Source organism: Allobosea sp. Tri-44 (assembly GCF_004123845.1).
Classification (GTDB): Bacteria; Pseudomonadota; Alphaproteobacteria; order Rhizobiales; family Beijerinckiaceae; genus Allobosea.
Genome location: NZ_NBDP01000019.1, coordinates 396,171 through 507,697, shown reverse-complemented (window position 1 = coordinate 507,697; position 111,527 = coordinate 396,171). Strand labels below are relative to the sequence as shown.

Annotated in this window: 107 protein-coding genes, 1 tRNA gene and 2 pseudogenes (2 of these 110 cut by a window edge); 52 read left to right on the top strand and 58 right to left on the bottom strand. The window is 66.2% G+C overall.

What is annotated here, in order from left to right; genetic code table 11:
- The 3 genes in view from B6S44_RS14670 to B6S44_RS14660 are tightly spaced (at most 18 nt apart) and all read left to right on the top strand, a layout consistent with a single transcriptional unit that may run on beyond the window.
- Positions 1–161, top strand: the 3' portion of a protein-coding gene (locus B6S44_RS14670; RefSeq protein WP_129157610.1) for a carbohydrate ABC transporter permease. The gene continues 667 nt to the left of window position 1, outside the view; only the last 161 of its 828 coding nucleotides appear in the window; its start codon lies off the left edge, out of view; the stop codon is at positions 159–161.
- 2 nt (positions 162–163) lie between these two features.
- On the top strand, positions 164–1,255 hold the full coding sequence (locus tag B6S44_RS14665; RefSeq protein WP_129157609.1) for a Gfo/Idh/MocA family protein: 1,092 nt from the start codon (positions 164–166) through the stop codon (positions 1,253–1,255).
- A gap of 18 nt (positions 1,256–1,273) precedes the next feature.
- Complete coding sequence (locus tag B6S44_RS14660) at positions 1,274–1,654, top strand: cupin domain-containing protein (RefSeq protein ID WP_129157608.1); 381 nt, start codon at positions 1,274–1,276, stop codon at positions 1,652–1,654.
- Between the two features lie 119 nt (positions 1,655–1,773).
- Here the strand turns inward: B6S44_RS14660 and B6S44_RS14655 are convergent, their stop codons facing one another.
- Positions 1,774–2,055, bottom strand: a complete 282-nt coding sequence (locus tag B6S44_RS14655) for a hypothetical protein (protein WP_206735167.1) — start codon at positions 2,053–2,055, stop codon at positions 1,774–1,776.
- Between the two features lie 184 nt (positions 2,056–2,239).
- A pseudogene (locus B6S44_RS30200) lies at positions 2,240–2,566 on the bottom strand (terminase small subunit); the annotation flags it as partial.
- Positions 2,567–2,595: 29 nt separating this feature from the next.
- Here B6S44_RS30200 and B6S44_RS14645 point away from each other — a divergent pair.
- Positions 2,596–3,564, top strand: a complete 969-nt coding sequence (locus B6S44_RS14645) for a glycosyltransferase family 2 protein (protein WP_349236372.1) — start codon at positions 2,596–2,598, stop codon at positions 3,562–3,564.
- 257 nt (positions 3,565–3,821) lie between these two features.
- On the opposite strand, the gene B6S44_RS14640 is transcribed toward B6S44_RS14645, so the two are convergent.
- On the bottom strand, positions 3,822–4,862 hold the full coding sequence (locus B6S44_RS14640; RefSeq protein WP_129157606.1) for a class I SAM-dependent methyltransferase: 1,041 nt from the start codon (positions 4,860–4,862) through the stop codon (positions 3,822–3,824).
- Positions 4,863–5,124: 262 nt separating this feature from the next.
- On the opposite strand from B6S44_RS14640, the gene rffA reads away from it, so the two are divergent.
- The 6 genes from rffA to B6S44_RS14615 all read left to right on the top strand — a co-directional run bounded on the left by rffA (position 5,125) and on the right by B6S44_RS14615 (position 10,658).
- A complete protein-coding gene (gene rffA, locus B6S44_RS14635) occupies positions 5,125–6,279 on the top strand; it encodes a dTDP-4-amino-4,6-dideoxygalactose transaminase (RefSeq protein ID WP_129157605.1) in 1,155 nt (384 codons plus the stop codon).
- Positions 6,280–6,990 (top strand): WbqC family protein, encoded by a 711-nt coding sequence (locus tag B6S44_RS14630; protein ID WP_129157604.1) that lies wholly within the window; start codon positions 6,280–6,282, stop codon positions 6,988–6,990. It begins immediately after the preceding gene.
- A 255-nt stretch (positions 6,991–7,245) separates the two neighbouring features.
- Positions 7,246–8,163 (top strand): class I SAM-dependent methyltransferase, encoded by a 918-nt coding sequence (locus tag B6S44_RS14625; protein ID WP_164985826.1) that lies wholly within the window; start codon positions 7,246–7,248, stop codon positions 8,161–8,163.
- 22 nt (positions 8,164–8,185) lie between these two features.
- Entirely contained in the window at positions 8,186–8,557 is a 372-nt protein-coding gene (locus B6S44_RS14620) for a hypothetical protein (protein ID WP_129157602.1), read from the top strand.
- 40 nt (positions 8,558–8,597) lie between these two features.
- Positions 8,598–8,747 carry a hypothetical protein gene (locus B6S44_RS29365; RefSeq protein ID WP_164985825.1) on the top strand — a complete coding sequence of 50 codons (150 nt, stop codon included), beginning with the start codon at positions 8,598–8,600 and terminating at the stop codon, positions 8,745–8,747.
- Between the two features lie 39 nt (positions 8,748–8,786).
- A complete protein-coding gene (locus B6S44_RS14615; RefSeq protein ID WP_129157601.1) occupies positions 8,787–10,658 on the top strand; it encodes a hypothetical protein in 1,872 nt (623 codons plus the stop codon).
- Positions 10,659–10,800: 142 nt separating this feature from the next.
- Here the strand turns inward: B6S44_RS14615 and B6S44_RS14610 are convergent, their stop codons facing one another.
- From B6S44_RS14610 to B6S44_RS14565, 10 genes are all read right to left on the bottom strand, one after another.
- Positions 10,801–11,610: an aspartate dehydrogenase gene (locus B6S44_RS14610; protein WP_129157600.1), complete on the bottom strand. Its 810-nt coding sequence runs from the start codon at positions 11,608–11,610 to the stop codon at positions 10,801–10,803.
- Positions 11,611–11,621: 11 nt separating this feature from the next.
- Entirely contained in the window at positions 11,622–12,746 is a 1,125-nt protein-coding gene (locus tag B6S44_RS14605; protein WP_129157599.1) for an alpha/beta hydrolase, read from the bottom strand.
- The gene (locus B6S44_RS14600) at positions 12,733–13,434 is read right to left on the bottom strand and encodes an ABC transporter ATP-binding protein (protein ID WP_129157598.1); all 702 of its coding nucleotides are present in this window, start codon (positions 13,432–13,434) and stop codon (positions 12,733–12,735) included. Before B6S44_RS14600 ends, B6S44_RS14605 begins: the two co-directional genes overlap by 14 nt.
- Positions 13,434–14,186 (bottom strand): ABC transporter ATP-binding protein, encoded by a 753-nt coding sequence (locus tag B6S44_RS14595; protein ID WP_129157597.1) that lies wholly within the window; start codon positions 14,184–14,186, stop codon positions 13,434–13,436. The genes B6S44_RS14600 and B6S44_RS14595 overlap by 1 nt, the downstream gene beginning before the upstream one ends.
- A complete protein-coding gene (locus B6S44_RS14590; protein WP_129157596.1) occupies positions 14,183–15,205 on the bottom strand; it encodes a branched-chain amino acid ABC transporter permease in 1,023 nt (340 codons plus the stop codon). The genes B6S44_RS14595 and B6S44_RS14590 overlap by 4 nt, the downstream gene beginning before the upstream one ends.
- Positions 15,198–16,112: a branched-chain amino acid ABC transporter permease gene (locus tag B6S44_RS14585; protein WP_129157595.1), complete on the bottom strand. Its 915-nt coding sequence runs from the start codon at positions 16,110–16,112 to the stop codon at positions 15,198–15,200. The genes B6S44_RS14590 and B6S44_RS14585 overlap by 8 nt, the downstream gene beginning before the upstream one ends.
- 219 nt (positions 16,113–16,331) lie before the next feature.
- Entirely contained in the window at positions 16,332–17,471 is a 1,140-nt protein-coding gene (locus B6S44_RS14580) for an ABC transporter substrate-binding protein (RefSeq protein ID WP_248309594.1), read from the bottom strand.
- 152 nt (positions 17,472–17,623) lie between these two features.
- Positions 17,624–18,175, bottom strand: a complete 552-nt coding sequence (locus B6S44_RS14575; RefSeq protein ID WP_066471523.1) for a 3-hydroxyanthranilate 3,4-dioxygenase — start codon at positions 18,173–18,175, stop codon at positions 17,624–17,626.
- Between the two features lie 32 nt (positions 18,176–18,207).
- Complete coding sequence (locus B6S44_RS14570) at positions 18,208–19,188, bottom strand: dihydrodipicolinate synthase family protein (protein ID WP_129157593.1); 981 nt, start codon at positions 19,186–19,188, stop codon at positions 18,208–18,210.
- 26 nt (positions 19,189–19,214) lie between these two features.
- On the bottom strand, positions 19,215–20,648 hold the full coding sequence (locus B6S44_RS14565) for an NAD-dependent succinate-semialdehyde dehydrogenase (RefSeq protein ID WP_129157592.1): 1,434 nt from the start codon (positions 20,646–20,648) through the stop codon (positions 19,215–19,217).
- Between the two features lie 117 nt (positions 20,649–20,765).
- On the opposite strand from B6S44_RS14565, the gene B6S44_RS14560 reads away from it, so the two are divergent.
- Positions 20,766–21,674 carry a LysR family transcriptional regulator gene (locus B6S44_RS14560; protein ID WP_129157591.1) on the top strand — a complete coding sequence of 303 codons (909 nt, stop codon included), beginning with the start codon at positions 20,766–20,768 and terminating at the stop codon, positions 21,672–21,674.
- A 33-nt stretch (positions 21,675–21,707) separates the two neighbouring features.
- Here the strand turns inward: B6S44_RS14560 and B6S44_RS14555 are convergent, their stop codons facing one another.
- The 10 genes from B6S44_RS14555 to B6S44_RS14510 form a co-directional block, all read right to left on the bottom strand.
- The gene (locus B6S44_RS14555) at positions 21,708–23,372 is read right to left on the bottom strand and encodes a GMC family oxidoreductase (RefSeq protein ID WP_129157590.1); all 1,665 of its coding nucleotides are present in this window, start codon (positions 23,370–23,372) and stop codon (positions 21,708–21,710) included.
- Positions 23,369–24,868: an FGGY-family carbohydrate kinase gene (locus B6S44_RS14550; protein WP_129157589.1), complete on the bottom strand. Its 1,500-nt coding sequence runs from the start codon at positions 24,866–24,868 to the stop codon at positions 23,369–23,371. Before B6S44_RS14550 ends, B6S44_RS14555 begins: the two co-directional genes overlap by 4 nt.
- Positions 24,865–25,710, bottom strand: coding sequence for a class I fructose-bisphosphate aldolase (locus B6S44_RS14545; RefSeq protein ID WP_129157588.1), 846 nt, complete (start codon positions 25,708–25,710; stop codon positions 24,865–24,867). The genes B6S44_RS14550 and B6S44_RS14545 overlap by 4 nt, the downstream gene beginning before the upstream one ends.
- On the bottom strand, positions 25,652–27,442 hold the full coding sequence (locus B6S44_RS14540; protein ID WP_129157587.1) for a glycerol-3-phosphate dehydrogenase/oxidase: 1,791 nt from the start codon (positions 27,440–27,442) through the stop codon (positions 25,652–25,654). The genes B6S44_RS14545 and B6S44_RS14540 overlap by 59 nt, the downstream gene beginning before the upstream one ends.
- Positions 27,443–27,461: 19 nt before the next feature.
- Entirely contained in the window at positions 27,462–28,457 is a 996-nt protein-coding gene (locus tag B6S44_RS14535; RefSeq protein ID WP_129157586.1) for an aldo/keto reductase, read from the bottom strand.
- The gene (locus tag B6S44_RS14530; RefSeq protein WP_129157585.1) at positions 28,447–29,430 is read right to left on the bottom strand and encodes a sugar-binding transcriptional regulator; all 984 of its coding nucleotides are present in this window, start codon (positions 29,428–29,430) and stop codon (positions 28,447–28,449) included. The genes B6S44_RS14535 and B6S44_RS14530 overlap by 11 nt, the downstream gene beginning before the upstream one ends.
- An 11-nt stretch (positions 29,431–29,441) precedes the next feature.
- The gene (locus B6S44_RS14525) at positions 29,442–30,512 is read right to left on the bottom strand and encodes an ABC transporter permease (RefSeq protein ID WP_129157584.1); all 1,071 of its coding nucleotides are present in this window, start codon (positions 30,510–30,512) and stop codon (positions 29,442–29,444) included.
- Complete coding sequence (locus B6S44_RS14520) at positions 30,509–32,023, bottom strand: sugar ABC transporter ATP-binding protein (protein ID WP_248309593.1); 1,515 nt, start codon at positions 32,021–32,023, stop codon at positions 30,509–30,511. Before B6S44_RS14520 ends, B6S44_RS14525 begins: the two co-directional genes overlap by 4 nt.
- A 68-nt stretch (positions 32,024–32,091) precedes the next feature.
- Positions 32,092–33,003: a substrate-binding domain-containing protein gene (locus B6S44_RS14515; RefSeq protein WP_465246115.1), complete on the bottom strand. Its 912-nt coding sequence runs from the start codon at positions 33,001–33,003 to the stop codon at positions 32,092–32,094.
- Between the two features lie 396 nt (positions 33,004–33,399).
- The gene (locus B6S44_RS14510) at positions 33,400–34,401 is read right to left on the bottom strand and encodes a 4-hydroxyproline epimerase (protein ID WP_129157581.1); all 1,002 of its coding nucleotides are present in this window, start codon (positions 34,399–34,401) and stop codon (positions 33,400–33,402) included.
- A gap of 97 nt (positions 34,402–34,498) precedes the next feature.
- Between B6S44_RS14510 and B6S44_RS14505 the strand changes: the two genes are divergently transcribed.
- On the top strand, positions 34,499–35,533 hold the full coding sequence (locus B6S44_RS14505) for an Ldh family oxidoreductase (protein ID WP_129157580.1): 1,035 nt from the start codon (positions 34,499–34,501) through the stop codon (positions 35,531–35,533).
- Between the two features lie 49 nt (positions 35,534–35,582).
- Here B6S44_RS14505 and B6S44_RS14500 read toward each other — a convergent pair whose 3' ends face one another.
- The 7 genes from B6S44_RS14500 to B6S44_RS14470 all read right to left on the bottom strand — a co-directional run bounded on the left by B6S44_RS14500 (position 35,583) and on the right by B6S44_RS14470 (position 44,345).
- Positions 35,583–36,542 (bottom strand): dihydrodipicolinate synthase family protein, encoded by a 960-nt coding sequence (locus tag B6S44_RS14500; RefSeq protein WP_129157579.1) that lies wholly within the window; start codon positions 36,540–36,542, stop codon positions 35,583–35,585.
- A 287-nt stretch (positions 36,543–36,829) separates the two neighbouring features.
- Complete coding sequence (locus B6S44_RS14495; RefSeq protein WP_129157578.1) at positions 36,830–37,534, bottom strand: GntR family transcriptional regulator; 705 nt, start codon at positions 37,532–37,534, stop codon at positions 36,830–36,832.
- 90 nt (positions 37,535–37,624) lie between these two features.
- Positions 37,625–39,901 carry a TIM-barrel domain-containing protein gene (locus B6S44_RS14490; RefSeq protein ID WP_129157577.1) on the bottom strand — a complete coding sequence of 759 codons (2,277 nt, stop codon included), beginning with the start codon at positions 39,899–39,901 and terminating at the stop codon, positions 37,625–37,627.
- A 16-nt stretch (positions 39,902–39,917) separates the two neighbouring features.
- Positions 39,918–40,988: an ABC transporter ATP-binding protein gene (locus tag B6S44_RS14485; protein WP_465246114.1), complete on the bottom strand. Its 1,071-nt coding sequence runs from the start codon at positions 40,986–40,988 to the stop codon at positions 39,918–39,920.
- Complete coding sequence (locus tag B6S44_RS14480) at positions 40,985–42,037, bottom strand: carbohydrate ABC transporter permease (protein ID WP_129157575.1); 1,053 nt, start codon at positions 42,035–42,037, stop codon at positions 40,985–40,987. Before B6S44_RS14480 ends, B6S44_RS14485 begins: the two co-directional genes overlap by 4 nt.
- Entirely contained in the window at positions 42,034–43,062 is a 1,029-nt protein-coding gene (locus B6S44_RS14475) for a carbohydrate ABC transporter permease (RefSeq protein WP_129157574.1), read from the bottom strand. The genes B6S44_RS14480 and B6S44_RS14475 overlap by 4 nt, the downstream gene beginning before the upstream one ends.
- A 5-nt stretch (positions 43,063–43,067) precedes the next feature.
- Positions 43,068–44,345, bottom strand: a complete 1,278-nt coding sequence (locus tag B6S44_RS14470; RefSeq protein ID WP_129157573.1) for an ABC transporter substrate-binding protein — start codon at positions 44,343–44,345, stop codon at positions 43,068–43,070.
- Positions 44,346–44,604: 259 nt separating this feature from the next.
- Here B6S44_RS14470 and B6S44_RS14465 point away from each other — a divergent pair, with 259 nt between their 5' ends.
- The 4 genes and pseudogenes from B6S44_RS14465 to B6S44_RS14450 all read left to right on the top strand — a co-directional run bounded on the left by B6S44_RS14465 (position 44,605) and on the right by B6S44_RS14450 (position 48,315).
- Entirely contained in the window at positions 44,605–45,642 is a 1,038-nt protein-coding gene (locus B6S44_RS14465; RefSeq protein ID WP_129157572.1) for a LacI family DNA-binding transcriptional regulator, read from the top strand.
- Entirely contained in the window at positions 45,639–46,019 is a 381-nt protein-coding gene (locus B6S44_RS14460; RefSeq protein ID WP_129157571.1) for a cupin domain-containing protein, read from the top strand. Before B6S44_RS14465 ends, B6S44_RS14460 begins: the two co-directional genes overlap by 4 nt.
- Positions 46,020–46,107: 88 nt before the next feature.
- Positions 46,108–47,424, top strand: a complete 1,317-nt coding sequence (locus B6S44_RS14455) for an NAD(P)/FAD-dependent oxidoreductase (RefSeq protein ID WP_129157570.1) — start codon at positions 46,108–46,110, stop codon at positions 47,422–47,424.
- 10 nt (positions 47,425–47,434) lie between these two features.
- Positions 47,435–48,315, top strand: a pseudogene (locus tag B6S44_RS14450) (alpha/beta fold hydrolase).
- Here the strand turns inward: B6S44_RS14450 and pgi are convergent.
- The 4 genes from pgi to B6S44_RS14430 form a co-directional block, all read right to left on the bottom strand.
- Positions 48,294–49,925: a glucose-6-phosphate isomerase gene (pgi, locus tag B6S44_RS14445; RefSeq protein WP_129157569.1), complete on the bottom strand. Its 1,632-nt coding sequence runs from the start codon at positions 49,923–49,925 to the stop codon at positions 48,294–48,296. The pseudogene B6S44_RS14450 and the gene pgi overlap by 22 nt on opposite strands.
- A gap of 175 nt (positions 49,926–50,100) precedes the next feature.
- Entirely contained in the window at positions 50,101–51,363 is a 1,263-nt protein-coding gene (locus B6S44_RS14440) for a Vps62-related protein (protein ID WP_164985824.1), read from the bottom strand.
- 93 nt (positions 51,364–51,456) lie between these two features.
- Positions 51,457–52,416 (bottom strand): carbohydrate kinase family protein, encoded by a 960-nt coding sequence (locus B6S44_RS14435; RefSeq protein WP_129157567.1) that lies wholly within the window; start codon positions 52,414–52,416, stop codon positions 51,457–51,459.
- The gene (locus B6S44_RS14430; protein ID WP_129157566.1) at positions 52,413–53,222 is read right to left on the bottom strand and encodes an IclR family transcriptional regulator; all 810 of its coding nucleotides are present in this window, start codon (positions 53,220–53,222) and stop codon (positions 52,413–52,415) included. Before B6S44_RS14430 ends, B6S44_RS14435 begins: the two co-directional genes overlap by 4 nt.
- A gap of 178 nt (positions 53,223–53,400) precedes the next feature.
- Here B6S44_RS14430 and B6S44_RS14425 point away from each other — a divergent pair, with 178 nt between their 5' ends.
- The 10 genes from B6S44_RS14425 to B6S44_RS14380 all read left to right on the top strand — a co-directional run bounded on the left by B6S44_RS14425 (position 53,401) and on the right by B6S44_RS14380 (position 63,433).
- Entirely contained in the window at positions 53,401–54,456 is a 1,056-nt protein-coding gene (locus B6S44_RS14425; protein WP_129157565.1) for an ABC transporter ATP-binding protein, read from the top strand.
- A complete protein-coding gene (locus B6S44_RS14420) occupies positions 54,453–55,310 on the top strand; it encodes an ABC transporter permease (protein WP_129157564.1) in 858 nt (285 codons plus the stop codon). The genes B6S44_RS14425 and B6S44_RS14420 overlap by 4 nt, the downstream gene beginning before the upstream one ends.
- A 5-nt stretch (positions 55,311–55,315) precedes the next feature.
- On the top strand, positions 55,316–56,110 hold the full coding sequence (locus B6S44_RS14415) for an ABC transporter permease (protein WP_129157563.1): 795 nt from the start codon (positions 55,316–55,318) through the stop codon (positions 56,108–56,110).
- Position 56,111: 1 nt separating this feature from the next.
- Complete coding sequence (locus tag B6S44_RS14410; protein WP_129157562.1) at positions 56,112–56,402, top strand: (2Fe-2S)-binding protein; 291 nt, start codon at positions 56,112–56,114, stop codon at positions 56,400–56,402.
- The gene (locus tag B6S44_RS14405; RefSeq protein ID WP_129157561.1) at positions 56,399–57,802 is read left to right on the top strand and encodes an NAD(P)/FAD-dependent oxidoreductase; all 1,404 of its coding nucleotides are present in this window, start codon (positions 56,399–56,401) and stop codon (positions 57,800–57,802) included. The genes B6S44_RS14410 and B6S44_RS14405 overlap by 4 nt, the downstream gene beginning before the upstream one ends.
- Positions 57,799–58,971: an NAD(P)/FAD-dependent oxidoreductase gene (locus B6S44_RS14400; RefSeq protein WP_129157560.1), complete on the top strand. Its 1,173-nt coding sequence runs from the start codon at positions 57,799–57,801 to the stop codon at positions 58,969–58,971. Before B6S44_RS14405 ends, B6S44_RS14400 begins: the two co-directional genes overlap by 4 nt.
- Positions 58,972–58,986: 15 nt before the next feature.
- Positions 58,987–60,039: a polyamine ABC transporter substrate-binding protein gene (locus B6S44_RS14395; RefSeq protein WP_129157559.1), complete on the top strand. Its 1,053-nt coding sequence runs from the start codon at positions 58,987–58,989 to the stop codon at positions 60,037–60,039.
- 328 nt (positions 60,040–60,367) lie between these two features.
- A complete protein-coding gene (locus tag B6S44_RS14390) occupies positions 60,368–61,426 on the top strand; it encodes a sugar phosphate isomerase/epimerase family protein (RefSeq protein ID WP_129157558.1) in 1,059 nt (352 codons plus the stop codon).
- Positions 61,427–61,436: 10 nt separating this feature from the next.
- Positions 61,437–62,612: a Gfo/Idh/MocA family protein gene (locus B6S44_RS14385; protein WP_129157557.1), complete on the top strand. Its 1,176-nt coding sequence runs from the start codon at positions 61,437–61,439 to the stop codon at positions 62,610–62,612.
- 74 nt (positions 62,613–62,686) lie between these two features.
- The gene (locus B6S44_RS14380) at positions 62,687–63,433 is read left to right on the top strand and encodes a transporter substrate-binding domain-containing protein (protein WP_129157556.1); all 747 of its coding nucleotides are present in this window, start codon (positions 62,687–62,689) and stop codon (positions 63,431–63,433) included.
- A 3-nt stretch (positions 63,434–63,436) separates the two neighbouring features.
- Here B6S44_RS14380 and B6S44_RS14375 read toward each other — a convergent pair whose 3' ends face one another.
- The 6 genes from B6S44_RS14375 to B6S44_RS14350 form a co-directional block, all read right to left on the bottom strand.
- Positions 63,437–64,381 (bottom strand): threonine ammonia-lyase, encoded by a 945-nt coding sequence (locus tag B6S44_RS14375; protein WP_129157555.1) that lies wholly within the window; start codon positions 64,379–64,381, stop codon positions 63,437–63,439.
- A complete protein-coding gene (locus B6S44_RS14370; protein ID WP_129157554.1) occupies positions 64,378–65,418 on the bottom strand; it encodes a succinylglutamate desuccinylase/aspartoacylase family protein in 1,041 nt (346 codons plus the stop codon). The genes B6S44_RS14375 and B6S44_RS14370 overlap by 4 nt, the downstream gene beginning before the upstream one ends.
- 228 nt (positions 65,419–65,646) lie before the next feature.
- Positions 65,647–66,399 carry a transporter substrate-binding domain-containing protein gene (locus B6S44_RS14365; RefSeq protein WP_164985823.1) on the bottom strand — a complete coding sequence of 251 codons (753 nt, stop codon included), beginning with the start codon at positions 66,397–66,399 and terminating at the stop codon, positions 65,647–65,649.
- 94 nt (positions 66,400–66,493) lie between these two features.
- Positions 66,494–67,225 (bottom strand): amino acid ABC transporter ATP-binding protein, encoded by a 732-nt coding sequence (locus B6S44_RS14360; protein ID WP_129157552.1) that lies wholly within the window; start codon positions 67,223–67,225, stop codon positions 66,494–66,496.
- Positions 67,212–67,862, bottom strand: a complete 651-nt coding sequence (locus B6S44_RS14355; protein WP_129157551.1) for an amino acid ABC transporter permease — start codon at positions 67,860–67,862, stop codon at positions 67,212–67,214. Before B6S44_RS14355 ends, B6S44_RS14360 begins: the two co-directional genes overlap by 14 nt.
- Positions 67,859–68,518, bottom strand: coding sequence for an amino acid ABC transporter permease (locus B6S44_RS14350; RefSeq protein ID WP_129157550.1), 660 nt, complete (start codon positions 68,516–68,518; stop codon positions 67,859–67,861). Before B6S44_RS14350 ends, B6S44_RS14355 begins: the two co-directional genes overlap by 4 nt.
- A gap of 155 nt (positions 68,519–68,673) precedes the next feature.
- On the opposite strand from B6S44_RS14350, the gene B6S44_RS14345 reads away from it, so the two are divergent.
- From B6S44_RS14345 to B6S44_RS14330, 4 genes are all read left to right on the top strand, one after another.
- Positions 68,674–69,459: an IclR family transcriptional regulator gene (locus B6S44_RS14345; protein ID WP_129157549.1), complete on the top strand. Its 786-nt coding sequence runs from the start codon at positions 68,674–68,676 to the stop codon at positions 69,457–69,459.
- Between the two features lie 138 nt (positions 69,460–69,597).
- Positions 69,598–69,807, top strand: coding sequence for a hypothetical protein (locus tag B6S44_RS14340; protein ID WP_129157548.1), 210 nt, complete (start codon positions 69,598–69,600; stop codon positions 69,805–69,807).
- Between the two features lie 160 nt (positions 69,808–69,967).
- Entirely contained in the window at positions 69,968–70,294 is a 327-nt protein-coding gene (locus B6S44_RS14335; protein ID WP_129157547.1) for a polyhydroxyalkanoic acid system family protein, read from the top strand.
- Positions 70,295–70,417: 123 nt separating this feature from the next.
- A complete protein-coding gene (locus B6S44_RS14330) occupies positions 70,418–72,184 on the top strand; it encodes a cation:proton antiporter domain-containing protein (protein WP_129157546.1) in 1,767 nt (588 codons plus the stop codon).
- A gap of 7 nt (positions 72,185–72,191) precedes the next feature.
- Here the strand turns inward: B6S44_RS14330 and B6S44_RS14325 are convergent, their stop codons facing one another.
- From B6S44_RS14325 to B6S44_RS14315, 3 genes are read right to left on the bottom strand one after another with little or no spacing between them, the layout of a single operon-like run.
- The gene (locus B6S44_RS14325) at positions 72,192–73,127 is read right to left on the bottom strand and encodes a site-specific tyrosine recombinase XerD (RefSeq protein WP_129157545.1); all 936 of its coding nucleotides are present in this window, start codon (positions 73,125–73,127) and stop codon (positions 72,192–72,194) included.
- A complete protein-coding gene (locus tag B6S44_RS14320) occupies positions 73,124–73,267 on the bottom strand; it encodes a histidine kinase (protein ID WP_129157544.1) in 144 nt (47 codons plus the stop codon). The genes B6S44_RS14325 and B6S44_RS14320 overlap by 4 nt, the downstream gene beginning before the upstream one ends.
- Before the next feature lie 30 nt (positions 73,268–73,297).
- A complete protein-coding gene (locus tag B6S44_RS14315) occupies positions 73,298–75,133 on the bottom strand; it encodes an aminodeoxychorismate synthase component I (RefSeq protein ID WP_206735157.1) in 1,836 nt (611 codons plus the stop codon).
- 121 nt (positions 75,134–75,254) lie between these two features.
- Here B6S44_RS14315 and B6S44_RS14310 point away from each other — a divergent pair, with 121 nt between their 5' ends.
- From B6S44_RS14310 to B6S44_RS14300, 3 genes are read left to right on the top strand one after another with little or no spacing between them, the layout of a single operon-like run.
- Positions 75,255–75,845, top strand: coding sequence for a shikimate kinase (locus B6S44_RS14310; protein ID WP_129157543.1), 591 nt, complete (start codon positions 75,255–75,257; stop codon positions 75,843–75,845).
- Positions 75,842–76,990, top strand: coding sequence for a 3-dehydroquinate synthase (gene aroB / locus B6S44_RS14305; protein ID WP_129157542.1), 1,149 nt, complete (start codon positions 75,842–75,844; stop codon positions 76,988–76,990). Before B6S44_RS14310 ends, aroB begins: the two co-directional genes overlap by 4 nt.
- A 12-nt stretch (positions 76,991–77,002) precedes the next feature.
- Positions 77,003–78,331 (top strand): HlyC/CorC family transporter, encoded by a 1,329-nt coding sequence (locus tag B6S44_RS14300; RefSeq protein ID WP_129157541.1) that lies wholly within the window; start codon positions 77,003–77,005, stop codon positions 78,329–78,331.
- On the opposite strand, the gene B6S44_RS14295 is transcribed toward B6S44_RS14300, so the two are convergent.
- From B6S44_RS14295 to B6S44_RS14285, 3 genes are all read right to left on the bottom strand, one after another.
- Positions 78,321–79,493, bottom strand: a complete 1,173-nt coding sequence (locus tag B6S44_RS14295) for a calcium:cation antiporter (protein ID WP_129157540.1) — start codon at positions 79,491–79,493, stop codon at positions 78,321–78,323. The two genes, B6S44_RS14300 and B6S44_RS14295, sit on opposite strands and share 11 nt — an antisense overlap.
- Positions 79,494–79,630: 137 nt before the next feature.
- Positions 79,631–79,960: a DUF1330 domain-containing protein gene (locus tag B6S44_RS14290; protein WP_129157539.1), complete on the bottom strand. Its 330-nt coding sequence runs from the start codon at positions 79,958–79,960 to the stop codon at positions 79,631–79,633.
- Positions 79,961–80,062: 102 nt separating this feature from the next.
- Positions 80,063–81,874 (bottom strand): glucan ABC transporter ATP-binding protein/ permease, encoded by a 1,812-nt coding sequence (locus tag B6S44_RS14285; protein ID WP_129157538.1) that lies wholly within the window; start codon positions 81,872–81,874, stop codon positions 80,063–80,065.
- Positions 81,875–82,016: 142 nt separating this feature from the next.
- Between B6S44_RS14285 and B6S44_RS14280 the strand changes: the two genes are divergently transcribed.
- From B6S44_RS14280 to B6S44_RS14270, 3 genes are read left to right on the top strand one after another with little or no spacing between them, the layout of a single operon-like run.
- Positions 82,017–82,787, top strand: a complete 771-nt coding sequence (locus tag B6S44_RS14280; protein ID WP_129157537.1) for a motility protein A — start codon at positions 82,017–82,019, stop codon at positions 82,785–82,787.
- A 13-nt stretch (positions 82,788–82,800) separates the two neighbouring features.
- Positions 82,801–83,625: an OmpA/MotB family protein gene (locus B6S44_RS14275; protein ID WP_129157536.1), complete on the top strand. Its 825-nt coding sequence runs from the start codon at positions 82,801–82,803 to the stop codon at positions 83,623–83,625.
- 8 nt (positions 83,626–83,633) lie between these two features.
- Positions 83,634–84,386, top strand: a complete 753-nt coding sequence (locus B6S44_RS14270; protein WP_129157535.1) for a M15 family metallopeptidase — start codon at positions 83,634–83,636, stop codon at positions 84,384–84,386.
- A 19-nt stretch (positions 84,387–84,405) separates the two neighbouring features.
- Here the strand turns inward: B6S44_RS14270 and B6S44_RS14265 are convergent, their stop codons facing one another.
- Positions 84,406–84,888: a CAP domain-containing protein gene (locus B6S44_RS14265; protein ID WP_129157534.1), complete on the bottom strand. Its 483-nt coding sequence runs from the start codon at positions 84,886–84,888 to the stop codon at positions 84,406–84,408.
- Between the two features lie 52 nt (positions 84,889–84,940).
- Complete coding sequence (locus B6S44_RS14260; RefSeq protein ID WP_164985822.1) at positions 84,941–87,532, bottom strand: DUF3772 domain-containing protein; 2,592 nt, start codon at positions 87,530–87,532, stop codon at positions 84,941–84,943.
- 443 nt (positions 87,533–87,975) lie between these two features.
- On the opposite strand from B6S44_RS14260, the gene B6S44_RS14255 reads away from it, so the two are divergent.
- The 7 genes from B6S44_RS14255 (at position 87,976) to B6S44_RS14225 (ending at position 93,697) form a co-directional block, all read left to right on the top strand.
- Positions 87,976–88,443, top strand: a complete 468-nt coding sequence (locus B6S44_RS14255; RefSeq protein ID WP_126115131.1) for a (2Fe-2S)-binding protein — start codon at positions 87,976–87,978, stop codon at positions 88,441–88,443.
- 78 nt (positions 88,444–88,521) lie between these two features.
- Entirely contained in the window at positions 88,522–90,711 is a 2,190-nt protein-coding gene (locus tag B6S44_RS14250; protein WP_129157532.1) for a xanthine dehydrogenase family protein molybdopterin-binding subunit, read from the top strand.
- Positions 90,708–91,154 (top strand): sulfur oxidation c-type cytochrome SoxX, encoded by a 447-nt coding sequence (gene soxX, locus B6S44_RS14245; RefSeq protein ID WP_248309591.1) that lies wholly within the window; start codon positions 90,708–90,710, stop codon positions 91,152–91,154. The genes B6S44_RS14250 and soxX overlap by 4 nt, the downstream gene beginning before the upstream one ends.
- Entirely contained in the window at positions 91,117–91,611 is a 495-nt protein-coding gene (locus tag B6S44_RS14240; protein WP_129157531.1) for a thiosulfate oxidation carrier protein SoxY, read from the top strand. The genes soxX and B6S44_RS14240 overlap by 38 nt, the downstream gene beginning before the upstream one ends.
- A 3-nt stretch (positions 91,612–91,614) precedes the next feature.
- A complete protein-coding gene (soxZ, locus tag B6S44_RS14235; RefSeq protein ID WP_129157530.1) occupies positions 91,615–91,941 on the top strand; it encodes a thiosulfate oxidation carrier complex protein SoxZ in 327 nt (108 codons plus the stop codon).
- Positions 91,938–92,699: a sulfur oxidation c-type cytochrome SoxA gene (soxA, locus tag B6S44_RS14230; RefSeq protein ID WP_129157529.1), complete on the top strand. Its 762-nt coding sequence runs from the start codon at positions 91,938–91,940 to the stop codon at positions 92,697–92,699. The genes soxZ and soxA overlap by 4 nt, the downstream gene beginning before the upstream one ends.
- A gap of 62 nt (positions 92,700–92,761) precedes the next feature.
- A complete protein-coding gene (locus B6S44_RS14225) occupies positions 92,762–93,697 on the top strand; it encodes an alpha/beta hydrolase (RefSeq protein WP_129157528.1) in 936 nt (311 codons plus the stop codon).
- Positions 93,698–93,805: 108 nt separating this feature from the next.
- Here B6S44_RS14225 and B6S44_RS14220 read toward each other — a convergent pair whose 3' ends face one another.
- Positions 93,806–94,918, bottom strand: a complete 1,113-nt coding sequence (locus B6S44_RS14220) for an ROK family protein (RefSeq protein WP_129157527.1) — start codon at positions 94,916–94,918, stop codon at positions 93,806–93,808.
- Positions 94,919–95,099: 181 nt separating this feature from the next.
- On the opposite strand from B6S44_RS14220, the gene B6S44_RS14215 reads away from it, so the two are divergent.
- Genes B6S44_RS14215 through B6S44_RS14205 form a run of 3 tightly spaced genes read left to right on the top strand, consistent with a single transcriptional unit; the run spans position 95,100 to position 97,584 of the window.
- Positions 95,100–95,579, top strand: a complete 480-nt coding sequence (locus B6S44_RS14215; protein ID WP_129157526.1) for a DUF2938 domain-containing protein — start codon at positions 95,100–95,102, stop codon at positions 95,577–95,579.
- A 39-nt stretch (positions 95,580–95,618) separates the two neighbouring features.
- Positions 95,619–96,854: a metal-dependent hydrolase family protein gene (locus B6S44_RS14210; protein ID WP_129157525.1), complete on the top strand. Its 1,236-nt coding sequence runs from the start codon at positions 95,619–95,621 to the stop codon at positions 96,852–96,854.
- 7 nt (positions 96,855–96,861) lie between these two features.
- On the top strand, positions 96,862–97,584 hold the full coding sequence (locus tag B6S44_RS14205; protein WP_129157524.1) for a spermidine synthase: 723 nt from the start codon (positions 96,862–96,864) through the stop codon (positions 97,582–97,584).
- On the opposite strand, the gene B6S44_RS14200 is transcribed toward B6S44_RS14205, so the two are convergent.
- Positions 97,581–98,324, bottom strand: a complete 744-nt coding sequence (locus B6S44_RS14200; RefSeq protein WP_129157523.1) for an aspartate/glutamate racemase family protein — start codon at positions 98,322–98,324, stop codon at positions 97,581–97,583. The genes B6S44_RS14205 and B6S44_RS14200 overlap by 4 nt on opposite strands.
- A gap of 230 nt (positions 98,325–98,554) precedes the next feature.
- On the opposite strand from B6S44_RS14200, the gene B6S44_RS14195 reads away from it, so the two are divergent.
- Positions 98,555–98,743, top strand: coding sequence for a DUF3008 family protein (locus tag B6S44_RS14195; protein WP_129157522.1), 189 nt, complete (start codon positions 98,555–98,557; stop codon positions 98,741–98,743).
- A 19-nt stretch (positions 98,744–98,762) separates the two neighbouring features.
- Here the strand turns inward: B6S44_RS14195 and B6S44_RS14190 are convergent, their stop codons facing one another.
- On the bottom strand, positions 98,763–99,281 hold the full coding sequence (locus B6S44_RS14190; RefSeq protein WP_129157521.1) for a GNAT family N-acetyltransferase: 519 nt from the start codon (positions 99,279–99,281) through the stop codon (positions 98,763–98,765).
- Positions 99,282–99,363: 82 nt separating this feature from the next.
- Positions 99,364–99,440, bottom strand: a tRNA-Arg gene (locus B6S44_RS14185).
- Between the two features lie 28 nt (positions 99,441–99,468).
- On the opposite strand from B6S44_RS14185, the gene B6S44_RS14180 reads away from it, so the two are divergent.
- The 3 genes from B6S44_RS14180 to B6S44_RS14170 all read left to right on the top strand — a co-directional run bounded on the left by B6S44_RS14180 (position 99,469) and on the right by B6S44_RS14170 (position 102,720).
- Positions 99,469–100,299: a hypothetical protein gene (locus tag B6S44_RS14180; RefSeq protein WP_129157520.1), complete on the top strand. Its 831-nt coding sequence runs from the start codon at positions 99,469–99,471 to the stop codon at positions 100,297–100,299.
- A 6-nt stretch (positions 100,300–100,305) separates the two neighbouring features.
- A complete protein-coding gene (locus tag B6S44_RS14175) occupies positions 100,306–101,781 on the top strand; it encodes a M48 family metalloprotease (RefSeq protein ID WP_129157519.1) in 1,476 nt (491 codons plus the stop codon).
- A gap of 69 nt (positions 101,782–101,850) precedes the next feature.
- Positions 101,851–102,720 (top strand): dienelactone hydrolase family protein, encoded by an 870-nt coding sequence (locus B6S44_RS14170; protein WP_129157518.1) that lies wholly within the window; start codon positions 101,851–101,853, stop codon positions 102,718–102,720.
- Positions 102,721–102,783: 63 nt separating this feature from the next.
- Here B6S44_RS14170 and B6S44_RS14165 read toward each other — a convergent pair whose 3' ends face one another.
- From B6S44_RS14165 to B6S44_RS14145, 5 genes are all read right to left on the bottom strand, one after another.
- A complete protein-coding gene (locus tag B6S44_RS14165) occupies positions 102,784–103,380 on the bottom strand; it encodes a CarD family transcriptional regulator (RefSeq protein WP_129157517.1) in 597 nt (198 codons plus the stop codon).
- A 393-nt stretch (positions 103,381–103,773) separates the two neighbouring features.
- Positions 103,774–104,109, bottom strand: coding sequence for a ferredoxin FdxA (gene fdxA, locus B6S44_RS14160; protein WP_126115113.1), 336 nt, complete (start codon positions 104,107–104,109; stop codon positions 103,774–103,776).
- Between the two features lie 159 nt (positions 104,110–104,268).
- Positions 104,269–104,625 carry an RNA-binding S4 domain-containing protein gene (locus tag B6S44_RS14155; RefSeq protein ID WP_349236371.1) on the bottom strand — a complete coding sequence of 119 codons (357 nt, stop codon included), beginning with the start codon at positions 104,623–104,625 and terminating at the stop codon, positions 104,269–104,271.
- Complete coding sequence (locus B6S44_RS14150; protein ID WP_129157695.1) at positions 104,606–107,941, bottom strand: helicase-related protein; 3,336 nt, start codon at positions 107,939–107,941, stop codon at positions 104,606–104,608. The genes B6S44_RS14155 and B6S44_RS14150 overlap by 20 nt, the downstream gene beginning before the upstream one ends.
- A 308-nt stretch (positions 107,942–108,249) precedes the next feature.
- The gene (locus tag B6S44_RS14145) at positions 108,250–109,140 is read right to left on the bottom strand and encodes an alpha/beta fold hydrolase (protein WP_129157515.1); all 891 of its coding nucleotides are present in this window, start codon (positions 109,138–109,140) and stop codon (positions 108,250–108,252) included.
- 190 nt (positions 109,141–109,330) lie between these two features.
- Between B6S44_RS14145 and B6S44_RS14140 the strand changes: the two genes are divergently transcribed.
- Positions 109,331–110,524, top strand: coding sequence for a hypothetical protein (locus tag B6S44_RS14140; RefSeq protein WP_129157514.1), 1,194 nt, complete (start codon positions 109,331–109,333; stop codon positions 110,522–110,524).
- A complete protein-coding gene (locus B6S44_RS14135; protein ID WP_129157513.1) occupies positions 110,521–111,219 on the top strand; it encodes a hypothetical protein in 699 nt (232 codons plus the stop codon). The genes B6S44_RS14140 and B6S44_RS14135 overlap by 4 nt, the downstream gene beginning before the upstream one ends.
- On the opposite strand, the gene B6S44_RS14130 is transcribed toward B6S44_RS14135, so the two are convergent.
- Positions 111,176–111,527: the 3' portion of a DUF3108 domain-containing protein gene (locus B6S44_RS14130; RefSeq protein WP_129157512.1), read on the bottom strand. Its footprint extends 479 nt past the window's final position; the window shows 352 of its 831 coding nt (coding positions 480–831); its start codon lies beyond the right edge, outside the window — the gene reads right to left on this strand; it ends in the stop codon at positions 111,176–111,178. The genes B6S44_RS14135 and B6S44_RS14130 overlap by 44 nt on opposite strands.

The following is a 111,527-nucleotide window of genomic DNA, read 5'->3' as shown; positions in this document are numbered from 1 at the left end:
CCTTGCCGCTCGGGCTCGTGCGTTTCGCCGGAACCTATGCCTCCGAATACCGGTTGGTCTTCTCCGGCACCGTCATTTCCTGCCTGCCGATCATCCTCCTCTACATCCTGACCCAGCGGCGCTTCACCGAAGGGCTGACCCAGGGCGCAATCAAGGGCTGAGCATGCCGCATCACGTCCAGCGGGAGATCCGCTATAATTTCGAGTTCGAGCGCCGGATCAGAGCCTGCTTCATCGGCGCCGGCGGCCATGCTTATCGCAATGTCTATCCGGCGCTGCGCTACGCTCCGGTCGAGCTCCTCGGCATCTGCGATCTCGACCTCGGCCGGGCGAGCCAGTTCGCCAGGCTCTTCGGGGCGGAGCGCGCCTATTGCGATCACCGCGAGATGCTCGCGCGGGAGAAGCCCGAGCTCGTCTTCCTCGTCACCGCCTATCATCCCGACGGGCGCGTGCAGGCGACCGAGCTCGCGCTCGAGGCGCTCGCGGCCGGCGCCCATGTCTGGATGGAGAAGCCGACGGCGGCGAGCCTCGCCGAGATCGAGCAACTGCAGGCCGCCAGCGCGGCGGTCGGCAAGATGGTGATGACCGGGCTGAAGAAGACTTTCTTCCCGACGATCGAGAAGCTGAAGGACCTGATCGACGCGCCCGGCTTCGGGCGGCTGACCTCGATCAATCTGCGCTATCCGCAGAGCCTGCCGCCGCCGGAGGAGCGCGGCGACCTGGTCAGGATGCAGAGCTTCCTCGACCACATCTACCATCCGGGGGCGATCCTCAATTTCCTCGGCGGGCCGATCGAGCGGGCGAGCTATGAATGGGAAGCGGCGACGGGAGCGACCGTCACCAATCTGCGCTTCCGCTCCGGGGCGATCGGCACGCTGCACCTGGCGGCCGGCCAGTCGGGCGGCAGCCCCTTCGAGCGCGTCGAGATCATCGGCGAGGGCGCCAACGCCATCGTCGAGAACGGCACCAGGCTGACCGTCTACCGCAAGGCCGGGCTGCCGAGCTACGGCCGGGCGGCGAGTTTCATCCAGCCAGACGAGGATGCGGCGCTGTCCTACGAGCCGGAGCACTCGCTCGGCCAGCTCTACAACAACAACCTGTTCTACCTCGGCTACGTCCCCGAGATCCTCCACCTGACCGACGCCATCCTTGGGGAAGGCGCGATCAGCAAGGGGACGCTCTCGATCGCGCACGAGATCATGAAGCTGTTCGAATTCTACCGGCGCAGCGACGCCGGCGTCACCACCAACCTCTGAAAGCCGAAGGCAGGCGACATGACCGTAACCAATCCCGTCTCGAAACGCCTGGAAGGCGAGATCATGCCGACCTCCTGGGGTGAACTCAACTGGAAGATCAGCGACGAGGCCGTGCCCGGCGCCGAGATGACGTTCGGCACCTGCCGGATCAATCCGGGCGAGCGCAACGGCCTGCACTCGCATCCCGATTGCGAGGAGATCCTCTACGTCGTCTCCGGCGCCTGCGAGCACAAGCTCGGCGATGCTCTCCATCAGTTGGGTCCTGGTGACGCCATCCGCATTCCGCGCAATGTGAGGCACTGGGCTCGCAGCCTCGGGCCGGAGCCGCTCTTCGCGTTGATCGTCTTCTCCTCGGGTAAGCGCACGGCCGTTAGCCATGAGGATGAAGCCGTGGGCTGAGCCGCGCCTCGGTGCGTGTCGCCGAGAGTGGCAGGTCAGCAACGCGCCTGACGTCCGCTTCCGGTCAGCGGCCCAATGGCCCGAGTTGGCGCTGGGTTGACGGAGGCCGTACCGCCATCTCAGCGCTTTTGCGATCGCTCAACGTAGCGCGCTTCATTGGCCTCAATGCTGAGCGGATCTTTGCCTCGCTGCGCGAGCCATGAATAGAATGGCGGCACGCGGTCGGCGATCGACTCGACATGATATCGATCAGGCAAGAACCATCGGTATGCGAACGCCTTAGCCAGCGCGGCGCCGAGTTCTTCGGCGTTGGTCGCTGATCGCGGGAACGGGTGCGGCGAGGGGCAGAGCGGCGGTGTGCACAGGGCGCGGCAGGCAAGGCGGCCGACGCGCTCGTTCACCCTGGGCTACGATGACGCGTCGATGATGGCAGGAGCCGCAGCACGCGCCCGCAGAGCGCGATTGAGCCTTTCGGCCAGCCCATCCGCACGGCCACGGCCATTGCTGTTGAAAGGCATTCACGCGGACGTGCTTGCCGATAAACTCCAAGTGACGAACGCGGTTATCGAGCCTGATCTTTTTGACCCTGCCGATTTCAATGCGACCTTGGCCTCGCCCCTCATACAGAGTCTCAACCTCAACACCTTGGACAAGGCCGCGTCGCCAGATCGCAGGCCAGTCCGCAATCGGCCGGAGATCGCCCTCGTCGTCATAGAGGTCCGCCAGATCGGCCTCGGCCTCTTCAACAAGGCGACGCAAGACCCAATCGGCATCAACGCCGAGGGGCAACGTCAAATGGTCTCGGCGACGAGCTGACCGAACCGGGTCACCAGTTTCGATGGACACCGTATCGGACTCCCTCAAAATCAGAGGCGCTTGGAGAGTTGACAGCACCACGACCGACAATGTCATGACGGGTGCGCATCGTGCGAGCCACTCAGATGATTTCGGTTGATATGGACAGGCCCCGGATAAAGCTCTCGATCGTTTCCACTCTCTATCGGTCGGCGGATACAATTGAGCCATTCTATGAACGCTGCATGGCCGCTGCTGCCGGTCTCTGTCAGGACATTGAACTGGTGTTGGTCAATGACGGCTCGCCCGATGACAGTCTGGCTCGCGCGCTCGACCTGAAGGACAGGGATTCCCGCGTCATCGTGGTCGATCTGTCTCGCAATTTTGGTCATCACAAGGCGATGATGACCGGGCTGACGATCGCGTCGGGCGACTACGTCTTCTTGATCGACAGTGACTTGGAGGAGGAGCCCGAACTCCTGACCAGCTTTTGGAACCGCTTCCATATAGGCGACTGCGACGTCGTTTATGGCGTCCAGGAGGCTCGCCGTGGCGGTTGGTTCGAGCGGGTGACAGGAAACACGTTCTTCTGGCTCGTTGACAAGCTGAGCGACCAGAAGCTGCCGCGTAACCTCGTCACCGCACGCCTGATGACGCGCCAATATGTGCGCGAGCTGATCCGCCATCGTGACCGCGAATTCTTCATCGCACATCTTTGGTTGTTGACGGGCTTTCGTCAGGAGCCGCTCACAGTTTCAAAGCTGACTTTGTCGCCGACGTCCTATTCGGTAGCGAAGCGAGTCGAGATGCTGGTGAAGTACGTTACGACCACCTCGACCAAACTCCTCTACATGATCCTTTATCTTGGATTGGGGACGGCTGTTTTATCTGGCGCGGCTGTCCTTTACATTGTCGCGCGCTATCTTTGGACGGGCGTAGCGGCTGACGGCTGGGCGTCCTTGATCGTCGCGATCTGCTTCTTCGGCGGATTGACGACCCTTATCCTCGGAATTCTTGGAATCTATATCGCGAATATATTTTCGGAGACCAAGCGCCGTCCCTATGCGGTCGTGCGCCGAATTCACCGCGGCCCGGCCACCAAGTCGCACGGCTGAACCACTGCGAAAGGCGGGCTACGCCAGGGCGAGCGAACCCGCCCTCGTAGCTGCGAGAGCGCGGTCCGGCCGTTAGCGGCGGCGGGAGGCGAAATGCTCATTCAAGGACCGCGGCATCTTGACTCCGTAGCCAGTAGCTGGCGCACGTCCTGATCTTCTGTGAAGGATTGGCCGAGAAGGGCCGGCAGGACGATCGTCGCGCCGTCTCGAATGTGAAATCATCGACGCAGAACAGTGCGTTGATGGCCATGGCGCTCCTAGAACTGAATGGTATCCGGCATGACAACGGGCTCGCCGCCGTCTCGCCGTATCCGCTCGGCGATGACTGCCTTTACCAGCGGGTTGACCGCCACGATCGTGCGGTAACCGTGGGCATGATCCTCCGCGACATAGCGCTCGACCCGACCAAGATCCCAGGCATCAACTGGATCGTCGACGACAAGCCGCTCGGCGCGGGCCCAGGTACGCGGAGCATAGGCTCGGATGACCGCGGCCATTTGCCCTGCACCAAAGATCTGAACACGGCCACCGAGGACGTCGAGTCGATCACACCAAAGGTCATCGAGCTCTCGCCAGGCGGCCAGGTATCGGGCTGCATCGTCGGGGTTCGCCACCGCCACCGGCTCCCGAGCGCCGTCCCCTTTCTCCATCACGAAGACCTGGAAACAGGTGAGGTCCTTGTCGAGGGCAAGCGTCTTTGCGACCCGGAGCCCTGCTGCAGCCGCGAATGCATGAAACGCAGCACGCGATAACGTCCACAGGTGATCGAAGAACAGCAGTTCGCAATTCGCGGGGTTCGCGACTGGGCAGATTACAACCGCCTTGCCGTCAGGGCGAAGGCGCGCGGCAATCGCCGTCAGAAAGCCGGCGGGATCGGGCGTATGTTCGATCGTATTGATCGACACCACCGCATCGAAATCGCACCAAGCCGGCCCCGTTTGATCCTCGAGCAGCCCTCTCGCCAGCGTGACCTTGCCAACGGCTCCCAAGAACTCGCCCGGGAGGGCCGGATCGACACCCCGGATCTCGTGAGCCGGCAACATGCCGGCCAGGAAACGGGCAGTCGCACCAGAGCCACAGCCGATTTCGAGCAGGCGGCCGAGATCGGGCATTCCGGCGAGGGCGCCGGCCACCACGCGCGCGTAAGCCTCACCACGGGCATCGTCGGCAAGGCTCGACTGGCCGGGCAAGGCGTAGTTCTCATCGTATATCGCCGCCACTTCGGCAGATGCGAGCGGTACGCGATGACGAATGAGCCCACAAGCCGGGCACCCCACCTTGTCCAATCTGCGCGGCATGATGCGACCATCGCTCAGGACGGATCTGTCGCCTGACGGGCTCGGAAGAGCGACGAAGTCTTGGCTGCCGCAGGCTGGGCAATCATCCCTGCGGTGGCAATCGATTTGGTCGGCCAAAACAGCGTCCTGAGAACAGCGGGAGAAGCCCCGTGATGCAAGTAGACATAGCCAGCACGGGCTGCCAAAACAACCCGCGAGCCTAGGCTCGCAGGCCCATCTGGGGGCTGGGGAGCCGGCTTCCGCGCACTCTGAAAGCGAAACTGTGAACAACCTTCGAAGCGAGAAGATACCCTTCGGTCGGCCTGCAATCGTCGGGAAAGAACTCGAGTATATCGCTCAGGCTATCCAGAACGGCACCATCGCTGGCGGAGGGCCGTTCATGCGGCGCTGCGAGACGTGGCTGGAGCAGGCGCTGTCAGCCCGCCGCGTGCTGATGACCCACTCCTGCACCGCGGCACTCGAGATGGCCGCGATGTTGTCCGAGGTCGGGCCGGGGGACGAGGTGATCATGCCGTCGTTCACCTTCTCCGCCACGGCGACGGCCTTTGTTCTGCGCGGCGCCACCGTCGTTTTCGTCGATATCGAGCAGGACACCCTCAATATCGATCCGGCTCGCATCGAACCGGCCATCACCGAGCGGACCAAGGTTGTCGTCCCAGTTCACTACGCGGGCCTCGCCTGCGATATGGACGCAATCATGGCCATCGCCCGCCGACACGATCTGCTGGTGGTGGAAGATGCAGCGCAAGCCCATCTCTCGACGTTCAAAGGCAAGCCTCTCGGAACGATCGGCGACCTCGGTTGCCTGTCCTTCCATGAGACCAAGAATGTCATCTCAGGAGAGGGTGGCGCCCTCATTCTCAACAATGAGCGCCTGCTCGACCGCGCCGAGGTCATTCGCGAAAAAGGCACGGACCGTAGCCGCTTCTTCCGCGGCCAGGTCGACAAATACACCTGGCAGGATATCGGCTCGTCCTATTGCCCGGGCGAGATCGTCAGCGCCTTTCTCATGGCTCAACTCGAACAGGCCGACATCATCTGCGCGCGCCGGCGAGCCATCTATGACCTCTACCGCGAACGCCTGGCGCCTCTGGCGGAGGACGGTACCGTGACGCTGCCCAGCGCTACGGGAACCGATGTCAACGGCCATATCTTTTGGCTCCTGCTCGAGTCGGAAGCCGTACGGGCCGATCTGATCCGGCATCTGCAGGCGCGCGACATCAACGCCGTTTTTCACTACGTGCCGCTCCATTCGGCTCCGGCCGGCCGCAAGTACGGACGTGTGTCGGGAGATCTGGCCGTCACCGACCGGGTCAGCAACCGGCTTTTACGTTTGCCGCTCTACTATACCCTCGACGACAGCGAGGTGGACAGGGTGGTGCGAGCCATCTTTGACTATTTCGGACGCCCCCTCTGAATGAAGCGCGTCGCAATCATTCAATCGGGCTATATACCGTGGCGAGGTTTCTTCGCCGCCATCGCCCTTTGTGAAACGTTCGTGTTCTTCGACAGCGTCCAGTTCACCCGGCGCGACTGGCGCACGCGCAATGCCATCAAGACGCCTCAGGGCATTCACTGGCTGTCCGTGCCCGTTCAGCAGAAAGGCAACTTCCAAGCGCCGATCGACAGCATCCGCATTGCCGATCCAGGCTGGTGGCAGTCTCATCTGAAGAGCATCGAGCTGTCTTACCGCCGCGCGGCCCATTTCCAGGATGCATTTCCGGTTGTCCGGGGCCTGTTCGAGTCAGTCGCGGATTTGCCGACGCTGTCGCAAGTCAACCAAGGCATGATCACGGCCCTGTGCAGAGCGCTGCAGATCGAGACGCGCTTCCTCCGCGACGTCGATCTGCTGCCCCGGGAAGCCATGGCGGCAATGCAGCCAACAGAGCGATTGGTGAAACTTTCGGCCGCCGTAGGTGCCCAGATCTACCTGTCCGGTCCCTCGGCCAAGAGTTATCTGGACGAACAAGAGTTCAAAGCGCTCGGCATGCAGGTAGAGTGGCTGGACTATGGCCGGTTCGGGGAGCCATATCCGCAAGTCTGGGGCGATTTTGTCCCGGGCGTTTCAATTGTCGACACGCTTCTAAACCTCGGCCTCGATCAGACCCGCGCTATCGTCTCGGCCTAAACCGGGGAGTTGCGGCATGGGTGGTGAATAGCCGTCCCTCTCCCATCTTGCGGGTGGCATAGAGCTCACTTGCGCGCAGCGCGCGGGTTGGTGCATTAGCAACCGCGTCGGCGATTGGGCGCCGCGATGGAAACGCCGGAACAATGTGCAGACGGGAGACCATGGACGCAACGGGAGAGTTCGACTCTGTCGGTAGGCATGTTGCGCGCTGTGGCCTGGCCGGGCACCCGTCGGTATTGGCGCGAATCTCTCTTGATGCCCGACGTTTCGCCAGTGGCTGCTGAGTTCAAGACTTTCTCGGAGGCCGTACTCGCCACTCCGGACATCGCAGCCGTGGCGCAGCGTTGCGGCCTCGGCCCGGAAGAAGCGACCCAATTGCTCGCGACCTATGCCAACGAGGCCGGCGTCGGGCTCGAACTCGTCGTCCCGTTGCTGCGCCCCGGTATGCGTGTCCTCGAGGTTGGTTGTGGAATCGGGCTTCTCGCCAGTTTTCTGCGCCAATCCGGCGTGGACATCACAGGCCTCGAACCCGGAGCCTCGGGCTTTGGCTTCATGCCCGAAATCGGCGCGGCGATCCTGCGCCGCCTGCCCGACACCTATCGCGCAGAATGGCTAGGTATTGGCGCAGAACAGCTCGACCCCGCCAGACACGGGCAATTCGACCTGATCTACTCGACGAACGTACTTGAACATATTCCCGACCTCGCAGGCGCCTTCCGCGGCATGGCCAGTGTCCTGGCACCTGGAGGAACTATGGTTCACCTGTGCCCCAACTACGCGGTGCCGTACGAGCCGCATTTCGGCATTCCATTGGTTCCCTTCCTTCCACGAGCCACGGCCTATCTCTATCGGGAGACCGTAAAGAAGCTGCCAGGGATCTGGGAAGAACTGAACTTCATCACGGCATCCCGGGTCAAACGTCTCGCCCGCACCAACCGGCTGTCGATCTCCTTCGATCGCGGTGTCCTTGCAGCAGCAATGCGCCGCTTTGATCAGGATCCCCTGTTCAGGGAGCGGCAAGGCGGGTTGGCCGGCAAGGTGCAGTCGACGGCAAGGGCGCTCGGCCTTCTTGGGTTGCTCGAGAAACTGCCGGCGGGGCTCGCCTCGCCAATGATCATGCGCTTGCAGCACGATTCAAAAATTGCGGAGCCCAAAGCCGCAAGATCTTCTTAAAGGAGGCAGATGAGTGCCCCAGTTGACAGCTCTGCTTCTTTTCGCCGTCAGCCTGATCTCGGTCGCAGGCTCGCAGCTCTTGTTCAAGACGCGTATGATGCAGATCGGCGAAGTCTCCGGATCGGGAAGCCCAATACTCACCGGGCTCTCCCGACTCCTTGTCGACCCGCTCTTCTGGGTGGCCGGGCTGATGGTCGCTGTCGGTGCCGCATGTTGGTACTCGGCCATGATCAAACTGCCGCTCAGCTTTATGCTGCCCATAGCGAGCTTGATTGCGCCCATGACCGCAATAGGAGCGTATTTTTGGCTTGGCGAAAGCCTTCCGCCTGAAAAGCTGGCGGCGATCGCCTGGATCGCAATCGGGGCTGTATGGCTGGGTTATCTGAGTTCCTGACCTTGCCAGCCAACAAGCGGCTGCTCAGCCGATGGAGCCCATGATGGTTCAGACGACGTCCGGCTTCTATCAGTTGACGCAGATTCCTGCGATCTACGCCGCCCTTCAGCGGATGCTCAGCGGCGAACGGGCGAGGCAGGAGCGCGTTATGACCCATATCCGCCCGGCGCACGGTGAAAATTCACGGTGATTGTCGCTTAATACGGCAGTTCCTGATCGGATCGCATGGATGAACAATATTTCTTTGAAGCGCTTCGCCTTGAGCCGAATTACGCTAGTTGCCTCAGCTGTTTGTTCGATAGCAATACTGGGAGCGACTCTGCTCAATGCTGCCAAAGGCATAGATTTAATTGATGAGGGGTATTATCTAGCAACTATCGCAGAACCACTTAAGTACAAAAACAACCTTTCGCAATTCGGACTTGTTTACTACATATTATATGAAATCTCGGGGCATAGTATTTCGACGCTGAGGCAATTGAATATATTAATTACATTCGCCTTAGCATCGACTCTCGCATGGCTCGCATTAGCCGCCCCCCTGCAAAGCCAGGCGAGGGAGCGGCTGCCGCGCCTGATCGTTGCCGCGGCGCTGGGCACGACATCTCTCGCCATACTCCGCCTGTGGCTGCCAACGCCCAGCTATAATTGGCTTGCTCTTCAAGCCTTGATGGTGACGGCCATTGGACTGCTGATATCGCAAAGAACGTTTGGCCGCACCAGCGCGGTCGGCTGGACGTTGATTGCGTTTGGAGGCTGGCTGGCATTCATGGCAAAGCCAACAACGGCTGCAATCGCGGGATTGCTCTCGCTTGTGTATCTTGTTGTAACCAGGAAATTAAGCGTTGGGCTTGTCGCCGTGGTGGCCCTGCTCTTTTGCAGCCTCCTTGTGACAGCCGCTCTGCTACTCGACGGTTCCCTGTTCGGCTTTGTAGAAAGGTTTTCGGTCGGGCTTGAAAAGGCTGGCGCTTATGGAATGGGCCATACGCTCTCAGCTATAGTCAGAATAGATCCACTACCTTTCAATTGGGAAGCTCTCCGGGCGCTCACCTTCGGCTGCTTGGCGCTGATCATCTCAGCATCCCTGGTCAGTTCAGGAAACGGGGCGCTTCGAGCAATTTCATATGCCAGCAGTATCATATGCGCCGTCCTCGCAATGTCGCTTGTTTTTGGACTATTGGGCGGCCCATACGATTATGGCCTATGGCAGCAATTATTCCTGGCTTCAATTGGCCTCTCGGCGGGATTGTTCGCTTTAGTTTATAATAGATTCGACCGATCTAACCCAAAAATTGAAGGCAAGATCGCAAAAGCACTCCTTATTGGGTCATTGCCGTTTGCATTTATATTTGGATCAGCAAATAATTATTGGTTTATGGCCGGTCTTTCGGGATTTTTTTGGGTACTATCCGGAGTTACCTTTATTCGAGTAGGCCCTGCCCCGGCAAACGCAATGGCCTTGTTGCTACCTTTTGCGTTTGGCGCCCAGTTCATCACCGCAGGCCAGATCCTATTCGGCGTCGAGAAGCCGTATTATCAGCCCGGTCCCTTGCGCAAAGCGGACTATCTCGTCGATCTCGGGGATCGCGGCGGCGCGCTGCGGGTCGCCCCGAGCACGGGGGTATTCATCGAGGCTGTAAGAAAAACAGTGGATCAAGCTGGTTTTCAGGCGGGCACGCCAGTGATTGACCTGACCGGGCGTTCGCCCGGAACGCTGCATGTCATGGGCGCGAGTTCGACCGGGCAGCCGTGGTTGATCGGGAACTTCCCCGGGATGCCTGGCAGCAATCGCGTGGCGACCCAGGTGTTGAGAGGGGTCGCCTGCCCGGAGCTCGCGCGTGCCTGGCTCCTGATCGAGCCCGAAGGTCCCTTCCGTTTTCCTGCAACGATCACGTCCGTTTTCGGGGCGGATCAATCTCGGGATTTCTCCATTGCCGGCTCGTTCTCCAGCCCTGATCCGCTCAGCAACTTTACCGAAGCACGGACTCAATATCTGATGCGTCCGACTCGCTCGGTTGAAGAGGCCTCGCAGGCGTGCACCGAGGCGAAGGCCGCCTTGGCCCAACCAGGCAGCAGCAACAAATCAGAAGCGCGCGAATAAGCTCTGTTACGTCCCACTTCAAAATTGGCCGAAAGACGCGTTGGACTCTCCCGAGGCCCGCGAGCGCTGAGCCGAGACAATCGACGCGTCAACGAATGGCTCTTCAGGCTCGGCTAAGATGCGCCGGGAGCCCTAGGGTGATCTATCGAGAAAGCAAGGCGACCTTGTTTCTGATCATCCTGACGAGACTGAGCGCCGCCATCTCCGAGGATTTCGGGTTGCCGGCCAGCGGCCTGTTCTCGATCGTCACATCGAGACGACCGAAGGCGCCGGAGACGCTCAGGCGATGGCAGTTCGCGGCGATGCCGGGATCGGCGACGAGCTCGATTCGGGTTCTGTCGAGGCCGATGCCGGCAAGCGCCGAGATCACCGCGACATTGGCATTCTGAGGAAAGCGGATGGCCGCCTCGCGCGCCGAGCCGGTGAAGAAGGTGACGGGCGCGGTCAACGCGTCGAGCGCGAGCATCTCCTCCGCCGGCGTGCCACGCCAGGCCGCGGGCGGCTTGACGATGCTGTGGACGACCTCGTCGAGCGGCAGTGCCGATGCGGCCGCGATGGCGTCGACCCCGGCGAGCGCGCCGGGAGGGAGAATGAGCTGGCTGCCGTTGGCCTCGGCCGTCGCCAGGAGGCGCTCGAGCAGTGCGGCATCGGTCAGCGCGCTGGCCGATGCGATCGCGAAAGCCGGCGCTGAACGCAGGGCAACTTCGCCCCAGGCTGAGACCGCGTCCCGACCGGCTGCCTCCACCACGAGATCGAGGTCGAGCCCGGCGAGCTGTGCCGGATCGGTGATAAGGACCGCGCCAACAGGGATATCCTGGGCGCGCGTACCAGAGCGGGCGCCGACAGCAACGATGGCGACGTGCCGAGCGTCCTGCGCGCTCGACAGTAGTTCCGCGACACGCCTGCTGATCGCCCCCCAGCCTATGAGCGCGATCCGGAGTGGCTTGCGCATGCGGTTCGTCATCAGCTCCCCGCCGTCGCCAGCGCCAGATCGAGCAGTGCGCTGCCATTCAACCCGTCGAGCATGCTGAAATGGTGCCCCGGGCAGATCAGTGGCTCTGGCGCCCGCCAAGCCGCGGCCTGCATTGTCGATTGCCGCTTGAACGCCTCGCTCTCGCCCTCGCCGACGGCGAAGGCGAGGCGCGTATTGCTCGGGCGTGGCCGCCCGAGCGGGCTGAGGCGCGCGGCGCGCTCGACATCGTCGAGGCCGAGCAACCGCCCGATCGGCAGATGCCCCAGCGGTTTTAGATCATAGAGGCCGGAGAGCAGCAGCGCCGACGCCACGGGCGGAGCCGCCGGATCGCACAGCGCCATCGCCGCCAAATGGCCGCCGGCAGAATGGCCGCTGACGTGCAACTGCACCGGATCGAGGTCGAGCGCATCGGCTTCGCGAACGAGGAAGTTCAGCGCCGCGACGGTCTGGGTGATGCTCGCTTCGAGAGGAGTATCCGGCGCCAGCCCGTAATTCGGCTGGGCCACCGCAAAACCGGCCTCGAGCAGCCCCTGCGAGAACTGCGCGTGCTGGACTTTGTCGGAGGCCTGCCAGTAGCCGCCATGGATGAAGACGAAGATCGGAGCGCGCTTCACACCGGCCGGGCGATAGAGATCGAGCGTCTCGAAGCGGCCCGGGCCATAGGCCAGGTCGAGCCCGGCATGGCCGGTGCGAAAAGCCGCGCCGTCGCGGCTCCATTGCCGGAACAACGCCGGCATATCGGCCTGAAGGCGCGGGCTGTACTGGCGGGCGAGTTCGCGCAGCGTGTAGCCCTCGATCATGATGTCCGGCAGCGGCTGCGGCGGACCGAAACGGGCGCGGATCGTCAGGCCGGGGCCTACTCCGGGGCGCAGCCGGATCAGCGGACGGAAGCCTGCGAAGACCTCGCGATAGGCCAGCTCGACCGCATGACGCGAGAAGTGGAAATCGGCAGGATCGGAGGCCTCCCAGTCCATGCCGGTGAGATGATGTGGGCCGCAACCGGCCGCGATCAGGCCGGCGAGGATCTCGCTCAATGTGTCGCGCAAGGCCTCGATGGGATCGCTCGCGACGCTATGCGCGACGACCTCCCCGATCCCGTTCTCAGACGCCGACATAGCGATGCACCATCTCCGCCTGGGCTGCGAGCTCGGCGCTGGAGCCGGACCAGACCGTGCGCCCCTTCTCGATGATGTAATGGCGGTCGGCGAGGCGCTTGAGCACCGCGATGTTCTTGTCGATCAGCAGGATCGACTGTCCCTGCGCCTTGAGCGCTTCAAGGCAGCGCCAGATCTCGGCGCGGATCACCGGCGCCAGCCCTTCCGTCGCCTCGTCGAGGATGAGGAGCTTGGGATTGGTCATCAACGCCCGGCCAACCGCCAGCATCTGCTGCTCGCCGCCCGAGAGCGTGCGAGCGGACTGGCCGGCGCGTTCCTGAAGGCGCGGAAAGAGAGCGTAAACCCGTTCCAGCGTCCAGGGCGAAGCGCGCCCGAGCCGGTTGGCGGCGGTGGCGACGAGGTTCTCGCGCACGCTGAGCGTCGGAAAGACCTGCCGGCCTTCCGGCACCAGGCCGATACCGCAGCGGGCGATTGCCTCCGGCGTATTGCCCTGGAGCGGGCGGCCGTCGAAGCTGATCTCGCCGCCCTTGGGCGCCAGCAGCCCCATGATCGAGCGCACCGTCGTGGTCTTGCCCATGCCGTTGCGGCCGAGCAGGGTCACGACCTCGCCCTCGGCGATGTCGAGGCCGACATCGAACAGGACCTGACTGGCGCCATAGGCCGATTGCAGATTGCGCACGCTCAGCATCAGGCGTCTCCCTCGCCGAGATAGGCGATGCGAACGTCCTGGTTGTCGCGGATCTCCTCCGCCGTCCCGGTCGCTATGATGCGGCCATAAACCAGCACCGAGATCCGGTCGGCGAGTGCGAAGACCGCATCCATGTCGTGCTCGACCAGCAGCATGGTGACGCGGCCCTTCAACCCCAGAAGCATCGTGACCATCTGCTCGCTCTCGGCGTGGCCGAGACCCGCCATCGGCTCGTCGAGCAGCAGCAGGCGCGGCTCGCAGGCGAGCGCGATGGCGAATTCGAGCTGCTTCTGCTCGCCATGGGAGAGATCGGCGACCTTGACCTCGGCCCGGTGAGCGAGGCCGGCGGCGGTGAGATGCTCGCGGGCGCGCTGGCGCAGGCTCTTGTCGCGGCGGGCATCGGCGAAGAAGCGGAAGCTGTGCCCCTGCCGCGCCTGCACCGCAAGCGCGACATTGTCGAGCATGGTGAAGTCGGGCAGGAGCTGGTTGATCTGGAAGGTGCGGGCGAGGCCACGGCGGACGCGCTGCGGCGTCGCCAGCGTATCGATCGGCTCACCCTCCAGCCTGATCTCGCCGGCGTCGTGAGAGAGTTCGCCGAAGAGCTGGGTCAGCAGCGTGGTCTTGCCGGCGCCGTTGGGGCCGATCAGCGCGTGGATCTCGCCTTCGACCACGTCGAGATCGACGCTGTCGGTGGCGATGAGGCCACCGAAGCGCTTGCGCAGGCCGCGGACGCAGAGGAGCGGCTGGCTCATCGCTCGCTCCTCCCAATGCCGAGCCGGTTGAACAGCCCGTTGAGCCCACCCTGCGTGAACAGGACCACCAGCAGCAGGATCGGGCCGAGGATGAGCTGCCAATGCTCGGTCCAGGAGGTCAGCACCGTCTCGAGGATGACGAGGGCGGCAGCGCCGAAGAGCGGGCCGAGCAAGGTGCCGACGCCGCCGAGGATGACCATGATCATCAGTTCGCCCGACTTGGTCCAATGCAGCATGTCCGGGCTGACGAAGCGCAGATAATTCGCCATCAGCGCGCCGGCGAGGCCGGTGCCCATGCCGGAGATGACGAAGGCGGCGAGCTTGTAGCGATAGGGCGCGATGCCGATCGCCGCCATGCGCCGCTCGTTCTGGCGGATGCCGGCCAGCACCATGCCGAAACGCGAGCCGATGATGCGCCAGAGCGCCAGGAAGACCAGCGCCGCGACGGCTAGGCAGATGAAGTAGAAGGTGATGTCGTCGCGGGTGTTGAGGCCGAAGAGCTCGTTGCGGCGGCGGATCGTCATGCCGTCATCGCCGCCATAGGCTTTCAGCGAGACGAACAGGAAGAACAGCATCTGCGCGAAGGCGAGCGTGATCATGATGAACTGCACGCCGCTGGTGCGCAGGCACAGCGCGCCGATCAGCAAGGCGAGCAGCCCGCCGACCAGGATCGCCGCGGGCAGCGTGACGAGGAGTTGGCTTGTGCCCGGGATCAGGCCGAGGAAGAGGCTATCGTCGACGTAATTGCGATAGAGGATGCCGACGACATAGCCGCCGACGCCGAAGAAGGCAGCGTGTCCGAACGAGACCATGCCGCCGAAGCCGAGCGCCAGATTCAAGCTGGCAGCGGCGATCGCATAGATCAGCACGCGCGTCGCCAGTGGCACCAGCGCGGGCTGGCCGAGCGCCTGGACGAGGAAGGGCAAGGCGACGAGGGCGAGGGCCAGTGCGAGCAGCGCCAAGGCGCGGCTGGTGCTTGGGCCGGCAGGGGCCGTGTTGATGATGGCGTCCTCAGACATTAGCGGGGAAAAGTCCCTTGGGCCGCACCAGCAGCACCACGGCCATCAGCATGTAGATCCCCATCGAGGCGAGGCCGGCGCCGAGCGCATCGGCCTCCGAGCCGGCCATGACCTGGCGCAATAGGCCGGGCAGGAAGGCACGTAAGGACGTATCGACGAGGCCGACGAGCAGCGCGCCGAAGAAGGCGCCGCGGATCGAGCCGACGCCGCCGATCACTACCACGACGAAGGTCATGATCAGGATCTGTTCGCCCATGCCGACCTGCACGGCCAGAATCGGCCCGGCCATCAGCCCAGCGAGGCCCGCTAGCAGAGCGCCGAGCCCGAAGACGGCGGTGTAGAGCAGGCGGATATCGACGCCGAGCGCCCGGACCATCTCGCGATGCGTCGCGCCGGCCCTGACCAGCATACCGATGCGGGTGCGGTTGATCAGCAAGTAGAGCCCTAGCGCGACCGCGAGGCCCACAGTGATGATGATCAGCCGGTAGACCGGATAGATCAGCCCGGGCAGCAGTTCGACCGAGCCATTGAGCGCCGGCGGCACCGAGACGAAGAGCGGCTGGCGTCCGAACAGGATCGTCACGCTCTGGTTGAAGATCAGGATGAGCGCGAAGGTTGCCAGCACCTGGTCGAGATGGTCACGGGCATAAAGCCGGCGCAGCACGAAGAGCTCCATCGCCATGCCGACCACGGCGGCGGCCGCAAGGCCGGCCAGGATGGCGATGATGACCGAGCCGGTCTGCGCCGCGGCGAAGGCGGCGGCATAGGCGCCGACCATGTAGAGCGAGCCATGGGCGAGGTTGATCACGCCCATGATGCCGAAGATCAGCGTCAGCCCGGCCGCGAGCAGGAACAGCATCACGCCGAACTGCAGGCCGTTGAGCAATTGTTCGAGAATGAGCGTCATGGTTGCGGGAACCGGACCGCCCCGACAAGGGCGCGGGGAACCCTCTCCTGTAAGGAGAGGGCAGGGTGAGGTGTAGGCCGTCGCACCAGTGACGCGAGGGGGGTGGCTGGGTTCAGGCTCATGATGTCTCTCCCGAACACCTCACCCCTGCCCCTCTCCTTACAGGAGAGGGGTTCCCCGCGCCCTATTTGTCGTGGTCAGTACGCAAGACGCGCCGGCTCAGAGCTTGCAATCCTTGGCGTAGGCATCGCCGTGATTGCTCAGCACCTTGCCTGATGTCTTCAGCACCGGCGTCCCGTCGGCGCCCTTCTCGACCTTGAGCGCGTACCAGTCCTGGATCGGGTGCTGGTTGGTGCCGAACTTGAAGGCGCCGCGCACCGACTGGAAATCGGCCTTGGCCAGCGCCTTGCGCAGCGCCGGCACATCGGCCTTGCCGCCGGTCGCCTTCAGCGCCGAGGCGATGGCGAGCGCGGTGTCGTAGCCCTGGCTGGCGTAATAGGTCGGCACGCGGTTGTAGGCCTTGGTGAAGGCTTCGACGAAGGCCTTGTTCGAGGCGTTGTCGAAGTCGGTGTTCCAGTGCGCGGTGACACTGAGGCCGAGCGCGGCCTCGCCGACGGCCTTGAGCGTGGTCGCATCGAGCGAAGGCTCGGCCAGCACCATCGGGATTTTGCCGAGCAGGCCGGCCTGCTGGTACTGACGCAGGAAGGCGATGCCGAGCCCGCCGGGATGGAACTGGAAGACCACGTCCGGATTGGCCGAGCGGATCTGCGCCATTTCCGGCGCAAAATCGGTCTGGTCGAGCCTGGTATAGACCTCGCCGGCGATCTCACCCTTGAACAGGCGCTTGAAGCCGGAGAGCGCGTCCTTGCCGGCCTGGTAGTTCGGGGCGAGGATGAAGGCCTTCTTATAGCCGAGATTGGTGGCGTGCTGGCCGGCGCTCTCGTGCAGGCTGTCATTCTGCCAGGAGACGACGAAGTAGTTCTCGTTGCACTCCTTGCCGGCAAAGTTCGACGGCGCCGCGTTCGGACTGATATAGAGCGCACCGGCGTCGACGATATCGGGCACGGTCGCGCCGGCGACGTTCGAGAAGACGATTCCAGTCATGATCTTGATGCCGTCGGTCTTCAGCATCTTCTCGGCGATCTGCTTGCCCTGGCCGGGCTTCAACGCATCGTCCTCGACCACGAGCTCGACCGGCGCGCCGCCGAGCTTGCCACCATTCATGTCGATGGCCAGCTTGAACGCGTCGCGAATGTCCTGGCCGAGATAGCCGCCCGGTCCCGACAGCGTCGTGACCATGCCGATCTTGACCGGCGCTTGCTGAGCGAGCGCCGGCAAGGCGACGGCAGCGGCCAGCATCACTCCCAAGCATACTGATTTACGGTGCTGCATGGTTCCCCTCCTCCGATCATTTGCGTCGGATTGTCAGAAATTATTTTAAGCTTAAAGCAATTTTGGATCTCTGCGCAAGCGCGTCAAGGCGCCGGACGAGCCGGCGCCTCCGCCGTCGCTCAGAGCGCAACCCAACCCGCCGGCGGCTTCCTGCCGGGATGGAGGGCGCCACACTGCTTGCAGGTGCGCGCCTTCTCGTCGGCGAAGAAGGCTTCGTAGAGCGGCGGCAGATCCTTCACGAGATCCCCAACCTTGAGCTCGATGCGATGCACCAGGCCGTTGCACTCGAAGCAATACCATTCGAAGCCATCGACCTGGTCGGCATGGCGCGCCGGCTCGACCACGAGCCCGATCGAGCCCTCCTGCGGGCGCTGCGGCGAGTGGCGCACATGCGGCGGCAGCAGGAAGACGTCGCCCTCGCGGATCGTCACGTCGTAATGCTTCCCGTTGTCGACCAGCTTGAGCATCATGTCGCCCTTGAGCTGGTAGAAGAACTCCTCCACCGGGTCGTCATGGTAGTCGGCACGCTGGTTCGGACCGCCGACCACCATCACGGTCATCTGGCCGTCGTCGAACACCTTCTTGTTGCCGACCGGCGGCTTCAGCAGGTGCTCGTTCTCCTCGATCCACTTCTTGAAGTTGAAGGCCTTTAGCCGTCCTTCGGTCGCCATGTCCGTCTCTCCCGTCGTTCAACGCCCGCGTCTCAACCAGCCTTGGCCAGAGGTGCTCCGGCAAGCTTCAAGCCACAGCTCTCGAAGGCGGCACGTGTCGCCGCCTTCTCGGTTTCCATCAGCTCGAGCAGGGGCGCCCGCACGCGCCCGCCGACCTGGCCAAGCAGTTCCTGCCAGTATTTCTGATGCGCATGCGGCTTCTCGGCCGGCCGCGTCGTGCGCAGCGCCTCGCGCACCGGGTTCAGGCTATCGCGCACCGCATGGGCCTTCGCGATCTCGCCGGCAAAGGCGAGATCGGTGTACTCGCGCATGCGCCGATCGTTCGCCGTTTGGATCAGATAGGGAGGCGAGGAGCAGAGATAGACCTGCCAGCCGAGCTCGACGATGTTGTCGAGCCATTCCTCCTCCGAGGCGGTGCTGACCAAGATGCGGTCGCCAGCGAGTCGGGTCAGCTCGGCATACATGGCGCGCGGCACGCTGTACTTGATCGCGACGACGTTCTCGATGTCGGCGAGGCGATTGCAGAGCTGCGGGCTCATCAGATAGCCGGAGTCCGGATGGCTCCAGAGCGCGATGCCGATATCGACCTTTTCGGCGATCGTCCGATAGTACTCGTAGAGCGTCTCGTCCTGCGCCTTGAAGAAATGCAGCAGCGGCGCGTGCACGACGATGTAATCGGCGCCGACCTTCTGCGCGTGCCTGGCGAGATCGATGACGACATCCATGTTCTGGTCGGAGCAGGACATGATCGTCTGGCCTCTGCCTGCCGAGGCCTCGACAGCGATCTCGAAGCTGCGCTTGCGCTCCTCGACCGACATCGCGAAGAACTCGCCCTGCTTGCCGGCGATGAACAGGCCGTCGATCTTCAGGTCCTCGGTCCAGTGCCTGATGTTCTCGCGGAAGCCATCCTCGTCGATGGCGAGCGACCGGGTGAAGGGCGTCAGCGCCGCAGCCCAGATGCCCTTCATGTTGGCGCGGGCGTAAGCCTTGGCGTCTTTCCTGGCGTAGTTCATGCGACTGGCTCCTCCTCGTTCGCCGGCTAGATCGCCATGCGGTGCGAGACGTTCTTGATGACCGTGTAATGCGCCAGCCCCTCGGCGCCGCCCTCGCGGCCATAGCCGCTATCCTTGACACCGCCGAAGGGCGTCTCGGCGACCGAGGCCTCGAGCGTGTTGATCGAGACATTGCCGGCCTCGATCCCGTCCGCGATGCGGTCGGCATTGCCTGCCGAATGGGTGAAGGCATAGGCGGCGAGGCCGAAGGGCAGTGAATTCGCCTTCTCGATCGCCTCGTCGAGCGAGGAGACCGGGCTGATCAAAGCGAGCGGCCCGAACGGCTCCTCGCGCATGGCACGGGCCTCGTCCGGCACATCGGCCAGCACAGTGACCGGGAAGAAATAGCCACGATTGCCGATGCGCTCGCCTCCGGCCAGCACCCGCGCGCCCTTGGTTTTGGCGTCGGCGACCAGCGTCTCCATCGCCTCGATGCGGCGATGATTGGCGAGCGGGCCCATCTGCGTTGCGCTGTCGAGACCGTTGCCGACCACCACGGAGCGCGCCTTCTCGGCGAAGGTCCTGGCGAAGGCCTCGTAGATCGGCTTCTGCACGAAGAAGCGTGTCGGCGAGGTGCAGACCTGGCCGGTATTGCGCGACTTGCGGATCGCCGAGGCCGTGGCCGCCGCCACCGGGTCGACATCGTCGCAGACGATCACCGGGGCATGGCCGCCGAGCTCCATCAGCACCGGTTTCATATGGTCGGCGGCGATCCGGGTCAGGTGCTTGCCGACCGCCGTCGAGCCGGTGAAGGCGATCAGCCGGGTCTGCTCCTGCGGGATCAGGTATGAGGAGATGTCGGCCGGAATGCCGAAGACCAGGTTGAAGACGCCAGGCGGCAGGCCGGCATCATGCAAGGCGCGGGCGATGTGCATCGCGCCCGCCGGAGTCTCTTCGGCGGCCTTGAGGATGATCGAGCAACCCGCGGCGAGCGCACCGGCGATCTTGCGCGCCGGCTGGCTCATCGGGAAATTCCAGGGCGAGAACGCCGCGACCATGCCGATCGGCTGGTGCATCACGACATATTTGATACCGGGCTCGCTCGGGATGACCCGGCCATAGGTGCGCTGGCCCTCAGCCGCGTCCCATTCGAAGAACTCACAGCCGCGGATCACCTCGAGCTGCGCCTGGGCGAAGGGCTTGCCGTGCTCGAGCGTGATCGCATGGGCAATCTCGTCGATGCGGGCGCGCATCAGCGCCGCCGCCTTGAGCATGATCTCGCCACGGGCGCGCGGCGAGGTCCGGCTCCAGACCCTGAAGCCGTCCCTGGCTGCCGCCAGCGCATCGTCGAGATCGGCGCGGCTCGCGACGGGGACGGCCCCGATCACATTCTCATCGGCCGGGTTGAGCACCGGTAGGCTATCGGAGGTCTTGCGCCAGGCTCCGCCGATATAGAGCTTGAGGTCTGGGTAGGCGGTCATGAAAAGCCTCGATCGGAGCGGCGCTCGGCGCGATGTCGAGGCATGATCGCTCCGGCCACAGCCATATGGAATTCAGCTTATTTGTCTTAATTCAGATAATCTGATTATAAATCGCTCATGGCGGTCACGCTGCGACAGATCCAGGCCTTCCTCGCCGTTGCCGAGCTGGGCACCTTCACCAAGGCGGCGGAGCGGCTGCACATGGCGCAGCCGGCGCTGTCGCAATTGGTGCGCGAGCTGGAGCACGCACTCGGGGTCCGTCTCTTCGATCGCACGACGCGCCGGGTCGAGCTGACGGAGGGCGGGCGGGAGTTCCAGGGCGCATCGGCCAAGATCGTCCACGATCTCGACCTCGCCATCCAGAACGCCAACGACCTCGCCGAACGCAGGCGCGGCCGGATCACCGTGGCCGCCCCGCCGCTTCTCGCCGCTGCGATCCTGCCCGAGGCGATCGCGGAGATGCGCGAGCGCTATCCCGGCATCCAGATCGCCCTGATCGACGCACGCACGGACACGATCGTCGAGGCCGTCCGGATCGGCCGGGCCGATTGCGGTCTGGGAACCTTCGCAGCCGTGGAGGACGGCATCGAGCGCATCCCGATGGCGCGCGACAGCCTGATGCTGTTCTGCAGCCCCAGCAGCCGCTTCGCCACGGCGACGGTCGACTGGCGCGAGCTGCAAGGCGAGCCGCTGATCACGCTGACGCGCGACAGCGGCATCCGCCTCCTGGTCGAGGTCGCCTTTGAGACGGTCGGAATGCCGCTGACGCCGGCCTATGAGGTCTCGCAGATCACGACGGCGCTCGCGCTGGTCGAGGCCCGCCTCGGCGTCGCCGTCCTGCCGACCTATGCGCGTGCGGCAGCGCCGCATCGCAGGGTCATCGCCCGGCCACTGTCCAATCCGACGATCGCGCGCGACATCGTCATGATCCGGCCCAGCGGCCGCTCGGTAACGCCCGCGCTCGCGACGTTCGAAACGCTGCTGCGGCGCTACGTCCAGCGCCTCACGCCAGCTGATGTCGATTGAGCCGGGTCGGCGACACCCCCGACCCTAGCGAAGCTAAGCGCCCGCCAGCGAAAGGCCGGCACCCGACGAGCGCCCGGCTGGAATAGCCGCGGCCGCGGCTACAATAAGCTGCGCCGCCTTCTCGGCGATCATCACCGCAGGCGCATGGGTGTTGCCGGAAACGATCGTCGGCATGATCGAGCAGTCGACGACACGCAGGCCCTCGAGGCCGTGCACGCGCAACTCCGGATCGACCACCGCCATCGCGTCGGTGCCCATCTTGGCGGTCCCGACCGGGTGGAAGATCGTCGTCGCGATGTCGCCCGCCGCTTGCGCCAACGCCGCAGGATCCTGGATGCCGGCGCCGGGCTTGAGCTCCTCCGGCTGGAACGCGCGCATCCGCTGCGTCTGCATCAGCCGGCGTGCGGCCGTGATCGAGGCGGCTGCGACCTCGCGATCGCTCTCGGCCGAGAGATAATTCGGCGCGATGCTCGGATGCGCCAGCGGATCCTTCGAGGCGATCCGGACATGGCCGCGCGAATCCGGCCGGAGATTGCAGACCGAGACTGTGATCGCCGGAAAGGCGTCGAGCGGCTGGCCGAACCGCTCCAGCGAGAGCGGCTGGACGTGGAACTCGATGTTCGGCGTGGCGAAGCGTTCATCCGAGCGCATGAAGATGCCGAGCTGGCTCGGCGCCATCGCCATCGGCCCGGAACGGCGCAGCGCATATTCGAGCGCAATGCCCATCTTGCCGAAGAGGCTCGCCTGCCGCTCGTTCAAGGTCCTCGCGCCCGTGATCTTGAAGACGGTACGGATCTGGAGATGGTCCTGCAGGTTCTCGCCGACCCCTGCCAGCTCGTGCCGGACGGTGATGCCATGCTGCGACAGGAGCAAGCCAGGACCGACACCCGACAGCTGGAGCAATTGCGGCGTGCCGATAGCCCCCGCCGACAGGATCAGCTCGCCGGCCGCATCGACCTGGACGGGTTCGCCATTGAGGCGCAGTTCGAGCCCGGTCGCGCGCTTGCCGGTGAAAAGGATGCGCTCGGCTTGTGCCTTGGTCAGCACGGTCAGGTTGCTGCGGCCACGCACCGGGCTGAGGAAGGCGCGCACTGCATTGAAGCGGAAGCCGGCCTTCTGATTGACCTCGAAATAGGACGAGCCGAAATTGTCGCCGGCATTGAAATCGTCGGTCTTCGGCACGCCGATCTCCTCGGCCGCCTCGCGCACAGCGTCGAGGATCGGCCAGGACAGCCGCTGGCGCTCGACATGCAGCTCGCCATCCCGGCCATGGAACGGCTCGCCCAGGCCGTGGTGCCGCTCAGACTTGCGGAACAGCGGCAGCACCTCGTCCCAGCCCCAGCCGGGGTTGCCGAGCTGGCGCCAGCCATCATAGTCGGCGGCCTGGCCGCGCATGTAGATCATGCCGTTGATCGAGGAGCAGCCGCCGAGCACCTTGCCGCGCGGATAGGCCAGTGAGCGGCCGTTGAGGCCATTCTCCTCTGCTGTCTTGTAGCCCCAGTCGGTCCGGGGATTGCCCATGCAATAGAGATAGCCGACCGGGATGTGGATCCAGTGATAGTTGTCGGAACCGCCGGCTTCGAGCAGCAGCACGCGCTTGGTCGGATCGGCGCTGAGGCGATTGGCGAGCACGCAGCCCGCCGACCCGGCGCCGACGATGACATAGTCCCAGGATCCGAGATGGCGACGGGCGCTCACGCGACCTCCGATCGATAACGCTGCCACTGTGCTGCCAGAGTCGTAGCAAGATCGGCGTAGAGCCGGTAGCGCGCATCGCTCAAGGTCCGGTCTTGGCAGATCGGCACGAAGCTTCGCTTGCTGCGAACCATCTGCGCGACGCCGGCCTCGATATCCCGGAACAGGCCGGCTGCCACGCCGGCGGCGATGGCGGCGCCAAGCGCGCCTGTCTCCTCGCATTCGGCGACTGTGATGGGCACGCCGATGCCGTCGGCGAACATCTGGCACCAGGCCGTGCTGCGCGAGCCACCACCGGAGAGGACCGCCCGGTCGAAGCTGACCCCGTTGGCGCGCAAACGATCGATATGACGGCGGTGCTCGAAGACGACGCCCTCATAGAGCGCATGCAGCATCTCGGCCCGGCCATGCCAGCCGGCAAGGCCGAGGAAGGCGGCACGAGCCATGGGCTCAGGCCCGGAGCCGTAGAGGAAGGGGTGGAACAGCGGGCTGTCGGCGCCTGCTGTCACCGAGGCGACGAGCTCGTTGCAGCGTGCGAAGGCTTCAGGCCCGTGGTCGCCGAGGATCTCGTGCACGAACCATTCGAGATTGACCGCCGAGGTCGCGCTCGACTCGACTGCGACATAACGGTCCGGTCGCCAGGTGCAGGCATGGAAGATGCGCTCGTCGACCAGCGGCTTGTCGAGGATGATCTGGTTGATGCCCCAGGTCCCGACGACGATGGCGGCCTGTCCCGGCTCGGCCGTCCCGGCGCCGATAGCGCTGGCGATGATGTCGAAGAAGCCGGCCGCGACCGGCGTGCCGATAGCGAGGCCGGTGCGCCGTGCCGCCGCCTCCGTCACAGTCCCGGCGACCGCGTCGGATTGCACCAGCGGCGGCAGCAGCTCTTTCGCGTCGGCAAGCCCATAGCGCTCAAGCAGCTCAGCGTCGTAGTCGCGCTGAGGCAGGCGCATCAGCCCGCAGCCGCTCATGTCGGAATAGTCGCTTACACGCTCGCCGGTGAGCATGAAGGTCAGCGCATCCTTGCACAGGAAGGCGGTGCCAGCCCGCTCATAGATGTCCGGCCGATTGCGCTTGACCCAGACGAGCAGCGTCGCCGTCTGCGAGGGCCAGGGCTTTTGCAGGCAGAGCGGATAGAGCGCGGCAGCGGTACCATCGGCCCGCCACTCCTCTGCGAGCCCGGCAGCGCGCGTGTCGAGCGACTGGATGCCGAGCAGCGGCCCGCCTTGCTTGTCGAGCAGATAGAGCCCGTTGCCATGACCGGCAGTGCCGACGGCCGCGACATCATTGCCGTTGGCCCCGGCATCGCGCAGGCAGGCGGCGATCACCGCGCCGGCATTGTCCCAGAGCTCGCCGATCTCGCGCTCGACATGGCCCGGCTCCGGCTTGCTCGAGCGGCCATCGCGCGCCGCCTTGCCGACCACCTTGCCGCTTCGATCGAACAGCACCGCCTTGACGACGGTGTTGCCGGCATCGAGGCCGAGAAGCAGCTCGCTCATCCGCGCTCCTCATAGATCCGCCAGGCGGCCTCGTCGTCGGCCCCGTCATGGATCATCGCCATCAGCGCCCTGACCACCCGGCTCGGCGAGGCATGCTGATAGATGTTGCGGCCATAGACCATACCATGCGCGCCCTGCCGCATCAGCGCATGGGAATTGGCGAAGACCTGGCGGAGATCGGCCTTGCCGCCGCCTCGAACCAGGACCGGGCAGCGCGCCGCCTCGACGACGCGGCCGAAATCGGCCGGATCGGTGGTCGGATCGGCCTTGATGATGTCGGCGCCCATCTCGCGGGCGAGGCGCACTAGCGTGACGATCTTCTCGGCATCGCCATCGACGAGATAGCCGCCGCGGGCGCTGTTCGGCTGCATCACCAGGGGCTCGATCATCAGCGGCATGCCGTAGCGCTCGCAATCCTGTCGGACGCGGGCGATGTTCTCAACGCATTGCCGGAACAGCGCCGGCTCGTCCGGCAGCATGAACAGGTTGACCACGACGCAGGCGGCGTCGAGCTTCAAGGCCGGCACCACCGGGTCATGCGCGTTCTGCAGCACCGCCCACATCTCGCGATGGCGCAGTGCATTATAGGGATTGCCCATGTCGATGCGCATCACCAGCGCCGGCTTGTCCTTGCCGGGCCGTCCCTGCAGCAGGTCGGCCTGGCCGTAATTCATCTGGATCGCGTCCGGCCCGGCCTGCGCCAGCACATCGACGATCCCGCCGATATCCTCGAGCCCGCCGAGAAAGGACGGCTCGTTGCAGACGCCGTGGTCGATCGCGACGTCAAGACACCTGCCGTTGTGGAACAGCCGGTTCATTCGGACCTTTTTCGAATCGTACATCGCTGTTCCCTTGATCGGCATCGCGCCGGCGAAGCATCGCTTCGCTGACGCCGTGATTGGTGTTGAGTTCGGAGAAGAGGGCAGCGCATTCGACCAGCCGCCAGCGCTCATCCCAGCCACGAGCAGCTGCCATGATCCCAGACAGTTCGATCACGGCGGCATGCGAGAGCTCGCCGGTGAAGGCGATGGTCAGGCGGCGCAGGACGAGGTCGGCCAGCGTCTCAGGCCATTCATTGTCGATGATCCAGGCGATCTCGCCACGGCCATGGGCCGGCAGCGAGATCAGGGCTTCGTCACCGCGTGCGGCCAGCCTGTAGCCGAGTTCATCGATCCGGGTGCCATAGCGCACCAGCAGCCGCTCGGCCGCCTCGCGAGCCAATCCCGCCGCGCCCGCGACGCGCTCCACCCAGGCCTGACGCCGTTCGATCGCGGGGTAGCCGCGGCCGCCGCCGATTGCACTGTGTTCGGTCGCCACCTGGCGCGGACGCCTCAGCCTAGCGAGGACCATGTCCGCGGCTGCGGCGCCGAAGGCGCGAAAGGTCGTCCATTTGCCACCGACCAGGTTGAGCACTGGCCGGGCCGCACCGGCGCCCGGATCGAGCCATTCGCAGCTATGGTCGCGCGAGATGCTGGAATTGAGGCTGCGATCACTGCGCGGCAATGGTCGCACGCCGGAGAAGCGGTAAATCAGCTCGTCCGGTGCGATCGGGATGTCCGGGAAGACCTCGGCGATCGAGGCCAGGATATAGGCGGCTTCGTCAGGCTCGCAGCGCACCCCGTCCGGCGTCTCGACGCTGATATCGGTCGAGCCCGCCAGCACCTGGCCGAGATGGCGGAACAGGATGCAGACCCGGCCTTCGCGATTGGCGAAATAGATCATGGTCTCGCCGATCGCATCGAAGAGCTGGCGGTTGGCGATGACGAGATGCGAGCCCTTGGTACCGCCGATCAGGCGTGGCGCCTGCCCGGCCAGCCCGGCATTGGTCAGGTCGATCCAGGCACCGGTTGCGTTGACGATGATCTCGGCGTCGAGCGTGAAGCGCTCGCCGGTCAGGCTGTCTTCGAGCACGGCGCCACCCGACTCCAGCCCGACGAAGCCGAGATGGTTGAGCGCCAGCGCCTCGGGGGCGGCCTGCTCGCTGTCGAGGATGAGCTCGATGCCGAGCCGCTCGGGATGGCTGATCCTTGCGTCGTAATAGAGCGCGCTGCCAACGATGTCGGAGCGCAGTGCCGGCCAGCGTCGCCGCGTCTCGCGGCCGCCGAAGAATGTGTGACGCGGCATGCCGCTGTCGCGGCCGGCATAGAGATCATAGAGGCAGAGCCCGAGCTTGATGATCAGGGCTCCCCGCGCCCCGGCTCCGGCCTCCCCGCCGAGGAAGCGGCGGGCCGCGGCAACCACGCCGGAAAGGCGGTCCATGACCGGGATCAGCGTCGGCAGCGGGCTGACGAGATGCGGCGCATTGGCCAGGAGCAGGTTGCGCTCGCGCAGCGATTCCCTGACCAGCGCGAACTCGCCGTTCTCCATATAGCGCAGGCCGCCATGGATCATCCGCGAGGGCGCGGAGCTCGCACCGCTCATGAAGTCGCCGCGCTCGACCAGCACGACATCGACGCCGTTCAGCGCAAGCTCGCGGAAGGTGCTGATGCCGTTGATGCCGCCGCCGATGACAAGCACCTGCGCGCGCCCCTTGCGACGCAAGGCGCTGATACGCTCTGCACGATCCTGGGCCATGATGGTCTCTGGCGCTCGCTCAGCCCGCAGCCTTGCCAAGATGCCGCGCGATCGCCTCGCCGATGCGGCGCAGTTCTTCGCTCGCGAGCGCGATCCTGCCGGCGCCGGCGTTCTCGGCGGCTTGCGTCCGGTCGCGGGCTCCACAGAGCGCATAGGTGATGCCCGGCTGCGCAATGGTCCAGGCGATCACCAGTTGCGCGAGCGTGGCGTCATTGGCCTCGGCGATCGGACGGATTTCGGCGAGGAAGGCCGCGATTCGCTTCAGGCTCTCCGGTGAAAAGCGCGGATCGTCCTTGCGCAAATCGTCGCCGGAGAAGACCCGGTCCGGCCCGATCTTGCCGGAGAGCAGGCCGAGCGCCAGCGAGGAATAGCTCAGCGTCGCGGCGTTGTGCGTCTGGCAGATCGGCAGCAGCGTCGTCTCGATCTCGCGATCGAGCATGTTGTAGCGCTCCTGGACGGCATCGACCGGGCCGATGGCGAGATAGGCCTTCAGCTCGTCAGGGCTGACATTGCTCACCCCGATCGCCCGGATCGTGCCCTGCTGCTTCAGCTCCAGCAGCGTGCGCATGGTCTCGGCCACAGGCGTCGTCGGGTCCTGCCAATGGGTGATGTAGAGGTCGATATAGTCGGTGCGCAGACGGCGCAGGCTCTGCTCGACTTCATGCAGGATCGAGTCGCGCCCGAGATGGCGATGGACGCGCTTACCGTGCTCGTCGAAGAAATGGTTGCCCTTGTCGGTGTGCCAGACGAGACCGCATTTCGTCGCAAGAACCACCTCGGAACGGCGGCCGGCAATGGCCTCACCGACGATCTCCTCGGATTTGCCGAGGCCGTAGGCCGGCGCGGTGTCGATCAGGCTGACGCCGGCATCAAGCGAGGCGCGGATCGCCTCGACCGCCTTGGCCTCGTCGGTGCCGCCCCACATCCAGCCGCCCATGGCCCAGGTGCCGAGGCCGACCGTGCTCGCGCTCACCGTGCTTGTGCCCATCGGGCGCAGTTGCTGGCTAATTCCCATGGGATTCATCCTTCAGCACATCGAGGATTTCGTTGCCGGTGGCCTCGTCGGTCGCCAGCACGTCAAGGAAGCCGCCGCGCAGGGCACTGGCCGTTGGCACCGCCTTGCGGGCGCCGGCGCAGACGCCGATCGCCAGCGGGATCGCCTTGAGTTCGTCCAGCGTCAGGCCGATCACGCGCTCATTGAGCGGGTAGTCGCAGAGCCGGCCGCGGCGATCGAGCAGATGCGCGACGAGCTCGCCGGCTGCGCCCAGCCGCGACAATTCGCTCTCGGTGCCGGGGTTCGCCGCGCGCAGGCTGAGATAGGTCGAGCGATCGGCCAGCACCGAGCCGATGCCGGTCACCGCGATCGCCGCATCACGGGCCCGGGCCAGCACCTCGCGCACCGACTGCAATGAGAGCAATACGCCGCGCTCCTCGCGCGAGGCGGCAAAGACCGGGGCATGAATCTGGAAAGCCTTGCCCTGGAGCTTGTGGGCGAGCTGCGCCGCCAGATGGTTCACATCGGTGAAATATTCGCCCTGGATGCCGCCGGTCGCCGGGACGACGGTGACGTCATAGGCCCGGTTCGGAGCCAGCGCCTGGATCATCGCATCGACGCCGCGCCCGCCGGAAACGCAGATCGTATCGCCATCCCTGAGGTTCGACAGGAGGTAGTCGGCCGCCGCCCGGCCCACCGTGGTCAGGTTGACCTCTTCCTGATCGGAGACCGTGGGCGTGACGATCGCCTCCTTCAGTGCGCCGGCCGCCGCGAGCGCCTCCTCGAGCGAGAACAGCGATTGCAGGGGCGAGCGCACGGAGATCTGCACATAGCCGCGCTCGTGCCCCTCTTTGACCAGCCGGTTGACGGTCGGGTGCGAGAGGCCGGTGCGCTTGGCAATCTCGGCCTGGCTCAGGCCCTCGACATAATGCATCACCAGCACGCGGTGGATTTTCCGCAGCCGCTCGAAATCGTCGTTGGAATGGGAGGCCATGACGAACTCGTTCAGCCGGCACGGACGGCGCCGAGGGCGCGCTTGCGAGTGTGGAGGAGGTGATCGATCGTGACGGCGGCGAGCAGGATCATCCCGCGGATCACGTCCTGCCAGACCGGCGGGACATCGAGCAGGGTCAGCGAGCTCGAGACCACCGAGAGCAGGGCGATGCCGAGGATCGCGCCGAGGATCGTGCCGGAGCCGCCCTTGAGGCTGGCGCCGCCGATCACCGCCGCGGCGATGATGTTGAGCTCCATGCCGACGCCGAAGGTCGGCGGCGCGGCGCCGAAGCGCGCCATGTAGAGCACGCCGGCGACGCCGGAGAGGCCCGAGCACAGCACGATGCAGAAGAACTTCACCCGGTTGGTGCGGATGCCGGAATACTGCGCCGCCTTCTCGTTGCTGCCGGTGTAGAACACCTTCCGGAACACGGTCGCCTTGCGCAGCAGCAGGTCGAAGACGACGACCACCGCCAGGAAGATCAGGATGACGACCGGTACGTCATAGACCTGGGCAAAGCCGAGGAAGCGCAGGTCGAGCGGCACCGTGCCCTGGCCGATGAATTTGAAACTCGCCGGCAACGAGAACAGTGACAGAGGCCTGCCGTCGGTGATCGCGAGGCAGAGGCCACGCACGATCACCATGAAGGCGAGCGAGACGATGAAGGAGTGCAGGCCGATCAACGTGACGAAGGAGGCCATCGCCACGCCGACCAGGGCACTGGCGGCAATGCCGGCGAGGCTCGCCGTCCAGGGATCGATGCCGGCGAGGAAGGCGGTGCCGGCGACCACCATGGCGAAGCAGACGACCGAGCCGACCGAGAGATCGATCGCGCCGACGATCAGCAGGACCGTCATGCCGACCACGACGATGCCCTCGATCGAGAAGGACATCAGCATGGCGCGGAAGTTGCCCCAGCTCAGGAAGTAGGGCGAGGCGAAGCTCATCGCGACGCAGAGCGCCAGGATGATCAGCACCAGGCCGAATTCGCGCATGCTGGTGATGTTGCGCCAGCCTCCGCTGGTCGTTTCCCGCGCCGCGGCCGGGCGCAGCTCTTCGTCCAATCCGCTGGCCACGCTCATCTCGCTTCCTGCCCTTCGATCGTAAGCCCGGAGGCGAGCCGCATGATCGTCTCTTCGTTGAGACCGTCGCCGGAGACCTCGCCGGCGATCCTGCCTTCGTGCACGACAAGCACACGATCGCAGAGGCCGATCAGCTCCGGCAGCTCTGACGAGATCGCGATGATGCCGGTGCCGTCGCTGGCGAGTTCGCGCAGGATGCGGTGGATCTCGGCCTTGGCGCCGATATCGACCCCTCGCGTTGGCTCGTCGAGGATGATCGCCTTGGGGCAGACCGAAAGGAGCTTGGCGAGCGCGACCTTCTGCTGGTTGCCGCCCGACAGGGTCGATGCGGTATCGTCGAGCGAGCCGCGCTTCAGGCGCAGTTGGTCGGCGAGGCCTTTGGCTTGCGCCTGCTCCTTGCTGCGGCTGACGAAGCCGGCGGTCGCGACGCGGTCGATGTCCAGCGCCGAGACATTCATCGCGATCGGCAGGTCGACGAAGACGCCGGCGCCCTTGCGATCCTCGGAGAGGTAGACGATGCCGTTACTGATGCTCTGCGCATAGCTGCGCGGCGTGACATCGCTACCTTCGAACTCGATCTTGCCGGAGGTCAGCCGGCTGAGGCCGCAAATGCCGAGTGCGATCTCGGTACGCCCGGCGCCGATCAGGCCGGCGATGCCCAAGACCTCGCCGCGGCGCAGTTCAAAGGAGACGTCGCGGACGCGGCGGCCGTCACCGAGATCGTTGACAGACATCAGCACCGGCGCCGCGGCGCTACCCGGGTTCTTCGGCGGGAAGATGTCGCCGAGATGCCGGCCGACCATGCGCCGAACGATCTCCTCCTGCGTCGTCGCTGCGACCTCTTCGGTGCAGATATAGCGCCCGTCGCGCAGCACGCTGATCCGGTCGCAATGCGCGAAGACCTCGGCCATGCGGTGGCTGATATAGATGATGCTGATGCCGCGCGCCTTGAGCTGCGCGATGATCCCGAACAATTTGCCGGCTTCGCGCTCGGTCAATGCCGCGGTCGGCTCGTCGAGGATCAGGATCGAGCAGTCGAGCGCCAGCGCCTTGGCGATCTCGACGATCTGCTGCTCCGAGATCGAGAGCTCACCGACCAGGGCCTGCGGATCGATCTCCGCCAGCGAGGCGAGGATCTGCCCGGCGCGATCACGCAGCTGGCGATAATCCATCAGCCAAGCGCGCCGGCTATTGGTCGCCGCCATCGAGATGTTCTCGGCGACCGTGATGTCAGGGCAGAGCGCGATCTCCTGATGCACCAGCCCGATGCCGAGTTCATGCGCCTTCTGCGGCGAGGCGATCTCGACAGGGCGGCCATCGACCAGGATTTCGCCGCCATCGGGTCTCAGGATACCGTCGATGATGTTCATCAGCGTCGACTTGCCGGCGCCGTTCTCGCCCATCAGCGCGTGCATCTCGCCCTTGCGCAGGCTGAAGCTGACGCCGTCGAGCGCGCGCACCGGGCCGAAACTCTTGCTGACATTGCGGACTTCGAGGGCGAGGGGCGGCATGGCACGGCTCATCGCGAGAGAAGAGATCGGCGGAGCGTAGCGGCGCTCCGCCGGGAGAGGGCTCGAGTTTATTCCTTGATGCCCTTGGTGCCACGACGCTTCAGATAGGCGTCCCAGTAGAAATCGTCGGCATTGTCCTTGGTGACCACCGCAAAGCCGTTGTCGACGACGGGCACGCCCATTGGGTTGAAGCCCGAGCGCTTGTAGTCGTTCATCGGGTCAATCAGCTCGGGATGGGCCGCCATGAACAGCAGCATGAAGCCCATATAGCCCTGCATGCCCTGGTTCGGGTTGATCGCACCGAAGACCTGGCCGCTCTTGATCATATCGAGGATCTTGCCGTTCACGTCGGCGTTCATGACCTTGATCTTGCCGCCGAGCTCCTGCGCCGCCTGCGCCGCGCCAAGCGCGGAATTGGCCTCCGGCATGAACAGCGCACCGAGATTGGGATTGGCCTGCGCCATGCTCAGCGCGGCACTATAGGCCTTGGTCGGGTCCTGGTTGGACGGTGCGCGGGCGACCAGCTTGATCCCCGGATGCTTCTCGCCCATCCGCTTGACAAAGGCCGTGACGCGGCGGTCGTGATTGTCCTGGCCGGGGTTCTCGAGGATGCCGTACTCGCCCTTGCCGCCCATCGCCTTGGCGATCACGTCGGCGGCATAGGAGCCCTCGCGATCATTGTCGGAGGTGACGTAGGAAACACGCTTGCTGTTCGGCGAGTCGGCCGCGAAGGTCACGACAGGCACGCCCGAGGCGACCGCGCGGTTGATCGGCTCGATGAACGGATCCGAATTCATCGGATGGACCAGGATGCCGGCCGGCTTCTTGGCCAGGATCTGGTCGAAGCTCGCGATCTGCTTGGTGACGTCGTATTCCGGCGTGCCGGTATAGGCGGTCTTGCAGCCGAGCGACTGCGCCGCCTGCTTGAACATCTCGTAGACGGGGAACCAGTATTCCACGCCCGAGACCATCACGTTCATGTAGTAGGTTTCGCCGTCCTTGCAGCGGAATTGCGCCGGGGTCTGCGCTACCGCGCCATGCCCCAGAGCGAGCGACAGGCCGAGGCCCGCAGCGACCGTCAACGTCAGATTACGAGCCAGTTCCTTGATGCGCATGTTTCCCCTCCAGGGCTCGACACCGGACCGATCTCCGGTGTCCTTGTGACCAGCTTGAAATTTATTTCATATACTGGTATCTATTTCCGATAGGGATATGATGACGCTTGCGACGTGTCAAGCGACACGCGCCATGGCGCGGAGCCAGCCGAAAGCCGAGCAGCAGTGCTGGCCGCGACGAGCGTCCTGATTGGTCAGCTGGAACGATGTGACTGGCTGATCGGCCGGCGCTCGCGGTGGCAGCCCCGCGGACTGCGCGGCCTACTTCACCACGAAGCCGTGCGCGAACGGGTCACGGTCGTCGATGAAGATGGTGTTGTAGCCGGTCATCCGGGCCCAGCCGGCGATCGAGGGGATGATCGCCGGATGGTTCGCCACCGTCGTCGCCGCTTCGACTCGCCCCTTGAACAGCGAGCCGATGATCGATTCATGGACGAACTCGTCGCCGACGCCGAGCTTACCCTTGGCAGCGAGCTGCGCCATCCGCGCCGAGGTGCCGGTGCCGCAGGGCGAGCGGTCGATCGCCTTCTCGCCATAGAACACGGCATTGCGGGCATGGGCACCGTCCTGCGTCGCCTTGCCGGTCCACTGGATGTGCGAGAGGCCCTGGATCTCCGGATGTTCCGGATGGACGAACTCGTATTTCGCGTTCAGCGCCGCCCGCAGCTTCGGCGACCAGCCGACCAGCTCGCCAGCGGTATGGTCGGCCATATCGCGGAAGTTCTTCTGCGGTTCGACGATCGCATAGAAATTGCCGCCATAGGCGACATCGACCACGATCTCGCCGAGCCCCTCGACCTCGGCGGTCAGCCCTTCCGCATAGAGGAAGCCCGGCACATTGGTCAGGCGGACCTCCTCGACGAAGCGGCCCTCCTGCCGATAGCTGATGTCGACCTTGCCGGCCGGCGCATCGATCGAGAGCCTGCCCGGCTCGCGCGGCGTGATCAGCCCGTTCTCGATGCCCATGGTGATGGTGCCGATCGTGCCATGGCCGCACATCGGCAGGCAGCCCGAGGTCTCGATGAACAGCACGCCGACGTCGCAGTCGGGCCGTGTCGGCGGATAGAGGATCGAGCCCGACATCATGTCGTGCCCGCGCGGCTCGAACATCAGGCCGGTACGGATCCAGTCGAACTCGCGCAGGAAATGGGCGCGCTTCTCCAGCATGGTCGCGCCTTCGAGGCGCGGGCCGCCACCCGAGACCAGGCGGACCGGGTTGCCGCAGGTGTGGCCGTCGATACAGGAGAAGGTATGGCTGCCCATCGATCAGAACCTTCCTGAGGCACTACGCCCGCTTGAAGTCATGTCGGCTTTTTGAATACAGCAAGTATGCAGATTTGCAACGAGCGGGAAGCACGCCATGAGCGACATGACGATCCTCAGCATGGAGGCGCTGACGCGCCGGATCGAGGCCGTCTTCCGCAAGGGCGGATTGTCGCCACTTCATGCCGCAGCGCTGGCCCGCGTGATCGCTGCCGGCGAGCGCGACGGCTGCAAGTCGCACGGCGTCTATCGCGTCGAAGGCTGCCTGCGCACCCTCAAGGCGGGCAAGGTCTCGCCGGATGCCGAGCCGGTGCTGCACGATGATGGCTCGGCGGTGCTGCGTGTGGCGGCAGGCGGCGCCTTCTCCTGCGCCGGCTTCGAGCTCGGCGCCCCAGCGCTGGCGGAGCGGGCGAAGCAGCTCGGCCTCGCCGCTCTGGTGATCAACGACTGCACGCATTTCTCGGCGCTCTGGCCGGAGGTCGAGGCGCTCGCCGAGATGGGCGTCGCCGCGCTGGCGATGTGCCCGAGCTATGCCACCGTCGCTCCCGCGGGCGGGATTAGCGCCCTGCTCGGCACCAACCCGCTCGCCTTCGGTTGGCCGCGCAAGGACAGCCACCCTTATGTCTTCGATTTCGCCACCAGCGTCGCGGCGCGCGGCGAGATCGAGCTGCATCGCCGCGCCGGCAAACCGCTGCCCGAGGGCTGGGCGCTGGATTCGCAGGGCGAGCCGACCACCGATCCGACCGCCGCACTCGCCGGGGCGATGCTGCCCTTCGGCGGCCACAAGGGCTCGGCGATCTCGACCATGATCGAACTGCTGGCCGGCGTGATGATCGGCGACCTGACCAGCCAGGGCGCGCTCGACTTCCTCGGCACCACGACGCTGGCACCGCAGCATGGCGAACTGATCCTCGCGTTCTCGCCCGAGCGCTTCGCCGCCGGCCGCCCCGGCGATCCCTTCGCCCGCGCCGAGACGCTGTTCGAGGCGATCGCCGGGCAGGGCGCGCGCCTGCCCTCGCAGCGCCGCTTCAAGGCTCGCGAGCACTCGCTGGCGAAGGGGATCGCCCTGACTGCCGTCGAGATCGAGCAGCTAAACCGGCTGGAGGCGCTCGGACTCAACGCGCTCGCCTGACAACAAGAAAGCCCTCCCGTCCCTGGGAGGGCCTGTTCCTGAGCAATCCTCAGGCGACGTGCTTCAGTGCGCCGGCCTGCTTCGACCACTGCGCATACCAGGCGTCGAACAGCTTGAGCTGCGCTTCGACATAGCCGCGCTGGCTCTCGCCGAGCGCGTCGGTCGGGTTGAAGTGCAGCCGATACTCGGCATCCCCCTTCAGCACCATCATGTGCTTGAAATAGAGGACGAGGTCCGGCCCCTCGTCGAAGGAGGACAGCACGGCGAGCGCCGCCTCGAGCTCGAGCGCCAGCCGGCGCGCCTCGACATCGCCCTTCGCCGCCGCCTGGCTCAGGCTGACGAGGTGCAGCACCTCCTTGGGCAGCACGCAGCCGATGCCGGTGATCGCGCCGGTCGCGCCGCCATTGACGAAGCCGTGGAAGACGCAGGTGTCGACGCCGATCATCAGCGAGACGTCATCGTCACGGCTGGTGATCGTCTCGGCCGCATAGCGCATGTCGGCTGCGCCGCCGAATTCCTTGAAACCGACCAGGTTCGGATGCTCGGCCCGCAGCGCGAAGAACAGGTCGGCGCGGGTGGCGAAGCCATAATAAGGGCTGTTGTAGATCACCGCCGGCAGGTCCGGCGCGGCGGCGAGGATCGCTTTGAAATGATGGCGCTGCGCCTCGACCACCGAACCGCGCGAGAGCACGCGCGGGATCACCATCAATCCCTTGGCACCGACCTTCTGGGCATGGGCGGCATGGGCGACGGCGGAGGCGGTGTTGACCGCGCCAGTGCCAACGATCACCGGTACGCCAGCCTTCACCAGGGCCTCGACGCCCTGCATGCGCTGCGCATCGGTGAGCAGCGGCCAGTCGCCCATCGAGCCGCAATAGACCACCGCCGACATGCCGGCGGCGATCAATTCCCGGCCCTTGCGCACCAGCGCCTCGAAATCGGGGCTGCGGTCGTCCTTGCAGGGGGTCATCAGCGCCGGCATGCAGCCGGAAAAGATCTGGGCCTTCATCATGCGCTCCTCGGGCTGGCGTTTCCGCGGGCGGCGTGACTTGCCGCCTTGATCGACGATGATAATACTCTTTGTATTTTATTTGTCGACAAGAAAATTCAGCAGCCGAAACTCCCGGCAAGACCGGGCTGTCGACCCGGCTTTCTCCCGGCACCGTCATTCCGGCCGAAGCGAAGCGGAGCGCCGGAATCCATCGTAGAGCCCCGGTGCCACACGATGGATTCCGGAGCTGCGCGGCTACGCCGCTTGTCCGGAATGACGGGTGATCTGGAAGAGGAGCGCTGGCCCTACAGCGCCAGCGTCTGGCGCCGGTCGCGCGCGATCAAATGCTGGATCTGCTGGACGATCTGGTCGGCATGGGCCTTGGCCAATCTGTCGGCGCCTTCGACGTCGCGGGCCGCAATGGCGGCGACCATCTCCTCATGCTCGGCGACATAGCGCTGCGGCAGGCGATCCTCGAAGGAGGAGTAATAGAGCCGCAGGATGCGCCGGCCCTCGTCGAGCAGGCGGCAGAACAGCCCGGTATAGTAGGGGTTGCGGCCCGCCTCCGCGATCGCGGCGTGGAAATCGCGGTTGGTGGCGATCATGGCGAGCGCATCCTGCGCCTCCACCGCACCGGCGAAGGCGGCTTGCCGCGCGCGGATGATGTCGAGATCACCAGGCACATGGAACTGCGCCGCCAGCCGCGTGGTGACGCGATACATCAGCGTGATCGCATCGAAAAAGGTGTGCAGGTTGAGGAAGTCGATGTTCGACACCACCGTCGAGCGGTTGGGCAGCGTCGTCACCAGCCCCTCGCTCGCCAGCCGCACCAACGCCTCGCGGATAGGAGTGCGCGACATCGAGAGGCGCTGCGCCAGCTGGATCTCGTCGATCGGGCTGCCCGGCGGCAGCACGAGGTCGATGATGTCGTCGCGCAGGATGTCGTAGACGAGCTTGACGCCCTCGCCCCGCTTGCGTTCGGCCGGAGCTGCCGTGGTCCTGTCGGTCATGTCGCCATCCATTGTCGACATGACAAATACAGATTGGACGTACCTGCATCAACAGCGCCGGCCGACATGGTCGGCGCTGTCGAACCCGGCTCAGCCGCCGATCTGCCGGATCGCGATCTTGTTGAACGCCGGTTTGCCTTCGCCCTGCTGCTCGATCGCGACCTCGCCATTGCGGACCTGGAAGCGGATCAGCGCCGCGCCAGCGCCGCGCCAATCGGCTGTTTCGCCGTCGTCCTCGTAAAGCTCGCCGGAAGCGCCCTCGACCACGCCGCAGACCAGGACCTCGCGCTCGCCATCGATCCCTGCCGGGTTGCCGAGCGGAATCAGCGCGCCGGCCCGCACGAACAGCGGCAACCGGCCGAGCGGAGCCGGGATCGTCACGATGACGCCGCCGGGGTAGTGCTTGCCGTCATGCCAGTCGTACCAGCCGCCCTCATGCTGGGGCAGGTAGACGGCGCGCTCGCGCGCGCCCTCCTCCAGCACCGGCGCCACCAGCACGTCCGGACCGAGCATGAAGACATCGTCGACCGCGACGGCCGCCGCGTCCTGCGGGAAGTCGTAGAGCAGCGGGCGCACGGCCGGGACGCCGTCGCGGCTCGCCCGCCACATCTGCGTGTAGAGATAGGGCATCAGCCGGTAGCGCAGCTGGATCGCCTCGCGCACCTGTGGGATCACCTCCGGATACATCCAGGGCAGGTTGACGACGCCGTCATCGTTCCAGGAGTTCATCACCATGCGCGGCCAGAGCGCGCAGAACTCGTTGAAGCGGACGAAGAGCTCGGGACCCGGCGTCGGGCCATGGAACCCGCCGACATCGTGGCCGATCGAGAACATGCCCGACAGGCTCATATTGAGCCCCTGGGTCAGGTTGTAGCGCAGCGTCTTCCAGGCGGTCTCGTTGTCGCCCGACCAAGTCTGGGCATAGCGCGAGATGCCGGCACAGCCACCGCGCGTGATCGCATACTGTCTCTTCCCCGGCTCGCGCGCGCCTTGAGCCTCATAGGAGAGCTTGGTCATCAGCAGCGGTTGCGCCGGGCGTGCCAGCGCCTGCCGGAACGGGCGGCCGTCGCCGTCACAGACCGCGTCCTCGTCCCAGATCTCGTATTCGTTGTTGTCGTTCCAGACCGTGGTGAAGCCGTGGTCGAGCAAAGCCGTCTCGATGCCGGCCCGCCACCAGGCCCGCCCCTTCGGGTTGGTGAAGTCGATATGGAAGCCGAGCCCGTCCCAGAACTGCGCCACGGCCGGCTCGCCCGTCTTGGAATCCTTGACCAGGAAGCCCTGGTCCAGCGCTTCCTTGAGGCGCGGATGGTCGTCGAGCAGGCAGGGCTTCAGGTTCGCGACGGTATGCATGCCGGCCTTGTTCAGCCGCTTCATCGTCGCCAGCGGCTCCGGGAACTTGTCGCGGTTCCAGTTGAAGGCATAGCGGCGCTGGCCGATCTGGGTGTAACCCGAGCCGAAATGGAAGCTGTCGCAGGGGATGGCGTGCTTGCGGCACTTGGCGATGAAGTCGCTGATCCGGGCATCGGCGTCGGGCGCATCGGCGATCGCCATCGAGGTCACGCCGAAGCCGAACGACCAGCGCGGCGCGAAAGCCTGCCCGCCGGTCAGCCAGGAGAAGCGGCGGATCACGTCGGGCACGGTCGGGCCGGCCATCACGTAATAGTCGAGATCGCCATCGTCGCCTTTCCAAGAGCGGAACAGGCCGTGATAGTTGTCGAGCGTGCAGCCGAGATCGACGCTGCCGGTCGAGAGGTTGTCGTAGAAAACGCCATGGGCGCCCGCCTTCCCGTCGACGATGAAGAAGGGCAGCATCTTGTAGAGTGGGTCGGACAATTCGGCGTCGAAGCCGCAGGGGTCGACCGCGTCGATGGCAAAGCGCCGCCCGGTCCGGTCGAGCGGACCGGCCTTGTCGCCGAGCCCGTAATGCCGCTCGGCATAGTCGCGGGCCATGAAGTGCGCCAGCGCGCCGGTGCGCGGCGAGATCAGATAGGCCTGCGTCGTGCGATCCTGCAGGAAAGGCTCGGCCTCGCCCTCGCGCCGCCAGGCGATGCCGAAGGGCGAGAGCGTGACCTCGGCGGTGAGGCCGCCAGCCGACAGCGTGACCTTGCCCTCGCCTTCGCTGACGCTCGCCTGCGGGCAGGCGAAGCCGGAAAGATCGTCGCGCGGACGCCCCTCATAGGGCGGCTCGAGCCCGCCGGGCGCGATCGACCAGCCGCGGTCGAGCCGGTAGCCGTCCTGCGGCTTCAGTGTCACCCGGCCGATATCGCCTTCGAGGATGCGAACGGTGATCGTCGCGCCGAGGCCGACATCGAACAAGGCGGCTTCGCCGTCGCGGCCGAGGTAACGGCCTTGCGTCAGGGCTTTCATGGGATCTCTCTAGTCGTCAGGACCGGATGGCCCGGCCGTTCTCGTCGAACAGGTGCAGGTGCTGCTGCGGGAAGGCGAGCGCGACGCTACCGCCGCGCTGGTGCTCGCTCTGGCCGTCGAGCCGGAGCGTGATCTGCGGCAAACCTGGCGAGGCGCCGTAGAGATAACTCTCGCCGCCGAGGCGCTCGACCAGCTCGATAGCGAGCGGCACGCCGCCACCCGGCGCAGCCAGCGAGAGGTGCTCGGGCCGGATGCCGAGCGTGACCGATGCGTCCGTCGCAAGGCCGCCGGTCTGGCAGGCGACCTCGTGACCGGCCTCGCCGATCGCGACCGCGCCCGGTCGCACCACCTTGCCCGACAGCAGATTCATGCGCGGCGAGCCGATGAAGCCGGCAACGAAGAGGTTATCGGGCCGGTTGTAGAGATCGAGCGGCGTGCCGACCTGCTCGATCCGCCCGCCATGGAGCACGACGATGCGGTGCGCCAGCGTCATCGCCTCGACCTGGTCGTGGGTGACGTAGATCATCGTGCCGCCGATCTCAGCATGCAGCGCGGCGAGCTCCTTGCGGGTCGCGACGCGCAGTTCGGCGTCGAGGTTCGAAAGCGGCTCGTCGAACAGGAAGATCTTGGGGTCGCGCACGATGGCGCGGCCGATAGCGACGCGCTGGCGCTGCCCCCCGGAGAGCGCCTTGGGCTTGCGTTCGAGATAATCGGTCAGCCGCAGCGTGCTGGCCGCGCGCTTGACCCGGCGATCGATCTCGTCGCGCTTGAAGCCCATATTCTCCAGCGCGAAGGCCATGTTCGCGTAGACGCTCATATGCGGGTAGAGCGCATAGGACTGGAACACCATGGCGAGCCCGCGCTCGGAGGCGGGCAGGCCGGTGACATCGGCGCCGTCGATCGCGATCGTGCCGCCGGTGATGTTCTCCAGTCCGGCGATCGAGCGCAGCAGCGTCGATTTCCCGCAACCCGAGGGGCCGACGAAGACGACGAACTCGCCGTCGGCGACGTCAAGGTCGATGCCGTGAAGCACCGTGGTCGCGCCATAGCTCTTGCGGACGCCCGATAGGCTCAGTCCCGCCATTATTTCATTCCCGTATTGGCGATGCCGGTGGTGATGAAGCGCTGCAGGAAGACGAAGACCAGCGCGACCGGAAGCAGCGTCACCACCGTCATGGCGAGCAGATAGTGCCACTGCGTCTGGAGCTCGCCCTGGAAGGCGTTGAGGCCGATCTGCAGCGTGTAGGCCTCGGTCTTGGTCAGCACCGCGAGCGGCCAGAGGAACTCGTTCCAGCGCCACATGATCGAGAAGATCGCGAGCACGGCGAGCGCCGGCATGGCGAGCGGCATGACGATGCGCCAGTAGATCTGCCACTCCGAGGCCTTGTCCATGCGCGCCGCCTCGATCAGGTCGCGCGGCAGGGTCAGCATGTACTGGCGCAGCAGGAAGACGCCAGTCGGCGTCGCCGCGCCGGGCAGGATCACCGCCCAGAGCGAGTTGACCAAACCGAGCTCGGTGATCACGAGGTAGACCGGCACGAGGATGATGGTGATCGGGATCATCAGCGTGCCGATCACCATCAGCATCACCGCCGTCTTGCCACGGAACTCGTAGATCGAGAGCGCATAGGCGGCCATCGAGTTGATCACCAGCGTGATCAGCGTCGCCACCACGGTGACGAAGACCGAGTTCCAGAGGAAGCGCATGAAGGCGAAGCGCTCCAGCGGCTCGGTGTAGTTCTCGGTCGCGAGCTTGAACTCACGCACGGGAGTGCGCTTGTCGATCGGCACGCGGATGCTCTGGCCGGGATTGGCCGGGTCGACCATCTGCGCCTGGATTCCGATGCGACGAACCTGCGCCAGCACCCGCTTCGAGCCGTCCTCCATCGTCACTTCGAAGAGCGGCAGCGGCTGGGCATGGCCCTCGACCCGGAGCTCCTTCTGCGACATCGGCAGCAGCGAGGGCGGGAATTCGAGCAGGCCGGCCTGCGTCTTGAAGGAGGAGATGCCGAGCCAGAGCACCGGGCCGAACATCAGGACGACGCCGAGCGCGAGATAGGCGTAGGCCGCGATATCGGTCCAATGCCAGCGGCCGGGATTGCGGCGGGCCACCGCCATGCGGGCGAGCCTGTTCATGCCGCCCCCTTGCGGCGGCTCGCCGCGAGCTGGGCCAGCGTCAGCGCAAACAGCACGACGCCGAGCACGACGGAGGCGGCTGCCGCCAGGCCGAAATTCTGGACCTGGTTGGCGAAGGCGGTCTCATAGATGTAGTGCACCACCATCAGCGTCGCGGTGCCCGGGCCACCGCCGGTCAGCACGAAGACCTCGTCGAAGGTCTGCACGCCGCGGATCAGCGCCAGCACGATCACCACGATCATGTTCGGCCAGAGCAGCGGCAGGGTGATGCGCCAGAACACGCGCCAGCGCGGCGTCGCATCCATCTCGGCGGCTTCATAGAGATCGGCCGGGATCGCCTGCAGGCCGGCGAGCAGGATCAGCGTGTAGAAGCCCATATGGGCCCAGATCGAGACGAAGACGATCCAGAACATCGCCCAGCTCGGATCGACCAGGAACAGGATGCGCTCGCCGCCGAGCGAGGTGATCGCAGCGTTGAGCAGGCCATCGCGCTGCAGGATCCATTTCCAGGTCAGCGCCACAACCACCGGCGAAAGCAGCACCGGGAAGAAATAGACGGCGCGGAAGAAGCCGCGCGCCTTGATCTTCATGTTCAGCACCACCGCCGTCAGCAGCGAGAACAGCACCATCGCCGTGACCTGGAAGACGGTGAAGCGCGCGGTGTTGGAAACGCCGCGCCAGAAATGGTCCTCGCGGCAGGAGGACGGATCGAGGAACGAGCCGCAATCGAAGAGATAGGCGTATTGCTGCGCCCCGACATAAGGCCGCTCGGAGGGGAAGAGGCCTGCCCCGCCCGTCACCGAGAAGATGAAGTTGATGATGAGCGGCAGGAAGACGAAGAGCGAGAAGAAAACGAGATTGGGCAGCAGGAAGACATAGGCCATCCGCCGCTCGCCGATCAGCCGCTGCAGAACCCGCATCGGCCAGTCGATCAGCCGCATCAGGACCGCGAGCGGCGCGGCGAAGAGGCTCGCTGCGCCGACGCGTTCCGATGGCGCCGCCGGGATGGGAGCGTCGGAGGCCATTCGTCTTACTTCTTGCGCTCGGCGATCTGCTGGGCGATGTCGGATTCCATCCGCTTATAGGCCTCGTCGAGGCTGCCCTCGCCCGAGATCGCCTGACCGAGCCGGCTGATCACCGCGTTGAAGATGACGCGGTTGCTCGTATAGCCCTGCAGTTGATAGGCGACCGGCGAGAGCTGCGCGACCTGGTCGGAGAAGACCTTGAGCGCGGCCTTGGCCGGCGCGCTCGCGCCCTGATAGTCGAGGCCCTTGGCGGCGATGCCGAGATGGCCGGGCACGAACAGCGAGCGGGCGTAGAACTCACTCAGCACCGGCTCGCTGGCGAGGTAGTCCATCACCTTGGCGACGGCTTCCGGGCTCTTGGTCGTCTTGATCGCGACGAGACCGGCCCCGCCCGGCATGCCCGAGCAATTGCCGGCGCCACAGGGCGAGGGAACCGCGATCCAGTCGAAGGCGTCGCCGACGGTCTTGTCGAACTGGGCGATCTGCCAGGAGCCCGACTGGTACATCACGACCTGGGCGTTCTTGAACTCGTCATTGGCACCGCGATAGGCCGTGCCGGAGACCGAGCCCCAGAGCTCCTTCTTCATCACGCCGCTCTGGTGCCAGTCATAGACCAGCTTGGCGCCGCGCTTGAAACCGTCGTCGATGACAGCCGGCTCGCCCTTGGCGTCGAAGACCTTGGCGCCTTCAGAAACGGCGACCGAGAAGAAGCGATGGCCCGAGCGGTCCATCGCCAGCGGGAACGGTGCCTGGACCTTGGCCGCAACGTCCTTGACCGCCTTGCCCCAGTCCTCCCAGGTCGCCTTGGCGCCCGGCATCGCGATACCAGCCTGCTCGAACAGCGTCTTGTTGACGAAGGGGCCGGTGACGGTGAGCTGCGTCATGAAGCCGGTGATGGCCTTGGTATCGCCTTCCGGGCGCATCCAGGGCAGGAACGGGCCGAAATTCTTCTCCCAATAGGCCGCGTCCTTGAGATGCGGCCGCAGGTCGAGCGCATAGCGGGCGATGCCGCCGAGATCGACGACGCGGGCGATGTCCGGACCCTGACCGGAGGCGAGCTGGACGGGCAGGTTCTCGGTGATGGCCTTGTAGGGCACCTGGTCGAGCACGACCTTGATGTCCTTGTTCTGGGCCTCGAAGCGCTTGAGCAGGTCGGTGATGACCTCGCCCTCATTGCCGTCGGAATACCAGGCGATGCGGACCGTGGTCTGGGCCTGCGCGATGCCGCCCATGACGAGGCCGGCCGTCAAGGCGAGAGCCGAAATCCAATGCTTGCTGTGCATGAGCGTTCCATCCCCGCTTGAAACGACGCCTCGATGAGCGTCTTGACAATCATTAAGGCAAACGATTGCCTAGCTTGTCAATCCCGAAGTGAGCCGGCATCTCTTGGGGGCCGGTTCGCCGGAGCCGGATCCGATCAGGTTGTCCCAACCTGATCGGTGAATCCGTCTCCCACTTTGGATGGAGAACGCGTAATCCATTCAGATCGCTGGGCGATCTGAATGGCGCGTACTCCGTGCGCAGAATCGGGGATGGAGCGCGATGAAGACCAGGGCCGCAAGGGCACATCACGGTTCGGTATCGCTCACCACGGTCGCAGAGGATACCGGCGTCTCGATCTCGACCGTCTCGCGCATCGTCAACGGCGCGAGCGGGCGGGCCTCGCCCGAGACGGTGGCGCGCGTCGAGGCGGCGATCGCGCGATTGGGCTACCGGCCGAACCCGGTCGGCCGGGCATTGCGCCAGCGCGCCAGCCGCGTTGTCGCGATGCTCTCGCCCAATCTCGACAACCCCGCCATGGCGGCGATCGCGGTCTCGACCGAGGCGGCGCTGCGCGCCGCCGGCTATGTCATGATCCTCTGCGACACGCATGACCGCGCCGAACTGCAGGACGATTATCTCCAGGCGATGCGCGAGCAATTCGTAGCCGGCTATGTCATGGTCAGCGCCGTGCGCAGCCGCGGGCTCGAGGAGACGCTGCAACGCGGCGACCCGATGGTCTTCGTCGCGCGCCACAACCCGCTCGGCGGCGGCGCCTATGTCGGCATCGACAACCGCGCCGCCGGGGCCGACGCCGCCGATTTCATGCTGGCGCGCGGAATCGAACGCCCGGCCGTACTGATGGCGGCACAGAATGTTTCGAGCACGCAGGAGCGCGCATCGGGCTTCATCGACCGCCTTGTCGCATGCGGCGTGCCGGAAGATACGATCCGCCGCGCCAGCGGGCCGGGGCTGTCGCATATCGAGATCGGCTATGCCGCCGCTCGCGCGCTGGTGCAGCAAGGTGGCTGGCCCGAAGGCGCCCTCTGCGTCAGCGACCTGATCGCCTATGGCGCCTATCGGCTCGCGGTCGAGAACAATGTGCCGATCCCGCAGCGCTGCACGCTGGTCGGCGTCGACGGCAATGCCCTCAACCACTGGATCGCGCCCTGGCTGACCTCGATCCGCATTCCCTATGAAAGCTTTGGCGGGCATGTCGTCAGCCAGCTGCAGTCGCTCTGGAGCGGTGAACCGACGTCAGAGGTCCGCATCCCGCATGAGCCGCCGATGGTCGGCCTCGCACAGAAGGCGACGGCATGACCCTGCTCGATCACGAGACCCAGCCGCTTGAGCAATGGCGCGAAGGCGTGATGACGCTGATGCGGGTCTCCGCGCTCGTAAAGTCGGCTCAGCTCTGCATCTTCGAGCAGTTCTGCGACCCGGGCCTCGGCGCCCCCATTCACCTTCACGCCGTTGAAGAGGTGTTGGAGGTCATTGAGGGCGAGGCGGAGATCACCTTGCGCGGCGAAACCAGCGTCCTGCGCGCCAACCAGTCTGTGCTGATCCCAGCCGGCGCGAAGCATAGCTTCAAAAACATCGGGACCGGTGTCCTCAAGGTCCGTGCCACGCTCGCCGCACCGATCTTCGAGGCGAGCTATGAGGATCGCACCGAGCAGTCGCGGCGCTGGATTCCCTGAGGCGAGCAGGTGCTGACGGGCCAGCTACAGCCCCTGCCCTGCAGTCATGCTACACAGGCTCTCGTTCTACCAAGACGAGGGATTGTCGATGAGCGAGCCGCATCATGTCGTCGTGATTGGTGGCGGTTTCGCCGGGCTCGAGACCGTGCACCGCCTGGCAGGCGCGGATGTGCGGATCACCATCGTCGACCGCCGCAACCACCATCTCTTCCAGCCTTTGCTCTACCAGGTCGCCACCGCCTCGCTCGCGACCTCCGAGATCGCCTGGCCGATCCGGCATCTGTTCCGGCGCCGCAGCGATGTCACCACGCTGCTGGCCGAGATGATCGGCATCGACACCACCTTGCGTGAGGTCGCGCTCTCGACCGGCGAGACGCTGCGTTACGACACACTCGTCGTCGCCACCGGCGCGACCCATGCCTATTTCGGCCATGACGACTGGGAGCCCTATGCGCCGGGCCTGAAGACCCTCGAAGACGCGACCACGGTCCGCCGCCGTATCCTGCTCGCCTTTGAACAGGCCGAAGCGGAAACCGACGCCGCGCGCCGCGCCGCGCTCCTGACCTTCGTCGTCATCGGCGCCGGACCGACCGGTGTCGAGCTCGCCGGTACGATCGCCGAGCTCGCGCGCGCCACCCTGCCCGAGGATTTCCGGCGGATCGATACGCGCGCGACCCGGGTCGTCTTGGTCGAGGCCGGTCCGCGGATCCTGCCTGGCTTCGCCGAGGATCTGTCACGCTACGCCCATGAGGCGCTGCAGCGCATCGGTGTCGAGGTCCGCACCGGCGCGCCCGTCACCGCCTGCACCAGCGCGGGCGTCTCCATCGGCCCGGAAGAGCTGCCGGCCGCGACGGTGATCTGGGCCGCCGGCGTGCGTGCCTCGCCGGCGGGCAGCTGGCTCGATGCGCCGGTCGACCGCGCCGGCCGCGTCCAGGTCGAAGCCGACCTCACCGTGCCGGGCCGGCCGAACGTCTTCGCGATCGGCGACACCGCGAGCGTGATGGACCAGGACGGCAAGCCAGTGCCCGGCATCGCGCCGGCCGCCAAGCAGCAGGGCCGCCATGTCGCGGCGACGATCAAGCGCCGGCTCGCCGGAGACAAGGCGCCCCGCCCCTTCGCCTACAGCCATGCCGGCAGCCTCGCCACCATCGGCAAGCGCGCCGCGATCATCGATTTCGGCCGGGTCAAGCTGAAGGGCTGGCTGGCGTGGTGGCTCTGGGGCCTGGCCCACATCTACTTCCTGATCGGCGTGCGCAACCGCGTGACCGTTGCCCTGAGCTGGCTCTGGATCCATGCCAGGGACCAGCGCAGCGCGCGATTGATCACCCAGCGCGATCTGAGGCAGCCGGATCTGAAAAATGCCGACCAGGGCGAACCAGCTCGTCCCGCTTCGGCGCCGCCCTGAGCCTTGCGACATGTTCGACGAATTCATCCTCGACTATGCCGAAACGAGCGGAGCCCAGCTCCGCTTCAGGAACGGGGGCAGCGGGCCGCCTCTGCTGCTACTTCATGGCCATCCACGCACGCACACGACCTGGCACCGCGTCGCGCCGCTGCTGGCGCGCTCGTATACCGTGATCTGCCCCGATCTGCGTGGCTTTGGCCTCTCCAGCAAGCCGGCAGATTCACCCGATCATGCCGGCTCATCGAAGCGCGCAAAGGCGCGTGACTGCGTCGAGCTGATGCTCTCGCTCGGCTTCCCGCGTTTTGCCGTCGCCGGCCATGATCGCGGCTCCTACACGGCCTTCCGAGCGGCGATGGACCATCCCGATGCGATCGCCGCGCTCGCGGTGCTCGACGGCGTGCCTATCCTCGAAGCGCTGGAACACTGTCGCGAGAGCTTCGCCCGCAAATGGTGGCACTGGTTCTTCTTCGCTCAACCGGACAAGCCGGAGCGCGCCATCCTGGCCGATCCCGACGCCTGGTATGGCGGCTCGCCGATGGCGATGGGCGAGGCGAACTATCGCGACTTCCATCGCGCGATTCATGACCCCGACACGGTCCACGGTATGATCGAGGACTATCGCGCCGGCCTCGCCATCGATCAATCCACGACGCAGAGGACCGCCGCCTGGGCAGGCAGGTGCAGTGCCCGACACTCTGTCTGTGGTCGAGCCGCGACGATCTCGAAGAGTTCTACGGCGACGTGCTCGCGGTCTGGCGTCCCTGGGCGCCAGACCTGCGCGGCGGCGCCATCGACAGCGGCCACCATATGGCCGAAGAGGCGCCTGAGCAGCTCGCTGCGGCACTGCTGCGCTTCTTCGGCGAGATCGGCTACGGCGCGCCTGTCAAATAACGCGCCAGCCCTGCCGTCGAGGAATCATGCGCCTCGGCCGGCGCCTTACCTTCGATCACCGGCAGCAGCGCCGTCGCCAGCTCCTTGCCGAGCTCGACACCCCATTGGTCGAAGGCGTTGATGTCGAAAACCGCCGCCTCGACGAAGACGCGGTGCTCGTAGAGCGCGATGAGCCGCCCGAGCGTGAACGGATCGAGCTTGCGATAGGCGATGGTCACGCTCGGCCGGTTGCCGGGGAAGACCTTGTGCGGGGCGAGATGCTCGATCGCGTCCGGCGAAAGGCCCTGTTTGGCGAGCTGTTCCTTGGCTTCCTCGAGCGTGCGGCCCTTCATCATGGCCTCGCTCTGGGCGAGGCAATTGGCGAGCAGCAGGCGATGCTGATGAGCGAGTTCCGGCTCATGCCCTTCGGCCGCGACCAGGAACTCGCAAGGGATGATGTCGCTGCCCTGGTGCAGCAGCTGGAAGAAGGCGTGCTGGCCGTTGGTGCCGGGCTCGCCCCAGACCAGCGGGCCGGTCGGCCGTGTCACCGCACCGCCAGCCTTGTGCACGCGCTTGCCGTTCGACTCCATGTCGAGCTGCTGCAGATAGGCCGGCAGTCGTGCAAGGCGCTGATCATAAGGCAGGACCGCGCGGGCCGGATAGCCGCAGCTCTCGCGATGCCATAGCCCGATCAGAGCGAACAGCACCGGCAGATTCTCATCGAGCGGCGCGGTCCGGAAATGCTCGTCCATCGCATGCGCGCCGGCGAGGAAGGCACGGAAGTCCTCGGGGCCGATCGCGATCATCACCGGCAGGCCGATCGCCGACCAGACCGAGTAGCGCCCGCCGACCCAGTCCCAGAAGCCGAAGATGCGGTCGGGCGCGATGCCGAAGGTGGCGACCTTGTCGAGCGCGGTCGAGACCGCGGCGAAGTGTTTGGCGACCGCACCTTCCCCGAGCGCGCCGGCGATCCAGCGCCGCGCGGTCGCGGCATTGGTCATGGTCTCGATCGTGGTGAAGGTCTTCGACGCGACGATCACCAGCGTCCGCGCCGGATCGAGCCTCGCCAGCGTGTCGGCGATATGGGCGCCGTCGACATTGGAGACGTAATGCAGGCGCGGCCCGTCATGATAGGGCGCGAGCGCCAGCGTCGCCATCACCGGGCCGAGATCGGAGCCGCCGATGCCGATGTTGACGACATCGCTGAAGCGCTCGCCATTGGTCGCCGCGATCGTCCCGTTGCGAACGCCATCGGCAAAGACGGACATTCGCTCCAGGACCGCGTTCACCTCCGGCATGACGTCGACGCCGTCGACTTTGACCGGCCGGCCGGACTGGTTGCGCAGCGCCGTGTGGAGCACTGCGCGCCCTTCGGTGATGTTGATCGGCTCGCCTGCGAACATGGCGTCGCGCTTGGCCGCGACATCAGCGGCCTTGGCCAGCGCCAGCAGCAACTCCATGGTCTCGGCCGTCACCGCCGTCTTGGAATAATCGAGCAGCAGGTCGTCGAGCCGGGCCGAGAAGGCGGAAAAGCGTTGCGGATCGGCAGCGAAGAGCTCGCGCAGGTGGTGAGATACGGTTCGGGTACGATACGCGGCGAGATCCGCCCAGGCCTTCTCCAGCACGATCATTCTCCTCGATGCTTGCGAACGGCCGCGATGCGGCAAGCCGAGGTAGCATAGCGATAGCGCCGAGGTCACGGCAGCGAGCGGACGGGGCTGCCATGCAAAGAGATTACCCCGGTGGTCATGAGCGGCCCCGCCGGGAGAAACGGGAGGGATGGCCCAGCCACCCCTCCCGAACGCTTCAGCGCGGAATGCGCCGGCGCGGCTTGGCCGAGGGAGTGTCGGGATATTCTCGTTCATAGAAGGCGACGCCGCTATCCTCCAGGAAGAGCGGAGTACCGACCATCGAGCCGTCGGCCCGCAGCATCTTGAACATCGTATGCGGCGCCCACATCGCAGCGGCGTGCTTGCCGGGCGTCTTCAGCTTGAGCTTCACGGTGTTCTGCTGGAAGTTTGTGACCGAGGTTGAGGTCGAGTAGCCGAATTTGTAGGACAGGGTGCCCTTCACCTTGGAGCCTACCCCGCCGAAGCTGACGCCGGTCTCGTAGCTGATGCTGATACCGACTTCGTGGTTGAAGGTCTCCGTCGAGGATTTGGTCACGCCGACGGTGATCTCCCGCTCGAGTTCGTGCGGCTCCGCCTGCTGATTGTTGTCGTAGAGCTCGAGCTGAAAATTGTCCCAGCGCTCGAGGAAATAGAACGGCGAGTTGGCGATCTTCCAGGCGAGATCGTAGTGGTCGTCCGTCACGCCTGTGAAAGGCACAGTGATCCGCCGCTCCCGCATCCAGTCGCTCTCGGCCGGAGGGCGGTCGTAGCTGTCGAGCCGCGGAACCGGCGGGGTGTCGCCTTGCTCGGTCGGCGGCTCCAGGCGCAACACTTTGACGACCGGCGAAGGCCGATCATGGCTGGCGACCCCGTAGAAGCAATTGGCCCCGATCAGAATCGTGGTGTTGTCATGGTAATAGGTGGTCGGATCGATCCGCCAGGCGCTGAAATCCGCGTCGGAGCCCGTCCCGCTATCGTCCCACAACCAGTCTCCCAGCAGCGCCTCGCCGACCAGATCGGAACGCACGCACCAGATATCCTCCAAGGATGGGGGATTGTAATCGCTCGTGAAGACATGGCCCAGCCCCGCGTATCCAGCTGGCGGAATTGCCTCCCAGCATGCGCCGTCCCTGTCAGCGCCTGAGCCCTGATCGGTCCAGATGCGGTTGTAGCCCGTCGGCGAGCGAACGGCATCGGACCCTTCGACCGTCGCCTTGACACAGAGGGCCCATTGTCGCCCGGCAGGGTCGTCATAATTGTTGACGCCGATACAGCCGAGAGGGCGGAACCCACTCGGCGCATTGGGATGCCAGAAGGCTCCGTCGTGATCCCCGCCGCTGCCTCCGTCATTCCAGCGAAGGCTGAACTGATCGACAAAGACAAGCGTCAGGTCGCCGAAGGCGACCTGAGTGGTGGTGCTGGTGGTGGTCAGCTGCGATTTCTGCAGACGATTGGACATCGAGACCGCTCCCCTGTGCGTGCCGAAACGGCACATACAACCTATAGTTGCATAAGGTAGCAGGAGTCAACGCTGCCGTTTGTGAACGGCAGTTTACAAACGTCGCCGTGAGAAGGGAGCCGCATTCATATCCGCTGCCCTTGGGAGATCAGCACCGCGCCGGCCGACCGTGATGGAAGCAGCAATCGCGGCATAGTTCAGCACTTCATCCAATGCCGCTTGATCGAGCGCAGCGACGCCTTCGATGCTCAGCCGGTCCGTCTGCGAAAGACGCGCGAGCAGTGCCGCATGGAAGCTGTCACCAGCGCCCACCGTGTCACAAACGCTGACCGCCCGAGCCGGCAGTTCAATCTGCCCGGCCGCGCAAAAGCCGAGCACGCCGGCTGCGCCGCGCGTGATCACCACCAGCTTCGCGCCGAGGCTCAGCCAATAGGCGGCCGCCTCCTGCAGCGACAACTGTCCGCCCCAGGCGATGCCGACATCCTCCTCGCTCGCCTTGACGATGGTGGCGACGCGATAGAAGCGCTCGGCGGCATCAGCCCACAGCGCCATGTCCGGCACCACAGCCGGCCGCAGATTGGGATCGACGCTGATCACCCGCCGGCCATGCTCGCGCTCAGCGATGGAGGCGAGTGTTGAGCCGGTGGGCTCGACCGCCATGCTGTAGGAGCCGAAGCTGATTGCCTGCACCTCCGGCGGCAGCTCGGGAGGCAGGTCGGCCGGCATCAGGAAGCGGTCGGCGGCACCTTCGCCATGAAAACCATAGCTCGGCTGCCCGTCCACTCCGGTGGCGACCGCCGAGATCGTCGACAATCGATCGCTGCGGACGAGGAAGCGACCGTCGACGCCCTCCTGCCGCAGCCGCTCGGCCAGCATTGTGCCGATACCGTCGCGCGAGATTGCTCCGAGGAAGCCGACCGGCACGCCGAGCCGCGCCAGGCCGATCGCGACATTGAACGGCGAGCCGCCGGCAACGGCCCGTCCGGCCATCTCGGCCCCTTCGGGCGGATCGAGGAAGAGGTCGACCAGCGCCTCACCGCAGACCAGGATCATGACACGGCGCTCAGGCTGCGCGAGGGATGGCGCAAGGCCGGGTCGAACGGATTGAGCATTGCGCCCAATGTCGCCGCCTCCGCCTTGAGAATGGCGACGACGCCGGCCAGGCGCTCAGGCCGCAGCCGGTCCGCCAGCGTGCCGACGCTGAGCGCCGCGACGACACGGCCCTGCGCGTCGAAGACCGGCACGCCCAAGCCCGCCATGCCCGGGATCAGCCCGGTGTTGAGATTGACCCAGCCTTGCACCCGGGCTGCCTCCAGCGCGACACGCAGGGCGGCTTCGTCGAGAAAACCACGATCGAGCAAACGCGGCACGTTGAAACGGATCACTGCCTCGCGCTCCGCCTCGGGCAGATGGGCGAGAATGGCAAGGCTCCCCTGCCCGAGCCCGAGCGGCACCTTGCCGCCGATGTCGCCGGTGAAGGAGCGGATCGGGAACGGCCCCTCGATCCGGTCGAGGCAGACGGCGTCATAGCCGTTGCGCACCAGCAGGAAGATCGTGTCGGTCAGCGTTGCCGAGAGACGCAGGAGCACCGGCTTGGCGAGATCGCGCAGGCCGCCGGCCTGGCCGGCGCGGGCTGCCAGGACGAAGAAGTCGAGCGCCAGCCGGTAGCGCTTGCCGATCTGCTCGACGAAGCCCTCGGCGGCGAGGTCCTGCAAGGCGCGATGCGCGGTCGGCTGGCTGCAGCCGGCCTGCTCGGCCAGATCCTTCAAGCGGATTCCGCCTGCATCCGTCGCGCCGACAAGGCGCAGCAAGCCGAGCGCGCGGCGCAGGCTGGACAGAGACTCGGCAGAATCACTCATCCGCCTAGAATAATCTGAACGGTAGCAAGTGCCAGTAAATTTCATATAACGGAATTATAAATAGAAAAATTCTTTCATATGGAATTGTTCGTTGACGAAATTCCACTCCTGCCGCTTCCTCCCAGGACAGGGCAAGAGACCTCGATGAGCGGGCGGGGCGAGCCAAGCGGGAGAGGTCATGAGCTTCCTGACGCTGGAGAAGCTGAGCAAGGTCTATGGCGATTTCGCCGCCGCGCGCGACATCGACCTGTCCGTTGCCAAGGGCGAGTTCGTCTCGCTGCTCGGCCCGTCCGGCTGCGGCAAGACCACGACGCTGCAGATGATCGCCGGGCTGGTCGAGCCGACCACCGGCACGATCATGCTCGATGGCCGCGACATCACCCGCGAGAAGCCGAACAAGCGCGGCCTCGGCATCGTCTTCCAGAGCTACGCGCTCTTTCCGCACATGACGGTGGCTGAGAACGTCGCCTTCGGGCTGGAGATGCGCAAGATCGCCAAAGCCGAGCGCGACGAGCGGGTGAAAGCCATGCTCGGACTTGTCCATTTGAGCCCGCTGGCCGAACGCTATCCGCGCCAGCTCTCCGGCGGCCAGCGCCAGCGCGTCGCCATCGCCCGCGCCCTCGTCATCCAGCCACCGGTGCTGCTGCTCGACGAGCCGCTCTCCAATCTCGACGCCAAACTGCGCGAGGAGATGCAGTTCGAATTGCGCCGCATCCAGCAGCGCGTCGGCACCACCACGATCATGGTCACGCATGACCAGGCCGAGGCGCTCTCGATCAGCGACCGCGTCGTGGTGATGGAACAGGGCCGGATGACGCAGGTCGACGCGCCCTACAAGCTCTACGAGAACCCGGCGACGCCGTTCATTTCCACCTTCGTCGGCAAGATGAACCGGCTGGAAGGCACCTGGCGTAAGGGTGCGGCCGAGGTCGCTGGTCTTGCCGTACCGGCCGATGCCAGCGGGCTGGCCGAAGGGGCAGCCATCGCCCTGTCGATCCGCCCTGAGAAGATCGCACTCAAGGCTCCCGGCCAGGGCCGCATCGACGGCACGATCGCCAACCGCTTCTTCCTCGGCGGCTCCTGGCTGTTCACGGTCGAGACCGCGGCCGGGCCGATCCTGGTCTCGTTGCCGAACGATGGCGAGGAACCGGCCCGTGAGGGCGCCAAGGTCGCGCTCGACTGGGCCTCGGCCAGCCTGCGCATCGAACCGCTGGCGCAGGGAGCGGCGGCATGAGCGTCGGGCGCTCCGCGGCGACACCGTTCTGGCTCGCAGGGCCAGGCGCGCTGCTTTTCCTCGGACTCATCATCCTGCCGCTCGCGCTGACGCTGATCCTCTCCTTCCACGCCTACGACCACACGACCGGCATCAAGAACGAGTTCACTCTCGCCCACTACGCCGCCGTGTTCTCGGACGAGTATTATCTCGGCATCTTCTGGCGCACGCTGCGGCTCGCCGGCCTGACCACGCTGATCTGCGTCCTGATCGGTGCCCCCGAGGCCTATATCCTGTCGCGGATGCGCGACCCCTGGCGCTCGGTCTTCCTGCTGGTGATCATCGGGCCGCTGCTGGTCTCGGTTGTCGTCCGTGCCTTCGGCTGGAGCATGCTGCTCGGCTCGACCGGCCTGGTGAACCAGGCGCTGCAGGGCCTCGGCTTCGATAGCGTGCGCCTGCTCTACACCGAGACCGCGATCGTCATCGCACTCGTCCACGTCATGCTGCCCTTCATGGTGATCCCGGTCTGGACCGCGCTGCAGAAGCTCGATCCGATGGTCGAGGCCGCCGCCTGGAGCCTCGGCGCCTCGCATGCCACCGCGTTGCGCCGGGTCGTGCTGCCGCAGGTCTCGCTCGGCATGCTCTCGGGCAGCCTGATCGTCTTCGGGCTCTCGGCCTCGGCCTTCGCCATTCCCGGCCTGCTCGGCGGGCGCCGGCTCAAGATGGCGGCGACACTGGTCTATGACGAGTACATGCACGAGCTGAACTGGCCGCTCGGCGCGACGATCGCGATCATCGTCCTCGTCGCCAACCTCGTGATCATGCTGGCCTATAACCGCGTCATCGAGACGCGCGCCCGTAAAGCCCTGGGGTGAGCGCCATGCAGAAGAACGGTCCGGTCGCGCTCCTCTTCCACACCCTCGTCGTCGCCTTCGTGCTGGCGCCGCTGGTGGTGATCTGCCTCGTCGCCTTCACGCCGGAGAACACGCTGTCGATCCCGACCACCAGCTTCTCGCTGCGCTGGTTCCGCGAGATCTTCCGCCATCCCGACTTCGTCGCCTCCTTCGTCAACAGCTTGTGGCTGGCGACACTCGCCGCGACGCTTTCGGTCGCGATCTCGGTGCCGGCAGCGCTCGCCATCGACCGCTACGACTTCCCCGGCCGCGATGCGCTGAACGCACTCTTCCTCTCGCCGCTGATCATCCCGCATCTCGTGCTCGGCGTCGCCTTCCTGCGGCTCTTCGCGCTGATCGGCGCAACCGGCAGCTTCGGCTGGCTCGTCGCCTGCCATGTCGTGGTGATCACGCCCTATGTGCTGCGGCTGGTGATGGCGGCCTTCACCGGGCTCGACCGTTCGGCCGAGCAGGCGGCGATGACGCTGGGCGCCTCGCACTGGACGGTGTTCCGCCGCGTCACCGCGCCGATGATCCTGCCCGGCATCACCGGCGGCTGGCTGCTCGCCTTCATCAACAGCTTCGACGAGCTCACCATGTCGATCTTCGTGACGTCGCCGCAGACGGTGACCCTGCCGGTGCGCATGTACATGTACGCGACCGAATCGATCGACCCGATGATGGCCGCGGTCTCGGCGCTGATGATCGCGCTCACTGCCGCCGCCATGCTGGTGCTCGACCGCGCCTTCGGCCTCGACAAGATCCTGGTCGGGCAGAAGTGACATGCCGCTCCTGCATCGCCTCGTCCGTGCCGACCATCCCGCCATCCCGTTCACGCTGGACGGCGTCGCTTGCGAAGGTCGCACCGGCGACACCGTCCTGACCGCGATCCTCACTCACGCCGATCGACTGCGCCTGTCAGAGTTCTCAGCCTCGCCGCGCGCCGGCTTCTGCCAGATGGGCGCCTGCCAGGATTGCTGGATCGTGCTCGAGAGCGGCGAGCGCCTGCGCGCCTGCTCAACTTCTTTGACCGCCGGCATGAGCATCGTCACTCGCCGCGCGAGGGCGGCATGACCGGGGTGTCGACCAGCGAGCGCCCGCAGCCTCTGATCGTCGGCGCCGGCCCTGCCGGCATCCGCGCTGCGCAGGCGCTGGTCAAAGCCGGCCTGCGCCCGCTCGTGGTCGACGAGGCGCCTTCCTGCGGTGGCCAGATCTATCGCCAGCGCCTCGTCTCGGACGGACGCTCCACCCGTGACCTCTACGGCTCGGAAGCGCCGAAGGCCGAAGCGCTGCATCGCGATTTCGCCGCGCTCGACGGCAAGCTCGACTATTGGCCGCAGGCACTGCTCTGGAACCTGCGCGACGGCCGCGCCGACATCATGATCGAGGGCACCAGCCGGCAGGTCGCCTATGACGGCCTCCTGCTCGCGACCGGCGCGACCGACCGCACCTTGCCGCTACCCGGTTGGACGCTGCCCGGCGTCTTCACTCTGGGCGGTGCCCAGATCGCGCTGAAGAGCCAGGGCTGCGCCATCGGCAGCAAGGTCGTCTTCCTCGGCTCCGGTCCGCTGCTCTATCTCGTCGCCTGGCAGTACATGAAGGCCGGCGCCAGGGTCGCAGCCGTGCTCGACACGGCGCCCTTCGCCGCAAAGTTCAACCTGCTGCGCGGCCTGCCGCTGTTCCCAGGAATCGTGCTGCGCGGCATGCGGATGACCGCCGAGTTGAAGCTGGCCGGCATCGCGCTGCATTACGGCGTCGGTGATGTCCGCATCGAGGGCGCAAGCACGGTCGCGGCCATCGCCTGGCGCCAGGACGGCATGGAGCACCGCCTCGCCTGCGACGGCATCGGCTACGGTCTTGCCCTGCGCTCCGAGACGCAAGCCGCCGATCTCGCCGGCTGCCGCTTCGCCTTCAATACCCGCGATCGCGCCGCCCTGCCCGAGCGCGACGCGGCGGGCCGTACCAGCGTACCCGGTGTCTACATCGCCGGCGACGGCGCCGGCATCGCCGGGGCGGACGCCGCCGAGCGCGCTGGCGAGCGCGCCGCGCTAGCCCTCTTGCAGGATCGCGGCCTGCCCCATGACGCCGCCCGCGCCGCGACTCTGGAGGCAGAGCTTGCCAGCATCGGCCGCTTCCGCGACGTGCTCGAAGCCGCCTTCCCGTTCCCGGCGCACTGGGCGCGCGACATCGCCGATGCGACGACTCTCTGCCGCTGCGAGGAGATCACTGCCGGCGAGATCCGCGCCGCCATCGGCCGCTTCGGCGTGCACGAGCTCAACCGGCTGAAGGCGGTGAGCCGCGTCGGCATGGGCCGCTGCCAGGGCCGCGTCTGCGGCGCCGCCGCGGCCGAACTGCTCGCGCACGAAACGGGTCGCGGCATCGAGGCCATCGGCCGTTTGCGCAGCCAGGCACCGGTCAAGCCGGTGCCGCTGACGCTTGCGCTCAGCGCGCAGCAGCAGGAGGCGGCGGAATGAGCCAACGCCTCTCCGTCGACGTCGCGATCATCGGCGGCGGCCTCGTCGGCTCCTCGGCCGCGCTGGCGCTGCGCGGCATGGGCTTTTCGGTCGCCTTGCTCGACAAGGGCTATTGCGGCGCGCAGGCCTCGGGCGTGAACTATGGCGGCGTCCGCCGCCAGGGCCGCCCGGTCGAGCAATTGCCGCTGTCGCAGCGGGCGCACGCGGTCTGGCCGCGCCTCAGGGCGCTGATCGGCATCGACGGCGAGTTCCTGCGTTCCGGCCATCTCAAACTCGCCCGCAACGAAGACGACATGGCCTCGCTCGAAACCTATGCGGAAGCTGTCGCCGAGGAGGGCCTCGGCCTCGAGCTGATCGGCCATAACGGCCTGCGCGAGCGCTTCGGCTGGATCGGCGACGGTGTCGTCGGCGCCTGCTTCTGCGCCGGCGACGGCCACGCCAATCCGCGCCTGGTCTCGACCGGCTTTGCCGCCGCGGCGCGCCGGGCCGGCGTCGAGGTGCTGGAGAACACCGCGGTCGAGGGCGTGACCCGCGACGGCGAGGGCTTCGCGCTGGAAGCGGCCGGCAACCTCACGCTCCGGTCCCGCTTCGTCGTCAACAGCGCTGGCGCTTGGGCCGCCCCCTTCGCCGAGAGCTTCGGCGAGCCGGCGCCGCTCTCGCGCATCTACCCCTCCATGGTCGTCACCGAACCGATGGAGCAGGTGATGTCGGTCAATATCGGCATGGAAGGTGGCGGCATCTATGCCCGCCAGGTCGAGCGCGGCAATGTCGTGGTCGGCGGCGAGCGGGCCCTGCCCTTGGCCGACCCCGACTTCTCGCGACCGCGCGGCGACGGCGCGATCGCGATCATGAACAACGCCGCCGCACTGTTCCCGGGCCTGCGCCATGCCCAGGCGATCCGCTTCTGGAGCGGCACCGAAGGCGCCATGCCGGACAGGAACCCGGTGATAGGCCCGAGCCTGACCACGCCCGGACTGATCCACGCCTTCGGCTTCACCGGAGCTGGCTTCCAGATAGCGCCCGGCGTCGGCGAGGTGCTCGCCGAGCTCGTCCGCGACGGCGAAACGCAGACGCCGATCGCGGCCTTCTCGATCGGCCGCTTCAGAGAGATTTCCGCCCGCACCGACGCTGGCTCGGGTGCGGGGCAGAACCAAGAGCCGCAGCACTAAAGGGGAGATCAGACAATGACCAGCTATCGCAGCATCCTGTCAGCCGGCGTCGCCATTGTGGCACTCGCAGCCGCCGGCAGCGCCTTCGCCCAGTCGAAGACGCTTTATGTCGGCATGAACGGCGGCAATTTCGAGAAGACCTTCACCCAAGCCGTCTTCCCGGATTTCGAGAAGGCCAACGACGTCAAGGTCGTGGTCGTGCCCGGCACCTCCTCGGACATCCTCGCCAAGGCGACCGCGGCCAAGGACAAGCCGCAGATGCATGTGATGTTCCTCGACGATGGCGTCATGGTCCGCGCCATCGGCGCCGGCCTCTGCGAGAAGACGAAGCCCGGCCCGGAGCTCGCCGATCTCGCCCCCGGCACGCGCATGAAGGACGACATGGCTGTTGGCATCGACCTCGGCATGACCGGGCTCGGCTACAACAAGAAGCTGTTCGACGAGAAGGGCTGGCCGGCACCGACCTCGTGGATGGACCTCGCCGACCCCAAGTACAAGGGCAAGGTCGTGTTCCAGTCGGCCTCGGCCTCCTCCTTCGGCCTGCACGCCTTCCTGATGTTCAACCGCATCCAGGGCGGCACCGAGGCCAATGTCGAGCCGGGCTTCAGCAAGTTCCGCGACACGATCGGCAAGAACGTGCTCGAATTCATCCCGAGCTCGGCCAAGATCGCCGAGATGGCGCAAACCGGCGAGGCCGCGATCTTCCCGCTGACGCCGACCGGCATCTCGACCCTGAAGGACAAGGGCATCGCCGTCGAATACGCCCAGCCCAAGGAAGGCTCGGTCGTGCTGATGGTGGCCCAATGTGTCATCGCCAACAATTCCGAGCCGGAGCTGGCGCAGAAGCTTGCCGCCTACCTGCTCTCGGCCGAGGCGCAGTCCAAGGCGCTGACCGCGGGCAACATCGTGCCCTCGAACACCAAGGCCAAGGCCTCGACGCCGGAGGCCGAGAAGAAGCTGGAAGCCTTCCATGCCAACATGAAGACCGCCGTCACGCTCGACTGGGACCAGATCAACGCCAAGCGGCCGGAGTGGAACAGCCGCTGGAACAAGATGATCGAGCGCTGAGCCTTATCCGAGCCATCGACACCGCCGTGGCAGCGCGGCGGTGTCCTCATAAACACACCGTCATTCCGGAGCATTGCACAGCAATGAGCCCCGAACCCATGAACACCGAATGGTGGGAAGAAGCGCTGACGCCACAGCGCCCTGTCCTCAGTCTCAGTGTTCATGGGTTCCGGGCCCTTCGCTGCGCGAAGTCCCGGAAAGACGGCGCCATGAGGAATCGATCGCGTTTGACAGAAGGCGCGTCGCCGCTACATTCCTGCAATCGATTACATCGCCGATGAGGCGGTTGCGAGCTCCGGCAAGGAGCCATCCTGTCGGGAGGGTCGCCATGAAGACCATGAAGGGGCCTGGGCTCTTTCTCGCCCAGTTCGCCGGCGACGAGGCTCCGTTCAGCTCGCTCGATGCGATCGGCCGCTGGGCTGCCTCGCTTGGCTACAAGGGTGTGCAGATCCCGAGTTGGGATACGAGGTTGTTCGACCTCGCCAAAGCAGCCGAGTCCGACACCTATTGCGACGAGGTCAAGGGCACGCTCGCTCAATATGGCCTGTCGATCACCGAGCTCTCGACCCATCTCCAGGGCCAGCTCGTCGCCGTCCACCCCGCCTTCGACGAGGCTTTCGACGGCTTCGCCGTGCCTTCCGTGCGCGGCAATCCGAAGGCCCGGCAGGAGTGGGCGGTCGAGCAGATGAAGCTTGGAGCGAAAGCCTCGCGCCGGCTTGGCCTCACCGCCAATGTCAGCTTCACCGGCGCGCTCGCCTGGCCCTTCGTCTACCCTTGGCCGCAGCGCCCGGCGGGGCTGGTCGAGACCGCCTTCGCCGAACTCGGCAAGCGCTGGCGCCCGATCCTCGACGCCTTCGACGAGGCCGGCGTCGATCTCTGCTACGAGATCCATCCGGGCGAGGACGTCCATGACGGGGCGACCTTCGAGCGCTTCGTCGATGCCGTCGGCGGCCATGCCCGAGCCTGCATCAACTACGACCCCAGCCATTTCCTGCTGCAGCAGCTCGACTATCTCGCCTTCATCGATATCTACCATGAGCGCATCAAGGCCTGCCATGTGAAGGATGCCGAGTTCAATCCGAACGGTCGTGTCGGCGTCTATGGCGGCTACGAGCCCTGGATCGACCGGGCCGGCCGCTTCCGCTCGCTCGGCGACGGCCAGGTCGATTTCGGCGGTATCTTCTCCAAGCTGGCGCAGTACGATTACGACTCCTGGGCCGTGCTCGAATGGGAATGCGCCCTGAAACATCCCGAAGACGGCGCGCGAGAGGGGGCGGAGTTCATCGCCGCCCACATCATCCGGGTGACCGAGCGCGCCTTCGACGATTTTGCCGCCGGCGGTACCGATGAGGCCGCCAATCGGCGCATGCTCGGGCTCGACCGCTGAGGGAATTGTCATGGCAATCGAGGCCTCGACCGCGCCGAAGCTCAATCGCCGCCTGCGCCTCGGTATGGTCGGTGGCGGGCGCGGCGCCTTCATCGGTGCGGTGCATCGCATCGCCGCCCGCCTCGACGACCGCTGGCAGCTTACCGCCGGCGCGCTATCGTCAGATCCGGAACGCGGGCGGCTCTCGGGCGAGGACCTGCTGCTCGATCCCGCCCGGGTCTATGCCGACGCCAGCGAGATGGCGAAGCGGGAGAAGCGCCGCAAGGACGGCATCGACGCGGTCGCGATCGTCACGCCGAACCATGCCCATGCGCCCGCAGCCAAGGCTTTCCTCAAGGCCGGCATCCATGTGATCTGCGACAAGCCGCTGACCACCAGCCTGCGCGAGGCGGAAGCGCTCGCCAAGCTCGCACGGGACAGCGGCCTGATCTTCGCGGTCACCCACAACTACACCGGCTATCCGCTGGTCCGGCAGGCTCGCGCCATGGTCGCGGAGGGCACGCTTGGAAAGCTGCGTGTCGTCCAGGTCGAGTACGTGCAGGACTGGCTCGCGACGCGGCTCGAGGACAGCGGGCAGAAGCAAGCGGAGTGGCGAACCGACCCCACCCGTTCAGGTCCGGCCGGCGCGATCGGCGATATCGGCAGCCACGCCTTCAACCTCGCCGAGTTCATCGCCGGCGACGAGATCGAGGCGCTCGCGGCCGAAACCCATGTCTTCGTCGAAGGCCGCCGGCTCGATGACAACGCCCATATGCTGCTGCGCTTCAAGGGTGGTGCACGCGGCATGCTCTGGTGCAGCCAGGTCGCGGCCGGCCAGGAGAACGGTTTGCGCATCCGCCTCTATGGCGAGAAGGGCGGGCTCGAATGGCAGCAGGAGAATCCAAACCTGCTGGTCCATTCCCCGCTGGGCGAGCCGCCGCGCCTGATCCGGCGCAATGGCGCGGGCGCCTACCCGGTCGCCAATGCCGCCTCGCGCGTGCCCGGCGGCCATCCAGAAGGCTATCTCGAAGGCTTCGCGCAGCTCTACGTCGACATCGCCGAGCAGATCGCGGCCCGGATCGAGGGACGTGAGCCCACTCCCTTCTCGACACTCGTACCGACCATCGCCGATGGCGTCCGTGGTGTCCGCTTCATCGAGGCAGCCGTGCGCTCTTCCGCCAAGGGGGCGCGCTGGCAGCCACTCTGAAGCTGCCGACCCGGCTTGTCCTCCTCGCCATCAGCGCGGCATAAGCAGCGCCAACGACAGGGAGGACACACGCCATGGAATTCCGCCCCGATATCGGCCAGCTCTCGCCGACCGTGCGCGAGCATCTGGCGCCCGCCAACCTGCTGCGCGCCGGCATCAACCTCTCGAATTTCCTGCTGGTTTCCAGCCGCGGCCCGCAGGGTGAGCCGCAAGGTGTCTCGCCCGACATGGCCCGCGCCCTCGCCGACCATCTCGGCACCGGCTTGCGCTATGTCCCTTATGAAAACCCCGGCCTGCTCGCCGATGCCGCGCCATGCGACGAGTGGGATGTCGGCCTGATCGGCGCCGAGCCGCAGCGGGCCGAGGCGATCAGCTTCACGCCGGCCTATGCCGAGATCGAGGCGACCTACCTCGTCCGCGACACCTCGCCGCTGCGCGGGATCGGCGATGTCGACGCAGAAGGCGTCCGCATCGCCGTCAGCGGCCGTGCCGCCTATGGGCTCTGGCTCGATCGCAACATTCGCAAGGCCGAGCTCATCCGCTCCGGCACGCTCGACGATTCCGCTGATGATTTCATTGCCAGGGAACTCGATGCGTTGGCGGGCTTGCGACCGCGCTTGTTGAAGGATGTCGCGGCGATCCCCGGCACACGCATCCTCGACGGCCATTTCATGACCGTGCAGCAGGCGATTGGCGTGCCCAAGGCCAAAGCCGAGGCGGCGGACTATCTCGCCAGGTTCGTCGCCGCGGCGAAGGAATCGGGCTTCGTGGCGGCGCTGATCACAAAGCACGGCGTGCAGGGACTGAGCGTCGCGCCCTGACCCTCAGCCCACCGTCCCGTCCGTTCCGGCCCCGCAGACCAGCGCGCAGACCTTGCTGCCCGGCGCCGGCACGAAGCGCTTCGCCTGCAGGGCCGCAACCGCCGCCGCGCCCGAGAGGTCGGCGGCGATGCCGAACTCGAACCAGAGCGACTGCGCCGCCTGTTCCATCTCCTCGTCGCTAACCAGCACGATCTCGTCGACATTGCGCGCGACGGCCTCATAGATCGCCTGGTCGGTGCGCCGGCACGACATGGTCGCGACCTTCGTCTCGAGCTTGTCGAGGGTGATCAGTTTGCCGGCTTCCAGGCAGGCATGCAGCGTCGGCGAGCCATGGGGCTCGACGCCGATGATGCGCGTCTGCGGCCGCAGCGCCTTCACCGCGGTGGACAGGCCGGTGATCAGGCCGCCGCCACCGATCGCGACGAGGATGACGTCGACATCGGGAATCTCGTCGAGGATATCGAGGCCGAGCGTGCCCTGGCCAGCGACCACCACGGGATCGCTGAACGGATGGGCATAGGTCGCGCCCGTCTCCTCGGCATAGGCGAGCGCAGCTTCGTTGGCATCGTCCCAGATCGCGCCGATGATCTCGACATCGGCTCCCCAGCGCTTCAGCTTGGCGACCTTGTCCGCGACGACGTTGGATGGCAGGAAGATCTTGGCCCTGACGCCGAGCACATGCGCCGAGCGGGCGATGGCGAGGCCGTGATTGCCGCCGGAAGCCGTGACGACGCCGCGCTTGAGCGCGTCTTCCGAGAGCGTCAGCAACCGGTTCATCGCGCCCCGCGCCTTGAATGAGCCGGCCGCCTGCAGCAATTCGAGCTTCAGCGTCACTGTGCCGCCGAATTCCTCGCGCGAGCTGAGCTGGGCATAGGGCAGGATCGGCGTCTTGCGGATATGCGGCGCGATCCGCCAGCGCGCTGCGCGGACGTCGTCGAGACCGATCACGACAACACCCCGCGATAGGGCGACGCCACGATCAGGCAGCAATTGCCCGGCCGGACCCGGCCCGGCTGGCGCCGGCCATAGAGGATGCCGTCGGCAGCGTAATGCAGCGTCTCCGGCGGGCGGGTCGGGTCCCAGGTGCAATGGATCCGCCCGGCCGGCTGGCCGGCGCTGACGGTCTCGCCATTGGCATGGAACGGCTCGAAGACGCCGTCCGCGGTGGCGTAGACGTAAGCGGTGGTTCCCGGCAGCTCGAGCACCTGCCCGCCGCCGCTGCGCGGCTCCGGCTTGTCGCGCCTGACGATGCCGAGATGATCGAGCACATTGGCGACGCCGCGCCGGCAGATTCTGAGCGCGTCCAGCGAGACCGTGCCGGCGCCCGCCATCTCGGTACCGACCGTGACGAGCCCCTGCCGGCAGGCAGTCGCGGTTGCAGTGCGCGGTTCGCCGAGATTGGAGATCACCACTGTCATCGGCGCGTCGAAGGCCTGCACGGCCGCGACATTGCGCTTGTGCAGCTGGGGATCATCGGTCGGCTCGACGATCGCGCTCGGGATGATGTCGAGCGAGGACCCGCCGGAGTGCAGGTCGAGGAAGGCATCGCCGAGCGGCAGGATATGGTCGCTAACGAAAGCCGAGATCTGCTGGGTGATGGTGCCGCGTGGATCGCCCGGGAAGGTCCTGTTGAAATTGAGCCCGTCGACCGTCGAGGTGCGCTGGCCGGCAATGACGGCGTGGACATTGTTCGCCGGCATCAGGATGAGCCGGCCTTGCACCCGGCCGGGATCGAGGTCGCGGATCAGGTCGCAGATCGTGATCGGCCCTTCGTATTCGTCGCCATGATTGCCGCCTTCGAGGATCGCGGTCGGGCCTGAGCCGTTCTTGATGATCGCAATCGGAATGCGCGTCGCGCCCCAGGCGTCGTCATGCGGCGAATGCGGGATCATCAGGAAGCCGACCTGCTTGCCGTCCTTCTCCGGATCGACGGTGAGGAAGGCGCTGGATGGGCGCGGGGTGGGCTTTTGGCGGGGGCTGGTCATGGCGGGGGGCTCGGGAAGAAGCAGGGCTCGGGATGTCAGGCACGAGCACGGGGAACCCTCTCCCGGAGGGAGAGGGCAGGGTGAGGGGTAGGCGGCCAGACCAGTGGGACGTCGCGCTCACCGCGCGGTCGGGTTCAGGCCAACGTTTCCAGTCCGAACACCTCACCGCTGCCCCTCTCCTTCCAGGAGAGGGGTTCCCCGCCTTGGCAGGGAAAGCGTTGCGCCGCCTTACAGCGTCGGCAGCGGATCCATCGGCATGTCCAGGTACTTCTTGTGCAGCCGGTCGAGCTCGCCGTTCATCGAGTTGAAGAAGATGAAGCCGTCGAGCCAGCGCACCAGATTATGCTGGTCCATCTGCACGCCCATATGCGCCGGGCTGCGCCGGATGACGAACTTGCGCTCGAACTCCTTGCTCGGGTTCTGCTTGGCGAGCGCCTGAGCGACGATCGAGTTGGTCGCGAGCAGGTCGGCCTGGCCGGTGATGTAGGCTGCGGCCGCTGTCGCATCGTCCTCGGTGCGCATGATGCTCGCCTTCGGCGCCGTCGCGGTGATGGCGAGCTCCTGTGTCGTGCCCTTGGCGGCGGCGACACGGTTGGAGCCGATCGTTTCCGGGCTGGTGACAGTGGCCGATTTCGCGCCGTAGACGGCGAGGAAGGTGTTGGCATAGGGCGCTGTGAACTGGATCTGCCGGGCACGCTCGGGCGTCAGCCCCATCACCGAGATGACGATGTCGACCTTGTCGGTCAGCAGGAACGGGATGCGGTTGGCGCCGGTGATCTGCTGCATCTCCAGCTTCACACCGAGCCCCTTGGCGACCATCTCGGCGAACTCGATGTCGAAGCCTACCGCGTTGCGGTTGGCGTCCTGCGAGCCGAAAGGCGGTGCGTCAAGCGGCACGCCGATGCGCACCACGCCCTTGGACAGGATATCCTGGAGCTTGTCGGCCCTGGCCTCGACCGCTCCAAACGCAGCAATCGCCATCGCCGCCAGGCCTGCTAGAAATGAACGGCCTGCAAACAGTTTACGCATCATTCTCTCCCCTCGTTGACCCGTTACCGGAACTGATTGTCCTGCCTCAGTGCAGAACCGCGCTGAGGAAGGTCTTGAGCTCGGGCGTCTTTGGCCCGGCGAGCACCGCCGCGGCCTGGCCTTCTTCGTGGATGCGGCCCTCGTGCATGAAGACGACACGCGAGCCGAACCTGCGGGCAAAACCCATTTCGTGGGTGACGAGGATCATGGTCATGCCCTCCTGCGCCACGGATTCGAGCACTTTCAGCACCTCGCCGGTGAGCTCAGGATCGAGCGCCGAGGTCACCTCGTCGAACAGCATCAGCTTTGGCCGCATGGCCAGCGAACGGGCGATCGCGACGCGCTGCTGCTGGCCGCCGGACAGCTGCGAGGGATAGGCGTCGAGCTTGTCCTCCAGCCCGACGCGGGCCAGCACCTCGCGGGCGACCGCGCGCGCCTCGTCCGGCCGCTGCTTCTTCACGACGCGCGGGGCGAGCGTGATGTTGTCGGCGACCGAGAGATGCGGGAACAGGTTGAAGCTCTGGAAGACGATGCCGACCTCCTGCCGGAGCTTGCGCAGATCGGTCGCCGGGTCGTTGACCTTGACGCCGTCGACGCTGATCGTGCCGGCCTGCACCGGCTCCAGCCCGTTGACGCAGCGCAACAGCGTGCTCTTTCCCGAGCCCGAGCGGCCGATCACGGCGACCACCTCGCCTTTCTCGACGTTCAGCGAAACGCCCTTCAGCACCTGGTTGGTGCCATAGCTCTTGCTGACGTCCCGGATTTCAACGAGCGACATCGAGCTTCCGCTCGAGCGAGCGGCTCCATTGCGTGAGGGGGAAACACATCGCGAAGTAGATGCAGGCGACGGTGATGTAGACGGCGAAGGGCTTGTAGGTGCCGGCGGCGGTGAGCTGGCCCTCGCGGGTGAGCTCGACGAAGCCGATCACCGCCGCGAGCGAGGTGTTCTTGATCAGCTGGACGAGGAAACCGACCGTCGGCGGGATCGCGATCCTGATCGATTGCGGGATGATGACGTAGCGCAGCTGCTCGGTCAGCGAGAGCCCGAGCGAGGCCCCCGCTTCCCATTGCGTCCTGGCGATCGAGGTCAGCGCTCCCCGCCAGATCTCGCCGAGGAAGGCCGAGCCATAGACCGAGAAGGCGACGGCGGCGGCGATCCAGGGATTGACCGAGATTCCGGCGAGCGGCAGGCCGAAGAAGATCAGAAACAGCCAGACCAGCAGCGGCGTGCCCTGGACCAGCTGGATATAGGTCGCCGAGAACCAGCGCAGCGGCGCGATCGGCAGGATGCGCAGGATCGCCAGTGCAAGGCCGAGCACCGCCGAGCCGGCGAAGGCGACTACGGTCAACGCGATCGTCCAGCGCGCCGCCGCGATCAGGTACATCACATCGATGAGGCCGAATTCCCGGATCATCGCACGAACACCGAACGGTAGATCAGGGCGAAGAGGCCGCGGAAGCCGATGGCGAGCGCGAGATAGAGCACCCCGATCACCGTATAGACCTCGAAATCCCGGAAGGTGCGCGACTGCACGATCGAGGCGGCATGGAACAGGTCCTGCACCGAGATCTGCGAGGCGACGCTGGTCGCAAGCATCAGCAGCACGAACTGGCTGGCGAGCGCCGGGAACATCGCCTTCAGCGCCGGAAAGACGATGATGTAGCGGAAGACCTGCAGGCCGGAGAGGCCCAGCGAATGGCCGGCCTCGACCTGCGCCTTCGGCACTGCCTCCAACCCGGCACGGACGATCTCGGTGGTGTAGGCGCCGAGATTGATGACGAGCGCGATCATTGCCGCCGTCAGCCCGTCGAGCCTGACGCCAAAGCTCGGCAGCCCGAAGAAGATCAGGAAGAGCTGCACCAGAAGCGGCGTGTTGCGGATGATCTCGACATAGGCGCCGATGATGCGACGCAGCCAGGTGGGGCCATAGGTCCGCCCCGCCGCGCAGAGGACGCCGATGACGAGCCCGCCGACCATCGCCGCGACCGAGAGCAGCAACGTGATCCAGACGCCTTCGAGAATGGACTCCCAGGCCGCAAAGACGTCGCGAAACTGGAGCCCGTACTTCATCGCCGTCAGCCCTTCAGGAGCTGCGGGCCATGGGCCCGCCGTCCGGATGCGCTGGACGGATGCAGCGGCGTTGCGGTCATGTTGCCCCCTCTTTACCCGAAGGCTAGTTTGGCTTCTTATTTGATGTCAAGCTTCACATATGAAACAGGCACGGCATGAGCGTTTTCCCTGACGCCGAGAATGACGAGAAGGCGGCCTATGCCGCGCCGGCCCTGGAGAAGGGGCTCGACATTCTCGAACTGCTCGCCGAGACCGGCGAGCCGCTCTCGACGCGCATCATCGCCGAGCGGCTGCAGCGCTCGAAGAGCGAGATCTTCCGCATGGTCTTCGTGCTGCAGCAGCGCGGCTATCTCGAGCGCGAGCCGGGAACCGACCGGCTCGGCCTGTCGCGCCGCCTGTTCGACCTCGGCATCAGGACACCGGGCGGCAAGCAACTCACCTCGGTCGTGCTGCCCTTGATGGAGCGCTTCAGCGAGGAGAGCGGCCAGGCCGCCCATCTTGTCGTGCTCAGCCGGGCACAGACCGTGGTGCTCGCCACAACCGCCGGCCATCTCGATGCCAGCGTCATCGTCCGCCCCGGCTATGGCCGCCCGGCGCTCGACGCCAATTCCGGCCTGCTGATCCTCGCCTTCCAGTCGGAGGCGCGCCGGCGCGGGCTGATGCGCGAGGCGCCGGCCGAGATCAGGCAGCGCCTCGACGAGCCGGAAACCCAGGCTGCGCTCACCGAAATCCGCACGCTCGGCCATCGCATCGCGGCGAGCCGCGACATCCTTGCCGTCACCGACATCGCCTGCCCCGTCATCGGGCCAGCCGGTCACGCCGAAGCGGCGATCCTGGTGCCCTGCTTGCAGCGCCACGGTGTCGAGACCGACGAGAATGCGATCCTGCTCGCGCTCAAGGCCTGCGCCGCCGAGGCGGGCCTGCGCCTGCCCTACGGCTAGGGCTCATCCGGAAAAACCGCCGTCTAACCCGGAAAACCCGCGCAATTGCCGCAGCGCCACCCGAAGCCGGCCATATACTCTCCAAGATTGCTCGCAATTTTGCGTCTAACCGCCGCAACCGCCACGGAGGAGGACGATATGGCCGAGACCGCGACGAACCCGCAGACCATCGTGATGACCGATCCGGAGTGGATCGCACTGGAGAGCATCAACGAGGAAACGCGCCGCTTCATCTTCGGTGAAACGATGTTGCGCCTGCTTCAAGGCCGTGGTCTGGCCGAGCCAGGCGATGAGGTCTGGAAGGTCACACCCCAAGGCCAGCAGGCGCTCGAAGCCCGCAGCAACTGATCCTCAAACCCAGTTTCACTTCATACACGTCGTCCCGGATCTCCTCATGATGGCCCGGGACGACTTCGTTCAAGGTCGTGTCCATAGACGGTTGCAAGCGCCCGCGGCGGAGCCCATCTCAACGGCACGCCAGCTCGCTCGCGCCTCCGGGACCTGACGCATGAAACGCCCCGTCACTATCACGATCTCGCATTCGCTCGGCCGCGAGGCGGCCCGCCAGCGGCTGCAGGGCGGCGTCGGCAAGGTCCGCGACAAGCTCGGCGGCTTCGGCATGCAGCTCGTCGAGGAGAGCTGGCAGGGCGACACGCTGCAATTCGGCGTCGCCGCACTCGGCCAGACTGTCAGCGGCAAGATCGAGGTCGAGGATGCGCTGGTGCGCGTCGAGGTGATGCTGCCCCTGATGCTCGCGATCTTCGCCGAGAAGCTCAAGCTCGGCGTCGAGAAACAGGCCCAGATCCTGCTCGAGCACAAGCCGACCAAGGCCTGACCTCGGCCGTTGCGCGCCATGCCGCAGCTGGCTTCACGACTTTTGCCTGCCATCGAAGGTTGAATTCGTCCGCGGCGATCCGCAAAGTCGCGACATCCCTTCCCGCCTGCCCACCGGAGACCCATGCATCACGGCCCATTGATCGCCATCATCGTCATGGGCCTCGGCCTCGCCTTCGTCTTCGGGGCGCTGGCGCAGAAGTTGAGGGTTTCCCCGCTCGTCGGCTATCTGCTTGCCGGCGTCGCGGTCGGCCCGTTCACTCCGGGTTTCGTCGCCGACCAGGGCCTCGCCAACGACCTCGCCGAAATCGGCGTCATCCTGCTGATGTTCGGCGTCGGCCTGCATTTTTCGTTGAAGGATCTGCTCTCGGTCCGGGCCATCGCTGTGCCGGGTGCGCTCGTCCAGATCGCTGCCGCGACATTGCTGGGCTTGGGTCTCGCACTGCTGCTCGGCTGGACGGTGATCGCCGGCCTCGTCTTCGGCCTGGCGCTTTCTGTCGCCAGTACCGTCGTGCTGTTGCGCACCTTGCAGGAGCGCCGCATCGTCCAGACCGAGAAGGGCAAGATCGCCGTCGGCTGGCTGATCGTCGAGGACCTCGCCATGGTCCTGGCACTCGTAATGATCCCGGCTGTTGCCGATGCGCTGAATGGTGGCACCGGCACAGCTCCTGGAAGCGGGCCGCTGGCGACGCGCTTCGATCTCGGGCTCTGGGGCGTGCTCGGCCTGACGCTCGCCAAGGTCGCCGCCTTCGTCGCCTTCATGCTGATCATCGGGCGTCGGTTGATCCCTTGGATCCTGCACTGGGTCGCCCATACCGGCTCGCGCGAGCTCTTCCGCCTCGCCGTGCTCGCGATCGCGCTCGGCGTCGCCTATCTCGCTGCCAGCCTGTTCGGTGTCTCCTTCGCGCTCGGCGCCTTCTTCGCCGGCATGATCCTGAGCGAATCGCCGCTCAGCCATCGCGCCGCCGAGGAATCTCTGCCGCTGCGCGACGCTTTCGCCGTATTGTTCTTCGTCTCGGTCGGCATGCTGTTCGATCCGGGCATCCTGCTGCGCTCGCCATTCCCGCTGATCGCCACCATCGCCATCATCCTGTTCGGCAAGACCCTGGCGGCCTGGCTGATCGTGCGCGCTTTCGGCAAGCCGGACTCCGTCGCGCTGACGATTTCGGCGAGCCTGGCCCAGATCGGCGAATTCTCCTTCATCCTCGCCGGGCTCGGTGTCTCGCTGAAGCTCCTGCCCGAGCAGGGCCGCGACCTGATCCTCGCCGGCGCGATCTTCTCGATCGTGCTCAACCCGCTGCTGTTCAAGCTGGTCGACCGCTTCGCCCCACCCGAACCAGCGCCAGCCAAGCCGAAGCCAGTCGAGGCAGCGCCTGTGCCCGCTCCGGAGGCCCCGGCTGCCGCACCGGAGCCGGAGCCTGCGCCTGCCCCCGAGCGCGATATCGCGCCGACTGCGCTCACCGACCATATCGTCGTCGTCGGCTATGGCCGCGTCGGCTCGTTGCTCGGCGCCGGCCTCTCGGCCTTGGGCGAGAAGCTGCTGGTGATCGAGGACCAGGATGATGGCATCGCCGCAGCCCGGCGCGACGGCGCCGAGGTGCTCGTCGGCAATGCCGCCGATCCGGAGGTGCTCGCCGCCGCCGGCCTCGCGCAAGCAAAGCGCCTCTTCGTCGCCATTCCCGGCAGCTTCGAAGCCGGCCAGGTCTGCGAGCAGGCGCGCAAGCAGAATCCAGGCCTGCCGATCATCGCCCGGGCGCATTCCGTCGCCGAGGTCGAGCATCTCAGGGAATGCGGCGCCAGCCGCACCATCATGGGCGAGGCCGAAATCGCCCGCGCCATGCTGGCGCTCTGCGGCAGGAAGGGCGAGGAGCCGGCCCCGACAGCGGCCTGAGCCCGGGCTAGCCGTCCTCGTCCATCAGCGGATGCAGGTCGCGCACCATGCTCTTCAGCCGCTCGTCGAGGATGTGGGTGTAGATCTGCGTTGTCGCGATATCGGCATGGCCGAGCAGCTCCTGCACGACGCGCAGATCGGCGCCGTTCTGCAGGAGATGGCTCGCGAAGGCGTGGCGCAGCACGTGCGGCGAGACCTTGGCCGGCGATAGCCCCGCCGCCGCGGCAAGCGATTTGAGATCGCGCCCGAAGGCCTGGCGGGTCAGGTGCCCGCTCTCGCCGTCGGAGGGAAAGAGCCAGCGTCCGTCCGCAGCGCCTTGCTCGCGCAACAGGGCGAGATGCACCGAGGCTGCAACGCGCGCCGCCTCGTTCAACGGCACCAGCCGGTCCTTGTCGCCCTTGCCGCGCACGACGAGAAAACGTTCGCGCGTGGTCGCGGCCGAGAGCGGTAGCGCGATCAATTCCGAAACGCGCAGGCCGGTGGCGTAGAGCATCTCGATCAGGCAGCGCATCCTGACGCTGCGGGCCCGCGCCGCCGGCGATTGCTCCGCCTGTTCCGCCATCTGCTGCGCCGTGCCGATCAGCCGGTCGACTTCGGCGACGCTGAGCACCTTCGGCAGCGGCCGGCCGAGCCGCGGTCCCTCGATCGCCGCGGTCGGATCGCCCCCCGCCAACCCCTCCGTGTAGAGGAAGCGGTGAAATTGCCGGACCGCAGAGAGCCGCCGCGCCGCCGAGGAGGCTTTGAGCCCGCGCTCCGACAGTTCGACGAGGTAAGCGCGGACATCGTCCGCCGTGATCGCGGCCGGCCCGCCCTGGCTCGCAGCGAAGCCGAGATAGTCGTCGAGATCGCGCTCATAGGCTTCGAGCGTGTTCTTGGCCGCGCCGCGCTCGGCCGCCAGCATATCGAGGAAACCGTTCAGCCAGGCGCGCGCCTGCTTGCTCATTTCTGCAGCTTCGAGGGCGGCACCACCTCGACCATCTCGCGCGGCTCCGGCTGCACGAAGGTGACCAGTGCGATCATGCCGCCATAGATCACCCCCGCGATCACCGCGAGAAACGTCAGGAACTTGAACAGCGTCGGCACGGCCGGCGATTCCCCCTGCACCCCACCCGGTTATTCCTGATCGGTGGGGCGGGACGCAAGCGAAGAAGCCGCAAGCCGCGCGATCTGGAGCCCGCGCAGGCTGTTTCCGACGAACCAGCGCTCCGCCTGCTTCAGGTCTTCGAGGCGCAATGGCATCTCGCGGGCAGCGCCGGTTTCGATGAGTTCGCGGCGCAGCACGCCGGGCAGCAGGCCATGCTCCAGCGGTGGCGTCAGCAACAGGCCATCGCGCTCGACGAAGATGTTGCTGCGGCTGGTCTCAGTGACAAAGCTCTGCCGATTGAGCAGGAGCGCATCGTCGCAGCCATCAGCCGCCGCCTCGGCGAAGGCCTGCTCATAGACCGCCCGCCGCGTCGTCTTGTGGCGCAGGAAGGGGTCGCCCGCATCCACCCGATGCCCGGCAATGGCGATACGGACCGCATCGTTCGCCGCAGGCGGCATCGGCGCCGTCGTGATCTGGAACGTGCCGTCGCGGCGCAGTTCGCAGCGCACCCGCCGGTCTTCCCCGGCGGGGAATGATGCCTCAACCTCGCTCAGCTGCCCGAGCGCCCGCTCCCGATCGAACCGGAAGCCCAGCGTCGCTGCGGAAGTGGCCAGACGCTCGATATGCAAGGGCAGCCGGACATAGTCGCCCGACCAGCGTAGCGTCTCGATCAGACCGTAATCTCCGGCGAGATCGGTCAGCACCCGTGCTTTCAGCCGACACTCGGCATATTCCGCTGCCGGTTTCGAATCGACGACGATGCCACCGCCGACGCCGTAGACGCCCTCACCGCCCGGCAGCAGCGTCGCGGTCCGGATCGCGACATTGGAATTGAGATCGCCATTCGGCGCGATCATCCCGATCGAGCCGGTATAGATGTCGCGCGGCGCAGCTTCGAGCTCGCGGATGATCTCCATCGCCCGCAGCTTCGGCGCACCGGTGATCGAGCCGCAGGGGAACAGCGCCCGCATCTGCTCGAACAGCGACAGGCCCGGCCGCAGCTGGCTCGTCACCGTCGAGGTCAGCGTGTGGAAACCCGGATAGGTCTCGACGCTGAACAGGGCCGGCACCGCGACGGAACCGGTTTCGCTGACCCGGCTCAGATCGTTGCGCAGGAGGTCGACGATCATCAGGTTCTCGGCCTGCTGCTTCGGATCGGCACGCAAAGCCGCCTTCGCTGCCTCGTCGGCTTCGGCATCGACGCCGCGCGCCGCCGTCCCCTTCATCGGCCGGGTGATGGCGCGCCCGCCCGATGTCTCGATGAACAACTCGGGCGAGACCGACAGGATGCTCGCCTCGCCCGTCGCGACCACGCCGCCATGCGCGACCGGCTGGCTCGCGCGAAGCGCCCCATAGAGCGCCAGCGGATCGCCTTGGTAACGGAAGCGGATGGGGAAGGTCAGGTTGACCTGATAGGCGTCGCCGGCGTGGAGATAGTCGAGCACGCGCTGCACGGCCGCCGCATGACCGGATTCGTCCAGGCCGAAGGTCAGCTCCTCGAGCGGCGGGGGGCACAGCCCCGCGAAACCCTGATCGAGCGCTGCCGGCGCGATGCTGCGCGGCGCCTCGAACAGGCCGAACCAGAGCAGCGGCAAAGCGCGCTCGCGTGGCAAAAGCCCGGCCAGTCTTGGCTCGAAGGCATAGCCCAGCTCGTAGGAGAAGAAGCCGGCCGCGTAGAGTCCCCGCGCCAATCCGGCCTCGATACGAGCGAAAGCGTCGGCGATCCCCGACGGCTCGGTAGCCTGCACGATCTCCACGGGATCGGCGAAGAGCTGCGCCTGCCCCGCGCCGGTACGGTTCTCCAGCAACACGAAGGGCGGCCGCAATCCGGCGATCCCGCAATCCGCTTCGGCCCCTGGCATCATGTGCCCCATCACCCTCGTCGCCGCGCTACAAGCCCGGCTTGAGAGCCCCGGTCAACCGCGCCGCACGGGGCGTGGCGGCGCTGCGATCCTCATGCTAGAGCGAGCGGGAGGAATTCTTTCGATGACGATGGCGGAAACGATCGAACAGGTGGACCGGATCGCCCTGCGCGCGGCGCTTGGGGCGCGGGCGGTGGTGCTGGTGGGCATGATGGGCTCAGGCAAGAGCTCGGTCGGCAAGCGCCTCGGTGCCCGCCTCGGCCTGCCCTTTGTCGACGCCGACACCGAGATCGAGACCGCCGCCGGCATGACGATCCCGGAGATTTTCGCTCAGCGCGGCGAAAGCGAATTCCGCGACGGCGAGCGCCGGGTCATCTCCCGCATTCTGGCGACACGCGCCCCGCTCGTGCTGGCGACCGGCGGCGGCGCCTTCATGAACGCCGACACCCGCGCCCGCATCACCGAGCTCGGCGTCTCGATCTGGCTCAAGGCCGAGTTCGACGTGCTGATGCGGCGCGTCCGCAAGCGCAGCAACCGTCCCTTGCTCCAGACCACCGATCCGGAGGCGACCATGCACCGGATGCTGGCCGAGCGTGAGCCGGTCTATGCGCTTGCTGACATCACACTGATCTCCCGCGACGATCCGCACGAAGTCGTCGTCGAGGATGCGATGGCTGCGCTCGACCGCCGGCTGCGCGAGGAGGGCACGCGATGAGCGCCCCGAAGGTCTCTGAAGCCGCTGCTGCGGCGCGTATCGTCGTGCCGGTCGCGCTGGCCGAGCGCTCCTACGACATCCTGATCGGCCGCCATCAGCTCTGCGAGGCAGCCGGGATGATCGCTGCCTTGAGCCCCGGTGCCCGCGCCGCCATCGTCACCGACGAGAACCTCGCCGCCCTGCACGCGCCGGCGCTCGAAACCTGCCTGCACCAGGCCGGTGTCGCGACGACGCGCCTGACCATTCCGCCGGGCGAGGCGTCCAAGTCCTATGCCCGCTTCATCGAGCTCTGCGACGGGTTGCTTGCCGCCAAGATCGAGCGCAACGACCTCGTCATCGCGCTCGGTGGCGGCGTCGTCGGCGATCTCTCGGGCTTCGCCGCCTCGGTGCTGCGCCGCGGCGTCCGCCTCGTCCAGATCCCGACCAGCCTGCTCGCCCAGGTCGATTCCTCGGTCGGCGGCAAGACCGGGATCAACTCCAGTCACGGCAAGAACCTGATCGGCGCCTTTCACCAGCCGGCGCTGGTGATCTGCGACACCGCTTTGCTCGACACTTTGAGCGAGCGCGAATTCAAGGCCGGCTATGCCGAGGTCGTGAAATACGGGCTGATCGACGATGCCGGCTTCTTCGACTGGTGCGAGGTCAACTGGCGCCGCGTCATGGCTGGCGGTCCCGAACGCGACCATGCGGTTGCAACCGCGTGCCGGGCCAAGGCCGCGGTCGTGGCGCGCGATGAGCGCGAGGATGGCGATCGGGCGCTGCTCAATCTCGGTCATACCTTCGCCCATGCGCTGGAACGCCTGACCCGTTACGATTCCACCCGGCTCGTCCATGGCGAAGCCGTCGCGATCGGGCTCTGCCTCGCCTTCCGCTTCTCGCAGCGGCTCGGCCTCTGCCCCGGGCAGGATGTCGGCCGCGTCGCCGCTCACCTCACGGCCGTCGGCCTGCCGACTAGGCTTCAGGACGTGCCCGGCGGTACCGGCACGGCCGGCGAGATCGTCGAGGCGATGACGCAGGACAAGAAGGTCAAGCGCGGCGCGCTGACCTTCATCCTGGCGCATGGCATCGGCCGCAGCTTCATCGCACCCGGCGTCACCGCCGAGACGGTGGGGGACTTCATCGAGAGCGAACTCGCGGGGACCTGAGCGCTTCCTTCCATGGTCGCCATTCCGCATCTCGATCCCTGGCTCGCCCTCGCCGTCGTCGCGCTCGGCGTGCTGCTGACCGGCTTCCTGGCCGCTGCCGATGCGGCGCTCCATGCGATTTCCCGTGCCAGGCTCGCTGCCCAGGAGAAAGCGGGCAGTCGCCGCGCCGCCATTGCGCTGCGCGTCCTCGACGACCGCGAACGCCTGAGCGGCGTCTTCCTGCTGGCGCGCACCTTGGTGAAGACCGCGACGGCGAGCTTTGCCGCCTATGCGGCGCTGGCCTCCTTCGGCGCCAGCGGCGCGGCCGGCCTCGCGATCGCGGTCGCGCTGATCATCGTCGTGCTCGGAGAATTGGCGCCGCGCATGGCGGCCGTCGCCGACCCCGAACGCGTGGCGCTCAAGCTGGTGCGGCCGGTGGCTCGGCTGCTCGCTCTGTTCGGCCCGCCGGTGCGGTTGATGCAATGGTTCGCCCGCCGCGCGCTCGGCCTGTTCGGCCTGCGGATCGACTCGCAGCGCCCGGTGCTGGCGATCGACGAGATTCTGCGCGACCAGATCGAGCTGATGCGCCAGGGCGGCATGGTCGAGAAGGCCGATGGCGACATGGTCAGCGGGCTGCTCGACCTGAAGCAGCTCGCAGTCGCCGACGTGATGATCCACCGCACCAAGATGCGCACGATCAATCTCGATCTCGGCCCGGAGACGATTGTGCGCGAGGTCCTGGCCTCGCCCTATACCCGCATGCCGCTCTGGCGCGACAAGCCGGAGAACATCGTCGGCGTCCTGCACGCCAAGGATCTGCTGCGCGCGCTCGATGCCGCTGGCGGCGACGCCTGCAAGCTCGATGTCGCGACTATCGCGCTTGAGTCCTGGTTCGTGCCGGTGAACACGCCGCTGCCCGAGCAGCTCAAGGCCTTCCTCGCCCGCAAGACGCATTTTGCGCTGGTGGTCGACGAATATGGCGAGGTGATGGGGCTGGTCACCCTCGAGGACATCCTCGAGGAGATCGTCGGCGACATCCGCGACGAGCACGACGTCGCCGTTCCCGGCCTGCGCCAGCAGCCCGACGGCGCGGTCATCGTCGATGGCGGCGTGCCGATCCGCGACCTCAACCGGGCGATGGACTGGCAATTGCCGGATGCGGAGGCGACGACCATCGCCGGCCTCGTCATCCATGAGGCGCGCGCCATCCCCGATGCCGGCCAGGCCTTCACCTTCCACGGCTTCCGCTTCGAGGTGATGCGCAAGAGCCGCAACCGGTTGACCGCACTCCGGATCGCCCCGGCAGGCAACGGCGCGCCGGCCGAACCGGAAGCGGCCCAGCCCGCCCCGGTCAGGGGCTGAAGACCAGCACCAGGAAGACGAAGAACACCGAAAGGTGCACCGCGCCCTCCAACATGGTGGTGCGCGTGCCGGTGAAGGTCAGCGTCGAGAGCAGGAGCGTCATCGACAGGATGACCATATTGGTCCCGGACAGGCCGAGCACCACTGGCTGGCCGGTGACCAGGCCGATCACGAGGACCGCCGGCACCGTCAGCCCGAGCGTCGAGGCGGCGGCGCCAAGGCAGAGATTGATCGCCCGCTGCAGCTGGTTGGTGGTGATGGCGCGCAGCGCCGCGATGCATTCCGGCGTGAACACCACCATCGCGATCAGGATGCCGCCGAGCGCGACCGGGGCGCCGAGGCGCGCGATCCCGAAATCCAGCACGGTCGCAAGACTTTTCGCCAGGATCACGATCGGCAGAATGTTCAGGAGCAAAAGCACGACATGGGACCGGGTCGAGCCTCCCGATGTCGCGGGCGGCTCCGCGTCCACCGCCTCGGGAATGGGAGCGGGCCCCGAGGTCGCGTCGAGCTCGGGCTGCACCCTCGCCCGGACATAAGCGGCCCCGTAGGGCATGTTGGATTCGCCCGCCGGCTCCTGGAAGAAGACGCTATGTCGGCCCGTCTGCAGGATGAGGAAGGCGCCATAGAGCAGCAGCGTGAAGAGCGAGAACGCGACGGACTGGAAGGTCGTCAGCGTGCCGTCGGCAGTCGAGGTCGTGAAGTTCGGCAGCACCAGCGGGATCAGGGTCAGCGGAATGATCACCGCGAGATAGGCCGAGGCGCCCTTGAGATTGTAGCCTTGCGAGAAGTGCCTGAGGCCACCGATCAGCAAGCCGATGCCGACGACACCGTTGAGCACGATCATCAGCACGGCGAACATCGTGTCACGGCCGAGCGTCGGCGCGCCCTTGGCACCCAGCATGACGGCTGAGATCAGCGCCACCTCGATGATCACGATCGAAAGCGTCAGGATCAGCGTGCCGTAGGGCTCGCCGAGCCGGTGCGCCAGCTCCTCGGCCTCATGCACCACGCCGAAGGCCGACCAGACGATGACGCCGAGCAGCCAGGCGAAGACGAGCAGCGACGGAATTGGAGCGCCAAGCTGCCCAAGCAGGGCGCCACCGAAGAACTGAAAGGCTAAGACCGAAGCCCAGGCGCAGGCGAGGCGGGCAATCATCATGTCTGGCAATAGGTCCGTCGTTGAAAGGATACCGGGGAGTACACGCCGAAAATGATCTCACAACGGCACGGCCGTGACACGCGATTGTTGCCCTCGCTCTCGTCGGTTCTCGGGAAAACGAAGCAGTTGCCGGCAGCTCAGCCCAGCTTCGCCAGGAAATCGGTCGCCCGATAGCTCTCCGGCACGCCCTCGACGATGGTCGCGGCGCTGCGCGAATTGCGCGTCCTGAGCGGCAGGATCGCCTGATAGGCCGGCGAAGCGTACCAGCCATGGGCGGCTGCGAGATCCGGGAAGGCGATGACGACGAGATCGCCCTCCCAGGGCCCCTCCATGACTTCCGGCGTCACGCCATGGATCAGGAAGCGACCACCGAAAGGCGTAAGGGTCTCGTCGATCAGGCGGATGTAGTCGGCGATCTCGGCGTTCAGGTCGACGTCGCGAAGATGGGCGATTGCGTAGGCGGTCATGGGCGTATCCCCTTTGGAGCGGGACTACACCCGCGATGCCGGGGACCATGCGACCTGAGCGGCGGCCAGTCGATTACCTCCGAGGTAGCAAGGAAGCGGCGCTCAGCCCTCGACTATGCCCTTGGCGGCGAGCGAAGAGGGCTCCGCAGCAACCACCGGCTTGTCGGTGACCAGATACTGCGCCCGCGCCAGCGCCGCGAAGCGCCCGCCCTTGGCGACGAGTTCCTCGAAGGAGCCCATCTCGATCACCTGCCCCTGCTCGAACACCAGGATGCGGTCGGCGTTGCGGATGGTGGCGAGGCGGTGGGCGATGACGAAGGTGGTGCGACCCTTCATCACCTCGTCGAGGGCTTTTTGCAGTTTCACTTCGGTCGCGGCATCGAGCGCCGAGGTCGCCTCGTCGAGGATCAGGATCGGCGGGTTCTTCAGCAGCGCCCGCGCAATCGACAGGCGCTGGCGCTCGCCGCCGGAGAGCGTGCGGCCACGTTCGCCGACGATGGTGTCGAGCCCGTCGCTCTGGCGCGCCATCACCTCGGTGGCCTGAGCCCGGTCGAGGGCTTCCATCATCTCGGCATCGGTCGCGTCCGGCTTGCCGACGGTCAGGTTCTCGCGGATCGAACGGGCGAACAGCATCGGCTCCTGGAAGACGACACCGATATTGCGCCGAAGCGAGAGCAGCGAGATCTCGCGGATGTCGCGCCCGTCCGCCAGGATGCGCCCCGATTGCGGGTCGAAGGCACGGTGCAGCAGGCCGAGCGTGGTTGACTTGCCTGAGCCGGTCGAGCCGACGATAGCGATGGTCTCGCCAGCCTTCACCTCGAAGGAGACGTCGGCGACGGCGGCACGCTTGCCGTCATAGGAGAAGGAGACGTTGTCAAAGGCGATGCGGCCTTCGAGCCGGCCGGCATCGGGTGCGCCGGGCTGGTCGCGCACCGCTGGGAGCGTATCGATCACCTCGAAGAACTCGCGCATCTTCGGCGCCTGCATGAAGATGAAGTTCACGAAGGAGACGATCTGCTCGAGCCGGCCGACCAGCATGGTGGCGAAGCCCATGAAGGTGACGATCTCGCCGACCGTGGTCAGCCCCTGCATCAAGAGCCAGGTTCCGACGACGAAGATCGAAAGCACGGTCAGCGTCGCCGAGGCGCGGGTCGCAACGGTGGCGACCGCCCACCAGGTCAGGACCGGGATCTGCGCTGCGAGCAGACTGGTGATGGTGTTGCGCAGGCCACGGACTTCGGCCTCGATCCGGGTGAAGCTCTGGATCACCGGCACGTTGCCGAGTGCATCCGAAGCCCGCTCGGCGAGGCTCGAATGATAGGCCTCGACATTGCTCTGCAGCTTGTCGGTCTTGCGCAGCACGAAGGCCGTAAGCGTCCCGAACAGCACGACGAGGAAGATCAGCACCAGGCCGAGCTGCCAGTTCTTCCACAGCGTGAAGGGCAGCAGGATGAAGAGCGCGACAAAGCTGGCGCAATGCTCGCGGAAGAAGGAGAGCCAGAGCGCCCACATGCCGCTGGTCCCCTCCAGCATCACCTTGAGCACGCGGCCGGAATGGGTCTGCGTGTGATAGGCGAGCGGCAGCGTCAGCGCGTGCTCGAAATAGTTCGCCATCACTGCGAGCCGACGCCGATGCGCCAGACGGTCGGCGAACAGCGCGACGAAAACGCCGGCGGCGATGTTGAACAGGCCGAAGCCGACCCAGGCGCCGAGCAAGACGCTGATATCGGCCCAGCTCGGGCGGGTACCGCTGATCTGCAGGCTGGTCAGCTTGTCGATCAGCGCGCCGAACAGCATCGGCTCGGCGAAGGCGGCGCCCGCCAGCGCGATGTTGGCGAATGCCAAGATGAGCCCGAGGCGCCGTTCCGGGCCGAGCTCGCCGAGGACGCGGGCGTAGATCGCAAATAGAGACATTACGCAGCAGCTTTAGACGACGACGCGGCGTGAGCAAGTCCTCAACCTTAACGCTTCCTTCAACCGCTGCTCCCTATGGTTACCGCAACAGCGAAAGCGTGGCGTTGGCGTTGCGGCTGCGTAGGCCGGTTTGAGGTGGCTCATGGATATCGCAACCGGCGCAGGCATTATCGGCGGCATCGCGACGATCGTCGCGCTGATCATGATCGATGGTGGCAACTTCGCCGCCTACTATGACAAGCACGCCGTGATCATCATCTTCGGCGGCGCCTCGGCCGCGACCATGCTGCGCTTTCCCTTCTCGGTGATCGCACACGGCCTGCCGATGGGCATCCGCTTCGCCTTCACCATGCGCTCGATCCATCCGCGCGAGCTGATCGATGAGATCACCCGCGTCGCCGAAATCAACCGCAAGAGTGGCCCGGTCGCGCTCGAGAACGTCGAGGTCTCCGACCCTTTCCTCGCCCAGGGCCTGCGCTACATCGCCGACGGCTATGACAAGGACTTCATCCGCGACACGATGGAGCGCGACCGCGACAATTTTCTGCAACGGCTCGACGAGGGCTCCAAGGTCTACCGCGCCATCGGTGACTGCGCCCCGGCCTGGGGCATGATCGGCACGATTCTCGGCATGGTGACGATGTTCGCCAACATGTCCGACCCTTCCAAGCTCGGCCCGGCCATGGCGACAGCGCTGCTGGCGACGCTCTACGGCGCCATGGTCGCCAACATGTTCACCCTGCCGATTGCCGACAAGCTGCACATCAAGCTCGAGGAAGAGGAGATCTCGCGCACGCTGATCATCGACGGCATCCTGCAGATGCGCGACGCCAAGAGCCCGACCCTGGTGCGAGAAATGCTCCTTGCCTATCTGCCGGACCATCACAGGGCCGAGATGGCCGAAGCCACCTGAGCGGACCTGAGCAATGGCCAAGAAGAAGCGAGGCGGGCATGGCGGTCACGGCTGGTTCGTGACCTTCGCCGATCTCATGGCCCTGCTCATGGCGTTCTTCGTCATGGTTGCCGCCTATTCCAGCCAGGACAAGCAGAAGCTCCAGATCGTCGCCGGCTCGATGCGCGAGGCCTTCGGCACGCAGCGCGACTTCAAGCTTGCCGGCATCGTCGAGGTCGACGGCATCCCGACCAAGACGCACATCAAGAACGCCTATGTCCGCCCGCTCGAGGACGCTTCCGACAACACCGCGCCGAACCACAACCAGCAGAAGGAAGATGGGCTGGTCTCGGCGACCCACGATCGCGGCTTTGCGCTTGCCGCCGCCTCGCTGCGCCAGGCGCTGCGCGAGATGCCGGAGATCGGCGAGCTCTCGCGCAACATCCTGATCGAGGTCTCCGAGCAGGGCATCGACATCCAGCTGGTCGACCAGGACGGCCGCGCCATGTTCGCCGAAGGCTCGACCCAGCCGAACGAGCGCATGCGCAAGCTGCTCGCTGCGATCGCGCCGACGCTGCGCCGCATGCCCAACAAGATCGCCATCACCGGCCATACCGCCGTGCAGCGGCCAGGCACGATCGCTCCTGGCAATCCCTGGGCGCTCTCGGTCGGCCGCGCCTCGGCAGTGCGTGAGATCCTCGGCAATGCCGGCGTCCCCGATGAGCGCTTCAGCTCCGTCACCGGCAAGGCCGACACTGACCCGCTGGTCAAGGACAACCCCTACCTCGCCTTCAACCGCCGGGTCGGAATTGTCCTGAAGGCGGATGCGCCGCCGCTGCCGGTCGGCGCCAAGCCCTGAGCCGCGGCATGCTGCATGGGACGACCGGCAGCCTCGCTTTGGCCACCACCCTGCTCGTATCGGGCTTGAACCCGGCCAACGCCGAGCCGCTGCCGTCCGGTTTCGTGCGGCTGCGTGAACTCGCACCCGCGATCGCCCAGGACATTCGCTACGCGACGCCGTTCAACTTCACCGGCGCGGTGGTGCCTGGCTATGGCCGGAGCGAATGCGTGCTGACGCGCGCGGCTGCCGACGCCCTGATCCGCGCCGAGAAGCGGCTCGCCGGGCAGGGCTACGGGCTGAAGCTGTTCGACTGCTACCGGCCGGCACGCGCCGTCGCCGCTTTCAACGACTGGGTGAAGCGGCCCGGCGCGCCCGACCTCGGCCGCATCTTCCATCCCGGCATCGCCCGGGGCGATCTCGTCACCAGAGGCTACATCGCCGGCAATTCGAGCCATTCGCGCGGCTCCACCATCGATGTCGGCCTCGTCCGCGCTAGCGAAGCCGCATCGCCAACGCCCTTGGATGCCGGCCCCTGCGACGGTCCGATTGCAACGCGTCCACGCGAATCCAGCCTCGATCTCGGCACGAGCTTCGACTGCTTCTCGGAGAAAAGCGCGCTCGGCCATTCAGGGATCACGGCCGAGGCTCGCCGTAACCGCGCCACCCTCGCCGCCGCGATGAGCGCCGAGGGCTTCCGCGGCTACGGCAAGGAATGGTGGCACTTCACGCTGGCGAAAGAGCCATTCCCGAAGACGCCGTTCGATTTCGCGATCGAATGACCTTTTCGGCGGCGCCTGCTCAAGGCGCGACGACCAGCGCCCAATAGACCTGATATTTCGAGCCCGCCGCATAGGCCGAGGCGATGCCCATGCGCGTCGCATTCGGCGCCTTCATCACCCGGTCGTGCTGCGGCGAGTCGCGCCAGCCGGAGAAGGCCTCGGCCAGGCGCCGATAACCGGCCGAGAGATTGGCCTCTGCGCCGGCTTGGCCAGCCCGCGCGAGCCTGACCTTCACCGCCTCGGCCTGGGCCGGCTTGTCGGCGGCTGCCATGGCGGCGGCCTCCTGCTCGGCCGCCTGCATCAGCTCCGGATCAAGCTTCAACGCGCCGAGGCCGGCATTCAGCCGGTAGGCCGAGATGGTCGCCCGCGCCGCTTCCGCATCGACCCTCGCAGAGGGCGAGCCGAGATCGCGATAGAAAGCGGGCTGTGTCCTGACCGGCTCGGTGCAACCGGCGAGATTGAGGAGCGAGAGCGCGGCAGCGAGAGCGGCGGGACAGCTCATCGCGCGCCACCGCTGCGGGCGCGTGGAAAACGCGGGGAAAAGGCGCATCGCATCAATCCTTGGTCTCGTCCTTGCCGCCCGTCGCGGCTGGTTCAGGCTTGGCGGGCGGCGAGGCCGGGGCCTCCTCCGGTTCTTCCTCGGCCTCGGGTGGAGGCGCCGAACGCTTCACGGTGACGCGTCCGGCCGCCGGCTTGGCGCGGCGACCGACCTCCCGCGAGACGGCGGCGGCGATCTCGCCGAGCGAATGCTCGACCCCCTCCAGACCCTTGACCGTGAGCTCGGTCGCGACCGGGGTCTCCAGCTCGGTCAGGCGCTTGTGGATGACGTAGTTGAGATCGCTGGTGACGCGTCCGACGATGTCGACCTCGCCGACGACGCAGATCAGGTCGAAATCCATCGTCGCCGTGCCGAGCTTCTTGAACATCACCGCTGGCGCCGGCTTCTTCAGCACGTCGCCATGCGCCTCGCCAGCCTCGAGCAGCATGGCGCGGACGTCCGTCGGGTTGAGCCGGCGCGGCACGCTGATCGAGATCATTACCCGGCCCGTCCGGTCGGAACGGACGCGGTTGCGCACCACGCCCGAGACCAGGTTCGAGTTCGGCACGATCACCGAGGAGCGATCGAAGGTCTCGATCTCGGTCGAGCGGACATTGATGCGCTTGACGATGCCCTCGGCGTCGCCGACCACCACCTGGTCGCCGACCCGGATCGGCCGCTCCCAGAGCAGGATCAGCCCCGAGACGAAGTTCGACACCACCGACTGCAGGCCAAAACCGATACCGACCGACAGCGCCGAGGCGACGAGCGTCAGCCGCTCCAGGCTGAGCCCCAGCGAGGAGAAGGCTATCGCGGCCGCGGCGACATAGCCGACATAGCCGGCCGCCGTGGTGATCGAGTTGCGCAGGCCGGGGTCGAGCGCGGTCGTCGGCAGGAACTTGCCGTCGAGCCAACCCTGCAGCGAGCGCGTCGCCGCAAGCCCGAGCGCAAAGAGCAGGATCGCGACGACGATCGAGGAGAGCGAGACCGTGACCCCGCCGACCTGGAAGCCGAAGAAGGCGGCGCGCAGCGAGGTCAGGAAGTCCGTCGATTCCAGCCCCCACGGCGCCAGCGCCAGCATGATCGTGACGACGATCAGCGCGATCTTGAGCGCACCGGACAGCACGACGGCGATTTTCTGCAGTGTCGCCGCGCGCAGGCCGATCCCGGCGCGCAGCGTCAGCGCAAAGCGTCCCTCGCCGGTGAGCTGGCTGGCGATGCCGAGCTCGATCAGCTGCATCAGCAGCACGAAGACGGCTGCGAGGATGCCGAGCCAGATCACCTGCTCGGTCAGGAAGGTCGCCAGCACGACATAGCCGAGCAGGACCGAGAGGATGACGGCGACGCCGACGATCCAGCCGAGAATCCGCACCGGGCCGAGGCTTGCGCCATCGACCGGCACATAGGGGCCAAGACAGGCCTCCTCCTCGATCTCCTGATTGTCGCGCAGACGATACAGCCCGGCGATCAGGATGATCGCGAAAACGGTGGCGAAGACACCGCGCACGATGATCGACAAGGTGAGGCCGGCGGCGATCGCCTGCAGCCAGGCTTCGAACACCTTGCCGATCGCCATGACGATGGCGAGCGAACCGGCGAGCCAGGCGACCGTCCGCGCTGTCGATTCCATCACGCTGGCAAGGCGCCGCTGCGGCTCGCCGGGGGCGAACAGCGCATCGGCCAGCGCCTGGACAAAGGCAAAGAGCGCGAGCCCGAACACCGCTGCGAGAATCACCGGCTGAATCCGCGGCGGCAGCAGGCCGGCGGTGTTCAACCCGGCATAGATCAGCCAGCTTGCCAGTGCCGGTGGCGCCGTCCGCGCGACAATACGGATGAGCGCCGCATAGAGGATATGGCGATCGCTCGAATCGACACTTGCCGCCAGCCGTGCCGTCAGCCGCGGCATATAGCGGGCGCGCGCGACATAGAGCGTGATCGCACCGAGGAAGGCGAGCGCGACGAGGACACCGCGGGGGCTGAACAGTGCCGAAGTGAAGACCGAGAGCCAGTCGCCGAAGATCAGTTGCGAGGCACGCAGATCGGAGGGAAAGGCCGTCAGCGTTGTCGACCAGACTTCGGGATTGAGGATCGAGGGACCGGCCGCGAACAGCGCCTTGGCGAAGCGGTCGCGTCTGAGATCGGCGATCGAGCCCTGCAGTTGCTCTCCCTGCAGCAGCGTCGCGCGCCCGATCTTGAGCGTCTCGTCGGCTTCCGCGAAGGTTTTGGTCCGGGTCTCGCGCTCGCGCGCCACGTCCGGCGTCTCGGACGGCGCATTGGCGTCCGGCTTTGCCCCGAGTTGGTCGAGCCTGAGCTTGGCCTGCTCGGTGCGTGGCCCCTGCTCATCAGTGAGGATGCGCAACTGGTCGAGCAAGGGCTGCAGCCGCAAACGCTGACGCTGCAACTCATCGTCCGAGACGTTCGGATTGGTGAGCGAGCCCTCGATCTGTGTGAGTTCGCCGCGGATCGAGTCCAGGCGGGCGCGGGCGCTGGCTGGGTCGGCGACCGGCTGCGCCAGCGCCGCGAGGGGCAAGAGGAGCAGTGCCAATGCGAGCAGCGCGGCACTGCCGGACTGATGGAAGGCTCGCCGCAAGCGGGAGATCATCGGCATCGTTGCCCTGCCATGCTGATTCGCATCGTCGCGCAGCCTCGCCATTGCAGCGGGGCGAAAGCAAGCATGTCTGACGAGACGGCGGTACGGCCGGTTTCGTGGCTTGGCCGCGCCGGCGGACGAAGATCGTGCAAGAGCATCACATTCCTGTGAGAGAGCGCCGTTTCCGGCACGCCTGACGCTGCGTTCTTCGGCAGGAAACCGGTCAGCATCATGGCGGCGATGTCGAAACTGGCCTCGCACGGCCCTGACGGCCCCGATTGTCCGCTCAACGGCCCAACGCGACCGTGATCAGTGGTGACCGCACAACCTCTGGCGGTAGCCGCGCTTCTGGGTTTGAATTCCTCCAAGGAACATCTCTGGCCTCTGACGGGCCGGCCTGATCGAACGGCGAGGCGCGCTGGCTCTCTCGCCGACCTTGGAATCGAAACCGGGAGGTTGCGGTGGCTAAGCTCAGCATTAATGGCAAGACGATTGACGTGGCGGTCGAAGACGACACGCCGCTGCTCTGGGTCATCCGCGAGCAGATCGGCCTGACGGGAACGAAATACGGTTGCGGCGTCGCCCAATGCGGCGCCTGCACGGTCCATATCGACGGCGTCGCCACCCGCTCCTGCACCATGCCGGTGAGCGCTCTCACCGCCGAGCAGAAGATCGTCACCATCGAGGGCCTCTCGCCCGACGGCAATCACCCGATCCAGAAGGCCTGGATCGAGCACGACGTGCCGCAATGCGGCTTCTGCCAGAGCGGCATGATCATGGCCGCGGCCGCCCTGCTCCAGGCCAATCCCAAGCCGAGCGATGCCGACATCGCCGCCGAGATGACCAATATCTGCCGGTGCGGCACCTATAACCGCGTCAAGGCCGCGATCAAGGACGTCGCCGCCGGCGGCCAACTCGGCCGCGGCTGATCCGATTTTCCCGTTTCCCAAGCGCACGGCTCGAGCGCAACCGCCTCGCCGCAGCGCCATCCGCATCAGGAGGACGCCATGAGTCTAGCCTCTGTGACCGATACCAAGCTCTCCCGCCGCAGCATCCTCAAGGGCTCGGCCGCAGCCGCCGGCGCTTTCAGCTTCGGCTTTGCCATCCCCTTCGCCGATGAAGCACAGGCGCAAGGCGCGGTGCCGGAAGTCAACGCCTGGGTCGTGATCCATCCCGACGACAAGGTGGTGATCCGCATCGCCCGCTCGGAAATGGGCCAGGGCACACTGACCGGCCTCGCCCAGCTCGTCGCCGAGGAGCTCGATTGCGACTGGGCCAAGGTCACCACCGAATACCCGACGCCCGGCCAGAACCTCGCCCGCAACCGCGTCTGGGGCAATTTCTCGACCGGCGGCAGCCGGGGCATCCGAGAATCCAACGAGTACGTCCGCAAGGGCGGCGCAGCGGCCCGGATGATGATGGTCCAGGCCGCGGCCGATGGCTGGCAGGTCCCAGCGGCCGAATGCAGCGTCGCCAAGGGCGTGATCACCCACAAGGCTTCCGGCCGTTCGATCCGCTACGGCGAGGTCGCGGCCGCAGCATCCAAGCTCCAGCCCCCGGCCAATGTCCCGCTCAAGGACCCGAAAGACTGGATCATCGCCGGCAAGCCGCTGAAGCGGCTCGACACCGCCGACAAGACCACCGGCAAGAAGGTCTACGGCATGGACTTCAAACTGCCGGGGATGCTGAACGCCGCGATCAAGGACTGCCCGGTCTTCGGCGGCAAGGTGAAGAGCTTCGACGCGGCCAAGATCAAGGACATGCCGGGCGTGAAGCACGTCCTGCCGGTCGGCGACAGCGCGATCGCGGTCGTCGCCGACAGCTGGTGGCACGCCAAGACCGCGCTCGACGCGCTGCCGATCACCTGGGACGAGGGCGAGCACGCCAAGGTCTCGAGCGAGAGCATCGCCGCCTGGCTGAAGGAAGGGCTCGATGCGCCACAGGCGGCGGTCGGCAACCAGAACGGTGACGTCAAAGGCGCCATCGCCAATGCCGCCCGCGTCATCGAGCAGGTCTATTCCTACCCGTTCCAGAACCATGCCTGCATGGAGGTGATGAACGCGACTGCGCTCTACACCGCCGAACGCTGCGAGGTCTGGACACCCACGCAGAACGGCGAGGCGGCGCTCGCGGCCGCAGCCGAAGCCTCCGGCCTGCCGCTGGCGAAATGCGAGGCCTACAAGATCGACCTCGGTGGCGGCTTCGGCCGGCGCGGCGCGGTGCATGACTGGGTGCGCCAGGTCGTGGCCATCGCCAAGCAGATCCCCGGCACACCGGTCAAGCTGATCTGGTCGCGCGAGGAGGACATGCTGCACGGGCGCTTCCACCCGGTGACGCAATGCAAGCTCACCGGCGCGCTCGACAAGGACGGCAATCTGACCGGTTTGCATATGCGCATCTCCGGCCAGTCGATCGTCGCCGGCATTTTCCCGCAGAACATCCAGAACGGACGCGACCCGGTCGTGTTCCAGGGCCTCAACCCGCCGGGGCCGGAGGCCTCGATCGGCTACACCGTGCCGAACCTCTTGATAGACCACGCCATGCGCAACCCGCATGTGCCGCCGGGCTTCTGGCGCGGGGTCAATCTCAACCAGAATGCCATCTATCTCGAATGCTTCATCGACGAGCTCGCCCACGCGGCTGGCAAGGATCCGCTCGGCTTCCGCCGGGCGCTGATGAAAGACCACCCCAAGCACCTCGCGGTGCTCAATGCCGCCGCTGAAAAGGCCGGCTGGGGTACGAAGGCGCCAGAAGGCGTCTATCGCGGCATCTGCCAGACCATGGGCTTCGGCTCCTATGTCGCCGCCGTCGCCGAGGTTTCGGTCGATGCCGGCGGCAAGCTCAAGATCCACCGCATCGTCGCCGCGACCGATCCCGGCCATGCGGTCAACCCGGCCCAGATCGAACGCCAGGTCGAGGGCTCCTTCGTCTACGGCCTCTCCGCCGCGCTCTATGGCGAGTGCACGGTCAAGGACGGACGCATGGTCGAGGAGAATTTCGACAGCTACCAGGTGATGCGCATGGACGAGATGCCGGCGGTCGAGACGGTGATCGTGCCCTCCGGCGGCTTCTGGGGCGGCGTCGGCGAGCCGACCATCGCGGTCGCGGCGCCGGCAGTGCTGAACGCGATTTTCGCCGCCACTGGCAAGCGCGTCCGCAACCTGCCGCTCAAGAACACGGATCTGCGCAAGGCGTGAAGCTTGCGGCGATCCGGATCGCGCTGATCATGCTGGCGCTCGCGAGTGCGCCGGCAAGCGCGCTCGAAGCCTACACCGTCGTCGGCGACGCGATCCCCGCGCCGCTCGGCGGCCGGATCGGCGATGCCTTGCGCGGGCGGGCGCTCGTCCTCGACCGCACCCAGGGCAATTGCCTGATCTGCCACCATGTGCCGGAGCCAAACGAGCCCTTCCAGGGCACGATCGGTCCGGGGCTCGCCGGGGTCGGCGCCCGGCTCGATTCCGGGCAGCTGCGCCTGCGTCTCATCGATGCCGGCCTGCTCAACCCGCAGACGGTGATGCCGCCTTATTTTCGCATCGAAGGATTGCGAGACGTTGCTCCGGCCTTTCGCGATCGGCCGGCGCTCACCGCCCAGGAGATCGAGGATGTCGTCACCTATCTCGCCAGCCTGCGCACACCCTGAACCGGCGCTCTCGCGCCGCGAGGTCATGGCAATCGGCGCCGCGGGCCTTGCGCTCGCAGCCTTGCCTGCGCCGGCTCGCGCAGCGGCGCCACCGGCGCTCACCGAGCTGATCGCGCGCATCACCGAAGGCGCGGTGCCGGAGCGCGGCCGGATCACTTTCGACATTCCCCAGCTGGTCGAGAACGGCAACTCGGTCGATGTCGCGATCCAGGTCGAGTCTCCCATGACTGATGCCGACCATGTCCGCTGGATCCATATCGTCGCCGAGAAGAATCCGTTCCCCGACGTGGCGCGCTTCCATCTTTCCCCGCGCAGCGGCCGGGCCGATATCCGCGCCACCTTGCGCCTCGCCACCTCGCAGAAGGTCGCGGCGATCGCCGCGCTGAGCGGCGGCGGCTACGTCATCGCCGATGCCGACATCGTGGTGACGCTGAGCGCCTGCATTGACGGAGGCTGACCGATGGCATCGTTCAACGCCCGCATCACCATGCCGGCCGAGGCCAAGGCCGGCGAGATCGTCGAGGTCCGCGTCCTCGTCCGCCATCCGATGGATCGCGGCGGCCAGGTCGACGCCGAAGGCCGCGTCGTGCCGCGCAAGATCCTCAACCGCCTGACCGTGACCTACGCCGGCGAGCCGGTGTTCCGCTACGACATGCACACCGGCGTCTCCGCTAACCCGTTCGTCAGCTTCACCACCCGCGCCGTCGAGACCGGGGAGCTGACCTTCGAATGGCGCGAGGATGGCGGGGCGACCTTCACCCGCACCGCCCGTCTCGTCGTGACATGAGCGCCGCCGGCCGCGCGCTCGCGGCAGCCCTGCTCGCGCTGGCGAGCCCAGCCTTCGCCGACGAGATCAAGCCGGGCAGCGCCTTCCTTTCGCCGGAGATGCAGCGGCAGCAGGAGGATCAGGGCCGCAATCCCGGCTATCTCTGGGTCGAGCAGGGCGAGGAATTGTTCAGCCGCCGCGAGAGTGTGTCCCCGACCTGCATCTCCTGCCATGCCGATCCCGGGCAGAGCCTGCGCGGGGCGGCAGCTCGTTACCCGCAGGTCGACCGCGCCAGCGGCAAGCTGATCAACCTCGAGGGGCGTATCGAGCAGTGCCGGGTCGAACGCCAGAAGCAGCCGGCCTTCGGCTATGAGAGCCAGGACCTGCTCGGCCTCACTGCCTATGTCGCCTCGCTGTCGAAGAGCGTACCGCTGTCGGTCTCGGCCGACGGTGCGGCAAAGCCGTTTTACGAGGCTGGCAAGGCCTTCTACGAACGCCGGCAGGGTCAGCTCAACCTCGCCTGCACGCAGTGCCATGACGATCTCGTCGGCCAGAAGCTGCGCGGCGACACCATCAGCCACGGCGTCGGCACCGGCTATCCTGCCTACCGTCTCGAATGGAACGGCGTGGGCTCGCTGCACCGGCGATTGCGCGCCTGCTCGCTCGGCGTCAGGGCGACGCAATTCGATTACGGCTCCGACGACTATCTCGCGCTTGAGCTCTATCTCGCCGTGCGGGCCAAGGGGCTCGCGCTGGAGGCCCCCGGTCTGCGACGATAGGCCTTGGCGACAGTCGCGCGAGCCGTCACGATCCCGGCACAGTCCTGTCGGAGACGTCTTGGATGCTTCGCCTGCCTGCCCTCGTCGCCGCGCTGCTGATCGCCACTGCCGCCATCGCCCAGCCCGATGCCGAGCCATCGGCCTCCGCTGCCAGCGCGACCACGCCGCCGCCCTTCGTGCTCAAGGGCACCGAGGTCAGGACGATTCGGGCCAAGGCGCTGCAGCGTGACTACGAGATCTTCGTCAGCCTGCCGGAATCCTATCAGAGCCAGCCGCGGCGGCGCTTCCCGGTGCTGTTCGTCACCGATGCCGACTATGCCTTTCCGCTGGTGCGCAGCATCGCGCGGCGGGTCGGCAACCGGGCCAAGGGGCTGGAGGAATTCATCCTGGTCGGCCTGTCCTATTCAGTCGGCGACACGCCCGAATACAGCCGCCGGCGCGACTACACGCCGACGCCGAACGGCGAGAAGACGAAAGACCCATCGGGCAAACCGCCGGTCTTCGGCGAAGCGGAAGGCTATCGCCGCTTCCTCTCCGAGGAATTGATGCCCTTCGTCGCTGCGACCTACCGCACCGACACCACCCGCAGCATCTATGCCGGCCACTCCTATGGCGGATTGTTCGGCCTCTATGTCCTGCTGACCGAGCCGAAGCTGTTCCAGCACTACATCATCGGCAGCCCGTCGCTCTGGTTCGACCAGAAGGTGCTGCTCCAGCGCGAGCGCACCTATGCTGAAGCCAACAGGGAGCTGAAAGCGAACGTGCTGATGGCGATCGCCTCCTATGAGACGATCGACAAGGCCTCGGGCGATCCGCGCTACAACGGCAAGACCGACATGATCGCCGATCTCAGGGAGTTCGAGCAGGCGCTGCGCTCGCGCAGTTATCCCGGCCTCAAGCTCTCGACCGAGATCATTCCAGGCGAGGACCACCTCACCGTCTTCCCGGCGATCGTGACGCGCGGGCTGCTCTGGGCGTTGCCGGCCAGACGGGACTGACGTTCGTCATTGCGAGGAGCGGAGCGACGAAGCAATCCAGGGGAACATAGAGCTCTGCCGCCCTGGATTGCTTCGCTGCGCTCACAATGACGGCGAGAGCCCCAGCGCCTATGATTCTTTCTTGCCCTTGCCGTCCTTCGGCTTGTCCTTGTCCCGACCCTTGGGCCTGGCGCGATTGTGGAAGCTCGCATTGCCGAGCCCGGTACCGATCGTCAGCACCGCCCAATGTTCGACATCCTGCATGAAGGGCAGCTCGCTCAGGCCCTGCACGACGGCGTCGTTGTGCATGGTGACGACGGTCTCGTGCTCGCCGATCTCCGGCGCCATCTCGCGGATGCTCTCGACCAGGTTGAAGCGGCTGCTCGACCAGTTGCCGGGCAGGTTCTGGGCGCCGCGGTCGATCGCGCCATGAGGCTCGATCAGGCCCGGGCAGCCGACACCGATGAAAGGCGCGACCCGCAGACCCTCCTTTTCGGCGTGCCCGATTTGCTCGCGCAGCATCTTGCCAAGCCGCTTCACGGCCTCCTCGCGGCTCGTCTCCTCGTCGGCATGGCGCCAGAGCTCGGTTTCCCAGACGCGGGCCTTGCTGAGATCGGGCGCCTTGTCCTGGCGCAATTCGACGATGCCGGCGCGAATGTTCGAGCCGCCGATATCGACCGCCACCAGGCTGTCATAGGCCTCGAAGATCCATTTCGGCGCGAGATGGGCGCTGCCGACCAGCCCGGCTTCGTCCGAGTGATGGCGCACCGGCACGAGCTCGATCGAAAAGCCTTCTGTCTGCAGGATGATGCCGGCGCGCGCGATCGCCAGCTCGCCGATCCGGCTCTGCCGGAAGCCGCCGCCGACGACGATGCGCTCGACCGGGCTCCAGGCCTTCTGGCGCAGGAAGCGGCGGATGACGAAAGCGAGCGACTGGGCGAAGCGCTCCACTGCCGAGAGCACCAGCGCCGCCTCACGGGCCGTTCCCTCGGTGATGAGCTTGTCGAGCTCCGACTTGCTCGGTGTCTTGCCGGCCTCCGCCAGCGGATCCTCTCCCGCCTCGGCGAGATGGCCGCGCAGTTCGGCGAGATGATCCATGAAGGCGCCGCGGCTCGCCTTGTCGCCGAGGAAACCATCGGCATCGCGGATCTCGAGATTGTAGCTGGTGACGATAACCGAGGGCAGCTCCTGCGCCCCATGCGGTCCGTTCGCGCTCGCCTTGCTCGCCGTCGCCACTGCCATCGCTTCACCCCCGCCTTGAAACACGCGAAGAGAACGAGCAGGCACGCCGAGGGTTCCTGCGCCGCACCGCCGCATGCCCCGCCTGCGCTGCGGGCAGGCAAATTCAACCTGCTGGCGATTGACCGCGCCGGGCCGTTCCGCCTCCATAGCTGGCGGTCGGTTCGCGGCCGGGGGGTTACCTATGCTCGAAGTGATCGGCCGCTCGCTCATGATCGGCATCGGCGCAACCGCGCTGCTCGACCTCTGGGCGCTGTTCCTCAATCGCGCCTTCGGCATCCCGCTCGCGAACTGGGCCGCGGTCGGGCGCTGGTTCGCCTATCTGCCGCGCGGCCGCTTCGCGCACGACACCATCGCCGAGACGCCGCCGGTGCAAGGCGAACTCGCCATCGGCTGGATCATGCACTACCTCATCGGCGTCCTCTTCGCCGCGATCGTGCTGCTGTTCTGGGGCCTGGACTGGGCTCGCTATCCGACGCTGCTCCCCGCATTGATCGTCGGCATCGTCACGGTCGGCTGCGGCTGGTTCATCCTGCAGCCCGGCATGGGTTTCGGCCTCGCCGCGAGCAAGCGGCCCAACGCCAACCAGGTCCGGCTGATCGGCCTGATCAACCACATCGTCTTCGGCTTCGGCCTCTGGCTCACAGCGTTCCTGACGCGCTGAACGCCACCGACCGAGACTTCATACGCAAGGACGAAAGCCATGGCCGCGACCCTCTTCCACAATGCCCGTATCGTCGACGGCACTGTGCCCGAGCGCGCAGCGCCGGTCTCCGTGGTGGTCGAAGGTGGGTTGATCCGCGAAGTCGGCAAGAGCCTGCGCTCCGACAAGGCCAGGGTGATCGACCTCAAGGGCCGCACGCTGATGCCCGGGCTGATCGACGCCCATGTTCACGTCATCGCCGGCCTCGCCGATCTTGGCCGCAACGCTGCCTTGCCCGACTCGCTCGTCACCGTGCGTTCGCTGGTGATCATGCGCGAGATGCTGCTGCGCGGCTTCACCACGGTGCGCGATGTCGGCGGTGCCGATTTCGGCCTGAAGCAGGCGACGCAGGAGAACGACTTCCCGACGCCCCGCCTCGTCATCTCCGGCAAGGCCTTGAGCCAGACCGGCGGCCACGCCGATTTCCGCGGGCGCTATGAGGACAGGCTCGCGCCGACGACCCGCCATCGCCTCGGCGCGCTCGGCCGCATCTGCGACGGCGAGGCCGAGGTACGCCGCGCCGCCCGCGAGGAGCTGAAGGGCGGCGCCGACTTCATCAAGATCATGGCCAATGGCGGCTGCGCCTCGCCGACCGATCCGATCCATTTCCTCGGCTTCTCCGTCGGCGAATTGCAGGCGGTGGTCGAGGAGGCACGCATGGCCGGAACCTATGTCTCCGCCCATGTCTACACCGACGAAGCGATCCGGCGCTGCGTCGAGGCCGGTGTCCATTCGCTGGAGCATTGCAACCTGATCCAGGCCGAGACCGCCAAGCTCGCGGCCAAGAACGGCGCCGTCGCCGTGCCGACGCTTGTCACCTATGACAAGCTCGCCAGCGAAGGCGGCAGGCTCGGCTTCCCGCCCGATTCCGTCGCCAAGGTCGAATATGTCCGCGCCGCCGGCATGGAATCACTCGCGATCATGAAGAAGGCCGGACTCGCAATGGCCTATGGCAGCGACCTGCTCGGCGAGATGCATCGCCATCAGTCTGAAGAGTTCGTCATCCGCGGCCGGGCCCTGCCGGCGCATGAGGTGATCGGCGCCGCCACCCATGTCGCGGCCAAGCTCCTGAAGCTCGACGGCAAGATCGGTGCGGTCGTGCCCGGCGCCCATGCCGACCTGATCGTCGTCGACGGCGACCCACTGAAGGATCTGGCGCTGCTGACCCGCCAGGGCAAGCACATGCCTGTCATCATGAAGGCCGGCGCCTTCATCAAGCGCGCCCGGCTGGACTGACACGTCGATGAAGCCGTGGACGCAGCTCGACGTCGCATCGATCCCCGGCGGCGGCACGCTCAAGCTCATGCGCCGCGGCGAGGACGAGTTCTCGATCACGCTCGGCCATAACGAGCTGATGAACTCGCGCCTCAAGGGCTCGGAGGAGGCGCTGGCGACGCTCGCGATCGACAGGATTAGCAACCCAAGGCCGCGCCTGCTGATCGGCGGGCTCGGCATGGGCTTCACGCTCCGGGCCGCGCTCGCTGCCCTGCCGCCTGACGCCGAGATCGTCGTCGCCGAGCTGATCCCGGCGGTGGTCGCCTGGGCGCGCGGCCCGCTCGCCGCGATCTTCGCCGGCTGCCTCGACGATCCACGGGTCAGCGTGCGGGAAGCCGACGTCGCTTCGGTCATTCGTGAAGCGTCCGACCACTACGACGCCATCCTGCTCGACGTCGACAACGGGCCGGGCGGGCTGATGGTCGAGGCCAATGACCGGCTCTACGATTTGGCCGGCTTGGGCCAGGCAAAAGCGTCCTTAAGATCGGGCGGCGTGCTCGCCATCTGGTCGGCGGGGCCTGACCGCAACTTCACCCAGCGCCTGCGCCAGGCCGGCTTCGCGGTCGAGGAGAAGACGGTGCGCGCCCGCGCCGGAGCGGGCGGCGCCAAGCATATGATCTGGCTGGCCGAAGCAGCAGGCTCCACTTCAGCCGCGCGGCCTGCGCAGCAGCAGCCGAGGCGGCGGCGCTAACGCTGCCCCAGCAGGCGCGCCAGACTGGCCGAGAGTCCGATATTCGGCACCGCCGCCGGCAGAGCAAGATCACCTTGGATGGGTTTTGGTGATGGCTTGCGCGCCGCTTCCAGCACGGCGGCGAAGCCGACTTGCGTCGAGCAGATCACCGGCACGCCGACATGGGGCTGGACCCGCGTCGCCAGCCCGGCAAGCCCGGCTCCGCCCAGGATCACGGCCTGCGCCCCATCGCGCTCGGCCGTCAGCCGGCAGGCTTCCGCCAGCAGCGCAATCGAGCCATCGGGATCGGCGGCGATGTCCCCGCCTGTCGGCGCCACCGTCTCGACGGCGGCAAGCCTACCATCCAGCCCAAGCGCGGCAACAAACTCGGTCAGGATCGCTCCCCAGCGCTCGCCCCCGGTCACGATCGAAAAGCGCCCGCCTTGCGACGCCGCCTGTTGGCAGGCAGCCTCCGCCATCCCGATGACTGGCACGCCGGCGAGCTCCTTCAGGGCCATCAGCCCGGGATCGCCAAAGCAGGCGAGATAGACCGCATCGCAATCGGCGCCGTGCTCGGCGAAGGCGTCGAGCGCCGCATGGCCCGCAATGGCACCTGCACTGCGGCTGGAGATGTAACGCGCCCCGAAGCGGCCGGTCGCCGGCTTCAGCGTCACGCCGGCAGGCGTCAGCGGCGCCAGAACGCGCAGGACCAGCTCGGTCATCTCGGAACTGGTGTTCGGATTGAGGACGAGGATGCGCAAGATGAATCCGACAGGCGAGAATTGGCGACCGCCCGAGGTCAGTGGCTCGGGGCTGCGTCGACGAGCTTTGCCGTGCCCGCCTCTCCGCGGCAAGGGCAAACGACCCACATCTTTCGCATGATCGCCACGCGAAGAGAGCCGGCTTCGCAACGTCCTCCAGTTGCCACGGCTGGAACCATCACGCCGCGTTAGTGTTGCACGCTTAACCGAGCCCAATCGGAGTATGAACGATGCCAGCCAAATCAAAAGCGCAGCAAAAGGCGGCCGGAGCAGCCCTCGCGGCCAAGCGCGGAGACATCCCCAAGAGCGAGCTCAAGGGCGCCTCGAAATCCATGGCCAAGTCGATGACCGAGAAGGAACTCGACGAGTTGGCCTCGACCAAGCGCAAGGGCAAGCCCGAACATGTGGCGAAGCATTGAGGAAGGCGCCTGCGCCTCTCTATGAGGCGTGCCCGGTTCCCGCACCACGATACCGGTAGACCAGATCCTCGGGATCTGTCCTGGCGGCGCCGGCGTCGAGTTGAGCACCGAGCCTCTCCGCGACAGCAATCGAGCGCTTGTTGCGCGGGTCGACATAGCTGACGAGCGTCTCCAAGCCGAGCTGCTCGAAAGCCCAGTCGCGCAGGGCGGCCGCAGCTTCGCTCGCATAGCCCTGCCCCTCATGTCCGGCATAGATCAGCCAGCCCAGCTCCTTCTCGGGAAAGAGCGGTCCGTGATTGATGCCGACCTGCCCGATGCAGACACCGCCGGGCAGATCGATCATCAGGGCACCGTGGCCGAACAACGCCCACACCGCCACGTCATGGCAGAACACCCCCCAGGCGCCGCGCTGATCATAGGGACCGCCCATATACTGCGCCCGCGACGAGCCCAGGAAATCGGCATAGGCAGGAAAATCGGCCATGACCGGCGCCCGCAGGATCAGGCGCTCGGTCCGAATTGTCGGCACTACCGTCATGGCAAGATCGACCTCGACATCGGCGGAAGCGGCCCCCCTCCGTCGGTCGGGCTGTCGGCGCCTGTGGCAGAATGAGGAAAACTGGCGTCCCGGAAGGGATTCGAACCCCTGACCTACGGTTTAGGAAACCGTTGCTCTATCCTGCTGAGCTACCGGGACGCACGTTCTTGCGTTTAGCATAAAGCCGATGCGGGTGAAGCCTTCCTTTGCAGCGATCTTGTTGGTCCTCGGCAGCATGACGGCATCGATCGCTGTGACATGGGCCGCGGATGGCATTTGCGCGACGCCGGAGCCAACTGAAGCGGTCAGCCTCGCTGGTCTCGATCGGCATGGGGACTTGCTCCTCGCCGACGGCAGGACCGTCAGGCTCGTCGGCCTCGCGCCACGGCAAAACGATGCCGAGCGCGAGCGTTTCACCGCGCAGCTGACGCGTTGGCAGGGTCAGGCTTTCCGTTTGGTGCCGCTTGGTGGTGCGGATCGCTGGGGCCGCCTTCCAGCTCGTCTCCTCGCCACCGAGGGCGCTACCGATCCATTCGCAGGCCAGCCCGACCTGACCGCTGCCCTCCTCGCCGGAGGCGCCGCACTGCGCCTTGCCGAACCGGGCCTCGCCGCTTGCAACGAACTCTGGCGGAAGGCTGAACCACGACCGATAGCGGCCGGCCCCCAGAATCGTTCGCCGGCCAGCGCGCAGGGAGGTTTTGCCGCAGTGGCTTTCCCGGCCATCGACGGTCATGATGCTGCCGCGATGAAAGCGCAGGCGGGCCGGATCGTCGTGGTCGAGGGGCGTATCGCTGCCGTCGGAGAGCGGGCGCAGCGAACTTATCTCAATTTCGAGCGGCGACGCGGCGCCGGCGGCAGCATCGTATTGTCGCGCGCGCTGTGGCGTGAATTGCAGCGCAGCGGCTGGACCGCCGCGACGCTGACGGGTAAACGCGTGCGCGTACGCGGCGTGGTCGAGGGGCGCGATAGCCTCCTGATCGAAGCCGAGACGCGCAGCGCACTGGAATTGATCGACTAGGGGCCGATGCGGAGATTTCAGCGACATCGTCAGCCGTTCCGGGGCCGTCTGGCCGCCGTGGTGCTGCCGGCCCTGTTGCTGGCGGCCTGCTTTGGCGACCAGAACTCCGTGTTGGCGCCGCTCAACCAGCCCGGCGGCGAACCGGCGCCGCGCGTCGCCAGTCAGCAGCGCGGCACCGACCGCGAGCACCAGCGCCTGCTTTCGGCGTTCGGCGGCGAATACCGCGCACCGCAGGTCAAGGCCCTGCTGGAGGAGATCATTGCCCGCCTCGCCAAGGCCGGCGAGGGCCAGATCGGCAACTATGAGGTGACGATCCTGAACTCGCCGATCGTCAACGCCTTCGCCTTGCCGACGGGACGGCTCTACGTCACGCGCGGCCTGCTCGCCCTTGCGAACGACTCGTCCGAGATCGCCTCGGTGATGGCGCACGAGATTGCCCATGTCACCGCACGCCATGCCGTCGAGCGCGCCGAGATGGAGGCGGAATCGGCGCTGGTCAGCCAGGTCGTGGCGCAGGTGCTGAACGACCCGACCACCGGGGCGGCGGTGCAGCAGAGTTCGAAGCTCTCGCTCGCCCGCTTCTCGCGGCAGCAGGAGCTGACCGCCGACCAGATCAGCGTGCGCAACATCGCCCGCGCCGGCTACGACCCCTATGGTGCCGGCCGCTTCCTGGTCTCGCTCGGCCGCAATACGAGCTTCCGTGCCGGCCGCCAGGGCGGCGGCGACAAGAAGCTCGACATCCTCTCCAGCCATCCCTCGACACCGGAGCGCGTCGCCGCCGTCACCAATGGCGCCCGCCAGATCGGCGCGCCCGGTATCGGCGAACGCGAGGCGCCGCGCTGGCTCGCCGCGATCGACGGCATCGCCTTCGGAGACGATCCGGCCGACGGTGTGGTGCGTGGCCGCCGCTATCTCAACAGCGCGTTGCGCATTGCCTTCACCGCGCCCGATGGCTTCGAGCTCGAGGCGGCGCGTGAAATGGTGGTCGGCGTCAGCAATGACGGCACGCAGGCGCTGCGCTTCGACTCGGTCGCGCTGAAGGCTGGCCAGACGCTCGAATCCTATGTCGCCTCAGGCTGGATCGACGGCGTCGCCACCGCCGAGGTCCAGTCGCTTACGGTCGGCGACCTGCCGGCGGCGGTGACCTCGGGCAAGGGCGCCGACTGGACCTTCCGCCTCGCCGCGATCCAGGCCGGGCCGCGCGTCTATCGCTTCATCCTCGCCGCCAAGGGTCAGAACGATCCCGAGCGTGCCATGCGTGCTCTGCTCGACAGCTTCCGCAATCTCAGCGCCAGCGACGCGCAATCGGTCAGCCCGCTGCGGATCAGGCTCGTCACCGCCAACGCCGGCGACACCCCCGTCAGCCTCGCCGAGCGGATGGCTTCAACCGATCGGCCGCTCGAGCAGTTCCTGATCCTGAACGGGCTGGAGCGCAGCAGCAAGCTGACGCCCGGCCAGCGTTACAAGATCGTGAGCGAATAGCTCGCCTGCCGCTTTTTCTTATCGCCTTGTGCTAGCCTCCCCCCGGTTCGTCAGGACAGGGAGGCAGCCATGGCGCTCGATCGCCGCATCGTCGAACTCTACGACGAGTACACCCACAAGCCGCTCGACCGGCGCAGCTTCATGAACCGGCTGATCGCCATCGCCGGTTCCGCGGCGGCGGCCGAGGCGGCTCTTACGCTACTGGAGCCCAACTACGCCCAGGCCCAGCAGGTCACGGCGGACGATGCCCGCATCGAAGGCAAGCGCATCGACGAAACCATCGGCGGCGTGAAGCTCAAGGGCTATCTCGTCACGCCGAAGGCGCAGGCCAGGCGCGGCGGTGTCCTGGTCGTCCACGAGAACCGGGGCTTGAACCCGCATATCGAAGACGTCACCCGGCGCGCAGCGCTGGCAGGGTTCAGCGCGCTCGGGGTCGATTTCCTCACCCCGCTCGGCGGCACGCCGGCCGATGCCGACGCCGCCCGCGCCCTGTTCCCGCAACTCAAGCCCGAAGATGTCATCGCGCAGGGGCGCGCCGCTCTCGCATTTCTCAAGGCGCGGTCGGACGCGACCGGCAAGGTCGGCGCTGTCGGCTTCTGCTGGGGCGGTGGCACAGTCAACGACCTCGCCGTCAACGCGCCGGAGCTCAATGCCGGCGTCGTCTTCTACGGCCGCTCTCCCGACCTCGCCAAAGTCCCGCAGATCAAGGCGCGGCTGCTGATCCAGCACGCCGCCCGCGACACCCGCCTGGTCGAGGGCCTGCCGGCCTATGAGACTGCGCTGAAGGCGGCCGGTGTGAGCTATCAAGCCATCGTCTACCCGGATGTCGATCACGCCTTCCTCAACGACACCAGCGCCGAGCGCTACAATGCAGCGGCGGCCAAGCTCGCCTGGGAACGGACAGTGGCTTTCCTCGCCACCGAGACCGGCGCCACCTGACACGAAAAAGCCCGGCGGAGCGATCCGCCGGGCTTTTTGTAGCCAGTGTCGGAAAGGCTGCCCTCAGGCGGCCTCTTCCTGCAGGTCCTCGTCGCCCTCTTCGGCTTCGGCCGCCTCAGCGGCCTCACCCTTGCCGGCGCGGCGTGGCGACTTGGCGAGCTGGCCCTCGATCTTCTTCAGTGCTTCGGTCTCGGTGATCTCCTCGACCACCGCGATCTCGCGGGTCATCCGATCGATCGCCGCCTCGTAGAGCTGGCGCTCGGAATAGGACTGCTCGGGCTGCGCCTCGGAGCGATAGAGATCGCGCACGACCTCGGCGATGGCGACGAGATCGCCCGAATTGATCTTGGCTTCGTATTCCTGGGCCCGGCGCGACCACATGGTGCGCTTGACGCGGGCGCGGCCAGTCAAGGTCGACAACGCCTTGCCGACGATCTCGCCATCGGCGAGCTTGCGCAGGCCGACGCTCGCCGCCTTGGCGGTGGGAACGCGGAGGGTCATCTTGTCCTTGGCGAAGCTGACGACGAACAGCTCGAGCTTGAAGCCGGCGACTTCCTGCTCCTCGATCGCCGTGATCTGACCGACGCCATGAGACGGGTAGACGACGAACTCGCCCGTCTTGAAACCATGGCGCACAACAGCCTTCTTCGCAGTGGACATGCCGTTTCGACTCCTGATAACTCTCCGCAAGATGCGGAGACGCGACTTTCAGCCGCTGGCCGGGATGACCGGCGGCTCTCTGCCTGAAACGAAGGGGAAAGCCTTCTGGCCTCTCTCCCAGCGCAACACGCTCCCTCAGCCGATTGTTTCTTGCGGACCACCAGACACGAAGACAACGACACGCCGGGCATTCTGACCGGTGTTGCGTTGCTGTCGTCTCAGGGGGTGCCCCGTTTGTGTGACCTCGCAGGGGCAGGCGGAACGAACTCGACTGTAGCTTGTGGATACCACAAATATCGCGCCGAATCAAAGGTAAACGGAATGCAAACGCTGCCGGGCCGCATCGCGGCCGGCCATGGCTAATTGCAATCGCCGCCTGACGTAGGGTAAGATTCAGTCGCCCTCACCGGGCTCCGGCGACAGAAGCTCGAGCTTACCCGGCACGCCATCGAACTCCTTGGCGTCGGCGGGGCTGTCCTTCTTCTGTGTGATGTTGGGCCAGCTCGCGGCAAATTTCGCATTGAGCTGCAGCCAGTTGTCGAGACCTGGCTCGGTGTCGGGCTTGATCGCCTCGGCCGGGCATTCCGGCTCGCAGACGCCGCAGTCGATGCACTCGTCGGGATGAATGACGAGGAAGTTCTCGCCTTCATAGAAGCAGTCGACCGGACAGACCTCGACGCAGTCCATGTACTTGCACTTGATGCAGTTCTCGGTGACCACATAGGTCATGACGCTGTCCTTCCGATCGGCCGGCGCTTTTTAGAGCCGGTCGAGAGAATGTTTCAAGGCCCTGTCACGACCGGAAACGAAATCGAACTTCCATCGAAACGAGCGTTTCGAGAAGATTTTTCGCGGGCGTGCCAGCGCTCGCCACATCTGTCACGCGCTCTATCCCGCAGGCTCGTCCGGCGCAAGCGGCGCATCGCCGCGCTCGGGGCCGCTCAGGACCTCATATAGCGTTTGCGCCTGCTCATAGGAACCACGCCGGGCGGCAAACGCGGTCACACGCACCACCAGCGTTGCGTGCGGCAAAGCGAGCGTCAGCACATCGCCCGGCTTGAGGCCGAGCGCCGGGTTCGCGACGCGCTTGCTTGCAACCCGGACATGCCCCTCCTCCACCAGCTGCACGGCAGCAGGCCTGGTTCGCGCGAAACGCGCGAACCAGAGCCATTTGTCGAGGCGTTGCCGGTCGTCCCGCAAGCGATACCCCGGAGCTAGCTGGACCTCAGCTCTTGCGCCCGTCATTGCCCTCGAGCTGGGCCTTCAGGGCCAGGAGCTTGGCGAAGGGCGAATCCGGATCGGGCTGGCGCTCGGCCGGGCGCGGCCGGGCCGGCTGCTGGAAGCGCTGCTCCTTGCCGCCGCGCTCGTCGCGACGCGGACCGCCGCCGGGGCGGCCGCCATCGCGCTTGAACTCCGGCCGCGGGCCACGGTCCGGGCGTCCGTCGCGGCCCTGCTGGGCACTGCGGCCAGCCCCCTCCTGTGCCGCGGGCTTAGCCTCGCCACCAGCCGGACGCGGGCCGTTCCAGCCCCCTTCGCGCCAGCGATTCCGGTTCGGACGCTGCCCGCCGGGCTTGCCCTCGCCGCCTTCCGCAGCGGGAGTGGCCTCGGCAGCGCCGGGGCGACGGTCGGGCCGGCGGCCACGCTGTCCCTGCTCGGGACGCCGCCCGCCCTGATGGCGGTGCGGGCGCCAGACCTCGATCAGCTCCGGCTCGGCCGGCGGGGCCACCTCGACAACTGCTGCAGGCTCGGCCGCCGCTGTCTCGGCCTCGGCCTGAGCCGTGGCTTCCAGCGCCGGCTCGTCGCTCGGCAGCACCAGCATCGACATCGCATCGGCTGGTACGGGCTCGACCGGGCTGGCTGCCTCCTCCTCGGCCGGAGCGGCAGCGATTTCCGCATCGGTCAGGATCGGGGCATCAGCCGTCTCGCCCGCCGGTGCCGCGTTGTCGGAACTTTCGGTCGCGACCTCGCCATCGGACAAGGGCTCTTCGTTCAACGCGTCGACCTGCTCGGTCGCCAGGGCCGTGTCAGCCGCCGGCGCCTCAACTTCCAACGCCGAGGCGGCGACAGGGGCCGGCGCAGCCGCGAGCGCGACCGTGATCGCCGGCCCCGGACGCTTCACCGACACATAGCCGAGCGAGCGCAGGATCGAGGCGAAATCCTCGCCGGCGCAGCCGACGAGCGAGGTCATCGCGCCGGTGGCGACAAAACCGTCCTGATCGGCAGCGCCCACCGGCGGCTGGCCGAGCGTCAGGCCCGGACGATAGGCAATCGCGGGCCGGATCAGATCCGCCAGCCGCTCCAGAATGTCGACGCGCACCGCCCGCTCGCCGCAGACGCGGTAGCCCGCAGCGCGGTAGAGACCTTTCGGGATGTCCTTGTTAGCCGGAAACGAAGTTCGTCCCGACGATGCAAGATGAGAGATGTCGTCGAGCCCGGCCGCCTCGGGATTGCCGTGCTTCAGCGCCCAGAGCTGGGCGGCGAGCGCCCGCGGCGCCGGCTTCAGCAGGGCCGGGACATAAAGGTGGAAAGCGCCGAAGCGGATGCCGAGCTGGCGCAGCGCCGCACGACCTTCCTGGTCGAGCGTCTTCATCTCCTCGGCGACCTTGGCGCGCTCGAGCACGCCGAGCGCCTCGGCCGTCTGATAGGCGATGCCGCGAGCAATGCCGGCGGCGCTCTCGGCATTCTCGAGGATCTGGAGCGGGCCGAGCAGCTTGGTGACGTGATGCTTGAGCCAGGCCGACAGCCTATTCTCGATCTGCTCGCGGGCCTGTGCCGGCAGATGGTCGTCGACCATCAGGCGCAGGCGCGGCTCCAGCACCTTCTCGCCGGCGGTCAGGCGCGCCACAGGCTCGCCGATCCAGCGGACCAACCCATCATGCGACAGCACGAAGGCATCGTCGCCGGCCAGCACGACGCGCGAGGCGCGTGCCTCGAGCTCGCCGGCCAGCGCTTTCAGCGCCGCAGCATTCAGAGCCTTCGCTTCCGGCCCACCCGCCTTCGGGTCGGCCGTGAAACGGAAGCCCTGCAGCAATCCGACATGCTGACCCTCGACCAGGACATCGCCGGTCGCGGTGACTTCGGCCTCCAACATTGCATTCTCCCGCAGGCGACGCATCAACACGCTCGTACGCCGATCGACGAATCGGCTGGCAAGCCGTTCGTGCAAAGCGTCCGACAGCCTGTCCTCTACAAGACGCGCCACCCCCTGCCAATGCTCTGGATCGAGCAACCAGTCCGGCCGGTTGGCAACATAGGTCCAGGTTCGGACCTGGGAGATGCGGGCCGAGAGCGTGTCGATCTCGCCATCGACGCGGTCGAGGGCGGCCAATTGGCCAGCATACCAGTCCGGATCGAGCCGGCCATGTCGCATCAGGCGCAGATACAAAGTTGTCGCCAGCTCGGCATGCTGCATCGGTGCGATCTTACGGTAATCGGGCAGGCCGCAGACCTCCCAGAGCCGTGTCACGGCCGGCTTGCCTTGCGCCAGCCGCGCGACATCCTGATCGCGTGCCAGGATTTCCAGCGTCGTCATATCCTCGGCGATCAGGGCGCGGGTCAGCCCCTGCTCCTGCGGCTGGAGGTTGAGGCTGTCGATCAGGCCGGGAACCGAACGCAGATCGAGATCGGAATTGCGCCATTGCACTTGCCGGATCGATTCGAAGCGATGGTCCTCGATCGCCTCGACCAGTTCCTGCTCGAAGGGCGGCGAGCGTCCGGTCGTACCGAAAGTGCCATCGCGCAGATGCCGGCCGGCTCGCCCGGCGATCTGGCCGAACTCGGCCGGGTTGAGCTTGCGATAATGATGGCCGTCGAACTTGCTGTCGCCGGCAAAGGCGATGTGGTCGACATCAAGGTTGAGCCCCATGCCGATCGCGTCGGTGGCGACGAGATAGTCGACATCGCCCGACTGGTAGATCTCGACCTGGGCATTGCGCGTGCGCGGCGAGAGCGCCCCCAGCACCACCGCCGCGCCGCCCTTCTGCCGCCGGATCAACTCGGCGATGGCATAGACCTCCTCGGCCGAGAAGGCGACGATCGCCGAACGCCGCGGCAGGCGGGTGATCTTGCGGTCACCGGCGAAGGAGAGGTTCGACAGGCGCGGACGCGAGACGACGTTGACGCCGGGGATCAGCTGCTCGATCAGCGGCCTCATCGTGCCGGCGCCGATCAGCATCGTCTCTTCGCGACCGCGATGATTGAGGAGGCGATCGGCGAAGACATGGCCACGGTCGAGATCGGCTGCGAGCTGGATTTCGTCGATGGCGACGAAATCGACCGCGAGGTCGCGCGGCATCGCCTCGACCGTGCAGACCCAGAAGCTCGGCCGCTCCGGCTTGATCTTCTCCTCGCCGGTGATCAGCGCGACCGCCTGCGGGCCGACCTTGTCGACCACTCGGCTGTAGACCTCGCGCGCCAGCAGGCGCAGCGGCAAGCCGATCATCCCAGTCGGATGCGCGACCATCCGCTCGATGGCGAGATGGGTCTTGCCGGTATTGGTCGGGCCGAGCACCGCCGTGACACCGCGGGCGCGGAGCGAAGGCGGAAGGGAACGAGGTTGGATCAAGACGCTGGAGCTTTCCTGCAGTCTGGGCGGCCGCGAGCCCTATCGAGTCGGGCGGCGTAAAAGCAACCCGATTCGTGAACAGAACGAGTCCGGAACGAAGCGGGGTCGAATCGCTGACTCCCACAGAATCAGGTTTCGTTCACGGCGAGATATTGCGGCAAGCGATTCAAAAACCACAAGATTTTGAATCGCCCTCATTGACCATCCTTCGCCGACTTACGCGCGCGAGGCCGCTCTCGCCTATGTAGGCGCGCCACGCGGGAAGACGAGAGGGATCGGCGACGATTGCCGCAAGTGACCTGCCATCAGTCCCCAAAGACCTCGCCCAAGACCTGCGCCGCCTCGTCGGGCGCCTCGATATGGACGAAATGGCCGGCGCTCTCGCAGAAGCTCACTTCCACATCGTCGAAATAATGCGACAGGAAGGTGGACCAGTCGGCCTTCAGGATTGGGTCGTGCCGGCCCCAATGCACCCTTGTGCGCTGATGGATCGGCACGGACGGCGCCGGATGGCCGTCGATCGCGGCGATCCGCGCCGCGTTCTGGCTGCGATACCAGTCGAAACCGCCGCGCAGATTGCCGGGTTTCATGAAATTCTCGACCCAAAGGTCGAAGACCGGCGCGAAGGCATCCTTGCGATGGCACCAATGCGTCAGGAAGTGCCCGAGATAGAGGGCGCAGGCCTCGCGACTGGAGCCGATCAACTGCTCGGCCAGCGGCAATTGCTGGAAGGACTGGTACCAGATCTCGTTGACATGGCCGTCGCGGACCCAGGCCGAGCCGACGCTCGGTGTCGGGCAGTTGAAGAACAAGAGCTTCTCGACCCGCTGCGGATGGCGCCGCGCCAGTCCCTGCGCGACATAGGCGCCGACATCATGGCCGACGACGCCGACCCGGCTAAGGCCGAGCCCCTCCAGCAGCGCCGCCATGTCGTCGGCATGACTGTTGGCGCCGACATCGCTGCGCGGCCCCACCGATTTCCCGCTGTCGCCGAAGCCGCGCAGATCAGGCGCGATCAGCCGGAATTCACCATGCAGCCGGTTCATCAGCGGCAGCCAGCTCATCCAGAATTCCGGCCAGCCGTGCAGCAGAAGCACCGCCGGCCCATCGCCGACCTCGGCGACATGCAAAACGGTGTCGCGCACGACGACCTGGCGATGCCTGAGGTCGGGCGGCAAGGCGAAATCGCTGGACATGACGGCTCCGAATGCGAATCGCCGGAAAGGCTATCCCCTCACCCGGACCTCCCGCAATTCGTCGAACGGCAAAGCCTCCATGCAGTGCTGGTCGGACCGTGGCTGAAACGCAGGCGGGGATAGAAGACGATCTTATCCCCGGCGGTTCCGGCGGCCTCAGAATGGCGCGCTCCAGACCAGGGAGCACGCCATGCCGGACCAGCTACATCGTTCAGCCAGTGACAACGCACATTGGCGCGAGATCGTTCTTCTGCGCCGCAAACTCGTTTCGCTGAAGGCGCAGACGCGGCTGCTCCGGCACGAGCTCGCCCGCAAATACAATCCCGACCAGCCACGCGTGCCGGCCGGCAGCGCAGGTGGCGGGCAATGGACCAGCGGCGGAGGCGGCGGCGATCCGACGCTGACGGGCACCGACTGGCTGGGTGATCTCGGCAATGCCCTGGCGACCGCACTGAGCTTCAGCGACGTCGTCGCCGATACGAGCAGCGAGGAGAACTGGGCCTTCTATCAGGATGCGGCGCGCCCGGACGGCTCGCTGGCCGAACGCGCTATCGTCAATCGCGACGGCTCGACCATCCAGTCCGAATTTGCCGAACCCGGCCGCCGCAGCGATTGGGACGAGCGCCACACCGTCACTTTGCCCGAAGGCGGCAAGACCACCTTCGAGACCTCCGATCGCAGCCAGACGATCCGAGACGGCCGGCCTAATGGCCAAGTGGTGTCCCGCTCGACCTGGTCCGAGCGGGGGCCGGAGCGTGAGGCGACGGTACAAGAGGCGCGGAACCCATCACGCCCCGGCGGGCCGGCTCTCGCCGAAACCACGATCACATCCGCCCTGACCCTGTTCAACTGGCTCTCGGCTCGCAACAAACTCGACGGTCTGCAGGCGGTATTGGGCTTCAATGCCGGGGACTATGCCCCCAGCCCCGACGCAATCGATCTGAGCTTCGTCGGCCAACTTCGAGAGGACGAGGTCGATCGCGCCTGCCCACGCTTCCAAGAAGTGCGCAGCCGAACCGATGCGGCCGTCGATGCAGTCGGCCCGCGCAACAGCTACCGTTCAGCAGCAGAATTCGGAACAGCGGTTCATTCCAACTTGAAATGGCAGGTCGAAAACCTCGGCGATCCGAATTTTCGGGCAGAGCGTTCCTTTCTTAAGAGCCAGTACGAGGGAAAGCCGGATGAAGCCCCCTATGGATCACTGAATTCGCTCCGCATCGATGTCTACGAGAAGCGCCACAACGGAATCGTGTGCGTCTATGATATCAAGACCGGCAAAGCTGGCCTGTCTCCGGAGCGTGCGGCCGAAATTGCAGGAACTGTCTACAAGCGATTCACTGGCGTCCGTCGCATTGTCGTAACTGAAATCAGGCCAACGCGATGACGACGATCCGTCAGATCAACAGACTTGTGAGACCGCTGACTGGGCCGCAAAATGAATTTGTTCAGAAAGAATGGCAAACTTTCCACCGCACGATCCAGCACGTCATCAATCGTATCGATGTATTGCGTACATCAGAAGCAGATCATTTTCGAGTGATCTGGAAGTTTTGCCCTACTTTTAGCACAGGATTCACTCTCGAATGGGAAAAATGGTTTGTACCAGGAACACATCAATTCTGGTTCTGGTCCAGACCCGACATTGACGAAAGGTTCATCGCTTGCGTCAATGAGCAAATTTTACCGTGCATCCGAGACACACAAACTCTCGACGATTTCGTGCGACTGGTCACAGAGGCAGATTTCATCACAAGCCGACTGGCCGATCATGTCGACACCGACATCCGCATCGACATCGCCCGCGGCGATCTGGACACAGCTCGGATGAAATGCCGCGCGCTGCATGAGCGCTGCGCTCGCGACCCTGAATCCTACTGGGGACGCATCTGGCGGAAGACCACCGACCGCGCCGACCCCCTGCTCGAAGCCGGCGACAGGCCGGCACTGATCGCTCTGCTACACGAATGGGAGCGCGAGCTGATCACGAGGCTCGGTCTCGAAGCGTATTACGAACCGACGCCCTTCCCGCTCGAAATCAGTTCCGCGTCGTCGTCGCCGTCACGCCCGGATCGACCTTGAAGATCGAGGCCTCGATCACCGCGGTGCCGATCATCGTCTTCACCGAGATGCGCACCGGCAGCATCATGTTCGTCCCGGCGACGGGAGCGAGCCAGGTCGAGATTTCCTTGTTCTCGGCCATGAACTTGGTCGAGGGCCGCAAGGTGCGGTGTCCGGCGATCGGAACATAGCGCGCCTGGCAGACCGAGACCGGGCCGCTATAGCCGTCGATCTTGATCTCGCGCGTGCCGGAATAGCTCAGCTTGATGTCGTAGCGCGCCGCGCCGTCGAAGATCGCCAGCGTGCGATTGCAGGCAGCCGCGCCGCTG

What these genes read in the sequence shown, in the direction of transcription:
- B6S44_RS14390 (WP_129157558.1), top strand. Translation starts at nt 60,368, where the DNA reads ATGAAGACCATGAAGGGGCCTGGGCTCTTTCTCGCCCAGTTCGCCGGC.
- B6S44_RS14640 (WP_129157606.1), bottom strand. Translation starts at nt 4,862, where the DNA reads ATGCCGCGCAGATTGGACAAGGTGGGGTGCCCGGCTTGTGGGCTCATT.
- B6S44_RS29365 (WP_164985825.1), top strand. Translation starts at nt 8,598, where the DNA reads ATGATGGTTCAGACGACGTCCGGCTTCTATCAGTTGACGCAGATTCCT.
- B6S44_RS14500 (WP_129157579.1), bottom strand. Translation starts at nt 36,542, where the DNA reads ATGAAGGCCCAGATCTTTTCCGGCTGCATGCCGGCGCTGATGACCCCC.
- B6S44_RS14505 (WP_129157580.1), top strand. Translation starts at nt 34,499, where the DNA reads ATGAGCGACATGACGATCCTCAGCATGGAGGCGCTGACGCGCCGGATC.
- B6S44_RS14330 (WP_129157546.1), top strand. Translation starts at nt 70,418, where the DNA reads ATGCATCACGGCCCATTGATCGCCATCATCGTCATGGGCCTCGGCCTC.
- B6S44_RS14545 (WP_129157588.1), bottom strand. Translation starts at nt 25,710, where the DNA reads ATGTACGATTCGAAAAAGGTCCGAATGAACCGGCTGTTCCACAACGGC.
- B6S44_RS14325 (WP_129157545.1), bottom strand. Translation starts at nt 73,127, where the DNA reads ATGAGCAAGCAGGCGCGCGCCTGGCTGAACGGTTTCCTCGATATGCTG.
- B6S44_RS14240 (WP_129157531.1), top strand. Translation starts at nt 91,117, where the DNA reads ATGTCGTCACCTATCTCGCCAGCCTGCGCACACCCTGAACCGGCGCTC.
- B6S44_RS14415 (WP_129157563.1), top strand. Translation starts at nt 55,316, where the DNA reads ATGCAGAAGAACGGTCCGGTCGCGCTCCTCTTCCACACCCTCGTCGTC.
- B6S44_RS14495 (WP_129157578.1), bottom strand. Translation starts at nt 37,534, where the DNA reads ATGACCGACAGGACCACGGCAGCTCCGGCCGAACGCAAGCGGGGCGAG.
- B6S44_RS14405 (WP_129157561.1), top strand. Translation starts at nt 56,399, where the DNA reads ATGACCGGGGTGTCGACCAGCGAGCGCCCGCAGCCTCTGATCGTCGGC.
- B6S44_RS14385 (WP_129157557.1), top strand. Translation starts at nt 61,437, where the DNA reads ATGGCAATCGAGGCCTCGACCGCGCCGAAGCTCAATCGCCGCCTGCGC.
- B6S44_RS14360 (WP_129157552.1), bottom strand. Translation starts at nt 67,225, where the DNA reads ATGTCGCTCGTTGAAATCCGGGACGTCAGCAAGAGCTATGGCACCAAC.
- B6S44_RS14510 (WP_129157581.1), bottom strand. Translation starts at nt 34,401, where the DNA reads ATGGGCAGCCATACCTTCTCCTGTATCGACGGCCACACCTGCGGCAAC.
- B6S44_RS14535 (WP_129157586.1), bottom strand. Translation starts at nt 28,457, where the DNA reads ATGGGAATTAGCCAGCAACTGCGCCCGATGGGCACAAGCACGGTGAGC.
- B6S44_RS14565 (WP_129157592.1), bottom strand. Translation starts at nt 20,648, where the DNA reads ATGACCGCCTACCCAGACCTCAAGCTCTATATCGGCGGAGCCTGGCGC.
- B6S44_RS14260 (WP_164985822.1), bottom strand. Translation starts at nt 87,532, where the DNA reads ATGCCGATGATCTCCCGCTTGCGGCGAGCCTTCCATCAGTCCGGCAGT.
- B6S44_RS14285 (WP_129157538.1), bottom strand. Translation starts at nt 81,874, where the DNA reads ATGTCTCTATTTGCGATCTACGCCCGCGTCCTCGGCGAGCTCGGCCCG.
- B6S44_RS14190 (WP_129157521.1), bottom strand. Translation starts at nt 99,281, where the DNA reads ATGACGGTAGTGCCGACAATTCGGACCGAGCGCCTGATCCTGCGGGCG.
- B6S44_RS14420 (WP_129157564.1), top strand. Translation starts at nt 54,453, where the DNA reads ATGAGCGTCGGGCGCTCCGCGGCGACACCGTTCTGGCTCGCAGGGCCA.
- B6S44_RS14340 (WP_129157548.1), top strand. Translation starts at nt 69,598, where the DNA reads ATGGCCGAGACCGCGACGAACCCGCAGACCATCGTGATGACCGATCCG.
- B6S44_RS14310 (WP_129157543.1), top strand. Translation starts at nt 75,255, where the DNA reads ATGACGATGGCGGAAACGATCGAACAGGTGGACCGGATCGCCCTGCGC.
- B6S44_RS14490 (WP_129157577.1), bottom strand. Translation starts at nt 39,901, where the DNA reads ATGAAAGCCCTGACGCAAGGCCGTTACCTCGGCCGCGACGGCGAAGCC.
- aroB (WP_129157542.1), top strand. Translation starts at nt 75,842, where the DNA reads ATGAGCGCCCCGAAGGTCTCTGAAGCCGCTGCTGCGGCGCGTATCGTC.
- B6S44_RS14515 (WP_465246115.1), bottom strand. Translation starts at nt 33,003, where the DNA reads ATGAACGTGATGGTCTCGGGCGTGGAATACTGGTTCCCCGTCTACGAG.
- B6S44_RS14625 (WP_164985826.1), top strand. Translation starts at nt 7,246, where the DNA reads ATGCCCGACGTTTCGCCAGTGGCTGCTGAGTTCAAGACTTTCTCGGAG.
- B6S44_RS14435 (WP_129157567.1), bottom strand. Translation starts at nt 52,416, where the DNA reads ATGATCCTGGTCTGCGGTGAGGCGCTGGTCGACCTCTTCCTCGATCCG.
- B6S44_RS14170 (WP_129157518.1), top strand. Translation starts at nt 101,851, where the DNA reads ATGGCGCTCGATCGCCGCATCGTCGAACTCTACGACGAGTACACCCAC.
- B6S44_RS14195 (WP_129157522.1), top strand. Translation starts at nt 98,555, where the DNA reads ATGCCAGCCAAATCAAAAGCGCAGCAAAAGGCGGCCGGAGCAGCCCTC.
- B6S44_RS14370 (WP_129157554.1), bottom strand. Translation starts at nt 65,418, where the DNA reads ATGACCAGCCCCCGCCAAAAGCCCACCCCGCGCCCATCCAGCGCCTTC.
- B6S44_RS14525 (WP_129157584.1), bottom strand. Translation starts at nt 30,512, where the DNA reads ATGAGCGTGGCCAGCGGATTGGACGAAGAGCTGCGCCCGGCCGCGGCG.
- B6S44_RS14365 (WP_164985823.1), bottom strand. Translation starts at nt 66,399, where the DNA reads ATGGCGATTGCTGCGTTTGGAGCGGTCGAGGCCAGGGCCGACAAGCTC.
- B6S44_RS14300 (WP_129157541.1), top strand. Translation starts at nt 77,003, where the DNA reads ATGGTCGCCATTCCGCATCTCGATCCCTGGCTCGCCCTCGCCGTCGTC.
- B6S44_RS14580 (WP_248309594.1), bottom strand. Translation starts at nt 17,471, where the DNA reads ATGCTGGCCGCTGCCGTCGCCTTGCCGGCGCTCGCTCAGCAAGCGCCG.
- B6S44_RS14645 (WP_349236372.1), top strand. Translation starts at nt 2,596, where the DNA reads ATGATTTCGGTTGATATGGACAGGCCCCGGATAAAGCTCTCGATCGTT.
- B6S44_RS14215 (WP_129157526.1), top strand. Translation starts at nt 95,100, where the DNA reads ATGCTCGAAGTGATCGGCCGCTCGCTCATGATCGGCATCGGCGCAACC.
- B6S44_RS14175 (WP_129157519.1), top strand. Translation starts at nt 100,306, where the DNA reads ATGCGGAGATTTCAGCGACATCGTCAGCCGTTCCGGGGCCGTCTGGCC.
- B6S44_RS14520 (WP_248309593.1), bottom strand. Translation starts at nt 32,023, where the DNA reads ATGCCGCCCCTCGCCCTCGAAGTCCGCAATGTCAGCAAGAGTTTCGGC.
- B6S44_RS14660 (WP_129157608.1), top strand. Translation starts at nt 1,274, where the DNA reads ATGACCGTAACCAATCCCGTCTCGAAACGCCTGGAAGGCGAGATCATG.
- B6S44_RS14575 (WP_066471523.1), bottom strand. Translation starts at nt 18,175, where the DNA reads ATGGCGACCGAAGGACGGCTAAAGGCCTTCAACTTCAAGAAGTGGATC.
- B6S44_RS14615 (WP_129157601.1), top strand. Translation starts at nt 8,787, where the DNA reads ATGAACAATATTTCTTTGAAGCGCTTCGCCTTGAGCCGAATTACGCTA.
- B6S44_RS14605 (WP_129157599.1), bottom strand. Translation starts at nt 12,746, where the DNA reads ATGTCGGCGTCTGAGAACGGGATCGGGGAGGTCGTCGCGCATAGCGTC.
- B6S44_RS14135 (WP_129157513.1), top strand. Translation starts at nt 110,521, where the DNA reads ATGACGACGATCCGTCAGATCAACAGACTTGTGAGACCGCTGACTGGG.
- B6S44_RS14480 (WP_129157575.1), bottom strand. Translation starts at nt 42,037, where the DNA reads ATGAACAGGCTCGCCCGCATGGCGGTGGCCCGCCGCAATCCCGGCCGC.
- B6S44_RS14440 (WP_164985824.1), bottom strand. Translation starts at nt 51,363, where the DNA reads ATGTCCAATCGTCTGCAGAAATCGCAGCTGACCACCACCAGCACCACC.
- soxZ (WP_129157530.1), top strand. Translation starts at nt 91,615, where the DNA reads ATGGCATCGTTCAACGCCCGCATCACCATGCCGGCCGAGGCCAAGGCC.
- B6S44_RS14455 (WP_129157570.1), top strand. Translation starts at nt 46,108, where the DNA reads ATGAGCGAGCCGCATCATGTCGTCGTGATTGGTGGCGGTTTCGCCGGG.
- B6S44_RS14460 (WP_129157571.1), top strand. Translation starts at nt 45,639, where the DNA reads ATGACCCTGCTCGATCACGAGACCCAGCCGCTTGAGCAATGGCGCGAA.
- B6S44_RS14465 (WP_129157572.1), top strand. Translation starts at nt 44,605, where the DNA reads ATGAAGACCAGGGCCGCAAGGGCACATCACGGTTCGGTATCGCTCACC.
- B6S44_RS14590 (WP_129157596.1), bottom strand. Translation starts at nt 15,205, where the DNA reads ATGTCTGAGGACGCCATCATCAACACGGCCCCTGCCGGCCCAAGCACC.
- B6S44_RS14180 (WP_129157520.1), top strand. Translation starts at nt 99,469, where the DNA reads ATGCGGGTGAAGCCTTCCTTTGCAGCGATCTTGTTGGTCCTCGGCAGC.
- B6S44_RS14665 (WP_129157609.1), top strand. Translation starts at nt 164, where the DNA reads ATGCCGCATCACGTCCAGCGGGAGATCCGCTATAATTTCGAGTTCGAG.
- B6S44_RS14350 (WP_129157550.1), bottom strand. Translation starts at nt 68,518, where the DNA reads ATGAAGTACGGGCTCCAGTTTCGCGACGTCTTTGCGGCCTGGGAGTCC.
- pgi (WP_129157569.1), bottom strand. Translation starts at nt 49,925, where the DNA reads ATGATCGTGCTGGAGAAGGCCTGGGCGGATCTCGCCGCGTATCGTACC.
- B6S44_RS14335 (WP_129157547.1), top strand. Translation starts at nt 69,968, where the DNA reads ATGAAACGCCCCGTCACTATCACGATCTCGCATTCGCTCGGCCGCGAG.
- B6S44_RS14475 (WP_129157574.1), bottom strand. Translation starts at nt 43,062, where the DNA reads ATGGCCTCCGACGCTCCCATCCCGGCGGCGCCATCGGAACGCGTCGGC.
- B6S44_RS14395 (WP_129157559.1), top strand. Translation starts at nt 58,987, where the DNA reads ATGACCAGCTATCGCAGCATCCTGTCAGCCGGCGTCGCCATTGTGGCA.
- B6S44_RS14140 (WP_129157514.1), top strand. Translation starts at nt 109,331, where the DNA reads ATGCCGGACCAGCTACATCGTTCAGCCAGTGACAACGCACATTGGCGC.
- B6S44_RS14290 (WP_129157539.1), bottom strand. Translation starts at nt 79,960, where the DNA reads ATGACCGCCTACGCAATCGCCCATCTTCGCGACGTCGACCTGAACGCC.
- B6S44_RS14400 (WP_129157560.1), top strand. Translation starts at nt 57,799, where the DNA reads ATGAGCCAACGCCTCTCCGTCGACGTCGCGATCATCGGCGGCGGCCTC.
- B6S44_RS14265 (WP_129157534.1), bottom strand. Translation starts at nt 84,888, where the DNA reads ATGAGCTGTCCCGCCGCTCTCGCTGCCGCGCTCTCGCTCCTCAATCTC.
- B6S44_RS14540 (WP_129157587.1), bottom strand. Translation starts at nt 27,442, where the DNA reads ATGGCCCAGGATCGTGCAGAGCGTATCAGCGCCTTGCGTCGCAAGGGG.
- fdxA (WP_126115113.1), bottom strand. Translation starts at nt 104,109, where the DNA reads ATGACCTATGTGGTCACCGAGAACTGCATCAAGTGCAAGTACATGGAC.
- B6S44_RS14210 (WP_129157525.1), top strand. Translation starts at nt 95,619, where the DNA reads ATGGCCGCGACCCTCTTCCACAATGCCCGTATCGTCGACGGCACTGTG.
- B6S44_RS14410 (WP_129157562.1), top strand. Translation starts at nt 56,112, where the DNA reads ATGCCGCTCCTGCATCGCCTCGTCCGTGCCGACCATCCCGCCATCCCG.
- B6S44_RS14530 (WP_129157585.1), bottom strand. Translation starts at nt 29,430, where the DNA reads ATGGCCTCCCATTCCAACGACGATTTCGAGCGGCTGCGGAAAATCCAC.
- B6S44_RS14345 (WP_129157549.1), top strand. Translation starts at nt 68,674, where the DNA reads ATGAGCGTTTTCCCTGACGCCGAGAATGACGAGAAGGCGGCCTATGCC.
- B6S44_RS14145 (WP_129157515.1), bottom strand. Translation starts at nt 109,140, where the DNA reads ATGTCCAGCGATTTCGCCTTGCCGCCCGACCTCAGGCATCGCCAGGTC.
- B6S44_RS14250 (WP_129157532.1), top strand. Translation starts at nt 88,522, where the DNA reads ATGAGTCTAGCCTCTGTGACCGATACCAAGCTCTCCCGCCGCAGCATC.
- B6S44_RS14165 (WP_129157517.1), bottom strand. Translation starts at nt 103,380, where the DNA reads ATGTCCACTGCGAAGAAGGCTGTTGTGCGCCATGGTTTCAAGACGGGC.
- B6S44_RS14205 (WP_129157524.1), top strand. Translation starts at nt 96,862, where the DNA reads ATGAAGCCGTGGACGCAGCTCGACGTCGCATCGATCCCCGGCGGCGGC.
- B6S44_RS14295 (WP_129157540.1), bottom strand. Translation starts at nt 79,493, where the DNA reads ATGATGATTGCCCGCCTCGCCTGCGCCTGGGCTTCGGTCTTAGCCTTT.
- B6S44_RS14570 (WP_129157593.1), bottom strand. Translation starts at nt 19,188, where the DNA reads ATGAACTACGCCAGGAAAGACGCCAAGGCTTACGCCCGCGCCAACATG.
- B6S44_RS14585 (WP_129157595.1), bottom strand. Translation starts at nt 16,112, where the DNA reads ATGACGCTCATTCTCGAACAATTGCTCAACGGCCTGCAGTTCGGCGTG.
- B6S44_RS14470 (WP_129157573.1), bottom strand. Translation starts at nt 44,345, where the DNA reads ATGCACAGCAAGCATTGGATTTCGGCTCTCGCCTTGACGGCCGGCCTC.
- soxA (WP_129157529.1), top strand. Translation starts at nt 91,938, where the DNA reads ATGAGCGCCGCCGGCCGCGCGCTCGCGGCAGCCCTGCTCGCGCTGGCG.
- B6S44_RS14610 (WP_129157600.1), bottom strand. Translation starts at nt 11,610, where the DNA reads ATGCGCAAGCCACTCCGGATCGCGCTCATAGGCTGGGGGGCGATCAGC.
- B6S44_RS14560 (WP_129157591.1), top strand. Translation starts at nt 20,766, where the DNA reads ATGGCGGTCACGCTGCGACAGATCCAGGCCTTCCTCGCCGTTGCCGAG.
- B6S44_RS14600 (WP_129157598.1), bottom strand. Translation starts at nt 13,434, where the DNA reads ATGCTGAGCGTGCGCAATCTGCAATCGGCCTATGGCGCCAGTCAGGTC.
- B6S44_RS14355 (WP_129157551.1), bottom strand. Translation starts at nt 67,862, where the DNA reads ATGATCCGGGAATTCGGCCTCATCGATGTGATGTACCTGATCGCGGCG.
- B6S44_RS14595 (WP_129157597.1), bottom strand. Translation starts at nt 14,186, where the DNA reads ATGAGCCAGCCGCTCCTCTGCGTCCGCGGCCTGCGCAAGCGCTTCGGT.
- B6S44_RS14630 (WP_129157604.1), top strand. Translation starts at nt 6,280, where the DNA reads ATGAAGCGCGTCGCAATCATTCAATCGGGCTATATACCGTGGCGAGGT.
- B6S44_RS14155 (WP_349236371.1), bottom strand. Translation starts at nt 104,625, where the DNA reads ATGACGGGCGCAAGAGCTGAGGTCCAGCTAGCTCCGGGGTATCGCTTG.
- B6S44_RS14430 (WP_129157566.1), bottom strand. Translation starts at nt 53,222, where the DNA reads ATGAGTGATTCTGCCGAGTCTCTGTCCAGCCTGCGCCGCGCGCTCGGC.
- B6S44_RS14315 (WP_206735157.1), bottom strand. Translation starts at nt 75,133, where the DNA reads ATGATGCCAGGGGCCGAAGCGGATTGCGGGATCGCCGGATTGCGGCCG.
- B6S44_RS14225 (WP_129157528.1), top strand. Translation starts at nt 92,762, where the DNA reads ATGCTTCGCCTGCCTGCCCTCGTCGCCGCGCTGCTGATCGCCACTGCC.
- B6S44_RS14270 (WP_129157535.1), top strand. Translation starts at nt 83,634, where the DNA reads ATGCTGCATGGGACGACCGGCAGCCTCGCTTTGGCCACCACCCTGCTC.
- B6S44_RS14380 (WP_129157556.1), top strand. Translation starts at nt 62,687, where the DNA reads ATGGAATTCCGCCCCGATATCGGCCAGCTCTCGCCGACCGTGCGCGAG.
- B6S44_RS14280 (WP_129157537.1), top strand. Translation starts at nt 82,017, where the DNA reads ATGGATATCGCAACCGGCGCAGGCATTATCGGCGGCATCGCGACGATC.
- B6S44_RS14220 (WP_129157527.1), bottom strand. Translation starts at nt 94,918, where the DNA reads ATGGCAGTGGCGACGGCGAGCAAGGCGAGCGCGAACGGACCGCATGGG.
- B6S44_RS14425 (WP_129157565.1), top strand. Translation starts at nt 53,401, where the DNA reads ATGAGCTTCCTGACGCTGGAGAAGCTGAGCAAGGTCTATGGCGATTTC.
- B6S44_RS14550 (WP_129157589.1), bottom strand. Translation starts at nt 24,868, where the DNA reads ATGAGCGAGCTGCTTCTCGGCCTCGATGCCGGCAACACCGTCGTCAAG.
- B6S44_RS14275 (WP_129157536.1), top strand. Translation starts at nt 82,801, where the DNA reads ATGGCCAAGAAGAAGCGAGGCGGGCATGGCGGTCACGGCTGGTTCGTG.